This is a genomic window from Kluyvera sp. EC_51, from assembly GCF_019584505.1.
GTDB lineage: Bacteria > Pseudomonadota > Gammaproteobacteria > Enterobacterales > Enterobacteriaceae > Kluyvera > Kluyvera sichuanensis.
Window position 1 is genome coordinate 1 of the sequence record NZ_VDAG01000027.1, and the last position, 108460, is coordinate 108460.

98 protein-coding genes, 7 tRNA genes, 2 rRNA genes and 1 pseudogene are annotated in these 108460 nt (G+C 55.3%); 31 read left to right on the forward strand and 77 right to left on the reverse strand.

The window, feature by feature from the left end:
- Positions 1-273 precede the first annotated feature (273 nt).
- From hemG to pepQ, 4 genes are read right to left on the reverse strand one after another with little or no spacing between them, the layout of a single operon-like run.
- Complete coding sequence (gene hemG, locus FHC49_RS07440; RefSeq protein WP_185669735.1) at positions 274-807, reverse strand: menaquinone-dependent protoporphyrinogen IX dehydrogenase; 534 nt, start codon at positions 805-807, stop codon at positions 274-276.
- Between the two features lie 12 nt (positions 808-819).
- Positions 820-2271, reverse strand: coding sequence for a Trk system potassium transporter TrkH (trkH, locus tag FHC49_RS07445; RefSeq protein WP_185669736.1), 1452 nt, complete (start codon positions 2269-2271; stop codon positions 820-822).
- Positions 2272-2313: 42 nt separating this feature from the next.
- Complete coding sequence (locus FHC49_RS07450; RefSeq protein WP_220439433.1) at positions 2314-2928, reverse strand: IMPACT family protein; 615 nt, start codon at positions 2926-2928, stop codon at positions 2314-2316.
- Positions 2928-4259, reverse strand: a complete 1332-nt coding sequence (pepQ, locus tag FHC49_RS07455; protein WP_185669738.1) for a Xaa-Pro dipeptidase — start codon at positions 4257-4259, stop codon at positions 2928-2930. Before pepQ ends, FHC49_RS07450 begins: the two co-directional genes overlap by 1 nt.
- 191 nt (positions 4260-4450) lie before the next feature.
- On the opposite strand from pepQ, the gene fadB reads away from it, so the two are divergent.
- Both fadB and fadA read left to right on the forward strand, forming a co-directional pair.
- Complete coding sequence (gene fadB / locus FHC49_RS07460) at positions 4451-6640, forward strand: fatty acid oxidation complex subunit alpha FadB (RefSeq protein WP_220439434.1); 2190 nt, start codon at positions 4451-4453, stop codon at positions 6638-6640.
- A gap of 9 nt (positions 6641-6649) precedes the next feature.
- Positions 6650-7813, forward strand: coding sequence for an acetyl-CoA C-acyltransferase FadA (gene fadA / locus FHC49_RS07465; protein ID WP_035894432.1), 1164 nt, complete (start codon positions 6650-6652; stop codon positions 7811-7813).
- 175 nt (positions 7814-7988) lie between these two features.
- On the opposite strand, the gene fre is transcribed toward fadA, so the two are convergent.
- Complete coding sequence (gene fre, locus FHC49_RS07470) at positions 7989-8690, reverse strand: NAD(P)H-flavin reductase (protein WP_185669741.1); 702 nt, start codon at positions 8688-8690, stop codon at positions 7989-7991.
- Between the two features lie 87 nt (positions 8691-8777).
- Positions 8778-10256: a 4-hydroxy-3-polyprenylbenzoate decarboxylase gene (gene ubiD, locus FHC49_RS07475; RefSeq protein WP_220439435.1), complete on the reverse strand. Its 1479-nt coding sequence runs from the start codon at positions 10254-10256 to the stop codon at positions 8778-8780.
- A gap of 162 nt (positions 10257-10418) precedes the next feature.
- Between ubiD and rfaH the strand changes: the two genes are divergently transcribed.
- Positions 10419-10907, forward strand: a complete 489-nt coding sequence (gene rfaH, locus FHC49_RS07480; RefSeq protein WP_185669743.1) for a transcription/translation regulatory transformer protein RfaH — start codon at positions 10419-10421, stop codon at positions 10905-10907.
- 1 nt (position 10908) lies between these two features.
- Here the strand turns inward: rfaH and tatD are convergent, their stop codons facing one another.
- The 8 genes from tatD to rmuC form a co-directional block, all read right to left on the reverse strand.
- A complete protein-coding gene (tatD, locus tag FHC49_RS07485; protein ID WP_185669744.1) occupies positions 10909-11703 on the reverse strand; it encodes a 3'-5' ssDNA/RNA exonuclease TatD in 795 nt (264 codons plus the stop codon).
- A gap of 30 nt (positions 11704-11733) precedes the next feature.
- Positions 11734-12498, reverse strand: coding sequence for a Sec-independent protein translocase subunit TatC (tatC, locus tag FHC49_RS07490; protein WP_185669745.1), 765 nt, complete (start codon positions 12496-12498; stop codon positions 11734-11736).
- 2 nt (positions 12499-12500) lie between these two features.
- On the reverse strand, positions 12501-13022 hold the full coding sequence (gene tatB, locus FHC49_RS07495; protein WP_185669746.1) for a Sec-independent protein translocase protein TatB: 522 nt from the start codon (positions 13020-13022) through the stop codon (positions 12501-12503).
- 3 nt (positions 13023-13025) lie between these two features.
- Complete coding sequence (gene tatA / locus FHC49_RS07500) at positions 13026-13280, reverse strand: Sec-independent protein translocase subunit TatA (RefSeq protein WP_035894425.1); 255 nt, start codon at positions 13278-13280, stop codon at positions 13026-13028.
- 201 nt (positions 13281-13481) lie between these two features.
- Positions 13482-15122 carry a ubiquinone biosynthesis regulatory protein kinase UbiB gene (gene ubiB / locus FHC49_RS07505; RefSeq protein ID WP_185669747.1) on the reverse strand — a complete coding sequence of 547 codons (1641 nt, stop codon included), beginning with the start codon at positions 15120-15122 and terminating at the stop codon, positions 13482-13484.
- Positions 15119-15724, reverse strand: coding sequence for an SCP2 domain-containing protein (locus FHC49_RS07510; protein ID WP_185669748.1), 606 nt, complete (start codon positions 15722-15724; stop codon positions 15119-15121). Before FHC49_RS07510 ends, ubiB begins: the two co-directional genes overlap by 4 nt.
- 14 nt (positions 15725-15738) lie before the next feature.
- Entirely contained in the window at positions 15739-16494 is a 756-nt protein-coding gene (ubiE, locus tag FHC49_RS07515) for a bifunctional demethylmenaquinone methyltransferase/2-methoxy-6-polyprenyl-1,4-benzoquinol methylase UbiE (protein ID WP_185669749.1), read from the reverse strand.
- Between the two features lie 100 nt (positions 16495-16594).
- Positions 16595-18004, reverse strand: a complete 1410-nt coding sequence (gene rmuC / locus FHC49_RS07520) for a DNA recombination protein RmuC (protein ID WP_185669750.1) — start codon at positions 18002-18004, stop codon at positions 16595-16597.
- A 399-nt stretch (positions 18005-18403) separates the two neighbouring features.
- Here rmuC and FHC49_RS07525 point away from each other — a divergent pair, with 399 nt between their 5' ends.
- The gene (locus FHC49_RS07525) at positions 18404-18841 is read left to right on the forward strand and encodes a CZB domain-containing protein (protein ID WP_185669751.1); all 438 of its coding nucleotides are present in this window, start codon (positions 18404-18406) and stop codon (positions 18839-18841) included.
- Positions 18842-18894: 53 nt separating this feature from the next.
- Here FHC49_RS07525 and udp read toward each other — a convergent pair whose 3' ends face one another.
- Complete coding sequence (udp, locus tag FHC49_RS07530) at positions 18895-19656, reverse strand: uridine phosphorylase (protein ID WP_185669752.1); 762 nt, start codon at positions 19654-19656, stop codon at positions 18895-18897.
- Positions 19657-19893: 237 nt separating this feature from the next.
- Here udp and FHC49_RS07535 point away from each other — a divergent pair, with 237 nt between their 5' ends.
- Positions 19894-20706: a dienelactone hydrolase family protein gene (locus FHC49_RS07535; RefSeq protein ID WP_220439436.1), complete on the forward strand. Its 813-nt coding sequence runs from the start codon at positions 19894-19896 to the stop codon at positions 20704-20706.
- Between the two features lie 46 nt (positions 20707-20752).
- On the opposite strand, the gene metE is transcribed toward FHC49_RS07535, so the two are convergent.
- On the reverse strand, positions 20753-23014 hold the full coding sequence (gene metE, locus FHC49_RS07540; protein WP_220439473.1) for a 5-methyltetrahydropteroyltriglutamate--homocysteine S-methyltransferase: 2262 nt from the start codon (positions 23012-23014) through the stop codon (positions 20753-20755).
- A gap of 235 nt (positions 23015-23249) precedes the next feature.
- On the opposite strand from metE, the gene metR reads away from it, so the two are divergent.
- Positions 23250-24203: an HTH-type transcriptional regulator MetR gene (gene metR / locus FHC49_RS07545; RefSeq protein WP_220439437.1), complete on the forward strand. Its 954-nt coding sequence runs from the start codon at positions 23250-23252 to the stop codon at positions 24201-24203.
- Here metR and FHC49_RS07550 read toward each other — a convergent pair.
- The 3 genes from FHC49_RS07550 to pldB all read right to left on the reverse strand — a co-directional run bounded on the left by FHC49_RS07550 (position 24091) and on the right by pldB (position 26910).
- On the reverse strand, positions 24091-24990 hold the full coding sequence (locus FHC49_RS07550) for a carboxylate/amino acid/amine transporter (RefSeq protein WP_185669755.1): 900 nt from the start codon (positions 24988-24990) through the stop codon (positions 24091-24093). The genes metR and FHC49_RS07550 overlap by 113 nt on opposite strands.
- An 85-nt stretch (positions 24991-25075) precedes the next feature.
- A complete protein-coding gene (gene yigL / locus FHC49_RS07555; protein ID WP_185669756.1) occupies positions 25076-25876 on the reverse strand; it encodes a sugar/pyridoxal phosphate phosphatase YigL in 801 nt (266 codons plus the stop codon).
- Positions 25877-25917: 41 nt separating this feature from the next.
- Positions 25918-26910 carry a lysophospholipase L2 gene (gene pldB / locus FHC49_RS07560; RefSeq protein WP_220439438.1) on the reverse strand — a complete coding sequence of 331 codons (993 nt, stop codon included), beginning with the start codon at positions 26908-26910 and terminating at the stop codon, positions 25918-25920.
- A 109-nt stretch (positions 26911-27019) separates the two neighbouring features.
- On the opposite strand from pldB, the gene rhtB reads away from it, so the two are divergent.
- Together rhtB and FHC49_RS07570 are read left to right on the forward strand one after the other, a co-directional pair.
- Complete coding sequence (rhtB, locus tag FHC49_RS07565) at positions 27020-27640, forward strand: homoserine/homoserine lactone efflux protein (protein WP_220439439.1); 621 nt, start codon at positions 27020-27022, stop codon at positions 27638-27640.
- Between the two features lie 153 nt (positions 27641-27793).
- Positions 27794-28678 (forward strand): Rpn family recombination-promoting nuclease/putative transposase, encoded by an 885-nt coding sequence (locus tag FHC49_RS07570; protein ID WP_220439440.1) that lies wholly within the window; start codon positions 27794-27796, stop codon positions 28676-28678.
- Between the two features lie 45 nt (positions 28679-28723).
- Here FHC49_RS07570 and rhtC read toward each other — a convergent pair whose 3' ends face one another.
- From rhtC to pldA, 3 genes are all read right to left on the reverse strand, one after another.
- Positions 28724-29347, reverse strand: a complete 624-nt coding sequence (gene rhtC, locus FHC49_RS07575; RefSeq protein ID WP_220439441.1) for a threonine export protein RhtC — start codon at positions 29345-29347, stop codon at positions 28724-28726.
- Positions 29348-29428: 81 nt separating this feature from the next.
- Positions 29429-31258: an ATP-dependent DNA helicase RecQ gene (recQ, locus tag FHC49_RS07580; RefSeq protein ID WP_185669760.1), complete on the reverse strand. Its 1830-nt coding sequence runs from the start codon at positions 31256-31258 to the stop codon at positions 29429-29431.
- Between the two features lie 117 nt (positions 31259-31375).
- A complete protein-coding gene (pldA, locus tag FHC49_RS07585) occupies positions 31376-32242 on the reverse strand; it encodes a phospholipase A (RefSeq protein WP_220439442.1) in 867 nt (288 codons plus the stop codon).
- Positions 32243-32403: 161 nt separating this feature from the next.
- Here pldA and yigI point away from each other — a divergent pair, with 161 nt between their 5' ends.
- A complete protein-coding gene (yigI, locus tag FHC49_RS07590; RefSeq protein WP_220439443.1) occupies positions 32404-32871 on the forward strand; it encodes an acyl-CoA thioesterase YigI in 468 nt (155 codons plus the stop codon).
- 50 nt (positions 32872-32921) lie between these two features.
- Complete coding sequence (gene rarD, locus FHC49_RS07595; RefSeq protein WP_220439444.1) at positions 32922-33815, forward strand: EamA family transporter RarD; 894 nt, start codon at positions 32922-32924, stop codon at positions 33813-33815.
- A gap of 38 nt (positions 33816-33853) precedes the next feature.
- Here the strand turns inward: rarD and corA are convergent, their stop codons facing one another.
- The 8 genes from corA to FHC49_RS07630 all read right to left on the reverse strand — a co-directional run bounded on the left by corA (position 33854) and on the right by FHC49_RS07630 (position 40767).
- On the reverse strand, positions 33854-34804 hold the full coding sequence (gene corA / locus FHC49_RS07600) for a magnesium/cobalt transporter CorA (RefSeq protein WP_185669764.1): 951 nt from the start codon (positions 34802-34804) through the stop codon (positions 33854-33856).
- A gap of 149 nt (positions 34805-34953) precedes the next feature.
- Positions 34954-35010 carry a YsgD/CorL family protein gene (gene ysgD, locus FHC49_RS24665; protein ID WP_368301982.1) on the reverse strand — a complete coding sequence of 19 codons (57 nt, stop codon included), beginning with the start codon at positions 35008-35010 and terminating at the stop codon, positions 34954-34956.
- Between the two features lie 147 nt (positions 35011-35157).
- On the reverse strand, positions 35158-37320 hold the full coding sequence (gene uvrD, locus FHC49_RS07605) for a DNA helicase II (RefSeq protein ID WP_185669765.1): 2163 nt from the start codon (positions 37318-37320) through the stop codon (positions 35158-35160).
- A gap of 64 nt (positions 37321-37384) precedes the next feature.
- On the reverse strand, positions 37385-38101 hold the full coding sequence (gene yigB / locus FHC49_RS07610) for a 5-amino-6-(5-phospho-D-ribitylamino)uracil phosphatase YigB (RefSeq protein WP_220439445.1): 717 nt from the start codon (positions 38099-38101) through the stop codon (positions 37385-37387).
- Positions 38101-39003, reverse strand: a complete 903-nt coding sequence (xerC, locus tag FHC49_RS07615; protein ID WP_185669767.1) for a tyrosine recombinase XerC — start codon at positions 39001-39003, stop codon at positions 38101-38103. The genes yigB and xerC overlap by 1 nt, the downstream gene beginning before the upstream one ends.
- Positions 39000-39707, reverse strand: coding sequence for a DUF484 domain-containing protein (locus tag FHC49_RS07620; RefSeq protein ID WP_185669768.1), 708 nt, complete (start codon positions 39705-39707; stop codon positions 39000-39002). Before FHC49_RS07620 ends, xerC begins: the two co-directional genes overlap by 4 nt.
- Complete coding sequence (gene dapF, locus FHC49_RS07625; protein ID WP_185669777.1) at positions 39704-40528, reverse strand: diaminopimelate epimerase; 825 nt, start codon at positions 40526-40528, stop codon at positions 39704-39706. The genes FHC49_RS07620 and dapF overlap by 4 nt, the downstream gene beginning before the upstream one ends.
- Positions 40529-40563: 35 nt before the next feature.
- A complete protein-coding gene (locus FHC49_RS07630) occupies positions 40564-40767 on the reverse strand; it encodes a lipoprotein (protein WP_185669769.1) in 204 nt (67 codons plus the stop codon).
- A 139-nt stretch (positions 40768-40906) separates the two neighbouring features.
- Between FHC49_RS07630 and cyaY the strand changes: the two genes are divergently transcribed.
- Positions 40907-41227, forward strand: coding sequence for an iron donor protein CyaY (gene cyaY, locus FHC49_RS07635; RefSeq protein ID WP_035896460.1), 321 nt, complete (start codon positions 40907-40909; stop codon positions 41225-41227).
- A gap of 92 nt (positions 41228-41319) precedes the next feature.
- Here the strand turns inward: cyaY and cyaA are convergent, their stop codons facing one another.
- Positions 41320-43866, reverse strand: a complete 2547-nt coding sequence (gene cyaA / locus FHC49_RS07640) for a class I adenylate cyclase (RefSeq protein ID WP_035896459.1) — start codon at positions 43864-43866, stop codon at positions 41320-41322.
- Between the two features lie 418 nt (positions 43867-44284).
- Between cyaA and hemC the strand changes: the two genes are divergently transcribed.
- The 5 genes from hemC (at position 44285) to FHC49_RS07665 (ending at position 50656) form a co-directional block, all read left to right on the forward strand.
- On the forward strand, positions 44285-45226 hold the full coding sequence (gene hemC, locus FHC49_RS07645) for a hydroxymethylbilane synthase (protein ID WP_185669771.1): 942 nt from the start codon (positions 44285-44287) through the stop codon (positions 45224-45226).
- Complete coding sequence (gene hemD / locus FHC49_RS07650) at positions 45223-45963, forward strand: uroporphyrinogen-III synthase (RefSeq protein ID WP_185669772.1); 741 nt, start codon at positions 45223-45225, stop codon at positions 45961-45963. The genes hemC and hemD overlap by 4 nt, the downstream gene beginning before the upstream one ends.
- A gap of 21 nt (positions 45964-45984) precedes the next feature.
- On the forward strand, positions 45985-47184 hold the full coding sequence (gene hemX, locus FHC49_RS07655; RefSeq protein ID WP_220439446.1) for a uroporphyrinogen-III C-methyltransferase: 1200 nt from the start codon (positions 45985-45987) through the stop codon (positions 47182-47184).
- 3 nt (positions 47185-47187) lie between these two features.
- On the forward strand, positions 47188-48384 hold the full coding sequence (gene hemY / locus FHC49_RS07660) for a protoheme IX biogenesis protein HemY (RefSeq protein WP_185669774.1): 1197 nt from the start codon (positions 47188-47190) through the stop codon (positions 48382-48384).
- Between the two features lie 619 nt (positions 48385-49003).
- The gene (locus FHC49_RS07665; RefSeq protein ID WP_220439447.1) at positions 49004-50656 is read left to right on the forward strand and encodes a sulfatase-like hydrolase/transferase; all 1653 of its coding nucleotides are present in this window, start codon (positions 49004-49006) and stop codon (positions 50654-50656) included.
- A gap of 44 nt (positions 50657-50700) precedes the next feature.
- Here FHC49_RS07665 and FHC49_RS07670 read toward each other — a convergent pair whose 3' ends face one another.
- From FHC49_RS07670 to trxA, 22 genes and pseudogenes are all read right to left on the reverse strand, one after another.
- Positions 50701-51936: an anaerobic sulfatase maturase gene (locus FHC49_RS07670; RefSeq protein ID WP_220439448.1), complete on the reverse strand. Its 1236-nt coding sequence runs from the start codon at positions 51934-51936 to the stop codon at positions 50701-50703.
- 145 nt (positions 51937-52081) lie between these two features.
- A tRNA-Pro gene (locus FHC49_RS07675) sits at positions 52082-52158 on the reverse strand.
- Positions 52159-52248: 90 nt separating this feature from the next.
- Positions 52249-52325, reverse strand: a tRNA-Pro gene (locus FHC49_RS07680).
- 44 nt (positions 52326-52369) lie between these two features.
- A tRNA-Leu gene (locus FHC49_RS07685) sits at positions 52370-52455 on the reverse strand.
- 23 nt (positions 52456-52478) lie between these two features.
- A tRNA-His gene (locus FHC49_RS07690) sits at positions 52479-52554 on the reverse strand.
- Between the two features lie 55 nt (positions 52555-52609).
- A tRNA-Arg gene (locus FHC49_RS07695) sits at positions 52610-52686 on the reverse strand.
- A gap of 102 nt (positions 52687-52788) precedes the next feature.
- Complete coding sequence (locus FHC49_RS07700) at positions 52789-54174, reverse strand: amino acid permease (RefSeq protein WP_185669598.1); 1386 nt, start codon at positions 54172-54174, stop codon at positions 52789-52791.
- A 232-nt stretch (positions 54175-54406) separates the two neighbouring features.
- Positions 54407-55147, reverse strand: coding sequence for a lipopolysaccharide N-acetylmannosaminouronosyltransferase (gene wecG / locus FHC49_RS07705; RefSeq protein WP_220439449.1), 741 nt, complete (start codon positions 55145-55147; stop codon positions 54407-54409).
- Complete coding sequence (gene wzyE / locus FHC49_RS07710; protein WP_185669600.1) at positions 55140-56498, reverse strand: ECA oligosaccharide polymerase; 1359 nt, start codon at positions 56496-56498, stop codon at positions 55140-55142. Before wzyE ends, wecG begins: the two co-directional genes overlap by 8 nt.
- Positions 56495-57574, reverse strand: coding sequence for a TDP-N-acetylfucosamine:lipid II N-acetylfucosaminyltransferase (locus tag FHC49_RS07715; protein WP_220439450.1), 1080 nt, complete (start codon positions 57572-57574; stop codon positions 56495-56497). Before FHC49_RS07715 ends, wzyE begins: the two co-directional genes overlap by 4 nt.
- The gene (gene wzxE / locus FHC49_RS07720) at positions 57571-58821 is read right to left on the reverse strand and encodes a lipid III flippase WzxE (protein ID WP_220439451.1); all 1251 of its coding nucleotides are present in this window, start codon (positions 58819-58821) and stop codon (positions 57571-57573) included. The genes FHC49_RS07715 and wzxE overlap by 4 nt, the downstream gene beginning before the upstream one ends.
- 1 nt (position 58822) lies before the next feature.
- Positions 58823-59953, reverse strand: coding sequence for a dTDP-4-amino-4,6-dideoxygalactose transaminase (gene rffA / locus FHC49_RS07725; protein WP_185669603.1), 1131 nt, complete (start codon positions 59951-59953; stop codon positions 58823-58825).
- Positions 59954-59957: 4 nt separating this feature from the next.
- Positions 59958-60632 (reverse strand): dTDP-4-amino-4,6-dideoxy-D-galactose acyltransferase, encoded by a 675-nt coding sequence (gene rffC, locus FHC49_RS07730; RefSeq protein ID WP_220439452.1) that lies wholly within the window; start codon positions 60630-60632, stop codon positions 59958-59960.
- Positions 60610-61491 (reverse strand): glucose-1-phosphate thymidylyltransferase RfbA, encoded by an 882-nt coding sequence (gene rfbA, locus FHC49_RS07735; protein WP_220439453.1) that lies wholly within the window; start codon positions 61489-61491, stop codon positions 60610-60612. Before rfbA ends, rffC begins: the two co-directional genes overlap by 23 nt.
- 21 nt (positions 61492-61512) lie before the next feature.
- Positions 61513-62580 (reverse strand): dTDP-glucose 4,6-dehydratase, encoded by a 1068-nt coding sequence (gene rffG, locus FHC49_RS07740; protein WP_220439454.1) that lies wholly within the window; start codon positions 62578-62580, stop codon positions 61513-61515.
- Positions 62577-63839 carry a UDP-N-acetyl-D-mannosamine dehydrogenase gene (gene wecC, locus FHC49_RS07745; protein ID WP_220439455.1) on the reverse strand — a complete coding sequence of 421 codons (1263 nt, stop codon included), beginning with the start codon at positions 63837-63839 and terminating at the stop codon, positions 62577-62579. Before wecC ends, rffG begins: the two co-directional genes overlap by 4 nt.
- Positions 63836-64966, reverse strand: coding sequence for a non-hydrolyzing UDP-N-acetylglucosamine 2-epimerase (wecB, locus tag FHC49_RS07750; RefSeq protein WP_220439456.1), 1131 nt, complete (start codon positions 64964-64966; stop codon positions 63836-63838). The genes wecC and wecB overlap by 4 nt, the downstream gene beginning before the upstream one ends.
- 57 nt (positions 64967-65023) lie before the next feature.
- The gene (wzzE, locus tag FHC49_RS07755) at positions 65024-66070 is read right to left on the reverse strand and encodes an ECA polysaccharide chain length modulation protein (RefSeq protein ID WP_185669609.1); all 1047 of its coding nucleotides are present in this window, start codon (positions 66068-66070) and stop codon (positions 65024-65026) included.
- A 13-nt stretch (positions 66071-66083) separates the two neighbouring features.
- Complete coding sequence (wecA, locus tag FHC49_RS07760; RefSeq protein ID WP_220439457.1) at positions 66084-67187, reverse strand: UDP-N-acetylglucosamine--undecaprenyl-phosphate N-acetylglucosaminephosphotransferase; 1104 nt, start codon at positions 67185-67187, stop codon at positions 66084-66086.
- 240 nt (positions 67188-67427) lie between these two features.
- Positions 67428-68687 (reverse strand): transcription termination factor Rho, encoded by a 1260-nt coding sequence (rho, locus tag FHC49_RS07765; protein ID WP_035895778.1) that lies wholly within the window; start codon positions 68685-68687, stop codon positions 67428-67430.
- A gap of 86 nt (positions 68688-68773) precedes the next feature.
- Positions 68774-68836: pseudogene (locus tag FHC49_RS24355) on the reverse strand (rho operon leader peptide); the annotation flags it as partial.
- A 190-nt stretch (positions 68837-69026) separates the two neighbouring features.
- Positions 69027-69356, reverse strand: a complete 330-nt coding sequence (gene trxA, locus FHC49_RS07770) for a thioredoxin TrxA (protein ID WP_002883224.1) — start codon at positions 69354-69356, stop codon at positions 69027-69029.
- A gap of 143 nt (positions 69357-69499) precedes the next feature.
- Between trxA and rhlB the strand changes: the two genes are divergently transcribed.
- Together rhlB and gppA are read left to right on the forward strand one after the other, a co-directional pair.
- Positions 69500-70765 carry an ATP-dependent RNA helicase RhlB gene (gene rhlB, locus FHC49_RS07775; RefSeq protein ID WP_185669611.1) on the forward strand — a complete coding sequence of 422 codons (1266 nt, stop codon included), beginning with the start codon at positions 69500-69502 and terminating at the stop codon, positions 70763-70765.
- Positions 70766-70772: 7 nt separating this feature from the next.
- Positions 70773-72281, forward strand: coding sequence for a guanosine-5'-triphosphate,3'-diphosphate diphosphatase (gene gppA, locus FHC49_RS07780; protein WP_220439458.1), 1509 nt, complete (start codon positions 70773-70775; stop codon positions 72279-72281).
- 70 nt (positions 72282-72351) lie between these two features.
- Here the strand turns inward: gppA and rep are convergent, their stop codons facing one another.
- Positions 72352-74373 carry a DNA helicase Rep gene (gene rep, locus FHC49_RS07785; RefSeq protein ID WP_220439459.1) on the reverse strand — a complete coding sequence of 674 codons (2022 nt, stop codon included), beginning with the start codon at positions 74371-74373 and terminating at the stop codon, positions 72352-72354.
- A 116-nt stretch (positions 74374-74489) separates the two neighbouring features.
- Here rep and ppiC (FHC49_RS07790) point away from each other — a divergent pair, with 116 nt between their 5' ends.
- The gene (ppiC, locus tag FHC49_RS07790; RefSeq protein WP_185669614.1) at positions 74490-74771 is read left to right on the forward strand and encodes a peptidylprolyl isomerase PpiC; all 282 of its coding nucleotides are present in this window, start codon (positions 74490-74492) and stop codon (positions 74769-74771) included.
- A gap of 51 nt (positions 74772-74822) precedes the next feature.
- Complete coding sequence (gene ppiC / locus FHC49_RS07795; protein ID WP_023309650.1) at positions 74823-75104, forward strand: peptidylprolyl isomerase PpiC; 282 nt, start codon at positions 74823-74825, stop codon at positions 75102-75104.
- Positions 75105-75218: 114 nt separating this feature from the next.
- Here the strand turns inward: ppiC (FHC49_RS07795) and FHC49_RS07800 are convergent, their stop codons facing one another.
- Together FHC49_RS07800 and FHC49_RS07805 are read right to left on the reverse strand one after the other, a co-directional pair.
- Positions 75219-75584, reverse strand: coding sequence for a DUF1360 domain-containing protein (locus FHC49_RS07800; protein ID WP_185669615.1), 366 nt, complete (start codon positions 75582-75584; stop codon positions 75219-75221).
- On the reverse strand, positions 75577-76020 hold the full coding sequence (locus FHC49_RS07805; RefSeq protein WP_185669616.1) for an Rrf2 family transcriptional regulator: 444 nt from the start codon (positions 76018-76020) through the stop codon (positions 75577-75579). Before FHC49_RS07805 ends, FHC49_RS07800 begins: the two co-directional genes overlap by 8 nt.
- Before the next feature lie 183 nt (positions 76021-76203).
- Between FHC49_RS07805 and FHC49_RS07810 the strand changes: the two genes are divergently transcribed.
- Positions 76204-76818: a bifunctional 2-polyprenyl-6-hydroxyphenol methylase/3-demethylubiquinol 3-O-methyltransferase UbiG gene (locus FHC49_RS07810; protein ID WP_185669617.1), complete on the forward strand. Its 615-nt coding sequence runs from the start codon at positions 76204-76206 to the stop codon at positions 76816-76818.
- Positions 76819-76871: 53 nt separating this feature from the next.
- On the opposite strand, the gene ilvC is transcribed toward FHC49_RS07810, so the two are convergent.
- Positions 76872-78347: a ketol-acid reductoisomerase gene (gene ilvC / locus FHC49_RS07815; protein ID WP_220439460.1), complete on the reverse strand. Its 1476-nt coding sequence runs from the start codon at positions 78345-78347 to the stop codon at positions 76872-76874.
- A gap of 208 nt (positions 78348-78555) precedes the next feature.
- Between ilvC and ilvY the strand changes: the two genes are divergently transcribed.
- The 3 genes from ilvY to dhaL all read left to right on the forward strand — a co-directional run bounded on the left by ilvY (position 78556) and on the right by dhaL (position 81297).
- Positions 78556-79527, forward strand: coding sequence for an HTH-type transcriptional activator IlvY (gene ilvY / locus FHC49_RS07820; protein ID WP_220439461.1), 972 nt, complete (start codon positions 78556-78558; stop codon positions 79525-79527).
- 131 nt (positions 79528-79658) lie between these two features.
- A complete protein-coding gene (locus FHC49_RS07825) occupies positions 79659-80663 on the forward strand; it encodes a dihydroxyacetone kinase subunit DhaK (RefSeq protein ID WP_185669619.1) in 1005 nt (334 codons plus the stop codon).
- Position 80664: 1 nt separating this feature from the next.
- Positions 80665-81297, forward strand: coding sequence for a dihydroxyacetone kinase subunit DhaL (dhaL, locus tag FHC49_RS07830; RefSeq protein WP_220439462.1), 633 nt, complete (start codon positions 80665-80667; stop codon positions 81295-81297).
- A 44-nt stretch (positions 81298-81341) separates the two neighbouring features.
- Here the strand turns inward: dhaL and FHC49_RS07835 are convergent, their stop codons facing one another.
- Positions 81342-82559, reverse strand: a complete 1218-nt coding sequence (locus FHC49_RS07835) for a lysozyme inhibitor LprI family protein (protein WP_185669621.1) — start codon at positions 82557-82559, stop codon at positions 81342-81344.
- A 318-nt stretch (positions 82560-82877) separates the two neighbouring features.
- Between FHC49_RS07835 and fabV the strand changes: the two genes are divergently transcribed.
- From fabV to FHC49_RS07860, 5 genes are all read left to right on the forward strand, one after another.
- The gene (fabV, locus tag FHC49_RS07840; RefSeq protein WP_185669622.1) at positions 82878-84071 is read left to right on the forward strand and encodes an enoyl-ACP reductase FabV; all 1194 of its coding nucleotides are present in this window, start codon (positions 82878-82880) and stop codon (positions 84069-84071) included.
- 421 nt (positions 84072-84492) lie between these two features.
- A complete protein-coding gene (locus FHC49_RS07845) occupies positions 84493-85791 on the forward strand; it encodes a glycosyltransferase family 2 protein (RefSeq protein ID WP_220439463.1) in 1299 nt (432 codons plus the stop codon).
- Positions 85792-85799: 8 nt separating this feature from the next.
- Positions 85800-86216: a GtrA family protein gene (locus FHC49_RS07850; protein WP_185669624.1), complete on the forward strand. Its 417-nt coding sequence runs from the start codon at positions 85800-85802 to the stop codon at positions 86214-86216.
- 25 nt (positions 86217-86241) lie between these two features.
- Entirely contained in the window at positions 86242-87393 is a 1152-nt protein-coding gene (locus FHC49_RS07855) for a glycosyltransferase family 4 protein (protein ID WP_185669625.1), read from the forward strand.
- Position 87394: 1 nt separating this feature from the next.
- Positions 87395-89095, forward strand: a complete 1701-nt coding sequence (locus FHC49_RS07860; RefSeq protein WP_220439464.1) for a hypothetical protein — start codon at positions 87395-87397, stop codon at positions 89093-89095.
- 40 nt (positions 89096-89135) lie between these two features.
- Here the strand turns inward: FHC49_RS07860 and FHC49_RS07865 are convergent, their stop codons facing one another.
- From FHC49_RS07865 to ilvL, 14 genes are all read right to left on the reverse strand, one after another.
- A complete protein-coding gene (locus tag FHC49_RS07865; RefSeq protein ID WP_035896560.1) occupies positions 89136-89402 on the reverse strand; it encodes an HPr family phosphocarrier protein in 267 nt (88 codons plus the stop codon).
- A gap of 16 nt (positions 89403-89418) precedes the next feature.
- Positions 89419-90060, reverse strand: a complete 642-nt coding sequence (locus tag FHC49_RS07870; protein WP_220439465.1) for a DAK2 domain-containing protein — start codon at positions 90058-90060, stop codon at positions 89419-89421.
- Between the two features lie 9 nt (positions 90061-90069).
- Positions 90070-91080, reverse strand: a complete 1011-nt coding sequence (locus FHC49_RS07875) for a dihydroxyacetone kinase subunit DhaK (RefSeq protein WP_220439466.1) — start codon at positions 91078-91080, stop codon at positions 90070-90072.
- 45 nt (positions 91081-91125) lie between these two features.
- On the reverse strand, positions 91126-91788 hold the full coding sequence (locus FHC49_RS07880) for a class II aldolase/adducin family protein (RefSeq protein ID WP_185669629.1): 663 nt from the start codon (positions 91786-91788) through the stop codon (positions 91126-91128).
- Between the two features lie 104 nt (positions 91789-91892).
- Complete coding sequence (locus tag FHC49_RS07885; protein WP_220439467.1) at positions 91893-93956, reverse strand: BglG family transcription antiterminator; 2064 nt, start codon at positions 93954-93956, stop codon at positions 91893-91895.
- Positions 93957-94024: 68 nt separating this feature from the next.
- The gene (locus FHC49_RS07890; RefSeq protein WP_220439468.1) at positions 94025-95428 is read right to left on the reverse strand and encodes a PTS galactitol transporter subunit IIC; all 1404 of its coding nucleotides are present in this window, start codon (positions 95426-95428) and stop codon (positions 94025-94027) included.
- Between the two features lie 45 nt (positions 95429-95473).
- On the reverse strand, positions 95474-95752 hold the full coding sequence (locus FHC49_RS07895) for a PTS sugar transporter subunit IIB (protein WP_035896401.1): 279 nt from the start codon (positions 95750-95752) through the stop codon (positions 95474-95476).
- Between the two features lies 1 nt (position 95753).
- Positions 95754-96269 carry a PTS sugar transporter subunit IIA gene (locus FHC49_RS07900; RefSeq protein WP_220439469.1) on the reverse strand — a complete coding sequence of 172 codons (516 nt, stop codon included), beginning with the start codon at positions 96267-96269 and terminating at the stop codon, positions 95754-95756.
- Positions 96270-96516: 247 nt separating this feature from the next.
- A complete protein-coding gene (gene ilvA / locus FHC49_RS07905; RefSeq protein ID WP_185669633.1) occupies positions 96517-98061 on the reverse strand; it encodes a threonine ammonia-lyase, biosynthetic in 1545 nt (514 codons plus the stop codon).
- Between the two features lie 2 nt (positions 98062-98063).
- Complete coding sequence (ilvD, locus tag FHC49_RS07910) at positions 98064-99914, reverse strand: dihydroxy-acid dehydratase (RefSeq protein WP_220439470.1); 1851 nt, start codon at positions 99912-99914, stop codon at positions 98064-98066.
- Positions 99915-99979: 65 nt separating this feature from the next.
- Complete coding sequence (gene ilvE / locus FHC49_RS07915; RefSeq protein WP_035896405.1) at positions 99980-100909, reverse strand: branched-chain-amino-acid transaminase; 930 nt, start codon at positions 100907-100909, stop codon at positions 99980-99982.
- 17 nt (positions 100910-100926) lie between these two features.
- A complete protein-coding gene (ilvM, locus tag FHC49_RS07920; protein WP_040118523.1) occupies positions 100927-101193 on the reverse strand; it encodes an acetolactate synthase 2 small subunit in 267 nt (88 codons plus the stop codon).
- Positions 101190-102836 (reverse strand): acetolactate synthase 2 catalytic subunit, encoded by a 1647-nt coding sequence (gene ilvG / locus FHC49_RS07925; RefSeq protein WP_185669635.1) that lies wholly within the window; start codon positions 102834-102836, stop codon positions 101190-101192. Before ilvG ends, ilvM begins: the two co-directional genes overlap by 4 nt.
- Before the next feature lie 139 nt (positions 102837-102975).
- A complete protein-coding gene (gene ilvL, locus FHC49_RS07930; protein ID WP_001311244.1) occupies positions 102976-103074 on the reverse strand; it encodes an ilv operon leader peptide in 99 nt (32 codons plus the stop codon).
- A gap of 353 nt (positions 103075-103427) precedes the next feature.
- Here ilvL and FHC49_RS07935 point away from each other — a divergent pair, with 353 nt between their 5' ends.
- Positions 103428-104948: a YifB family Mg chelatase-like AAA ATPase gene (locus FHC49_RS07935; protein ID WP_220439471.1), complete on the forward strand. Its 1521-nt coding sequence runs from the start codon at positions 103428-103430 to the stop codon at positions 104946-104948.
- A gap of 24 nt (positions 104949-104972) precedes the next feature.
- Here the strand turns inward: FHC49_RS07935 and FHC49_RS07940 are convergent, their stop codons facing one another.
- Entirely contained in the window at positions 104973-105311 is a 339-nt protein-coding gene (locus FHC49_RS07940) for a DUF413 domain-containing protein (protein WP_035896409.1), read from the reverse strand.
- Between the two features lie 118 nt (positions 105312-105429).
- Here FHC49_RS07940 and hdfR point away from each other — a divergent pair, with 118 nt between their 5' ends.
- Positions 105430-106248: an HTH-type transcriptional regulator HdfR gene (hdfR, locus tag FHC49_RS07945; RefSeq protein ID WP_220439472.1), complete on the forward strand. Its 819-nt coding sequence runs from the start codon at positions 105430-105432 to the stop codon at positions 106246-106248.
- Positions 106249-106349: 101 nt separating this feature from the next.
- Here hdfR and FHC49_RS07950 read toward each other — a convergent pair.
- From FHC49_RS07950 to FHC49_RS07965, 4 genes are all read right to left on the reverse strand, one after another.
- Positions 106350-106425 (reverse strand) — tRNA-Trp (locus tag FHC49_RS07950).
- Positions 106426-106488: 63 nt separating this feature from the next.
- Positions 106489-106565 (reverse strand) — tRNA-Asp (locus FHC49_RS07955).
- A 55-nt stretch (positions 106566-106620) separates the two neighbouring features.
- Positions 106621-106736: ribosomal RNA gene (gene rrf / locus FHC49_RS07960) — 5S ribosomal RNA — on the reverse strand.
- Positions 106737-106829: 93 nt separating this feature from the next.
- Positions 106830-108460: ribosomal RNA gene (locus tag FHC49_RS07965) — 23S ribosomal RNA — on the reverse strand; the annotation flags it as partial.

Below are 108460 nucleotides of genomic sequence, written 5' to 3' on the forward strand. Positions count from 1 at the left end.
ATTGTCTGATAAATTGTTAAAGAGCAGTGCAACACGGCTTTCGCTCACTGTTGCGAGGTGGCGTATATTACGCTTTCCTCTTTCAGAGTCAAGCGTTTAATTTCGCTTTTCTCTGTTGAGATTCTCAGAAGAATCTCGCTGACCCGGCGGCTTGTTTGCCGTTGTTCCGTCTCAGTGGGGCCGCATTATAGGGAGTAATTGAGATCCCGCAAGCATAATTCTGAAAAAACTTTTCGTTCGCTCAATTTCCAGGCAATGCGCCGAATTAGCGCCCTATTTGCGCGAAAGTTGCGCGATTTCTTTGGCAAAACCGGCCACCTGCTCCCAGTCGGTATACACCACTTCTTTACTGGTATCCGTTTCACCGCCGGTCATCTTCATAATGAGGCGAATCATCACACGGTCAAACCAGCGGTAGCGAGGATATCTCAGTGCGCCCGCGAACACGCCACAGGCATCTGGCTGCCACGGAGAACGCAGCAGAAACTTGCGCGTGTAACTGTTGGTCTGCGGAGAACGCTTCTCTGGTTTACGCGCCACAAGGTTTACGGCGAAAAACGCACTCGGTATTGCCTGCAGCGCCGCAGTGTGTTTTTTTACAAAACGGTCGAGCGCAGGATGGAAATGACCGTAGCGAATTGAAGCACCAATCACTACCCGGTCATACAGCTGCCAATCGATACTTTCCGTACGGTTCAGGTTCACCATCGCGGTATCAATACCCTGCTCGCTCAGCTGCGAGCAGAGATAGGCTGCAATTTCACGCGTCTGCCCATCACGGGTAGAAAAGAGCATTAATGTTTTCAACGCTGACTCCTGTTATTCGCGCCAGAATGTTGGGGTAAACAACACCAGCAGCGTAAAGACTTCAAGACGACCAAACAGCATGTTCGCAATCAGGATCCACTTCGCCACTGGATTCATGCTGGCAAAGTTATCCGCCACCACGCCCAACCCAGGACCGAGGTTATTCAGCGTCGCCACGACGGAGGCGAACGCCGAGAAATCATCCACGCCGGTGGCGATGATCGCCAGCATGCTGATAATGAAAACCAGCGCATAGGCGGAGAAGAACCCCCATACCGCTTCGAGAATACGTTCCGGCAGCGCGCGGTTACCCAGCTTAATGCTGTAGACCGCATTCGGGTGAACAAGGCGCTTCAACTCACGGTTCCCCTGCTTGAACAGCAGCAGAATACGAATGACCTTCAAGCCACCGCCCGTTGAACCCGCACAGCCGCCGATGAAGGCCGAACATAAAAGAAGAACCGGCAGGAACAGCGGCCAGCGCGCAATGCTGTCGGTGGTGAAGCCCGCTGTCGTCGCCATCGAGACTACCTGGAAGAACGCCTGGTTCAGCGTCGTCACCGCCGAGCTATAGATGTCATGGAACCACAGCACCAGGGTACAGATAACCACCAACGTCAGCTGCACGCCAATAAACATGCGGAATTCCGGATCACGCCAGTACACCTTCAGGCTGCGCCCGCTTAATAAAGAGAAGTGCAGGCCGTAGTTACAGCCGGAGATCAGCAGGAAGATAGCAATAATGGTGTTGATGGTGGGACTATTAAAGAAACCAACGCTGGCATCATGAGTGGAGAAGCCGCCGATGGCGATGGTCGCAAAGCTGTGTCCAATCGCATCGAACGCGGGCATTCCGGCAAACCACAGCGCCAGCGCGCAGGCTACCGTCAGCAGCACATAGATAAGCCACAGCGTTTTCGCTGTTTCGGCAATTCGCGGGCGCATCTTATTGTCTTTCAGCGGCCCGGGCATTTCTGCTCGATATAGCTGCATCCCACCGACGCCAAGGATAGGCAGGATAGCTACCGCCAGCACAATGATCCCCATACCGCCGAACCACTGCAGCATCTGTCGATAGAAGAGGATAGCGTGAGGTAATGAATCCAGCCCCACCAGCGTAGTCGCCCCGGTGGTCGTTAAACCCGAGAACGATTCAAAGAACGCATCGGTAACCGTCAGGTTCGGCTGTTCGGAGAAGATAAACGGTAGCGCACCCACGCTGCCCAGCACCGTCCAGAACAGGACGACGATCAGAAAGCCCTCACGGGATTTCAGTTCACCCTTCTCCCGGCGGTTCGGCCACCACAGCAGCGAACCAATCACCAGCGCAACAAAAAAGGTTTGAGTAAATGCGCGCCCGGCGCCATCGCGGTAAATCAGAGCCACCAATCCCGGGAGGATCATTGTCCCCGAGAATAAGATGACCAGAAGTCCAACAATTCGAGTAATGGCACGAAAATGCATTTCCGGCGCGTCCTTTGATAATCAAAAAAGTCAGGAGGGGGATTATTCGTCAATCGCTAACAATTGCAATGAACCACGACTAAAATCCGCCAGTCTCGCGGAAAAATCATGCACTTTTGCCTGCGGAAGCGCGATACGGAGCTGAACCGACGCCTGATAATCGCTGGCAACAATCTGCCCGGCATATTGCCCAACCAACGATTCGATACCCGCGAGCTGCCCGTATTCACATAACAGAGTATATTCGGTTAACGGCGTTTTGATCTGCGTTGTCAGCAGATTGAGCGCCTGCTGTACGCCGCCACCGTAGGCTTTTACCAGCCCGCCAGTGCCTAACAAGATGCCGCCGTAGTAGCGAACCACTACGGCGGTAATTTCACCGACGCCGCTGCCCATCAGTTGAGCCAGCATCGGCTTACCGGCCGTTCCCGCCGGTTCACCATCGTCTGAGAAGCCAAGCTGCTGCGAGTCATCCGGCCTGCCCGCGACCCACGCCACGCAGTGGTGGCGGGCATCCGGGTGATCGGCGCGAACCGACTCAACGAACGCTTTCGCCGCCGCTACCCCGTCGGTATGCGCCAACAGGGTGATAAAACGGCTCTTCTTTATCTCTTCAACGAAGGTGACCGGCTCGGCCGGTATTCGCCAGCTTTCCATTACGCCAGTTTCAGGTCACGCGTCATGTTTTCGATATTGTTCTCGTGGATCACCACGTTATCTTCAATACGAATGCCGCCAAACGGCTTCAGCGCTTCAATTTTCTGCCAGTTGAAGTGCTTGCTGAACTGACCTTCACGCCACGGCGCGAGCAGTGACTCAATAAAGTAGATGCCCGGTTCGATGGTCAACACCATGCCCGGTTGCAGCACGCGAGTGCAGCGCAGGTACGGGTATTTAGACGGTGCGGCCAGATGCGTGCCGGTGTCATCCTGCATAAAGCCGGCAACGTCATGCACCTGCAGGCCCAGCGGGTGACCAATACCGTGCGGCATAAACGGCCCGGTCAGGTCATTGTCGACCATCGCTTCTTCGCTCATGTCGGTCACGATCTGATGCTTACGCAGCAGTTTGGCAATACGCTGATGGAACTGGATGTGGTAATCCACGTAGCTGGTGCCCGCCTTCATGGTGGCAATCAGCGCCAGCTGTTCAGTGTTCACATCTTTAATGAGCTGCGCAAAATCGTTGTCGCTGTGCGCCGCCCAGGTACGGGTGAGGTCAGCGGCATAACCGTTGTACTCTGCTCCAGCATCCAGCAGGAAACTGCGGATTTCCGACGGAGCACGGTGATCCAGCTTGGTGTAGTGCAGCACGGATGCATGCTCATTCAGCGCCACGATATTGCCGTAAGGCACATCGGTATCGCGATGACCGGTGGCTGTCAGGTAAGCCTGGTTAATATCAAACTCGCTCATGCCGGAACGGAAAGCTTCTTCCGCCGCACGATGGCCGTTCACCGCCATCTTCTGTGCTTCGCGCATACAGGCCAGCTCGTAATCGGTTTTATAGGCGCGATAGTAGTGCAGGTAGTCAATCACCCCTTTCGGGTTGATGTTGTTCGCGGCAATGCCTAAGCCCAGCGCACGCTCCGGAACCGGACCGATATAGCCAATGTTGCCGCGCGCAGCGGGCAGCTGGCTGCCAATGCCATCTGCTTTTGGCAGCGCAATGACTTCAACGTCTTCCGTCCAGAACGAGGTCGGCAGTGGCTCAACGTTGTGCCAGTAGTCCACCGGCAGATAGAACCACAGCTTAGGTTTGTTGACGCCATCTACCAGCAGCCAGCAGTTTGGTACCTGAGTAACCGGCACCCAGGCTTTGAACTGCGGGTTGACCTTGAATGGGTACGCGTGGTCATCCAGAAAAACATTCATCAGCTCGCCAGAGTGGATAAGCAGCGCATCAAGCTTGAAACGGTCGAGTGCGTTACGTGCCCGCTCTTGTAAGGTAACAATATGATTTTTATAGAGTGCGGCCAGTGATTCCATTATTTACCCTTCTGATTTTTTTACCCTTTAGTCACCGCATATTAGCACACCTCTCCCACCCTGCGTGATTTCCGCCGGACGTGATCCGACCAGCAAATATTTAAAGTCTTATTTGCATTTATTTAACACAAAATACACACTCCTGATTATCTGGTATGACCAGATCACTTTGCTGGATTCAGGAGACTGACATGCTCTACAAAGGCGACACCCTGTACCTCAACTGGCTGGAAGATGGCATTGCCGAACTGGTGTTCGATGCCCCTGGCTCAGTTAACAAATTAGATACCGCAACCGTAGCCAGCCTCGGCCAGGCGCTCGACGTCCTCGAAAAACAAAAAGAGCTGAAGGGGCTGCTGCTGCGCTCTGAAAAGGCGGCCTTTATTGTCGGCGCGGATATCACCGAATTCCTTTCGCTGTTCCTGGTGCCAGAAGAACAGTTCAGCCAGTGGCTGCACTTCGCCAACAGCGTCTTCAACCGTCTGGAAGATTTGCCGGTCCCCACCATTTCTGCCGTCAACGGCTATGCGCTGGGCGGCGGGTGCGAATGCGTGCTGGCCACTGACTACCGTCTGGCAACGCCAGATCTGCGTATCGGCCTGCCGGAAACCAAGCTGGGAATCATGCCAGGCTTCGGCGGCTCGGTTCGTATGCCTCGCCTGCTGGGTGCCGATAGCGCGCTGGAAATCATCGCCGCCGGTAAAGATGTCGGTGCCGATCAGGCGCTGAAGATTGGCCTGGTGGACGGTGTCGTTAAGCAGGAAAAACTGGTCGATGGCGCGCTGGCGGTACTGCGTCAGGCGATTAATGGCGACCTCGACTGGAAAGCCAAGCGTCAGCCGAAGCTTGAACCGCTGAAGCTCAGCAAGATTGAAGCCACCATGAGCTTCTCTATCGCCAAAGCGATGGTGATGCAAACGGCGGGCAAACACTACCCGGCGCCGATCACGGCGGTGAAAACGATTGAAGCCGCGGCGCGCTTTGGCCGTGAAGAAGCGCTCAATCTGGAAAACAAAAGCTTTGTTCCACTGGCCCACTCCAATGAGGCCCGTGCGCTGGTCGGTATTTTCCTCAACGACCAATACGTAAAAGGCCAGGCGAAGAAACTGACTAAACACATCGAACCGCCAAAACATGCCGCCGTACTCGGTGCGGGCATCATGGGTGGCGGGATCGCTTACCAGTCCGCCTGGAAAGGCGTGCCGGTGATTATGAAGGATATAAATGAAAAGTCGCTGACCCTCGGCATGACCGAAGCCAGCAAGCTGCTCAACAAACAGCTTGAGCGCGGCAAAATCAACGGTCTGAAGCTGGCAAGCGTGATTTCAACCATTCAGCCGACGCTGGAGTACACCGGTTTCGACCGTGTTGATGTGGTCGTTGAAGCCGTCGTGGAAAACCCGAAGGTGAAAAAAGCAGTACTGGCAGAAACCGAGCAGAAAGTACGCCCGGATACCGTGCTGGCTTCTAACACCTCGACCATTCCAATCGGTGAGCTGGCCGATGCGCTGGAGCGCCCGGAGAACTTCTGCGGCATGCACTTCTTCAACCCGGTGCACCGTATGCCGCTGGTCGAAATCATCCGCGGTAAGAAAACCTCAGAAAGCACCATTGCGAAAGTGGTCGCCTGGGCAAGCCAGATGGGCAAAACGCCTATCGTGGTGAACGACTGCCCTGGCTTCTTCGTTAACCGCGTGCTGTTCCCATACTTTGCCGGCTTCAGCCAATTGCTGCGCGACGGCGCGGACTTCCGCAAGGTTGATAAGGTAATGGAGAAACAGTTCGGTTGGCCAATGGGCCCAGCTTACCTGCTCGACGTAGTGGGTATTGATACCGCGCACCACGCACAGGCGGTCATGGCCGCCGGTTTCCCGCAGCGTATGCAGAAAGATTATCGCGACGCTATCGATGCGCTGTTCGAGGCAAGCCGTTACGGCCAGAAAAATGGCCTGGGCTTCTGGCGTTATAAAGAAGACAGCAAGGGCAAACCGAAGAAGGAAGAAGATTCAGCGGTCGATAGCCTGCTGGCAGACGTTAGCCAGCCGAAGCGCGATTTCAGCGACGACGAGATTATTGCCCGTATGATGATCCCGATGGTCAACGAAGTGGTGCGCTGCCTGGAAGAAGGTATCATCGCCAGCCCGGCAGAAGCCGATATGGCGCTGGTCTACGGCCTGGGCTTCCCTCCGTTCCACGGCGGCGCATTCCGCTGGCTGGATACGCTCGGCAGCGCGAAGTACCTCGATATGGCGCAGCAGTACCAGCACCTCGGCCCGTTGTATGAAGTCCCGGCCGGCCTGCGCGACAAAGCGCGCCATAACGACGCGTATTATCCACCGGTTGAGCCAGCCCGCCCGGCTGGTGAGCTGAAGACGGCTTAAGGAGTCACGATGGAACAGGTTGTTATTGTTGATGCAATTCGTACCCCGATGGGCCGCTCCAAAGGCGGTGCGTTCCGTAACGTGCGCGCTGAGGATCTCTCCGCGCACCTGATGCGTAGCCTGCTGGCGCGTAACCCCGCGCTGGAAGCGGCGGCCATTGACGACATCTACTGGGGCTGCGTACAGCAGACGCTGGAGCAGGGCTTTAACATCGCCCGTAACGCATCGCTGCTGGCGGAAATTCCCCATTCGGTCCCGGCAGTTACCGTGAACCGTCTGTGTGGTTCTTCCATGCAGGCGCTGCACGATGCGGCCCGTATGATCATGACCGGCGACGCACAGGTTTGTCTGGTAGGCGGCGTGGAACACATGGGCCACGTGCCGATGAGCCACGGCGTCGATTTCCATCCGGGCATGAGCCGTAACGTGGCGAAAGCCGCGGGTATGATGGGCCTGACGGCAGAAATGCTCTCCCGTATGCACGGTATTAGCCGTGAAATGCAGGATGCGTTTGCCGCCCGCTCCCATGCCCGCGCCTGGGCTGCAACACAATCAGGTGCCTTTAAGAATGAAATCATTCCGACCGGCGGCCATGACGCAGATGGCGTACTGAAGCAGTTTAACTATGACGAGGTGATTCGTCCGGAGACCACCGTTGAAGCGCTCTCCACGCTGAAACCGGCCTTCGACCCGGTGACGGGTACGGTAACCGCAGGCACCTCTTCCGCCCTCTCCGACGGCGCTTCCGCCATGCTGGTGATGAGCGAAAGCCGCGCTCGCGAGCTGGGCTTAACGCCACGCGCGCGTATTCGTTCGATGGCGGTGGTCGGCTGCGACCCGTCGATTATGGGTTACGGCCCGGTTCCGGCCTCGAAGCTGGCGCTGAAGAAAGCCGGTCTGACCGCGAACGATATTGACCTGTTTGAGATGAACGAAGCGTTTGCCGCACAGATCCTACCTTGCATTAAGGATCTGGGGCTGATGGAGCAGATCGACCAGAAGATCAACCTGAACGGCGGCGCGATCGCGCTGGGCCACCCGCTGGGGTGCTCCGGTACGCGTATCAGCACCACCCTGCTAAACCTGATGGAGCGCAAGGATGTCCAGTTTGGTCTGGCAACCATGTGCATCGGGTTAGGTCAGGGTATCGCGACGGTTATCGAGCGCGTATAAAAAACGCGCCCCGAAAGTCGGGGCGCGCAGTATATCGTTATTGTCGGCCAGGCCAGCGCAACGCCCCCGGCACCCATGCCAGAAAACAACGCACCGCGTTTTATCCAGCATGCAACCACAACAAAGTTTAGTTGCCGTTCTTCCCGCCTGTCAGGGGCGGGTTTTTTATTGCCTTTCAGATAAAGGCAAACGCATCGCCGAACAGACGATCTTCACGCGCCTGACGTTCGTTGCAGAACAGATCACGGGCAATTTTGGCCATTTCAAAACGACCGGCAATATAAATATCGTGGTTCGACAGCGTACCGTAATCCTGCAGCACCGCCGTCAGCACGGTACCAGAGCGCCCGCGCCAATCCTCTTCCGGTTGCTCAACGACCGGCACCACACGCAGATTCGGGTGATTCACCGACAGCGCTTCCAGCTCAGAGAGATCGTACAGATGCTTCTCTTCACGGCCGCCCCAGTAAATCGCCACTTCGCGGTTCGGGTTTTGCGCCAGTGCGGTCAGCAGGATAGAACGGACGTAAGAGAACCCGGTACCGCCAGCAATCAGCACTAACGGACGATCGTCTTCTTCACGCAGCCAGGCTTCGCCGTGCGGGATATCGACAACCACTTCACGTTCTTTGAGGATACGATCCATCACCGCCATGGCGTACAGATTCAGCTCTGACGCGCCAATATGCAGCTCAATAAACGCCTTTTCATCCGGCGTAGAGGCCATGGAGAACGGACGTTTGTCGCGCTCATCCATCACCACCATCAGGTACTGCCCGGCACGAAATGAGAAGTCAGCTTCGGGTACTAAACGAACGCGATATACCGTATCGGTAATGGCGTCCACCGAGGTCACTTTACAGCTTAAGGTTGTCATGCGCTCCCTCTGTCGGGTCTTTTCCTCATCACACTTCACGCTGCGGATGCGTTGTCCGCGGCGTGGAGGACTCAAAGGATATCATTATCATTTATCGTCGGAGAAAATGGCCAGCTCGTCCCAGATTTCATCAATACGCGCCGTAACGGCGGGATCTTTCCTGATAGGACGGCCCCATTCGCGCTGGGTTTCCCCAGGCCATTTATTGGTGGCATCCAGGCCCATTTTCGACCCCAGGCCAGAAACCGGCGAGGCGAAATCCAGATAATCAATCGGCGTGTTCTCGACCAGAACCGTATCCCGTGCGGGATCCATTCGGGTGGTAATCGCCCATATCACATCGTTCCAGTCGCGTGCGTTGACGTCATCATCGCAGACAATCACGAATTTTGTGTACATAAACTGGCGTAAAAACGACCATACGCCCATCATTACGCGTTTTGCATGCCCCGCATACTGTTTTTTCATGGTGACGACGGCCAGGCGATAGGAACACCCTTCCGGCGGCAGGTAGAAATCAACAATCTCCGGGAACTGTTTTTGCAGGATAGGCACGAAGACTTCGTTCAACGCCACGCCCAGCACCGCCGGCTCATCCGGTGGACGGCCGGTATAGGTGGAGTGATAAATAGCATCTTCACGCTGGGTAATATGCGTGACGGTAAAGACCGGGAAGCTATCCACTTCGTTGTAATAGCCGGTATGGTCGCCGTACGGGCCTTCCGGCGCCATCTCGCCAATCTCAATATACCCTTCAAGCACGATTTCCGCGCTGGCAGGCACTTCCAGATCGTTGGATATACACTTCACCACTTCCGTTTTGGTACCGCGCAGCAGGCCCGCGAAAGCATACTCGGAAAGCGTATCCGGCACCGGCGTCACCGCACCTAGAATGGTCGCCGGGTCGGCCCCAAGGGCAACGGATACGGGGAAGCGTTCACCCGGATGCGCCGCGCACCACTCCTGGAAATCCAGCGCGCCGCCGCGATGCGACAGCCAGCGCATAATCAGTTTGTTTTTGCCAATCACCTGCTGGCGATAGATACCCAGATTCTGCCGCTCTTTATGCGGGCCACGGGTCACCGTCAGACCCCAGGTGATCAGCGGTGCGGCATCTTCCGGCCAACAGGTCATCACCGGAATGCGGGACAAATCAACGTCGTCACCGGAGATAACTTTTTGCTGACAAGGGGCGCCACGCAGGCGTTTGGTCGGCATGTTCAGCACCTGCTTAAACTGCGGCAGTTTATCGAACAGATCGCGAAAACCTTTTGGCGGTTCAGGTTCTTTCAAAAAGGCTAAGAGTTTACCCACTTCACGCAGTGCGCTGACATCTTCCTGCCCCATCCCCATCGCAACGCGCTTGGGCGTACCGAACAGGTTGCAGAGCACCGGCATGTCATAACCTTTAGGATTTTCAAACAGCAGCGCGGGGCCACCGGCACGCAGCGTGCGGTCGGCAATTTCGGTAATTTCCAAATGGGGATCAACCGGGAGGCTAATGCGCTTTAATTCGCCCTGCTGTTCAAGTAATGTCAGAAAGTCGCGTAGGTCATGGTATTTCATGGGGTAATTCTTGGCCTCCTGGTAAGCGCCCTAGTATACGGCGAATGGTCCTGTGATGCTGTATTTTTGTTAAATTAGCGTAAATTTAAGCAGCGACATTCAACATCGCGCTTTAGCCCTACTTTTGTTATGCTTGCGCGCTAAACTTTGGGAAGAGTCATTATGCAAGCCTGGTATTTACTGTATTGCAAGCGTGGGCAGCTTCAGCGTGCTCAGGAACATCTGGAACGGCAGGCCGTCAATTGCCTGACGCCAATGATTACGCTTGAGAAAATGGTGCGCGGGAAGCGTACGTCGGTCAGTGAACCTCTATTCCCGAACTACCTGTTCGTCGAGTTTGATCCCGAAGTTATCCATACTACGACCATCAACGCCACTCGCGGCGTCAGCCACTTTGTTCGTTTTGGTACGCAGCCGGCGACGGTATCACCTGAGGTGATTCACCAGCTATCCATCTACCAACCTGACGATATTACCGACCCAGAAACGCCGTACCCAGGCGACAGCGTCGTCATTACCGAAGGGGCGTTCGAGGGACTTCAGGCTATCTTTTCCGAACCGGACGGAGAAGCGCGCTCCATGCTGCTGCTTAACCTGCTAAACAAACAAATTAAGCAGAGCGTCAAAAACACCGACTTCCGCAAAGCTTAAGCTAAAAGTGGATATTAAACAGCCGTCTGGCGTTATTGTCTGTGACGGCTTCCAGCCATTGCACCTCTTCACCCCGCCAACCGGCAACTCGTTCAAGAATATGCGTCACATAAGCCGGTTCATTGCGTCTTGATGCAGGCTTCGGGGTCATATCGCGCGGTAACAGATACGGCGCATCCGTCTCCAGCAGTAGCCTATCCGCCGGGATCATCGGCAGCAGCTCACGCAGCTCCAGCCCACGACGTTCATCACATACCCAGCCGGTAATACCAATCGACAATCCGCGATCGAGACACGCCTGCGCCTCATCCCGCGTTCCGGTAAAGCAGTGCAGCACAGCGCCAGGTAAATGGTCGAGCCACGGCTCCAGCAGGGTGAGAAAACGGTCATGCGCATCGCGGCAGTGCAGGAATACCGGCATTCCGAGCTCGGAAGCCATCGCCAGCTGTGCGGTAAACGCCGCTTCCTGTTCAGCCGGGGTAGAGAAGTTACGATTAAAATCGAGGCCACACTCGCCCACCGCCACTACCTCCGGCTTATTAACCAGCGTATAGATAGCCTCTGCCACTTCTGACGACCAGCTACTGGCGTCATGCGGATGTACACCGGCGGTGGACCAGCAGCAATCGAAGCGTTCAGCCAGCTGTTGCGCCGCTTTGCTTTCATGAAGGTTGGTGCCAGTTAACAGCATACCGTGTACACCGGCGGCGCGAGCGCGTGCCACCACGTCATCACGGTCGCGAGCAAACTGCGAACTGGTCAGATTGACCCCAATGTCAAACATCATCACTCCCATATGACAACCGCCCTGGCGGGCGGTTGGTGATTATTCTTCAGTTTGTTCTTCTTCCGCGTCTTCATCACGCGTGAGTCGCTTCCCAGCGTAGAAGCGAGAGAAGAAGACCCCCACCTCAAACAAACAGTACATCGGAATCGCCAGCAGCGTTTGCGAGAACACATCCGGCGGGGTCAGCAACATGCCAACAACGAATGCGCCAACCAGCACGTACGGACGCTTTTTGCGTAGATCGTCCGGCGTGGTCACGCCCACCCAGCACAGCAGCACGATCGCCACCGGCACCTCAAACGACACGCCGAACGCAATAAACAGCGACATGACGAAATCGAGGTAGCTTTTAATATCGGTCGAGACCAGCACCCCTTCCGGCGCGGTATGGGTCAGGAAGCCAAATGCCAGCGGGAACACCACAAAGTAGGCGAACGCCATGCCGATATAGAACAGCAGCGTACTGGAGACCAGCAGCGGTACCACCAGACGGCGCTCATGCTTGTACAGCGCAGGCGCAACGAACGCCCATACCTGGTAGAGAATGACCGGTGCGGAAAGGATCAGCGAGACCATAAAGGTCAGCTTAATCGGCGTGAAGAACGGTGACGCCACGTCGGTGGCAATCATCGTCGCGCCAGCCGGCATCTGTTTGATCAGCGGGGCGGAGACCATCTGATAGATGTCATTGGCGAAGTAGACTAACGCCAGGAAAATCACGATGACCGCAATGATGCAGTTGAGCAGGCGTTTACGTAGCTCAATCAAATGAGCGATCAGCGGTTGAGTATCTTCTACGCTCATATTTACGGTTTATCACTCGATGCGGGGGATGAATCAGGAACAACGGCCGCAGGGGCTTTTTCTTTCTCTGCTGGCTTTACTGCCTCGGCGTCAGGCGCGGGCGCCTCAGCGGACGGCGCTTTAGGCTCATCGACGTGTGGCTCAGCCACTTCAGGCTGCGCAGCGTCCTTCTCCTTCACCACCGGATTATGGATGGTATTGGCCTCGTCGCTCGCCTTTTCAGGATCGTGCGCCGTGTAAGAACGCTTCATCGACTCTGCCGCTTCACGCAGCTCATCCATAGAGGCCTTCAGTTCTGGCGTCAGGTTATCCAGACTCGCTTTCTCCACTTTTTTCAGGCTGTCCTGAAATTCCTGGAGTTTAAGCTCCTGCGTCAGCTCGTTTTGTACGGTTGTCGCCAGAGAGCGCAGCGCGCGTATCCAGCCAACAACCGTCTTCACTGCTACCGGCAAGCGTTTTGGCCCCAGCACAACGAGGCCAATAATAAACACCAGCAGCAGTTCACTGAAACCAATATCAAACACGAATTACACCTGCTCGTTGTCGTGGCGTTTCGCTTCGTCTTTCTTTGCACTTTCCTGCTTATCAGTGATTGATTTTGCAGTGAAATCTGCATCCTGGTCCGCTTTGTTTTTGGTGTCGTCCTCATCGCTCATGGCTTTCTTAAAGCCTTTGATAGACGAACCTAAGTCGGATCCCAGTGAGCTCAGCTTTTTAGTCCCGAAAAGCAGAACCACAATAACGACGATAATCAGCAACTGCCAAATACTAATACCACCCATACATATCCCTCTGATATGCACTTCATCCTTCAAGCCGCCTCTGCGTTGGCTGCGTTCGTTCACCCCAGTCACTTACTGATGTAAGCTCCAGGGGATTCACTCACTTGCCGCCTTGACGCAGCTTGAATGATTTTGTGCATAGATGATGAAATAATCAGCGCGCATTATACGTTATGCAGCGCCCTCTTAGCGACGCATAATTCAGCGCGTCTTCCGCCACCCGACGAGCCATACCACCAGCCCTCCGGCCATAAGCCATGCGGGTGTCAGGCCCCATTCCGGGCGATTCACTAACAATACTGTACCGCTCAGGAGTAAAACCGCGCCTATACCAAAGAGATAACGCGATTGACCCTGACGGGTGTGATGCGTTGTCAGATTCTGCGAGAGTTTCTCAAGGCTCGCCTGAACCTGCTTGCTCTGCCGAAGGCTGTCATACACCAGCTCCGGCAGTTCCGGCATCTTTTCAATCCAGAACGGCGCTTTGTCCTTCAGGGCGCGAACCAGCGCCGGAATACCGACCTGGTCTTTCAGCCATGACTCAAGGAAAGGCTTTGCCGTCTTCCATAAATCTAACTGAGGATAGAGCTGACGTCCTACCCCTTCTACGTAAAGTAATGTCTTTTGTAGCAACACCAGCTGTGGCTGGACTTCCATATTGAAGCGTCGGGCGGTGTTAAACAGGTTCAGCAGCACGTGACCGAAAGAGATCTCCGCCAGCGGCTTTTCAAAAATCGGCTCGCAAACGGTGCGGATAGCAAACTCAAACTCTTCCACATTGGTGTCCGCCGGAACCCAGCCGGAATCGACGTGCAGTTCGGCAACTTTACGGTAGTCGCGGTTGAAGAAGGCGATAAAGTTTTCCGCCAGATAGCGTTTATCGTCCTTGTTAAGCGAGCCAACGATGCCACAGTCGATGCCGATGTACTGCGGGTCTTCCGGGTGTTCATAGCTGACGAAAATATTCCCCGGGTGCATGTCCGCGTGGAAGAAGCTGTCGCGGAATACCTGGGTGAAGAAGACCTGCACGCCGCGTTCGGCCAGTAGCTTCATATTGGTATTCTGCTTTTCCAGCGTCTCTACGTCAGAGACCGGAATACCGTAGATGCGCTCCATCACCAGCATGTCAACGCGGCAGTAGTCTGAATAGACCTCCGGCACGTACAGCATCGGGCTGTTTTCGAAGTTGCGGCGCAGTTGAATGGCGTTCGCCGCTTCGCGCAGCAGGTTCAGTTCGTCGATCAGCGTCTTTTCATAGTCACGCACCACTTCCAGCGGGCGCAGGCGACGACCGTCCGGCAGCAGGCGGGGTACCCAGCGCGCCAGGCGATAGATAAGCTTCATGTCCGCTTTGATAATCGGCAGAATGTCCGGGCGGATAACCTTAATGACGACCTCTTTGCCGTTCTCTTTCAGGCGAGCAGTGTGCACCTGGGCAATGGAGGCTGAAGCCAGCGGCTCAATGCTAAAATCATCAAACCAGCTTTCAACGGGGATATCGCCCATCGATTTTTCAATCTGCTGCTTTGCCAGCTTGCCGTCAAACGGCGCCACGCGGTCCTGCAGCATAATGAGCTGATCGGCAATTTGCGGGGGGAAAAGGTCACGACGGGTAGAGAGCATCTGCCCAAACTTGATCCATACCGGGCCAAGCTCCTGCAACGCTAAGCGCAGACGTTCACCTAGCGACTTTTCCTTGTGGCGATTTGGCATCCAGAACAACAGCCGACGCCCAATTCGCAGCGGCAGCGTGATACGCATTTTGGGAATGAGCTCATCAAGCCCGTAACTCAAAAAGGTGCGGATGATAAAATACAGGCGCCGTAATTCTCCTGGCGTCATTTCCCCTCCAGTTTTTCCAACCGTTTCGTCAGCGCGGCAACATCACGCTCAACGGCCGTTGTTTCTTCCGCAAACCAGGCCACTTCCAGCGCGCCGGGTGCCAGTCGCCACTCTTCCGTCAGGGTCTCCGCCACATAGCGCTGCTGGCGCGCCAGCCCGTGCTGTATGAACTTCGCCCCACCACGCAGCGCTTTGCTGATCCCCTCTGCCGCCACATCGCCGGTATAGGGTGCCAGCAATTCTGCGGGAGAGAACTCTGCCAGGTCCGCTAGCGACACCAGGTTTTGCACGACCTGAAGATCGCCCTGCACTTCCAGGTCGTTATTGCGGATGAGTGCCGTCAGTTGCTGACGGTTGCGTAATTGAGGCAGCACGCTGGCGCGGGTGATGACGGTGCAATCCGCCTCGTCGTCCCACGCGCCGACCACGTCAACCTGACGCTCGCTAAATATCAGCACCAGCGGAGAAGAAAACTCTTTCAGCTCAATGCGTAATACTTTCCCGATAAGACGCTGACGGGCAGGTTTCAACGCTTTCTCACGCCATAACAGCGCGTTAATCGCGGTTTCGATACTGCCGGTCACTAAGGGTTTTAAAGGCATATGGCCCCCGCTTATCAGAATTTATAGCCGCGATGCAGCGCGACAATCCCTGCCGTCAGGTTGAAGTACTCAACGTTTTCCAACCCAGCGTTCTGCATCATCTCTTTCAGGGTGTCCTGATCGGGGTGCATACGAATAGATTCCGCCAGATAGCGGTAGCTTTCGGCGTCGTTTGCCACCATTTCGCCAATACGCGGCAGGATGTGGAACGAGTAGGCATCGTAAGCTTTACTCAGCGGGTCGATAACCGGCTTGGAGAACTCCAGCACCAGCAGGCGTCCGCCCGGCTTCAGTACGCGATACATCGAGCGCAGCGCTTTGTCTTTGTCGGTGACGTTACGCAGGCCAAAGGAGATGGTGATGCAGTCGAAGGTGTTATCCGGGAACGGCAGCGCTTCAGCGTTTGCCTGCACGTACTCCACGTTACCCACCACGCCGATGTTACGCAGCTTTTCACGGCCCATTTTGAGCATCGAGTCGTTAATATCGGCCAGCACCACGCGGCCGGTTTCACCGACCATACGCGAGAATTTTGCCGTCAGGTCACCGGTGCCGCCCGCCAGATCGAGGACCGTCTGTCCACGGCGCACGCCGCTGCAATCAATGGTAAAACGCTTCCAGAGACGATGGATACCGAATGACATCAGATCATTCATCACATCGTATTTTGCGGCGACAGAATGGAAGACATGCGCCACCATGTTTTCTTTCTGTGATTTGGCGATTGTTTGAAAGCCAAAGTGCGTCGTTTCTTGTGAATCCTCAACCATCTCTATGCCTGCTTATCAAGAAAATGTTCATGGAGTGTAACAGATTGGACGCAATTGCCCTACGATTCCACCCCGTTACCAAACCCGTGCGGCGAGCGTTTTAGCGACGTTCGGCGGCTAACGGATTGTCATCATTCGTGTCTGTGTCGTCACGCAGTCGAAAATCATCGTCCTGCGCCGTCGCCTGTTCAACCAGTTCCGGATTAATCTCGCGTTTTACCTCCACCCCAAGGTGGCGAAACGCCTCGGCCTGCGTAAGCAGGTTGCCGCGCCCGGTGGTGAGCTTTTTCATCGCCTGTCGGTAGTTTTCCTGTGCTTTATCGAGGCTTTGACCGATAGCCGACATGTCATCCACGAAAAGACGCATTTTGTCATATAAGCGGCTCGCACGTTCAGCAATATGCTGCGCATTACGGCTCTGATGCTCATAGCGCCAGAGGTTGGCGATAGTCCGCAGCGCCACCAGCAGCGTGGTCGGGCTGACCAGCATAATATTGTTTTTCAGCGCTTCGCTAATCAGTTCGGGCTGCCTGTCCAGCGCCAGCAGAAAGGCGGGTTCCACGGGGATAAACATCAGGACGTAGTCCAGCGATCGTAGCCCCGGTAACTGCTGATAGTCTTTACGACCCAGCATGCGGATATGGTTACGCACCGCCGCAATATGCTCCTGCAGCGCGGTTTCACGGGTGTAGTCATCTTCAGCGTTAAAGTAACGCTCGTAGGCCACCAGCGTCATTTTGGCATCCACCACCACGTCCTTACGGTGCGGCAGGCGCACGATAACGTCCGGCTGCATACGGGAGTTCGCGTCCGTATTGATGCTGACCTGGGTTTCGTATTCATGCCCTTCACGCAGGCCAGAAGCCTCTAATACGCGCGTGAGCACCACTTCCCCCCAGTTACCCTGGGTTTTGTTGTCGCCTTTTAGCGCGCGGGTCAGGTTGACCGCTTCCTGCGCCATCTGGGCGTTGAGCTGCTGGAGGTTACGAATTTCATGTGCCAGCGTGTGACGCTCGCGCGCCTCCTGCCCAAAGCTCTCCTGCACCTGACGGCGAAAACCATCAAGCTGCTCACGAAGCGGCGTGAGCAGGCCGTGCAGGCTTTGGCGGTTTTGTTCTTCCACCCGGCGATTGCTCTGTTCGAAGATGCGGTTGGCCAGGTTTTCGAACTGCTCGCTCAGGCGCTGCTCGCTGTTGAGCATCAGGCGGTACTTTTCGTCGCCGTGCTGACGTGTGGTCTCCAGCAGCGTGGTGACTTCCCGCAGGTCGACCTCCAGCGAGGCGTTTATTTCTCGCAGGTTACGCAGCTCGTTATTGAGCAGCTCGCACTCTTCCCGCCAGTGGGCGTTCTGGGCAACCTGCTGTTTTGCCGCACTCAGCTCACCGTACACGTCGCGTTCTTCAGCCAGCTGTTCGGCACGCTGCTGCGCCACGCGATAGCTCGCCGCCAGCCAGCCAATCACGATGCCCGCCAGCGCGACCAGCGCATAAATCACCACGGCAATATCCACAATGCCCCCTGCATAAACCGGTTATCTGCACAAAATAGAATTGTGCTGTATAAACGTCCAGTTTTAAAGCGGTTTCCTGCGAGCCTCCACGCAAAAAGAGAGAGATGAACCTGCAGAGTGCTATTTATATAATAAGTAATATTTCTCATATCATTTTCAAAAATTATTTAAACAGCAAGGAAAATATACAACGAAAGAGTAATAACAAATATATATATTACAAAAATATATTTATAATGTCATTGCCTGGCAACATAAATTACCATACCCTTAATAAGTATATTATTCCAGGCAACTACAGCAACGCCTAATAATATAAGAATAAATTTATTAGTTATTAATCCCAATGAGCAATACGACTATAGAACATAGATAGCAACCATAAACATGGAGAATATTATGGAATTTAGCACATGGATAAAAAAGAGAATTGCAGGTGAAAATATTAGCCTTGGCATTCCTAAGGAACAGCAAAACCTGAACGGCTTAATCCTTGAAGAGGCCATTGCTTTTCATATTGCATGGCGTGAACGCTGGATTACCGCCCTGCGAGAGCATCGGGAAGATGAGTTTGATGCTGCACAGGTCTCTAACGATGCGTTGTGCCAGGTTGGTGAATGGATATATAACGAAGGCAAGTCATTAGCTAAACATCCTGAATATGAACGCTTTCGTGAACTCCATGCACAGTTTCATCAATGTGCCGGTTCTATTGTGTCGCTGCATCAGAAAGGCCATTTTATGGAGGCGTTAGCGACTGTAAAGAATGAACTGATGCCATTGTCAGAAGAAGTGGGATTATCTCTGGGCGAGTTATTAGAAGCCTCACAACATTAAGCTGCCGAATATAAAAAAGGCCTCGTATGAGGCCTTTATACTTGAGTATTTCTTTACAGCAGGCGGCGTGCCGCTTCCACCACGATTTTCACCGCGTGGCTTTCAGTCTGCTTCATCGTCTCAGCATTCGGGATTTCTTGCTGGGTACGGTTAACGATAACGCCAGCAACCATCCCCGCACGCAGACCCTGGCTTGAGCACATGGTCAGCAGCGTCGCGGATTCCATCTCGTAGTTCATTACGCCCATTGACTGCCACTCTTCCATCGAGCCTTTGTAGTTTCTCACTACACGGCCGGAGAAGGTGTCATAGCGTTCCTGACCCGGATAGAAGGTATCGGAAGAGGCGGTTACGCCGATGTGCGTGGTCGCACCTACGGCTTTCGCCGCTTCAACCAGCGCAGTCGTACACGCGAAGTCAGCGACTGCCGGGTATTCCATCGGCGCAAAGTGCAGGCTCGCCCCATCCAGACGGACGGATGCGGTGGTCACCAGAACGTCACCGACGTTGATATGCGGCTGAATGGCGCCGGTGGTGCCTACGCGCAGGAAGGTGCGGATACCCAGTTGGGCCAGTTCTTCCACGGCAATAGAAGTGGATGGACCACCGATACCGGTAGAGCAAACGATCACTGACTTGCCATCAAGTTCGGCACGCCAGGAGGTAAATTCACGGTGAGATGCCAGTTTTACCGGCTTTTCCATCAGCGCGGCGATCTTTTCCACACGTTCCGGGTCACCTGGGACGATAGCGAGTGTAGCCCCTTGAAGGTCGCTTTTGGTGAGGCCGAGATGAAAAACATCAGACTTGGACATAAAGAACTCCTCTGTGGTTCAGTTTTGTCAGAAGAAGCAAAAATGTACTTTATAGAAGACCACAACATCTTTTCGTGACCACAATCACTAAGAATTAAAAATATTACATTAAATTCCACGCAATTAGTGATTTACATCACATTAACAAGTTATTGTTACTCCCTGCTGACCAAAAATACGCCGCATTCAGGCAATGTGATTTGGCTATGAGTTCATTAAAAGGGTACGGAGAATGCCATGACAACCAACAGACAACCTGGATTTGCCCCTGCGGCTTCACCTCACGCCTCAACCACCGTTCATACGCCCGAAGAGGCTATCTCAGCGGGAGAAACCTCTATTCCTTCACAGGGTGATACGCTGCCAGCGTACTACGCTCGCCCTAAGCATAGCGATGCGCCGCTGCCGGTAATCATCGTAGTGCAGGAGATTTTTGGTGTCCACGAACACATCCGCGATATTTGTCGCCGTCTGGCGCTAGAGGGCTATCTGGCTGTCGCACCAGAGCTCTACTTCCGTCAGGGCGATCCGAACGATTATGACGATGTCCCCTCGCTGTTTAGCGGCCTGGTGTCCAAAGTCCCCGACGCGCAGGTGCTGGCCGACCTCGATCACGTCGCCAACTGGGCGGCACGTAACGGCGGTGATGCCAGCCGTTTATTGATGACGGGCTTTTGCTGGGGTGGCCGCATTACCTGGCTATACGCCGCACATAACCCGCAGCTCAAAGCCGCCGTTGCCTGGTATGGCCGTCTGGTGGGTGACAAAACGCTGAAGATGCCGAAAAACCCGGTCGACATCGCGGTCGATCTTAGCGCCCCGGTGCTAGGTCTGTACGGTGGCCAGGACACGGGGATTCCGCTGGAGTCGGTTGAAACGATGCGCCACGCGCTACGAGCGGCCAATGCAAATGCCGAGATCGTGGTTTACCCGGAAGCCGGTCATGCGTTCAACGCCGATTACCGCCCGAGCTATCATGAAGAGTCAGCGAAAGATGGCTGGCAGCGTATGCTGGCGTGGTTTGCGCAGTACGGCGGGAAAAAAGGCTAGTTCCCTTAGTAAAGGAAACCGGAGGCGTTAGCCTCCGTTTGATTTTTTAAGCCTGACGCAGGTTCTGCGCCGCTTTGACCATGTTCGCCAGTGCAGCACGGGTTTCTGGCCAGCCACGCGTTTTCAGACCACAGTCCGGGTTAACCCACAGGCGCTCCGCCGGAATGCGCTGCTCGGCTTTCTTCAGCAGAGCCTCAATCCACTCCACGCTTGGTACGTTCGGCGAGTGAATGTCATAGACGCCCGGCCCGATTTCATTCGGGTAGTCGAACTCTTCGAATGACTCCAGCAGCTCCATATCGGAACGGGAGGTTTCGATAGTGATCACGTCCGCATCCAGCGCTGCAATGGAATCCATGATGTCGTTGAACTCGCAGTAACACATGTGGGTGTGGATTTGGGTATCATCCTGCGCCACCGCGGCGTTAATGCGGAAGGCTTCCACGCCCCACTCCAGGTAGGCGGCCCAATCGCTACGGCGCAGCGGTAGACCTTCACGCAGTGCTGGCTCATCGATCTGGATGATACCAATACCGGCCGCTTCCAGATCCGCCACTTCATCACGCAGCGCCAGCGCAATCTGCTTAGCGATGGTTTCACGGGTCACGTCTTCACGCGGGAAGGACCAGCAAAGAATCGTGACCGGACCGGTCAGCATCCCTTTCACCGGTTTGTCGGTCAGAGACTGGGCATACTTCGCCCACTCCACGGTGATCGCTTCCGGTCGGCTCACATCGCCGATGACAACGGGCGGCTTCACGCAGCGAGAACCGTAGCTCTGCACCCAGCCGTTCTGGGTAAAGACGAAGCCGTCGAGGTGTTCACCAAAGTATTCCACCATATCGTTACGCTCGGCTTCACCGTGCACCAGCACATCGAGCCCCAGACGCTCCTGCTCGACGATCGCCTGCTTAATGTGTTCGGCAATGCCGGTGCGGTAGTTATTCGCGTCCAGATTCCCCTTTTTGAAATCCAGACGCAGGCCGCGAATCTCGGTGGTTTGCGGGAAAGAGCCGATCGTTGTGGTCGGCCAGGCCGGAAGATTAAAGCGCGCGCGCTGCGCTTCAGCACGTACAGGGTAAGCGCTAGTACGCTGGCTGTCTTTGGCGGTAACCGCCGCCAGACGCCGTTCCACTGCCGCATTGTGCACGCGGGTTGAGTGACGGCGAGCCTGAATCGGTGCGCTCCACTCAACCAGAGCCGCCGTGTTGCCGGTGTTCAGCGCATCACGAAGCAGCGCCAGCTCACCGCATTTTTGCAGGGCGAAGGCGAACCAGCTCTTCACTTCCGCGTCCAGGCGGGTTTCAACGCTCAGATCGATAGGACTGTGCAGCAGCGAGCAGGAAGAGGCGACCCAGAGGTCACGTTTACCCACCAGCGCTTTAATCTGCGCATATTTTTCAGTAAGGTCGGCGCGCCAGACGTTGCGGCCGTTAATCAGGCCAGCGGAGAGCAGCCAGTCAGCTGGCAGGCGCTGATGCAGGGCTTCAACGTCATCTTTACCGTGCACCAGATCAACGTGCAGACCCTGTACCGGCAGCGTAATAATGGTTTCCAGATTCGGCGTCACACCCTCGAAATAGGTGGTGAGCAGCAGTTTCACCTGCCCCTGCAGCGCATCATAGGCCGGCTTAAATGCGTTCAACCATTCCTGCGGCAGTTCCAGCACCAGCGCAGGTTCATCAATCTGCACCCACTCAATACCGCGCTTCGCCAGTTCAGCCAGCACCTGCTGATACACCGGCAGGATGTCGTTTAGCAGGGTCAGGCGGTCAAACTGCTCACCCTTCACTTTGCCCAGCCACAGATAGGTAACCGGCCCCAGCAGGACAGGCTTCACGTTGTGGCCAAGCGCCAGCGCTTCGTCAACTTCGTCCAGCAGCTGGGTCCAGGTCAGCTTGAACTGCTGGCCTTTAGTGAATTCAGGCACCATGTAGTGATAGTTAGTATTAAACCATTTGGTCATTTCTGCCGCCGCCGCAGGTTCACCGGTCGGTGCGCGCCCACGGCCAATACGGAATAAGGTGTCGATATCGACGGAGCCATCTTTGTTCTGATGGCGAGCCGGGACGTTGCCCAGCAGCAGGCTGGTGGTCAGCACGTGATCGTACCAGGCGAAGTCGCCCACCGGCAGCAGGTCGATACCCGCCTGCTTCTGCTGCTCCCAATGACGGGCGCGCAGTTCGCGGCCAACGGCCAGCAGTTCTTCACGGGAGGCGTTACCCGCCCAATAGCTCTCTTGCGCTTTTTTCAGCTCGCGACGCAGGCCAACGCGAGGGAAACCGAGGGTGTGGTTTTGAATAGTCATCATATGCCTCTCTTAAGTGTTTAAATCCTTTGGATTTTCAATTTAGGGAAGGCGGCAAGTTTATGAATCCCCGGGAGCTTACTTAAGTAAGTGACTGGGGTGAATAAACGCAGCCAACGCACCATAAATTTAAAAGACGAAGGATTTTAGCCGTCCAGATGTTTACACATCCATAATCGACAGGTACTGTATATTCCTCAAGCGCAAATTGTTCATGCCGAAGTGAAGGACTTTCATGATCGAAATTAAACATCTGAAAACGCTCCAGGCGTTGCGGAACAGTGGTTCTCTGGCGGCCGCCGCGGCGACGCTGCACCAGACCCAATCCGCCCTGTCTCACCAGTTCAGCGATCTGGAACAGCGCCTTGGCTTCCGGCTATTCGTACGTAAAAGCCAGCCGCTGCGCTTTACCCCACAGGGGGAGATTTTGCTGCAGCTGGCAAACCAGGTGCTGCCGCAAATCACTCAGGCGCTGCAGGCCTGTCATGAACCACAGCAAGCCACGCTGCGTATCGCCATCGAATGCCATAGCTGTATTCAGTGGCTGACGCCCGCGCTGGAGAATTTCCGCAAGCAGTGGCCGCAGGTTGAGATGGACTTTAAATCCGGCGTCACCTTCGACCCGCAGCCTGCACTACAGCAGGGCGAGTTGGATCTGGTGCTTACCTCAGACATCCTGCCGCGCAGCGGCCTGCACTACTCGCCGATGTTTGATTTTGAAGTGCGCCTGGTACTGTCGCCGGATCACCCGCTGGCGGCCAAAGCGCGCATCACGCCAGAAGATTTGGCGGCAGAAACGTTGTTGATTTACCCGGTACAGCGCCAGCGTCTGGATGTCTGGCGTCATTTCCTGCAGCCTGCTGGCGTCAGCCCACAGCTGAAAAGCGTTGATAACACGCTGCTGCTGGTGCAGATGGTCGCCGCGCGGATGGGCATTGCCGCTCTGCCGCACTGGGTGGTGGAGAGTTTTGAGCGCCAGGGTCTGATTGTGACCAAAACCCTGGGCGAAGGATTGTGGAGCCGGCTGTACGCCGCCGTGCGCGATGGCGAGCAGCGTCAGCCGGTGATGGATGCGTTTATTCGCTCAGCGCGGAATCACGCTTGCGATCATCTGCCGTTCGTGAAGAACGCGGAGCGACCCAATGGCGATGCACCCACAGTGAGGCCAGTATCACCGCAGCCCCTGTAAGGAAGCTCGGCCAGTGGGGCTGTTGATGCCAGATTGCCAGGTTCACCAGCAGCCCTGCGGGCACATGCATGTTGTTCATAATGCCTAAGGTGCCCGCATCCACCTGCGTGGCGCCGTAGTTCCACATAAAGTAGCCAATCCCCGAAGCCACCACGCCAAGAAATACCAGAATCCCCCACTGCGGCAGAGTCTGCGGCATTTTCTGCGCGTTACCGAGCAGCATCCAGGCCACCGTCGCCACCAGAAACGCCCCGAGATAGAACCAGGCAAAAGCGTTATGCTGCGGCATTGGCCGGGTCTCCATCAGGCGCTTATAGCCCACCATGCCGATGGCAAAGACGATATTGGAGAGCTGCACCAGGATAAGGCCGGTCCAGAAATGGTTAGTGATGTGGTCGTAACGAATAATCCCCGCACCAATCACCGCCAGCAGCGCACTAAACGCGTAGCTCCAGCGCAGGCGGCGTCCGCTCATCAGGTCGTAAATCAGCGTGATGTAGAGCGGCGTGAGGACGGTAAACAGCAGCAGCTCGGAGACGGTCAGGTAGAGATAAGCATGGAAGCTCAGCATATACATGATGCCAAGCTGCATTGCGCCCACCAGCATATACAGGCCAACGGTTTTCAGGCTGTGCCCACGGGTGCGAAGAAACGGCAGGAAGACCAGCGCCGCCAGGCCCACGCGCACCAGCACCGCAAAGTAACTGTCGACGTGTCCGGCAAGGTACTCGCCGTAGAAGCTAAAAGAGAAAGCCCACAGAATCGTGGTAATAATCAGGAGCGCCACAATGAATGTCTCATAGGAAGAGGAGCATTCATTGTAGCGGAGTTACCGGTTGACAACTGACCAATAATTAGTCATTTGTTGATAATTAACGCAGGTACATGTCGCGCAAGAAATGTGGTACCGCATCATCGGCGTTCGATCCGATCACTTCAAGCTCCGGATGCAGGTCTTTCAGACGCTGGTGCGCGCCCTCCATAATGCAGCCTTTACCTGCCATCGACAGCATTTCGGCGTCATTCATCCCATCACCGAACGCGATGCAATCTTTAAGGGTATAGCCCATCGCTTTCGCCACCGCTTCCAGCGCATGGCCTTTCGACACGCCGCCCGCCATCACTTCCAGACAGGTGAGCGTGGAGAAGCTGACGTTGACGCGATCGCCCCAACGCGCGTTAATCGCCTGTTCCAAAGGCAGCAGCGTTTCGTGATCGTTGCAGGTGAAGAACACCTTGCTGACCCCTTCCGGCTCCAGCATACCCGGCTCATACAGGGTGTAGTTGAATACCGCTTCCTTGAAGAAACGCATCTCTTCCGGGCGATGACGGTTCATAAACCATTCGTCTTCACGGTAAACGTTGGTGACGATATCCGGGTTGTCATTCACGATGCCGAAGAGATCGGCGGCAATATCACGATCGAGGTTATGGGCGAAAACCTGTTTCCCATCGGCATCGTGCACGCGCGCGCCGTTGGAGGTGATCATGTAGGATTTGATCCCCAGATTATCGCGAATCTGGCCTACGTCGATGTAATGACGTCCGGTCGCAAAGACGAAGTTCAGGCCGCGCTCGGTGAGCAGCTTTAGCGTCTCTTTCGCGTACGGCGTTAAGTGGTGGTCGGGGGAGAGTAAGGTGCCATCTAAGTCAGACGCAACAACCTGGTACATATTCGAATTTAACCTCTAAACAGTGCGCCGCTGGCGCCGAATTAACGATGTCGACGGAAAAAATCGACGATGGCAGTGAGTGCGACTGAGCGCATAGCGTCCTTTTCAAAAAGGATCTCATGATAGGCGCCCTGTATGACAAGCGGCTTACCGCCATCACAAGGGTGGCCCGCTTCGGCGCGGATTTCGCAATAACGATCGTGCATGCGATTATCAACGACGCGTTCCTCCTCTGCCTGAATCAGCAGAACGGGGAACGTCTCTTTTGCGGCATCGGCGAGGATTTGCTCCCCTGCCAGGATACCTTCTCTGACCCAGTGATACGTGGGGCCTCCCACGCGCAACCGGGGTTCATCGGCATAAAAACGGACGTTACGCCGATAGCGTTCGCGACTATGGGTCAGTACATTAATGCCAAACGGCAGCGCGTGCCATCGGCCCGTTCCCATTGCATACCCTTCCCGAAGACGCTGATGGCCCTCAGCCCAATCGAGAAGTGGCCTTACTACCCATTCCGGCAGGCGCATAATAATCCCGAACATCGGTGCACAAAGCGCGATAGCATCACAGCCTTGCGGATTACGCTGTAAAAACTGCGTGGCGATGGCACCGCCCATCGAGTGAGCGAGAATAAATCGCTGCCGCCAGTGCCCTGGCAGCACCTGCTGTTGCCAGAAGGCCGCAAGATCGTCAACGTAGTCGCTAAATTTCGCCACGTGGCCGCGATGGGAGTCAGACAACATGCGCCCGGAGCGCCCCTGACCGCGATGGTCGATAATCAGCACATCAAAGCCGCTATGGAACAGGTCGTACGCCAGCTCGGCATACTTCACGTAGCTCTCAATTCGCCCAGGACAGACCACGATCACGCTGTCGTGCGCAGGTGAACTGAACCGAACAAATCGTACCGGAATGCCGTCAACGCCGATAAACTCCGCTTCCTTCCGCCCTCGCCAGAAATCCATCAGCGGGCCGGTCGTAAAGGCAGCAAACGCGTTTTCTCTTGTATTCCAATCCTTTTGCTGTTGAAACATCGGGCTTCCACCCCTGCTAACCGCTGAAAATCATTTTTTTGTGACGCCTGACACAACGCCAGGACAATAGCGTATTGTGGCATAAAAACAGACAATCAGGGAGTTTCTCATGACCTTCGAATGGTGGTTCGCCTACCTGCTCACATCCATAATTCTTAGCCTTTCGCCGGGCTCAGGGGCGATCAATACCATGACCACCTCCATTAACCACGGCTATCGCGGCGCGGCGGCATCGATTGCCGGCCTGCAAACCGGCCTGGCGATTCACATCGTGCTGGTTGGCGTAGGCCTGGGTACCCTCTTCTCGCGCTCCCTGCTGGCCTTTGAGGTGCTGAAGTGGGCGGGGGCGGCGTACCTTATCTGGCTCGGCATTCAGCAATGGCGTGCGGCAGGCTCCATCGACCTGAAAACGCTGGCGAAAACGCAAAGCCGCGGCAAGCTATTCCAGCGTGCGGTGTTCGTGAACCTGACCAACCCGAAGAGCATCGTGTTCCTGGCCGCGCTGTTCCCACAGTTTATCGTGCCGCATCAGCCACAGGTTATGCAGTATCTGGTTCTTGGGATAACGACTATCGTCGTCGATATCATCGTGATGATTGGTTACGCCACGCTGGCACAGCGGATTTCGGCATGGATTAAAGGGCCGAAGCAGATGAAGGCATTGAATAAGGTGTTCGGTTCGCTGTTTATGCTGGTAGGTGCGCTGCTGGCGTCGGCGCGCCATGCCTGAATGCGGCACGCAAATTTTTGTCGTGGGAGTCGCTAACTGACAAAATCGCGCGAGCGGCGGCGCATCCCGGAAAGAAGCCTGGAATAACCGCTACACCACAAAAAGCCTGAGTGCCAGAATGCCGCCAGACTTTTCATTCACGGATGATAAACGATGGCGGAGACAGCCACGCCGCATGACGCGGTGTTTAAAACCTTTCTCTCCTGCGCCGATACGGCGCGGGATTTTATTCGCCTCCACCTGCCCACTCAGCTTCTCCAACTCTGCAAGCTAGAGACGCTACGGCTGGAATCGGGGAGCTTTATCGAAGACGATCTGCGCCCCTACTTCAGTGATGTTATCTATTCGCTGCAGACCACTACCGGTCACGGCTATGTCCACGTCCTTATCGAACACCAAAGCACGCCGGATAAGCATATGGCTTTCAGATTACTGCGCTACGCCGTTGCCGCCATGCAGCGCCATCTCGAAGCCGGTCATAAAACTTTACCGCTGGTGGTTCCCATTCTGTTTTATCACGGCAAACGCAGCCCTTATCCCTGGTCGCTAAACTGGCTGGATGGGTTCAGCGACCCCGTCGCTGCACGTCAGCTCTACACCTCACCTTTCCCGCTGGTGGATATTACGGTTATCCCCGACGACGAGATTATGCAACACCGCAGCATGGCAGCGCTGACGCTGGTGCAGAAGCATATCCGGCAGCGGGATATCGCGTTGCTACAAGACAAGCTAGCCAGTTTGTTCATTCTGGGACACATGAGCGGACAACAAATAACCGTGCTAGTAAACTATCTGATACAGGCCGGACAAACCCAGGATGTTCAAAAACTATTGTATGGACTGGCACAGCGCGTGCCGCAGCATGGAGAAAAGTTTATGACTATGGCAGAACAGCTACGTAAAGAAGGGATTCAGGAAGGTAAACTCGTCACTTTGCGAAATGTGGCAAAAGCAATGCTAGCGCGGGGTTTTGATAGCAACCTCATCACTGAGATTACCGGGCTTTCCGCCGATGAACTCCAGCAACTCCGCCAATAAACACTGTATAGCCCACCCGATAACGATACCGAGTGGGCCAATCTCTTAGCGAGAAATAATCAGGTGAATGCCGAAGCCCGCGAACAGCGTGCCCGCCACGCCGTCGATCCACTTCGCCGCGCGCTGGTAGCCGCGACGCATTGCAGGCAGCGCAAACAGGCTCGCCACGACGGTAAACCAGGCCAGCGTTTCGAGGATAATCAACAGGAAAATCCCCCAGCGCTCGCCCGCACTGACGTTGTCACCGACAAACAGTGAGAACACTGAACCAAAGTAGATAATCGCTTTTGGGTTGGCGAGATTCGTCAGCAGGCCCTTCATAAAGCTGCGTCCGCCCTGAGCCAGTTCGACCTGCGGTTCTTCCGCAGCGTCAGACGGCTCTTTCTTCAGCGCCCCGCGCAGCATCTGGTAGCCCATCCAGCACAGGTACAGACCACCACCGACCATAATGATGGTGTGCAGCCACGCCATTTTTTCGATAATCAGATGCAGGCCGAGCAGCGCAACGCCCGCCCAGACCATCACACCACAGGTGATCCCTAGCACGCCCATCATCGCTTCTTTGCGCGAGCGGCTCACGGCGGTCTGGGAGACAAAAAAGAAGTCCGGCCCCGGGCTCATCAAGGCAATGATGTGCACCAGCGCGACGGTCAGGAATAACGTAATCATGATAGGCCTACCAAACGGGACGATAAATTCGCGGAAAAGAGTACAGTGAGTCACCATCTTTGCACTTTTTCCGCAAACTGACTACTCCTCGTCGTCACCGTCGACGTGAGCGCGAATCAGCGCCAGGAATTCACGACCAAAGCGTTCGAGTTTACGCGTGCCCACGCCGTTGACGCTGAGCATATCGCTTGGGGAGATAGGCATCTGTTCTGCCATTTCAATCAGCGTCGCGTCGTTAAAGACGACGTAAGGCGGGATATTTTCTTCATCGGCAATGGCTTTACGCAGCTTACGCAGCTTCGCAAACAGCTGCTTGTCGTAGTTACCCACAGCCGCTTTCTGCATCACGCGCGGCTTCAGCGCCACAATACGCGGCACCGCAAGCTGCAGCGGCACTTCGCCGCGCAGCACCGGACGGGAAGCATCGGTAAGCTGTAGCGCCGAATGTTGGGCTATGTTCTGGGTGACGAAGCCTAAATGAATGAGCTGACGAATGACGCTGACCCAGTGTTCATGGCTTTTGTCGCGCCCCATGCCGTACACCTTGAGCTTATCGTGGCCGAACTCGCGAATACGCTGACTGTTGGCACCGCGAATGACCTCAACGACGTAGCCCATCCCAAAGCGCTGGTTAACCCGGCCAATGGTGGAGAGCGCAATCTGCGCATCCTGCACGCCGTCGTACTGTTTCGGTGGGTCGAGGCAGATATCGCAGTTGCCGCACGGCTCCTGACGGCCCTCGCCAAAGTAGTTAAGCAGCACCAGACGACGGCAGGTCTGCGCTTCGGCAAACGCCCCCATCGCGTTGAGCTTATGCCGCTCGATATCCAGCAGCATGCCCTCTGGCTTTTCTTCCAGGCAGCGGCGCAGCCACGCCATATCGGCCGGATCGTAAAACAGCATCGCTTCCGCCGGTAGGCCATCGCGCCCGGCGCGGCCGGTTTCCTGATAGTAGGATTCGATATTGCGAGGGATGTCGAAGTGCACCACGAAACGGACGTTGGGCTTGTTGATACCCATCCCGAAGGCCACGGTAGCCACCACGATTTGCAGATCGTCACGCTGGAATTTTTCCTGCACGTCGGCGCGCACGGTGTTTTCCAGCCCGGCATGATACGCCGCTGCGCTGATGCCACGGCTTTGCAGGCGAGCCGCGGTGTCTTCCACCTTCGCACGGCTATTGCAGTAAATAATGCCGGATTTGCCCCGCTGCTCCTGCACGTAGCGCATCAGCTGATCGAGCGGTTTAAACTTCTCCATCAGCATGTAGCGGATATTCGGGCGGTCAAAGCTGCTGATTTGAATCAGCGGGTCATTCAGCCCCAGCAGGCGCACAATGTCGCTACGGGTAGTGTCATCGGCGGTGGCGGTCAGCGCCATAAACGGCAGCGCGGGGAAGCGCTGACGCAGCTGGCCAAGGGCCGCGTATTCCGGGCGGAAGTCATGCCCCCACTGCGAGATACAGTGCGCCTCATCCACCGCCAGCATCGCCGGATTCCAGTGCGCCAGATGCTCAAGGAAGTTATCCAGCATCAGACGTTCCGGGGCGATATAGAGCAGGCGAATCTGCCCGGTACGGCAGCCGGCCATCACCTCTTGCTGCTGTTCGCGGGTTTGGGTGGAGTTGATACAGGCCGCCGCCACGCCGTTCGCCAGCAGCTGATCGACCTGGTCCTTCATCAGCGAGATCAGCGGTGAAACTACCACCGTCAGGCCGTTAAGCACCAGCGCAGGAATTTGATAACACAGCGACTTACCGCCGCCGGTAGGCATCACGACCAGGCAGTCGCGCCCTTCCAGCACGGTGTCGATAATGGTTTCCTGGCCAGGGCGGAACTGCTGGTAGCCAAAGGTCTCTTGCAAAACCTGCTTAGCCAGCGATTCCTGATTTAAAACTTCCGCCTGTGCCACATTGACCCCATTACCGTTAAATAAAAACAGGCGCTATTTTCAGCGCCCGCGTGCCAAACTGCAACGTTTTAGACGAATTCCTTCGGCCATGCTCGCAACAAACCGCAGGAATTGCTCTTAAAACAGGTCGTTAAGCATGACCCCAACCCCAACGCGAGTCTGGTTAAAGTTATAGTCGATAAGCGATTCGCCATAACCGCTGTACACCTGAGTATAGAGGCGAACGTGCTTAGTGACCGGATAGCTCACGCCCAGTTCCGCGCCGCCGTAGCCGGTGTTCCAGTTGTATTGCCCCTGCGCACTGAGCACCGCGTCGCCCAGCTGGTAGCCGATTTTCAACCGGTAATAGCCCATATACTTGGTGATATCCGGGTTATCGTCGGTATCGCCAATCACGTACCAGGGCTTCACCTCAACCAGCCAGTTGCCGTTTTGCGCCATCAAACGCGTATAGAGTCGGTTCCAACTGCGGGAAGTGGGATCTGAGCGGCCGTTGGAATCATGGTTATAGCCCATCTCAACGTCGCGAAGCGTCCAGCCCGCGAAGCGATAATCGGTAGCAAAGCCGAGGAAAAGCTGCGGCTCATAGTTGGTCTCACGGAACGGCGAAGACTCATCGCTGTTGGAAAGCTGCCACCAGGAACGTTGGGTGTAAGACGCTGCCAGTACCGAGTTATCCCCCAGAATGCCGCGCCACAGCGGGAAGGCCAGGCTAAGCTGGAATTTCACCTCATCTTTGCGCGCATTCTCGGCCCAGTCGTAGGAACGAATCGCCTCTTTGTTGAGGTCGCTGGTCCAGGTGTAAAGCAGGTAGTTGCTTTCATAGGGGTAGAGCGTAAACGGGTTATCATGCTCCTGTAGAAGGTTGGCGATAATACTGCCGCGTACTGCCGGTGCATCGTACACCTCTTTAATTGTCGCTTCCTGTGCCAACGCCGCGACAGGCAGCAGCAGCGCCAGTAGCCCACTGAGTGAGATCCGCATCAGTCAACTTCCCCTGAGATATATGCAAATAATGGATAACAAATTGACACGTATTCTACCTGTTTACGCTGTTCTTGCTCATCAAACCTTTCTGAAAGTAGAAATCAACATTCAATCGGCATAAAATCAACATTTTATTAACAATGAAATGTAAGGTCACTATGTCTGCAGAACTCACCGCGGAAGCCGCACTCAAGCTGGTTGGCGAAATCTTTGTCTACCATATGCCGTTCAACCGGGCCCTGAATCTGGAGCTAGATGTCTACGAAAAGGCGTTCGCACAGCTGAGTTTTAACAACCAGCCGATGATGGTGGGCAACTGGGCGCAAAGCATTCTGCACGGAGGGGTGATCGCCTCGGCACTGGATGTCGCGGCAGGCCTGGTCTGCGTGGGCAGTACGCTGGCGCGTCATGACACCATCAATGAAGATGAACTGCGCCAGCGCTTGTCAAAGATGGGTACCATCGACCTGCGCGTGGACTATCTGCGTCCAGGACGCGGCTCGCGCTTTACCGCCACCAGCACGCTGCTGCGCGCAGGCAACAAAGTTGCCGTTGCCCGCGTTGAGCTACACAACGAAGAGAAAACGCATATCGCCAGCGCCACGGCGACTTATATGGTGGGATAACCGCCAGAATCGCGTAAAATTGCGTTACTTTTTCGAAATGGATGTTTCACATGGATCCCAAACAAACGCGACAGGGCGTGCTTCTGGCCCTTGCCGCCTATTTCATCTGGGGCATCGCTCCAGCCTACTTCAAGCTGATTTACTACGTTCCTGCCGATGAGATCCTGACCCACCGCGTTATCTGGTCGTTTTTCTTTATGGTGGCGCTCATTAGCTTTAGCCGCCAATGGCCGCAGGTTAAAACGCTGCTGAAGACGCCAAAGAAGGTCTTCCTGCTGGTACTGTCGGCGGTGCTGATTGGCGGTAACTGGCTGCTGTTTATCTGGTCGGTCAATAACCACCATATGCTGGAGGCAAGCCTCGGCTACTTTATAAACCCGCTGGTGAATATTTTGCTGGGGATGATTTTCCTCGGCGAGCGTTTCCGCCGCATGCAATGGGTTGCCGTCGCGCTGGCGATTTGCGGCGTGTTAGTCCAGCTATGGACCTTTGGCTCGCTGCCAATCATTGCCCTGGGGCTGGCGTTCAGCTTCGCCTTCTATGGCCTGGTGCGTAAGAAAATTGCCGTCGATGCCCAGACCGGCATGCTGTTCGAGACGCTCTGGCTGCTGCCGGTAGCAGCGATTTATCTGTTCGGCATCGCCGATAGCGCCACCAGCCATATGGGTCAAAATCCGTGGTCGCTGAACCTGCTGCTGATTGCCGCAGGCGTGGTGACCACTATCCCATTGCTGTGCTTTACCGGGGCGGCGACCCGCCTGCGTCTGTCAACGCTGGGTTTCTTCCAGTACATCGGCCCAACGCTGATGTTCCTGCTGGCGGTGACGTTCTACGGTGAGGTGCCGGGCGCAGATAAGATGGTGACCTTTGCCTTTATCTGGGTGGCGCTGGCGATATTCGTGATGGATGCGGTGTATACGCAAAGACGGGTGCGCCGGAGCTAGAAGATTGCCGGATGGCGAAGCGCCATCCGGCACGGCTATTACAGCCAGTTCTTGCGCTTAAAGTACAGGTACGGCGCAAGCCCGGCCAGAATCATAAAGATAATCGCGCCAGGGTAACCAAAGCTCCACTTCAGCTCCGGCATAAACTCAAAGTTCATCCCGTAGCTGGAGGCCACCAGCGTCGGCGGCAGGAAGACCACGGAGACCACCGAGAAGATCTTGATAATGCGGTTCTGCTCGATGTTGATAAAGCCCATCGCCGCCTGCATCAGGAAGTTAACCTTCTGGAACAGCGATTCGTTGTGCGGCAGCAGGGATTCGATATCTCGCAGAATCTCCCGTGCCTGCTCCAGCTGGCCTGCCGGCAGACGCGCCTTACGCACGAGGAAGTTCAGCGCGCGCTGGGTATCCATCAGACACAGGCGAACCTTCCAGCCGATATCTTCCAGTTCCGCCAGCGTCGAGAGCGCTTCGTCGTACTCATCGCCCTGATGCCCTTCCATAATGACGCGGCTTAGCTTTTCGAGGTCGCTATAGATGTTTTCGATTTCGTCCGCCAGCTGTTCGATCTTGGTTTCGAACAGGTCGAGCAGCAGTTCGTAGGCGTTACCGTCCGCCATCGCCTGGTTACGCGCACGCATGCGGTAGAGGCGAAATGCCGGTAGCTCACGCTCACGCAGGGTGAACAAACGCCCTTCGCGGATGGTGAATGCGACGGTGGAGTTACCTGCGTGATCGTCCGCATCTTCATAAAAGAAGAAGGAGTGAATGTGCAGGCCGTCTTCGTCTTCAAAAAAACGTGCGGATGCTTCGATGTCTTCCAGTTCAGGGCGCGTGGCCAGGTTCTGGCCCAAATCCTTTTGCACACGGTTTCGTTCGTCGTCATCTGGCTCGACTAAATCTACCCAAACCGAGCTGGCAAGATGATCGATCTCATCCGCCTCAAGACGCGTTAAACGATTGTTTTCCAGTTGAAATGCGCTCAGCATGACCGGGACTCCCAATGCAAAAAATTATCGGACAGCCGGTGGGCACACAGAAACTACAGGGGTTTCAGACCATTAAACAGCCTGACTCAATGCGACGGGAAATACGAGTCGCTGACAACCGCTAAGGCTATCAGCATAAGAGGATAGCCTTAGGAGTTGTTCCTGAATGACAGGAAGGTGAGCCAGCATCTACTGGGTGTGTCCAAGGCTTTGTCCTCTTAGCGTAATCGTGCGCGCATGTTACGCCAGCAAAAAAACGCCGTCAACACGCAACGAAACGCTAAGTTAGATTAATTACCTTCTCTTTATTAAGGCTAGCAGAAGGTGACAAAAATGTTATGTTTTTCTGAATGTTATACGTTTTCTAACCTGGCGTAAGCGGCCACCAGCCATTTAATTCCTTGCCCCTGGAAAGCGACCTGCAGTCGGCTATGTTCACCGCTGCCTTCCAGGTTGACGATGGTGCCTTCACCAAACTTAGCATGGCGTACACGCTGGCCAAGCTTATAGCCGGTGTCGTTCTCCGCCATTGGCGTGCCCATTCGCTGATGGCTGACCGGGCGGCTGACCGTCGCGCGCAGACGAACCTCTTCGACACAGGCTTCCGGCAGCTCGCCGATAAAGCGCGACGGGCGATGGTAAACCTCTTTGCCGTACAGGCGACGGGTTTCGGCGTAGGTCAGCGTTAGCTTCTGCATTGCACGGGTGACGCCGACGTAGGCCAGGCGGCGCTCTTCTTCCAGACGCCCGCCTTCATCCAGCGACATCTGGCTTGGGAACATCCCCTCTTCCATGCCGACGATAAACACCTGCGGGAATTCCAGGCCTTTCGCCGAGTGCAGGGTCATCAACTGCACCGCGTCCTGCCAGGTATCTGCCTGGCCTTCCCCGGCTTCCAGCGCCGCGTGGGAGAGGAACGCCTGCAGCGGCATTAAATCTTCATCTTCTTCGTTGTAGCTGAACTGGCGCGTTGCCGTGACCAGTTCGTCTAAGTTCTCGATTCGCGTCTGGCCCTTCTCGCCTTTTTCCTGCTCGTACATCATGCGCAGGCCAGAGTCTTTCACCACACGGTCGGTCTGCACGTGCAGCGGCATATCGGCCGTTTCCTGCGCCAGTGCGTCAATCAGCTCCATAAAGCGTTGCAGCGCGCTTGCCGCACGACCGGCAAGGGCTTTCTCCTGCAGCAGCTCACGGCAGGCCTGCCACAGCGTCAGCTGACGGTCACGCGAGGTCTGGCGTACCACGTCCAGCGTGCGATCGCCGATGCCGCGGGTTGGCGTGTTCACCACGCGCTCAAACGCGGCGTCGTCATTACGGTTGGCAATCAGGCGCAGATAGGAGAGCGCGTCTTTGATTTCCTGACGTTCGAAGAAGCGCATACCGCCGTAGATTCGGTACGGCATGCTGGCCTGCAGCAGCGCCTCTTCCAGCACGCGTGATTGGGCGTTGCTGCGGTAGAGGATGGCGCATTGCGTCAGCGCGCCGCCGTTGTCCTGCCAGGTCTTGATGCGGTTCACCACAAAGCGCGCTTCATCGAGTTCGTTAAACGCGCAGTAGAGTGAAATCGGTTCGCCGTCGGCGCCGTCGGTCCACAGCTTTTTGCCCAGGCGCCCGTTGTTGTTTTCAATCAAGGCGTTCGCGGCGCTGAGGATATTGCTGGTTGAACGGTAGTTCTGCTCCAGACGGATGGTTTCTGCACCGGGGAAATCGTTGAGGAAGCGCTGGATGTTCTCCACCTGCGCCCCGCGCCAGCCGTAGATCGACTGGTCGTCATCGCCCACGATCATCACCTTACCGGTGTCGCCCGCCAACAGGCGGATCCAGGCGTACTGAATGTTGTTGGTATCCTGGAATTCGTCCACCAGGATATTGGTAAAGCGTTCGCGATAGTGCTGCAGGATATGCGGTTTGTTGAGCCACAGCTCATGAGCGCGCAGCAGCAGCTCGGCGAAGTCCACCAGCCCCGCGCGGTCACACGCTTCCTGGTAGGCTTGGTAGACCTTCTGCCAGGTCTGCTCAACCGGGTTACCGTAGCTTTGCAGATGGTGAGGGCGCAGCCCTTCATCTTTCTGGCTGTTGATAAACCACATTGCCTGGCGCGGCGGCCACTGTTTCTCGTCGAGGTTCATCGCCTTGATCAGGCGCTTCAGCAGGCGCAGCTGGTCTTCGCTATCGAGGATCTGGAAATCCTGCGGCAGATTGGCGTCCAGGTGGTGCGCACGCAGCAAACGGTGCGCCAACCCGTGGAAGGTCCCGACCCACATGCCGCCCTGCGACGTGCCCATCAGCTCAGCGATACGGTGGCGCATCTCCGCCGCCGCTTTGTTGGTAAAGGTGACCGCCATGATGGAGTACGGCGAGCAGTTTTCGACGCTTTGCAGCCAGGCAATACGGTGCACCAGCACGCGCGTTTTGCCGCTGCCTGCCCCGGCGAGCACCAGCATATTGGTCCGCTCCGCCGCGACGGCTTCGCGCTGTTTATCGTTGAGGCTGTCGAGCAGGTAAGAAACGTCCATTGGCACCGCCGGAATCAACAGGGCCCAGTGGGACCCCTGGGAATTTATACAGAGTTGCTTACGATTATATCAGCGAGGTCAGAGATGCCAACCGGGAAATCTCGACATGCGGCAACAAACGGCAGTCTGCGGTTTGCATCAGGTCGGCATTTTCCGGTTTGATCCAGCAGGCCTGCATGCCGCAGCGAATCGCGCCTGCCACGTCGGTGGTCAGGTCATCGCCCACGTGCAGAATCTCGCCGAGCGGTACGTTGAGCTTGTCGGCCGCCAGATGGTACATATCGGCAAACGGCTTCGAGCGCCCGTCCGGGCCGGCGCGCAGCACGAACTGGAAGTAGTCGCTCAGGCCGAACAACTCCGGCTGAGCGTTACCGTTGGTGATCGCCACCAGCGGCCATTTTTGGCCCAGTTTCGCCAGCGTGTCGTGGGTTTCCTGCGGCACATCAATCCGGCTACGCCACTGGGCGAAATTCGCCATCGCCGCATCGGCACCCGCTTTGGCTTCCTGAACCGTCAGCCCAAGCTGACGCATACCAGACTCCAGCGCGCGCCAGCGCCACTCGGTGACGTCGTGGTAGATTTCAGGCTCTGTCTTTAACAACGCATCGCGCCACTGCTGCAACGTACGAGCATCGAAGTTCGCCAGCGCCGGATGGTAGCCGCGCACAAAGGTCAGCGACTCCTGCATCGTTCGGTCAATCACCGGGCGGTTATCGTAAAGGGTGTCATCAAGGTCAAACGTCAGCGCAGCGATAGCGCCCAACGGCCGATAAAAACGCATTATTTCTCCCGTTTGGCGCGCGGATGCGCCGCATCGTACACCGAGGCAAGGTGTTGAAAATCAAGGTGGGTATAGATTTGGGTGGTCGACAGGTTGGCGTGGCCCAGTAGTTCCTGCACACCGCGCAGGTCACCGCTCGACTCGAGCATATGGGTAGCAAACGAGTGGCGCAGCTTGTGAGGGTTCACGTGGCTATTCAGCCCCTGCTTGATACCCCATTCGGCAAAGCGCTTTTGCACATTTCGCGCCGAAATCCGTTTGCCAAGCTTCGAGAGAAACAGCGCATCCTCGTCGCTGCCGAACAGTCCACGCAGGTCGAGCCAATGCTCAATCCACGCCACGGCATTGCGGCCAATCGGCAGGCGACGCTCTTTGCTGCCTTTCCCCATCACCCACACTTCACCGGTATCGAGATCCAGATGTTTAATATCCAGATTCACCAGTTCAGAAAGACGTAGCCCCGCGCCGTACATCACCTCCAGCATGGCGCGATCGCGCACCGCCAGCGGGTCATTGAGATCGATATCCAGCAGACGGTTAACGTCATCAACGTCGATATTTTTTGGCAGATGGCGCGGCGCTTTCGGCGCGGCGATACCTTTTGCCGGGTTAGCCGGAAGCTCGCCCTGACTCACCATCCAGTCAAAGAAGCTGCGCAGCGCCGACAGGCGTAACGCCAGACTGGCGGCACCCAGCCCTTTGCGGCGGCTGCGGGTCGCCACGCTGCGCACCATCGCAGCATCACATTGTTGCCAATTCTGCAGGCCCATCCCTTCGACCAGTTCAATAATGGCATCAAGCTGACGCTGATAGTTGAGGAGCGTGATGGGGCTAAGCTGGCGCTCTACGCCCAGATAGCGCAGAAAGCGGGTAACGGCTGGCCCTAGCCCGGTACCGGTCATACGCGCTCGATCCAGCGTTCCAGCAGGCCCGGCAGCATCAGGGCGATTTCCTGCAGCAGCTGTGTGCCCTGCCCCGGCTGATAGTGGTGCGGGTCGCGGCTGCTAAAGAGGATCACGCCTAAATCGCCATCGCTGCCCATCATCGACATCGCCACCGACCCTACGGCTTTCGCCTCAGGAAGCACCAGCAGCAGTTCAGGGCCGTTAAGGGGGCCAAGATAGTGGTTGGCCTGACCTAAGCGCTGAATGCGCAGCGGCTCAAAAGCCTGACGGGAGAGCACCAGATCGGTATGTCTGGAAGGGGCGCCGAGACGCCAGCGGTCGGAGAACAGCCGCAGCGATGCGCCTGCCAGCCCCAGCTCACGCGCCCAGCGATGGAAGCGCAGCAGGAGATCGTCCAGACTTTCCGCGCAGGCCAGCCGGTTTTGTAGATGCAACAGGCGGTAAAACAGGCTTTCGTTCGCCGTCGCCTGTTCCATAAGCTGGCTCATGTTCTCTTCCAGCATGGCAATGTAGTTGCGCGAACGCGCCATGTGCCACTCCACCAGAGAGACCATGCCCCGCACCGGGTGCGGGACGCGCATTTGCTCAACCACTGCGGCATTACGAATAAAGAATTCAGGATGTTGCAACAGATAATCCACGACCGCGCCGTCATTCAGCGTAGTGAGAGCGTCCTGCTGTTCTTCCCCGACGTGTTTCATAAGTGAATAAATCCGTCATAGACATGTGCCGCCGGGCCAGTCATAAACAACGGTTGGCCCGGGCCTTTCCAGGCGATATCAAGTCGCCCGCCCGGCAGTTCCACGCGCACCTCTTCCGCCAGCAAGCCCTGCTGGATGCCGACGGCAACCGCCGCACATGCGCCGCTGCCGCAAGCCTGAGTTTCACCCGCACCGCGTTCGTAAACGCGCAGACGGATGTGGTCCCGCTTCACTACCTGCATAAAACCAATGTTAGCGCGTTCTGGGAAACGTTCATGACTTTCCATCACCGGGCCAAGCGTTTCTACCGCGGCGGTGTCGACATCATCGACCTGAATCACGCAGTGTGGGTTCCCCATGGAGACCACGCCGCACAATACTGTCTGCTCAGAGGCGCGCATGATATAGGTCTTTTCCGCTTTGTTAGCGCGAAACGGCACCTGAGACGGTTCAAAGTTCGGCTCGCCCATATTCACGCGAACCAGCTCGTCGTCGGTCACGCTTAAGACCATACGGCCATTGGCGGTGCTCACGCGGATATCGCGCTTGTTGGTCAACCCTTTCAGGCGCACAAAGCGGGCGAAGCAGCGGGCACCGTTACCGCACTGGGAGACTTCGCTGCCGTCGGCATTGAAGATGCGGTAGTGAAAATCCAGATCGGGGTCGTAAGGCGGTTCCACGACCAGCAGTTGATCGAAACCCACGCCAAGATGCCTGTCCGCCAGTCGGCGGATAAGCTCGGGCGAGAAAAAGACATTCTGCGTTACCGCGTCGACGACCATGAAATCGTTGCCGAGGCCATGCATTTTAGAGAACTGCATCATCTACTCCAGTTGCGCGGAACAGAACGGTAATATTAGTAATTAACCTGCGTCGGGCCGCCGTTATCACCACGGTCGTTACGATCCGGAGAACTGCTCTGAATCGGAGGAGTGACGGGTTGCGTCGGCGGAGCTGCCGTTTTATCAGCCGGAGGAAAATAGAGTGGGCCCTTCAGGCCGCAGCCTGCAAGGCTAGATAATGCAAGTAACACTGCCAGCGGTCGAAAAATCTTATTCATTCTTAAGATGCCTGTAGTTCAATGCTTTCTATTTTCTATCATCGCAGGAGAAGGCGCAAAAGCAAGCGTTAAGCACCTGACTGCAACGTGATTTGTTTCACGCTATACTGCCGCCATCACTAAATAACGGGAAACAACAATGAACGACAGTGAATTTCATCGCCTCGCCGATACCCTGTGGCTGACCATCGAAGAACGTCTGGACGACTGGGACGGCGATAGCGATATCGACTGCGAGATCAACGGCGGCGTGCTGACCATCAGCTTTGAAAATGGCAGCAAAATTATTATTAACCGCCAGGAGCCATTGCACCAGGTGTGGTTGGCGACCAAACAGGGCGGCTACCATTTTGACCTGAAGGGTGATGAGTGGATTTGCGACCGCAGCGGCGAAACCTTCTGGGATCTGTTAGAGCAGGCGGCAACACAGCAGGCGGGTGAAGAGGTTAGCTTCCGCTAAGCACTCTGCACGATCCCCAGAGTCGGCGTAAACGCCTCGTCCGGGCTACGGATCATAACGGTAGCCCGGCCGAGCGAAGCGACGCCGGGATTTTAAGAGAAATACTGCTGCAACAACGGCGCGTTGTTATTGTCCTGATTGGACGGCGGCGGCACGATGGCCTGGCTGCGGAACGGGATCACCTGCGCGCGCCCATCAACCTTCACAATCTGGTAGAACTGCGGCAGGTTGAAGTTGATAAAGCTTGAGCCGTAGGTAAAGCGATCGTGTGACGACGAGTAGAAGCGGCTGACGTCACGCACCAGCTCTTCTTTGCTACCTTCGCAATGGTGGTACACCTCTGCGCGGTTGCTCTCGTCAAGAATATAGATATTAAAGCCCTGATCTTCGCCCGACTCTTCGAAGAAGAACTGAATAATCCCTTCACTGGCAAAACCATCGACCACCTGCGGTAGCTCAACATGGTTAGTCTCAACCTGGACGGATAGCCCGTGCAGCTTGTTATGCGAAATGGCGCCGTAGAACTCAATGGCGTTTTCCAGCTTCTGCACCGACACGTTCAGACGTTCAAAGAACAGGCCCCAGGTCTGCCCGGAGACACGCAGCGCTTTAAAGCGCCCGGTTTCCTGACGGGTGCTGGAAAGGCGCAGTTCGATGCATTCCGACACCAGTTGCTGTACGCGAGTACGGATTAAACCGCGCAGGTGTTGGCTATAACAGAACACTTCGACGCTGTCCGGCGGCGCGGCATCCTGGTGCATTTTACCGAGGATGGTTTTCAGCGCTTCGATCATCGCCTGCTCGCCGTTGAAGTGCAGCGTACGCACTTCGTTCCACGAGTTGCGATACAGCAGGTCGACGCTGCCGACCAGGCATTTCTGATCTTCGCCGAAGCTGAAGGTATCGAGCTTGCGGAAATCAAAATGCACCACCTGATTGCGGAAGGCCGCCGTCGGGTCATATTCGAGGTTAACAATAATCGCCAGATGGCGAATTTCGCACGGGCTGTAGAGCGCTTTCGGCGTTGGTGCAGGCAGACGCAGCGGGAAGTGGTGCGACACGTCAGCAACCATCTCCTGCAGTTTGGCCAGATCGACAATACCGTTGCCCTTGATAAACAGGCGCGTACGCGAGGTCAGCAAGCCGTTAAACCAGGCCCAGGCCACCAGCTTATTCAGATAGCGGTTATATTCCAGCGGCTGATGGCTGACGATAGATTCCATGTTCGGCGCGCGATTGTAGAGGTACCAACCCGTACGGTTGGCACGTCCCGGCGGAACATAGATAAAGGTCAGATTCGGTTCGGACAGGTCCGGAGAGATCTGCGGGTTCACCAGCGTCACTTTACCTGGCAGCGCTTCAAACGCGGCGTACAGCTTACGCGTCAGCACACCGATGTCCTGCGGGCTAGCGGAAACGCTCAGGTTGTTACGACGAGCGAAGCGAATCAGGTTACGGTAGCTCTGCATCATCGCGTCGAGCAGTTCGTTGTGCGCTTCACGCACCTGATCGATTTTCCAGTTGGCGCGGTTATCAAGCATCGCCAGACGCTCTTCGCTCCAGCCCCACTCTTTCACCAGTTGGCCGACCACTTCACGACGCCAGCCAACGCAGGCGCGTTCACGGCTGAGCTTTTCGCACACCTTCAGATAGAAGCAGCGGCGTACGAGGTCGAGGCGGGTTTCATCTTCAATCGCCTTCAGGTACTCGGTCACGCGCTCCAGCATCATGCAGTAGGCATCAAGACCGAAGGAGACGATCTCGCCGTCGTGCAGGCGCTGTTTAATGTCTTTCGCCAGCAGGTGCGTATTCGGGTATTCCCAGGAATAGGCTTCCAGCAGCAGGGTTTTCAGCACCGCTTTATACGGTGAGTCGATGCTCTTATAGAGCTGCCACAGGCTGGCACCGAAGTACTCTTCGGCGGAGAGCGAGCTCAATCCACCGAGGTCGAGCCATTCGTTCGGCGTCAGTACGCCCTGGGCGTAAAGGGTCATCACGTAATCGTCGTAATGATCTTCTTCTTCGCCCGGCACCATATTCCACAGAATACGTTTGCCCGCCAGGCGGACCGCCGTGCGGTAAAATTCGTCGAGCAGTAAAATGTGCTGCGTTGAACCACAGTCTTCGCCGCCGAGGCTACCGCTTTCATTATGACGGAAGCGGTTTTCGTCGATCAGGAAGAAGCTGACTTCAACGCCCAGCGATGCCGCCCAGCTTTCCAGCAGGCTGCATTTGCGCTGTAACAATTGGCGTTCATCATTATCGAGCCACGACTGGTGGCAGACCCAGATGTCCAGGTCGGAAGAGCAGCTCTGCCCTACCGATGAGGTACTCCCCATCGAGTAGACGCCGGTAATCGGCAGTTCACCTTTTGCGGAGGTCTGCGGCGGCATACCGCGATGCAGTTCGAGCTCATCAAGATAGTGGCGTTGGGTTTCATCAGGCGTGTAGAGGCAGATGCCCTTGGGAACGTTACCGTCGAGGTAACCCGGCATCAGCGGATGATGATAATGTAATAATGTCGGCAGTAGACTGTAAACCTGCTGGAAAGCAGGTCCCATGGCTGCAAGCGCGCGATCCACACGCAGTTGGTTGATGGCATCCAGTCTCTGTTTCAGTGTCTCAATATAGAGGTACAAGACATATCGCCTGATGTTCAAAACCTCGACGTATCCTGTCAGAGCGGTACGGAGGTTTTAATATTTCAACAAGAAGAACCGTTACCGTTTTATTGTCCGCCGTTGTGATTATCGAATTTTGGACAAAAAATGGTTTAAAACGTGATCAATTTAACACCTTGCCGGTTGACCGTAAAGAATGTTGCACTACAACAAGTGTAGCATTGAATGCTGCTGTAAACCCCGGCATACGATCAAGACAGTGCCAGTAATGAACGGTAAACACAACCCCGTTTATGCTTACCTTTACTGACTCTCAAGGCACGCTTCGTGCATACCCCTTAATTCCCAGCAAGAATTTTTACGAAGACCGTGAAAACTAACATCATTAGGGCAACAATGTTAGGATGGTCAATGGATGATAACGACGGTAACAAGCATGTTAGACAAAGTTTTGAGAATTGCCACACGCCAAAGTCCGCTCGCTCTCTGGCAAGCGCACTATGTACAAGAACGCCTGATGGCCTGCCATCCTGGGCTTACGGTGACGCTCGTGCCGATGGTCACGCGAGGGGACATCATCCTCGATACGCCGCTGGCAAAAGTGGGCGGTAAAGGGCTTTTCGTCAAAGAGCTTGAGCTTGCGCTGCTTGAAAACCGTGCGGACATCGCCGTCCACTCGATGAAAGATGTCCCGGTAGAGTTCCCGGAAGGGCTTGGGCTGGTGACTATCTGCGAACGTGACGACCCGCGCGATGCCTTCGTCTCCAATCATTACGCCTGCATGGACGACCTCCCGGCAGGTAGCATCGTCGGTACCTCCAGCCTGCGCCGCCAGTGCCAGTTGGCCAAGCGTCGCCCGGATCTGGTGATCCGCTCGCTGCGCGGCAACGTCGGCACGCGTCTGAGCAAGCTCGATAACGGTGACTACGATGCCATTATTCTGGCAGTCGCGGGGCTAAAACGCCTTGAACTGAATGACCGTATTCGCCAGCCGATGTCACCGGAAGAGTCGCTCCCGGCGGTCGGCCAGGGTGCCGTCGGCATTGAGTGCCGTCTGGACGATGAACAGACCCGCGCCCTGCTCGCACCATTAAACCACGACGACACCGCCATTCGCGTTCGCGCCGAGCGCGCCATGAACACGCGTCTGGAAGGTGGCTGCCAGGTGCCTATCGGCAGCTACGCTGAGCTGAACGACGGCGAACTGTGGCTGCGCGCGCTGGTTGGCGCGCCGGATGGCAGTGAGATGGTGTGCGGTGAACGCCGCGGCAAGCCGGAAGATGCCGAGCGCATGGGCATTGAACTTGCCGACGAACTGCTGGACAACGGCGCGCGGGCAATCCTTGCCGCCGTTTACGACGGAGATGCCGCCGTATGACCATTCTGGTTACCCGCCCCTCCCCGCAAGGTGAAGAGTTAGTCAGCCGTTTGCGCGCGCTGGGGCGAGTAGCCTGGAATTTCCCGCTGATAGAATTTACGCCCGGACGCGAGCTGAACGCGCTGATACCGGCGCTTGGCGCACTGCGCGAAGGCGATTTAGCGTTTGTTCTGTCGCAGCACGCGGTCAGCTTCGCCCACGCGCAGCTTCAGCAGCAGCGCGTTAGCTGGCCCACTTCTCCCCGTTATTTTGCGATTGGCCGTACTACGGCGCTGGCGCTACATCAGGCGAGCGGCCTTGATGTTCGCTATCCATTAGATCGGGAAATCAGCGAAGTGTTGCTACAATTACCTGAATTGCAAACTATTGCGGGAAAGAAGGCGCTGATTCTGCGCGGCAACGGCGGGCGTGAACTGCTGGCCGAAACGCTGAGCGCACGCGGCGCCGATGTCACCCTTTGCGAATGCTACCAGCGCAGCGCTATCCACTATGACGGCGCCGAAGAGGCTATGCGCTGGCAGTCGCGAGAGGTCAACACCCTCGTGGTGACCAGCGGCGAAATGCTGCAACAACTCTGGACGCTGATTCCCCTCTGGTACCGGGAGCGCTGGCTGCTCACCTGTCGGCTACTGGTGGTGAGTGAGCGTATTGCAAAACTGGCCCAGGAGTTGGGCTGGCAGGATATTCAGGTTGCCGATGGCGCAGACAACGATGCGCTGCTGCGCGCACTACAATAACTCTCAAAATTGGAAGCCATAATGACGGAACAAAAAGAAAACTCCGCCGTGGTTGAAGAGTCCGAAGATGCGGTGAAAACCTCACCGCAGCCCGACGCTCGTAAGCCGGAAAATGCTGAGAAGAAAAATAACGGCGGGAAAACCAGTCTGGCGCTCAGCACCGTTGCTATCGCCATTGCGCTAGCGGCAGGCATTGGCCTGTACGGCTGGGGCAAACAGCAGGCCGTCAACCAGACTCAGACCAGCGACACCCTCGCCAATCAGCTTATCGCCCTGCAAAAAACGCAGGACGCACAAAAAGAGGCGCTGGAAACCACGCTTAAACAGCAGGCCGAACAGCTGCAGGAAGCCAAAACCCAGCAGGCGGAAATGGCTAAACAGCTGGACGAAATGCAGCAGAAAGTGGCGGCCATTTCCGGTACTGACTCGAAAACCTGGCTGCTGGCCCAGTCTGACTTCCTTGTGAAGCTGGCCGGACGCAAGCTGTGGAGCGATCAGGACGTCACCACCGCTGCCGCGCTGCTGAAAAGCGCCGACGCGAGCCTGGCGGATATGAACGACCCAAGCTTAATCGCCGCGCGTCGCGCCATTACCGAAGATATTGCCAGCCTCTCCGCCGTCTCTCAGGTGGACTACGACGGTATCATCCTCAAGGTTAATCAGCTCGCCAATCAGGTGGATAACCTGCGTCTGGCAGACAACAACACCGACGATTCGCCGATGGATAACGACGGCAGCGAGCTGTCGGCCTCGCTCGGCGAATGGCGTGTAAATCTGCAGAAAAGCTGGCAGAACTTTATGGACAGCTTTATTACCATTCGTCGTCGCGATGAAACCGCCGTCCCGCTGCTGGCGCCAAACCAGGATATCTACCTGCGGGAGAATATCCGCGCCCAACTGCTTGCCGCCTCTCAGGCGATACCGCGCCATCAGGATGAAACCTTCAAGCAGGCGCTGGATAACGTTTCAACCTGGGTACGCGCTTACTACGATACCGACGATGCCGCCACGAAGACGTTCCTTGATGAGATCGACAAACTCAGCCAGCAGAGCATCTCCATGGATATCCCGGAAACGCTGCAAAGCCAGCCGATTCTGGAAAAGCTGATGCAAACCCGTGTGCGTAACCTGATGGCGCAGCCTGCCGTCACGTCCGCAGAGCCTGTCGCTGTGGCCCCCGTGCAGCCAGCACCAGCACCTGCCCCAGCGCAAGGAGAGTAACCGATGCTAAAAGTTCTCTTACTCTTTGCACTGCTGATTGCCGGTGTGGTGGTCGGCCCGATGATCGCTGGCCATCAGGGTTATGTTCTGATTCAGACCGACAACTATAACGTTGAAACCAGCGTGACCGGTTTAGTCATTATCATGATCCTGATAATGGTAGCGCTGTTCGCCCTGGAGTGGATTCTGCGCCGTATCTTCCGCACCAGCGCCCACACGCGTGGCTGGTTTGTTGGTCGTAAGCGTCGCCGTGCGCGTAAGCAGACGGAACAGGCGCTGTTGAAGTTGGCAGAAGGCGACTATCAGCAGGTTGAGAAGCTGATGTCGAAAAATGCCGATCACGCCGAGCAACCAGTGGTGAACTACCTGCTGGCAGCCGAAGCGGCACAGCAGCGCGGTGACGAAGCGCGCGCCAATCAGCACCTTCAGCGTGCCGCTGAAAACGCAGGCAACGACCTGATTCCGGTCGAAATCACCCGCGTCCGCCTGCAATTGGCACGCCACGAGAATCACGCGGCGCGCCACGGCATTGATAAGCTACTGGAAGTGGCACCGCGCCACCCGGAAGTGCTGCGTCTGGCAGAGCAGGCCTATATTCAGACCGGAGCCTGGAGCTCGCTGCTGGATATCATCCCGTCCATGGCGAAAGCCCACGTCGGCGACGACGCGCACCGTGCAGCGCTGGAACAGCAGGCGTGGATTGGTCTGATGGATCAGGCTCGCGCCGATCAGGGCAGCGAAGGGCTGCGTAACTGGTGGAAAAACCAGAGCCGTAAAACCCGTCATCAGGTGGCCCTGCAGGTCGCCATGGCCGATCACCTGATTGAATGTGACGATCATGACACCGCACAGCAGATCATTATCGATGGGCTGAAGCGCCAGTATGACGATCGTCTGGTGATGCTGATCCCGCGCCTGCGCACCAATAACCCGGAGCAAATGGAAAAACTGCTGCGCCAGCAGATCAAAACGGTAGGCGATCGCCCGCTGTTGTGGAGTACGCTGGGTCAGTCGCTGATGAAGCACGGCGAGTGGCAGGAAGCGAGCCTGGCGTTCCGCGCTGCGCTGAAGCAGCGTCCGGACGCGTTCGACTACGCGTGGCTTGCCGATACGCTTGATCGTCTGAAGCAGCCGGAAGAAGCAGCGGCAATGCGCCGTGATGGGTTGATGCTGACGCTGCAGAATAACCCGCCCGCGTAAGGTGGAGCATTTGTTAAGGGGCCGAATGGCCCCTTTTTTTGGCCGCTGTGCGGCCCCGGCGGCTGTGCGGCCCCGGCGGCGCTGCGCTTGGCCGGACTACAACTGGGCATAAAAAAACGCCCGCTCCTTTTGGGAGCAGGCGTTAAACAGGTTTAATTCGACAACATAATGGGTGCTTCACTCAACGTAATGTCCATGGTGTCTGATGAGGCAAAAGCGACATCTGTCAGTGGACGATAAGCACCGTAAACGGCTCTGCGTCATTCCCGAGTTTATGAGGCCAAAAGCGAACATAAGAGGTGGAATGAGCATCTACGCGGCGCATTATGTCACAGGATCCTCAGGGAGGACACTCCTGAACGAGAAAATAAATAAGATAATATTCATTCCCTATATCAATTCATAAAAAAACAGCGCGCAATATTTGATCCTGCCCCTTTCTATAGCGGACTTATATTTACAGAGTAAAAATATAAGGTATAGAATTTCCCGCGCTGCATCGGCCCATTTTATATTCACTGAAATAAAAGAATCACCTCTATTTATTCATCAGATCGTTACGCCCAATCGCGGCGTATAAATTAAATCAGTAAAATATATAAATCATGGAGATATTATAATGGATTTATCTTTCCCCCCAAGGCTACTGGCGATCGCTGTGCTGGCGGCACTTCCCGTGCTGGCTAACGCCGCAGACACGCCTGCGGTAGCCAAAGCCAGAGAAGGTTTTGCCGGCTACGATCACCCCAATCAATATTTAGTAAAACCGGCGACCACCATTGCTGAAAATATGATGCCGGTCATGATGCACCCCGAGCAGAATAAAGAGACACAGCAAAAACTCGCGGATATTGCCAAAAAAACCGGGAAGAAACCCAACGTGGTTATTTTCGTGCTGGATGACGTCGGCTGGATGGACGTCGGCTTTAACGGCGGCGGTATTGCCGTTGGCAACCCAACGCCGGATATTGACGCCGTCGCCAGCCAGGGGCTTATTCTGACATCGGCCTATTCACAGCCAAGTTCTTCACCTACGCGCGCCACCATCATGACCGGGCAGTACTCCGTTCACCACGGTATTCAAATGCCGCCAATGTACGGCATGCCGGGGGGCCTGGAAGGGCTGACTACCCTACCGCAACTGCTGCACGATCAAGGGTACGTTACCCAGGCGATCGGTAAATGGCACATGGGTGAAAACGAAGGGTCGCAGGCACAAAACGTCGGCTTTGATGACTTCCGAGGCTTTAACTCGGTATCGGATATGTACACCGAATGGCGCGACGTTCATGTAAACCCGGAAGTCGCGCTGAGCCCGGACCGCGCGGAGTACATTAAAAATCTGCCGTTCAGTAAAGATGATGTCCACGCCGTACGCGGCGGCAAGCAGGAAGCCATCGCCGATATCACGCCGAAATATATGGAAGATCTGGATCAGCGCTGGATGCAGTACGGCGTTGAGTTCCTCAATAAGATGACCAAAAGCGATAAGCCGTTCTTCCTGTACTACGGCACGCGCGGCTGTCACTTCGACAACTATCCGAACGCCAAATATGCGGGTAGTTCACCGGCTCGCACCTCTTACGGCGACTGCATGGTGGAGATGAATGACGTCTTCGCTAACCTGTATAACGCGCTGGAGAAAAACGGCCAGCTGGAAAATACGCTGATTGTCTTTACCTCCGACAACGGCCCGGAAGCCGAAGTCCCACCGCATGGCCGTACGCCGTTCCGCGGTGCAAAAGGCTCAACCTGGGAAGGCGGTGTTCGCGTACCGACCTTCGTCTACTGGAAAGGGATGATCCAGCCGCGTAAATCGGACGGCATTGTCGATCTGGCGGATCTGTTCCCTACCGCGCTGGCACTGGCCGGGAAAGGCGGAGCCGAAGTCGCTAAGCTGGTGCCGACAACCACCTTTATCGATGGCGTCGACCAGTCTTCATTCTTCCTCGGTACCAACGGCCAATCTAACCGTAAAGCAGAGCATTACTTCCTGAACGGCCAGCTGTCCGCCGTACGTATGGATGAATTTAAATATCATCTGGTTATCCAGCAGCCGTATGCCTTTACCCAAAGCGGCTACCAGGGCGGTTTCTCCGGCGCCATCATGCAGACGGCCGGTACCGCGGTCTTTAATCTCTACACCGACCCGCAGGAAAGCGATGCTATCGGCGTGCGCCACATTCCAATGGGCGTGCCGCTGCAGACCGAAATTCATGACTATATGAAGATCCTGCAGAAGTATCCGCCGAAGGTACAAATTAAGCTGTAAGGTCAACTCGCCCGCCTCCATCCGGGAGCGGGCTTTTTATCACCCTACTGCTTTGCCCTCACCAGATGCACCTTCATGATGTCGCTCACCGGGCGGCCATTCGCCAGCAGGTCGGCCATCGCTTTCAGGTAAGACGGCAGATAGCCAAAATAGCGCTGGAACCCGGCGCAAAGATAGTTAAGCCCTGGTTCGCCGGATGCGGTCGGCATAAAGCGGTGCTTCGGGCAGCCTCCCCAGCAGGCTTTCAGCACGGCACACTCGCGGCACTGTGTTGGCAATGTGCTGTATTTCTCCCTGCCGAATTCAACCTGTACCGACGAGTCCACCATGCTCGCGAAAGTATCGTGATGCAAATTACCTCGGCGGTATTCCGGGTACACGTAGTGATCGCAGGCATAAACATCGCCGTTATGCTCTATCGCCAGCGAACGCCCGCAGGTCGGCTGATGGTGGCAAACCGCGCCGGGCGCACCGACAAAGCTTGCGAACGCCCATTCAATGTTCATCACAAAAACGCGGCCGACATCGCGCTGACGCCAGCGATCGAATACCGCAATCAGGAAGTCGCCATATGCTTCAGGACGAACAGACCACGGCGTGAGAGAACCTTTCATCTCACCGGGAGCATGCAGCGATAGACCAGCCCGGGCGGCGGTATCGTCGGCAAGACGTTCAACCACCGGCAGAAACTGAATGAAGGTGACGCCTGCATCGCGCAAAAAGTCGTAAACCCGCTGCGGCTCGCACGCGCTCTGCCGATTCACGCAGGCCAGCACGTTGTACTCAACACCGTGCTTTTGTAGCAGGTTCAGCGCGCGCATCACCAGCTTATGCGTGGGCCGCCCACCTTTCGTCACCCGGTAGAGATTGTGAATTTCCGCCGGGCCGTCCAGCGAAAGCCCAACCAGAAAATGGTGCTGAGCCAGAAACGCGCACCACTCGTCATCCAGCAGCACGCCGTTGGTCTGGAAGCTATTGCTAATCCGCCGCCCCGCGCCGTAAGTGTGCTGCAGCGCCACCACGCGGCGATAGAAATCCAGCCCCAGCAGCGTAGGCTCTCCGCCCTGCCAGGTGAAGACGACTTCATCCTGAGGCTCGCTGGCCGCAATATAGTGGCGCACGTAGGCTTCAAGCGTGGCATCGTCCATTTGCGTCGTAGGCTGAAGGGGATAAAGCGCGTGTTTTTCGAGATAGAAACAGTAGGTGCAGTTCAGGTTACACGCTGAACCGCTCGGTTTCGCCATCGCGTGAAACGCACGCGTCGGAACCTGTTGCAGCATATTCACTCCTTCCTGAGTAAAACGTCGTCCATTGTGGAAGGGGGAATAGTACAGCTACGTAGAAAGAAGAGAGCGGCGTTTATTGCGACGGGGCGTGAGCAGGATTGCAGAAAACAAAAAACCCCGCCGAAGCGGGGTTCAAAATTGGTCGGCGAGAGAGGATTCGAACCTCCGACCCACTGGTCCCAAACCAGTTGCGCTACCAAGCTGCGCTACTCGCCGAAATACTGCTTTTTGAATTATCGTTCAATTCGGTTTTTATTCATGACGTTAAGTCTTGAATAAAAAACCCTGCTCTGCAGGGTCTAAAATTGGTCGGCGAGAGAGGATTCGAACCTCCGACCCACTGGTCCCAAACCAGTTGCGCTACCAAGCTGCGCTACTCGCCGATGTACTGCTTTTTGAATTATTAATTCAATTCATTATAAAGTCGTGGTGCGAGGGGGGGGACTCGAACCCCCACATCCTAAGGACACTAACACCTGAAGCTAGCGCGTCTACCAATTCCGCCACCTTCGCAATTTCACAACTCTATCAAATAATGGGGTGGCTAATGGGATTCGAACCCACGACAACTGGAATCACAATCCAGGGCTCTACCAACTGAGCTATAGCCACCACTGCAAACCTTACGCGGTCTTTTAAAACCACCGCAGCTCCAGCACCGGGTAAATGGTGCGCCCGACAGGATTCGAACCTGAGACCTCTGCCTCCGGAGGGCAGCGCTCTATCCAGCTGAGCTACGGGCGCTTAGCGCCGTTGCGGGGTCGGATAATACGGACTTCCTCCCCCGCTGTCTAGTGCCTTTTAAAAGAAAATTATCGTTTGCTCATGCTTTGCGCGTTTTGTCGCTTATTTCTGCAAATCTTGCACTTCCGCGCCCTGGCTCATGCCAAAAACCTTATAAACCAGCGTCACAAGGGCCAGGAAGATCACGCCAACAAACAGCGACATCCGGGTGTCATCGTTGAATCCCATACCGATCAGCACGCAAATCAGGAACGCCATGGTCAGATAGTTGGCCCACGGGAACATAATTGAGCGGAACGGATGGCTGGCAATCGCTTCTTTATGTGCTCGACGGAAGCGCAGCTGGCTAATCAGAATCACAAACCACGGCACCATGCCTGGCAGTACGCTTGCACTATAGACATAGACGAACACGCGCTGCGGGTTAGGAATGATGTAGTTCAGGCAGGAGCCAATCAGCAGGATAACAATCGATACGCTAACGCCCGCCGCCGGAACACCGCTTTTGGTCACTTTCGCCATCGCCGACGGCAGCTGACGGTTTTTCGCCAGCGCGTAGAGCATACGGCCACAGCTGTACATGCCGCTGTTACAGCCGGAGAGCGCCGCCGTCAGTACCACGAAGTTGATAATACCCGCCGCCGCGGTGATCCCGATTTTAGCGAAGGTCAGGACAAATGGGCTGCCGTTGGTACCAATTTCATTCCACGGGAAGATGGTGACGATAACGAAAATCGCGCCCACGTAGAAAATCAGGATACGCCACAGCACTTTGCCTACCGCGCTGCGCAGGGTCACCTGCGGGTTTTTCGCTTCACCGGCGGTCATGCCGATAAGCTCAACGCCCTGATAGGATGCCACGACGATGCAGAGCGCCGTCAGGAAGCCTTTCCAGCCGCCGGCGAAGAAACCGCCGTGCTCGGTCAGGTTGCTAAAACCAATAGAGGTGCCGCCGTTACCGAAGCCAAAGAAAATGACGCCGAGGCCGATGACAATCATCACGATAATGGTCGTGACCTTAATCATCGCGAACCAGAACTCAATTTCACCGTACAGGCGCACCGCCGCCAGGTTTGCCAGCGCGACCAGCCCCACGGCAATCAGCGCCGGTATCCACTGCACCATATCCGGGAACCAAAACTGGACGTAAACCCCTATCGCGGTAATCTCCGAGATCCCCACCGCCATCCACATAAACCAGTATGACCAGGCGGTGAGATAGCCGAAGAACGGGCTCATATAACGGTGCGCGTAGACGGCGAACGAACCGGTTACCGGCTCGAGAAACAGCATTTCACCCATCGAGCGCATAATGAAGAAGACAAATACCCCGGCCAGAATATAGGCCAGCAGCACCGACGGCCCGGCCCACTTCAGGGTGCTTGCCGCACCCATAAATAGGCCCACGCCAATGGTGCCCCCAAGGGCAATTAATTCGATATGACGGGCTTCCAGACCGCGCTGGAGCTCCGGTTTATTCTCTGCCATAGATCCTCTTGTGTTTGCATTTGTCCGGTCGATGCCGGTTTTATTTTTTATAGAAAAATAGATGTCTGTCGGATACGGATACCGCCGTAGAAAATACGTAGATATCGTCAGGGCAGGCGAATGGTTTAACAATTTGGCTGAAATGGCAAATAGAAATGAGGAATAAAGTATCGGAGTTGTGAATGCATCACGCATATTCTGCGTGATGCATCACGGGTAACGCGCAGGAAATTCAGAGATTATTGGTGTAGTGCCAGCGTAAATAGCGCAGCAGACGAAGCTGGCGTTTAATTCGGCTTGGTTGGGATAGCAGGCGGTAAAGCCACTCCAGCCCCAGGTTCTGCCACACCTTCGGCGCACGCTTCACGTGGCCGGTAAAGACATCATAGGTGCCACCCACGCCCATATAGAGCGCGTCGGGGTAAACCTGCCGGCAATCGCGCATCAGGATTTCCTGCTTCGGTGAGCCCATCGCCACGGTAACGATTTTGGCCCCACTCTCACGAATACGCTCGAACAGCGCCGGCCGCGCTTCCGGCGTAAAATAACCATCCTGGGTGCCGACCAGATTCACGTTCCACTGTTTGCGCAGCTTCTCCACCGTTTCCGCCATCACCTCAGGCTTACCACCCACGAGGAACACCGGCGTGCCCTCTGCCCCGGCGCGCGCCATCAGAGCTTCCCAAAGATCTGCTCCCGCTACGCGCGAAACGTTAGCTTCGGGATATTTCTTGCGGACAGAGCGCACCACGGAAATACCGTCGGCGTACTTAAATTCCGCCGCGTTAATCAGTTCCCGCACCTCGGCGTTATCTTCCAGCGTCAGCATCTTTTCAGCGTTAATCGCCACCAGCGTGCCCTGCTTCAGATTGCCGTCCGCGTACAGATAGTCCAGCGCATGCTGCATGTTGCGCCAGCCGATAAGCTTCAGCCCACGCAGGGTATAAGTCGGCGCGGTTAATGAGTCAGCCATTTTGTCCCTCTCCAACGTGCGAGGGACGTTTTAGCCGCTGATGAATCAGCCCCGCGCTTTCAAACAACCAGTACAGCAGTTTTGCCACCAGCAAGCACACCCCAAAGATAACCATGAAAAAGACGACGCGAGAGCCGAAGGAGTCCAGCCCTTCACGCGCCAGCACGATCATATTGAAGATCGCGCCAAAACAGAAACTGTGCAGAATCGCCGATTTATAGCGGTTGGTTTCCCGATTGCCCAGCATATACAGCCAGTCGAACCATTTAATAATCAGACCCACCGCCACCGCGCCCAGTGGCACAAACCACATACCGCCCATCACCACCAGTGAACCGATAAGCGTCGGAGAGATAGCCAGCCCGGAATGGTTGTTCAGCACTTCCCAGGTAAAGTAGTTGGCGGTGTTCAGCACGATGCTTGGCCGCGATGGCCACATCCAGCTTGGGATAAAGACGTAGAAGTCGCGCACCATCGGCGCCAGCCCCTGGAAGTCAATCTTGTCGTAGTTCTGTAGCAACAACGCCAGGTTTTCCCATGGCGAGAAGGTATCACGCGTCAGATAGAGGAAGGTATAAAACGCTTCATCGCCGCTAACATTCATGCCGTAGCGCTTCAGCGCCAGCCAGAACATGCCAACAATCCCCATCACCCCGGCAGCCACCAGCATCCACAGCGAAATCCAGCCGCGAATGATGCCGATAAACAGGAAGATGGCGAAGGCGATAATGATGTTGGCGCGAGTACCGCCGACAATCGCGTAGGTCAGCAGGCCAAAGGCCGTCGTCGCGATCAAAAAGCCTATCCACCGCTTCCAGCTCGGATTGAGGAAATAGACCACCAGCATTGCCGGAATAAAGAAGTAGAAGAAGCGCTTAAGCGCCACGCCAGAGACTTCACTGGAGAAAATCTGGCTGTAGGAGCGCAGCTTAAACAGCAGAAAACCGTTATGCATGAAGAAGGTGCCGACCGTAAACAGCGCGATCACCATCAGCAAAATCCAGGTGATGTTCGTTTCAACGCGATTCATGGTAAACAACGGTCGCCGCGCAACGTTGGTCTGCGCAGGCCGCAGACGCGTTTTGTAGGTTACGTAGTAGACCGCATAGAAGCAGACCGAGATCAGCAACGTTTGCAGCAGCACGTCCGGCGGCGACACGCCGACGCCAAAGCGGAACACCAGCGTACAGGTCAGCGGGAAGCCGAAGAAGAAGGTCAGCAGGAACAGCAACGAGAAGAAAACGTTGAAATTAAAGCGAACACGGCGAAACTCAAACCAGGTCAGGGTGCCAATAAACAACGTCGACAACAGCCAGACGGCAAGCAGCCCGGTAAACTGCATTTCGCTCATACCGCTTCCCCCGCCGCCAGTTGCAGCGCCCGATGCCACGGCGCCAGATAGTTAGGTTTGAAAAAGGCGATGGCGTTTTTATCCACCAGCGCCAGCTGACGCTGCGCTTCACGCACCACCGGGACGGTCAGCGCATCGTCGGTGAATAACACCGGAATATGCTGCTCGGCCATATCCTGCCAGAACGGGTTCTGCCGGTTGAGTACGCAGGGGATCCCCGCCTGAATCAGCAAACAGAGCGTGCCGATACCTTGCTGGCGCGCAAAAATAAAATAGCCCAAATCGCAGCGGCGCAACAGCGCAAGATAGGCATCAAACTCCAGCTTTTCACGAAGAATCTGCACATTTTCGGCGCTGAATAGCGACAGCGCGGCTTCGTTTACTTCCGCAATATAGGCCGCGTTGTTCGCCGGGTAGCCCATCGGCACAATGACGTTAACCGTATCGCCAAACTGCTGATGCACGGCCTTCAATGCCGCAACATGTTCATTGCTACGATCGCCGGAGTTACCCACCAGTACCGTCAGCTTGCCGTCGCGCGGCGCGGCGTCTGCCAGCCCATTCAGCGAAGGGTCCATTCGCGTTGGGAAGTAAAGCAGCTCGCCGGGCACCTGCGGGTGACGGGCAGAAAAATAGCTGAGGTCGCCACGGGTTGCGAAGACACGGCCCACACGCCCCTGTGCCATGCGGCGCAGCGGATAAAACAGACGGAACTTCAGGCCGCGGGAGACTTCATACAGATCCGCCCCCCAGATATGCCAGCTCGCCTGCGATGGCTTCAGGCCGCCGCTGAGCAGCGCCAGCCAGATACCGGTATTAAACTGACCGTGGAAGAAAAAGCGCTGCTGCCGGTTGGCCTTCGCTTTTGCCACCACCGCCTTTGCCAGCGCGGATTTATCGTTATAGCGGTCTATCTCCAGCGAAGGAAATGCCTTCACCAGGCTCTCATCACCGCTTACCACCATAAATTGACGGGCGTGCGCGGACTCTGCGGCCAGCTCATCGGCAAAAAACCGTAGCACCGTCTGGTTATGATGAGGGATATCCGATCCCAGGATATGTATCAGTTCGGTCATTGCCGTTTACGCCAAATTAAAAATACGCCGCTACACAGCGTGAAATAGACAATATAGGTCGCCATATAGGCCTGCGCTGCCCCCAATGCGCCGTGCGCCGGGATGAGCCAGTGGGAGAACACCGTCAGCAGCGTAAACTGGCTCAGTTCGGCCAGAATATAGAAACGCAGCGAGGCTTTGGCGATCACTAAATAGCCATAAACGTAAGCGCCTACTTTCAGTACATCACCCACCAGTTGCCAGGCGAACAGGTCGCGCATGGCGACAAATTTCGATGAAAACAGCAGCCAGATAGCAAAATCGCGCAGCAGCCAGACGGTCAGGCTTGCCGCCGCCACCGCCGGCACCACAAACTTCAGCGAGCGGCCAATTTCGCGACCAATATCCTGCTTGGCAGTTAACCGCGAAAGCGTAGGTAACAGATAGACGCTAAACGAGGCGGTAATAAATTGTAGGTAAGCATCGGAGATACTGCTCACGCCTTGCCAGATCCCTACCTCATCCCAGCTGTAGTGCTCCGCCATTAGGTTTCGCATCATCACGTAGGCCACGGGCATGGTGACCGAGGTAATCACCGCCATCAGGGTAAATTTACCCAGTTGACCTGCCAGCAAACGGTCCCACTGCGGTTTGAGATAGCCCCAGGGAATGACGCCGCGCTTGCTAAGCATGACCGCCGCAGGAATCACGATCAGCGCCGGTACCAGCGCCAGCCCCAGCAACGCGCCCTGATAGCCGCCAAAGTGGTAGCAAGCGTAGTAAGCCACCACGCCAATAAGGCTACCGGCAATCAGCGACAGCGCATTGCCCGCCGCGTCACGGAAGCCTTTCATCAGCGCCAACAGCAGGTTAGCCCAGGCGATACCTAACTGCACCAGCGCGACGAGTCGCACCAGCCCCTGATAGTGAGTATGGCCAAACAGCCCCTGGCTTATCGGTGCCGCCGCGAGCAAAAAAATCACCGCCAACAGCGTGGAGAAGCCGAGCACCATCGCTGACGAGGTGCCCACCACCTGGCGCAGTCGCGCCGGGTCATCGTGATGCTGGGCGACCAGCTTCGTCACCCCGTTAAAGATTCCCGCCCCGGCAAGCACGCCAAGTACAGTCACCAGCTGGCGAAAGTTACCCGCCTGACCCACCCCTGAAGGACCAAATGATACCGCCAGCAGCTTGACCACCAGCAGCCCAACGCCAATCTTTACCAGCGTGGACGCGGCGGTCCACACCGAAGCTTTTGCCAGTGACATATCAGGCGAAGTAGCTCAGCAGGGTATTAATGACCGTGCGCTGGTCAACCGGCGACAGGTTATAGAACAGTGGCAAGCGAAGTAAACGCTCACTTTCTTGCGTAGTGAAACGGTCTTGGCCGTGGAACTCGCCAAACTTCTCGCCCGCTGGGCAGGAGTGCAGCGGAATGTAGTGGAACACCGCGAGGATTTCCGCCTCTTTCAGCCAGCTAATCAGCGCGCTGCGATCTTCTACGTCGCGCAGTTTGATATAGAACATATGCGCGTTATGGCCGCAGTTTTCCGGGATCACCGGCAGGTCGATACGCCCGGCGTTTGCCAGCGGCAGCAGCGCGTCATAGTAGGTTTGCCACAGGGATAAACGCTGTTTATTGATCCGTTCGGCGGCTTCCAGTTGTGCCCAAAGATAGGCAGCCTGCAGGTCAGACATCAGGTAGCTGGAACCGATATCGCGCCAGGTGTATTTATCCACCAGGCCACGGAAGAACTGGCTGCGGTTGGTGCCTTTCTCACGGATAATTTCCGCGCGTTCCACCAGCGCGCGATCGTTAATCAGCGTCGCGCCGCCTTCACCGCCAGCAGTGTAGTTCTTGGTCTCATGGAAGCTAAAGCAGCCGATGTGGCCGATGGAGCCCAGCGCGCGGCCCTTGTAGGTCGACATCACACCCTGCGCGGCATCTTCCACCACGAACAGATTGTATTTTTTCGCCAGCGCCATGATGGTGTCCATCTCACAGGCCACGCCCGCGTAGTGCACCGGCACGATGGCGCGGGTTTTGTCGGTGATGGCCGCTTCAATCAGCGTCTCATCGATATTCATGGTCTCTTTATGCACGTCGACAAACACAATCTTCGCGCCGCGCAGCACGAAGGCGTTGGCGGTGGAGACAAAGGTGTAGCTCGGCATAATCACTTCGTCGCCCGGCTGGATATCCAGCAGGATCGCCGCCATTTCCAGCGACGCGGTACAGGACGGGGTCAGCAGCACCTTGGCGCTACCGAAGCGCTGTTCCATCCACTGCTGGCAGCGACGGGTAAAGCCGCCGTCACCGCACAGTTTCCCGCTGCCCATCGCGGATTGCATGTAATCGAGTTCAGTACCCACTACCGGTGGGGCGTTAAATGGAATCATGGAGTCACCTGTATAGCCAGTACGCGGTGCTAACCACGTTAGCGCCGCTATGAATATAGCGTTGAAGTGCTGCGGTATTGCCGGCTTGCGTCGCCACCCGTAGCGTCGAAAGACCGCGGGTATGCGCCCAGCACACCGCCGCCTGCATCAGTTCTGCACCCGCACCGCGCCCGGCCAGCAGGCCGATTCTCACGTCACAGGCGTTTAATTCTCTTAAGGAGACAAAGGCGCGAATCGCCCCGCGTTCATCGCGAAACACCAGGCACTGGTTATCAAAGGTGCCTTTTACCGCGTTTTCAATCCACTGTGCATAGAAACGACCGCTCGCCTCCGGCGCATACCACGGCGCGCGAAAACGGCTTTGGGCAAAAGCCTGAGCGGCAAGGCTTCGCAGCGCGGGGATATCATCATCAGTGGCAACCTGTGCCAGCGTGGTTCCACCCGCAGTCACCGGCAACGCCAGGTCAACTTCCCCCTCGACCAACCGGAAACCCAACTGCTGGAGCGCATCAAGATGTTCCACCTGATGTGCGGCGATTTTCGCCTGCACCCGCGCCCATCCCGCTAGTCGTTCAGCGGTCAGCTGCGGCGCATCGTCGGCAATGCGAACAATGGCGCTGTTCACACCGAAGAATTGGTTTTCCCACGTCAGGGGATCAATACTGGCGCGGACGAGCACGAAGCAGCTCCAGCAGATACTGGCCGTAGCCGGTTTTCGACAGCTGCGCGGCGGCGCGCTTAACGCCGTCGTCGTCGAGCCAGCCGTTGCGCCAGGCTATCTCTTCCAGGCAGGCAATCTTAAAGCCCTGACGTTTTTCCACCGTCTGCACAAACATGCTCGCCTCAATCAGGCTGTCGTGCGTGCCGGTATCAAGCCAGGCAAAACCGCGGCCCAGCAGTTCAACGGTCAGCTTGCCGTCGTCCAGATACATCTGGTTGATGGAGGTGATCTCCAGCTCGCCGCGCTCGGAAGGCTTCACGCGCTTTGCGTACTCCACCACCTTACTGTCGTAGAAATAGAGGCCGGTCACCGCCCAGTTGGATTTAGGCTGTTTCGGTTTTTCTTCCAGCGACAGCGCGTGGAAGTTATCGTCAAACTCCACCACGCCAAAGCGTTCCGGGTCCATCACCTGATAACCAAACACCGTCGCCCCTTCGGTACGCGCCGCCACGTTGCGCAGCTTCGGGCTAAAGCCCTGGCCGAAGAAGATATTGTCGCCCAGCACCAGGCATGACGGCTCGCCGTTGAGGAAAGCTTCGCCAATGATAAACGCCTGCGCCAGGCCGTCCGGGCTTGGCTGCTCAGCATACTGCAGCAAAATACCAAATTCACTGCCGTCGCCCAGCAAGCGCTGGAAGTAACTTTTGTCTTCCGGCGTGGTGATGATCAGGATTTCACGGATTCCCGCCAGCATCAGCACCGACAGCGGGTAGTAGATCATCGGTTTGTCGTAAATCGGCAGCAGCTGTTTTGACACGCCGCGGGTGATCGGATGCAGGCGCGTGCCCGATCCGCCAGCAAGAATAATACCTTTCATTGCTTTCCTCCTCTGGGGTGATTACCCCTTCAGACCCAGACGTTCACCCTGATAGCTACCATCCTGTACCTGCTTCCACCAGCTTTCGTTGGCGAGGTACCACTGGACCGTTTTACGCATCCCACTTTCAAAGGTCTCTTCTGGGGTCCAGCCCAGGTCGCGGGCGATTTTCGCCGCATCGATAGCGTAACGTAAATCGTGGCCAGGACGGTCGGCGACAAACGTAATCAGGTCATGATAATGCGCGATGCCCTGCGGCTTTTCCGGCACCAGCTCTTCAAGCAGGGCGCAGATAGTCTCGACCACATCGAGATTTTTACGCTCGTTATGACCGCCGATATTGTAGGTCTCCCCGATGCCGCCTTCGGTGGCAACGAGGTAGAGCGCACGGGCGTGATCGTCAACGTAGAGCCAGTCGCGGATCTGCTGACCATTGCCGTACACCGGCAGCGGTTTCCCGGCCAGCGCGTTGAGAATGGTCAACGGAATCAGCTTCTCCGGGAAATGGTACGGGCCGTAGTTATTTGAACAGTTGGTGATAAGCGTAGGCAAGCCGTAGGTACGCAGCCAGGCACGAACCAGATGGTCGCTGCTAGCTTTAGATGCAGAGTAAGGGCTGCTTGGCGCATACGGGGTGGTTTCAGTGAAGAAGTCATCCACCGAATGCAGGTCGCCGTACACTTCATCGGTTGAAATATGGTGGAAGCGGAACGCCGCTTTACCGTCGTCATCCAACGCAAACCACCAGGCGCGAGCGGCCTCCAGCAGCGTGTAGGTGCCGACGATATTGGTTTCGATAAACGCCGCCGGGCCATCAATAGAACGGTCAACGTGGCTCTCGGCCGCCAGGTGCATCACCACATCCGGGCGATACTGCGCAAACACGCGGTCCAGCTCTGCGCGATCGCAGATATCCACCTTCTCGAATGCAAAGCGCGGGTCTTGTGCCACCGGTGCCAGCGACGCCAGGTTACCGGCGTAGGTTAGTTTGTCCACAACGACGACGCTGTCAGAGGTGTGGTTGATAATATGGCGGACGACCGCCGAACCGATGAAGCCTGCGCCACCGGTTACCAGAATGCGTTTCAACGCCAGACTCCTTTGGTATCAACCACGTACTGTTGAGCAATCGCGTCACCGCTGATAGCTTTAAACTGGCTGTGATCGACCAACATCACAATCACGTCAGCGCTGGCGAGCGCGGTTTCAAGCGAGACCAGAGAGCACAGCCCGTCGAGCTTTTTCGGCAACTGATGAATATTGGGTTCCACTACCAGCGTTTCGCCGCTGTGCCATTGGGCAATCAGCTGTGCAATTTCCATCGCCGGGCTTTCGCGCAGGTCGTCGATGTTTGGCTTAAACGCCAGGCCAAAGCAGGCAATTTTCAGCTCGCTGGCGCGCTTATCGCTGGCCGCCAGACAGTCGGCGACGTTAGCCTTCACCTTGTCGATAACCCAGAACGGTTTATGGTCGTTAACCTCGCGCGCGGTGCGAATCAGACGCGCCTGATCCGGGTTTTGCGCCACGATAAACCACGGGTCGACGGCAATACAGTGCCCACCGACGCCTGGACCCGGCTGGAGAATATTGACGCGCGGATGGCGGTTCGCCAGACGAATCAACTCCCAGACGTTAATCCCCTGATCGGCGCAGATAAATGACAGTTCGTTGGCAAAGGCGATGTTCACATCGCGGAAGCTGTTTTCCGTCAGTTTGCACATCTCGGCGGTACGGGCGTTAGTCACCACGCATTCACCTTCGAGGAAGATGTTATAGAGTTCACTGGCACGCGCGGAGCATACCGGCGTCATTCCGCCAATCACGCGATCGTTTTTAATCAGTTCCACCATCACCTGCCCTGGCAGCACGCGCTCCGGGCAATAGGCGATATTGATGTCCGCCTGCTCACCCGCCTGCTGCGGGAAGGTCAGGTCCGGACGCATCTCGGCCAGCCAACCGGCCATCAGCTCGGTTGCGCCCACCGGTGAGGTGGATTCGAGGATCACCAGCGCCCCTTTCTTCAGCACCGGCGCAATAGAGCGCGCTGCCGCTTCGACGTAAACCATATCCGGCTCATGGTCGCCCTTGAACGGCGTTGGCACGGCAATCAAATAGGCATCTGCCGCTTCCGGCGTGGTGGTGGCGCGTAAATAACCGGCGGACACCGCCGTTTTCACCACCCTGTCGAGATCGGGCTCAACAATATGAATCTCGCCGCGGTTGATGGTATCGACCGCATGCTGATTAATGTCTACACCCACCACCTGTTTTTGCCGCGAAGCAAACGCCGCCGCAGTTGGAAGGCCAATATAGCCCAGACCGATCACCGAGAGGGTTGAGAAACTCATAGCGTTACCTGATTATTTTTTAATGCTGACAATATACGTTCGCATGCCCGGCCATCCCCATATGGGTTATGGGCCCGGCTCATCCTTTGATATTCATCTTCGTCACGCAGTAGTCGCGTGACTTCATCCACGATGCGTTGGCTATCGGTGCCCACCAGACGTACCGTCTCGGCATCAATGGCTTCCGGGCGTTCGGTGGTTTCGCGCATCACCAGCACCGGTTTACCCAGCGACGGCGCTTCTTCCTGAATACCGCCAGAGTCGGTCAGGATAAGCCAGGCATGGTTCATCAGCCAGACGAACGGCAGGTACTCCTGCGGCTCAATCAGCATGATGTTATCGATATGCCCCAGAATACGATTAACCGGCTCGCTGACATTCGGATTCAAGTGCACTGGGTAGACAATCTGTACGTCCGGGTTGTTCGCAGCGATTTCCGCCAGCGCGTGGCAAATTTGTTCAAAGCCCTGACCAAAGCTCTCCCGACGATGCCCGGTGACCAGGATCATCTTCTTTCCCTGGCTCAGGAAAGGGTAACGTTGGGAGAGATCTGCATTCAGCGCCTTATCGTTCATCACCCGATCGCGTACCCAGAACAGCGCATCAATCACCGTATTGCCGGTAACAAAAATCCGCTTACCTGACAGATTTTCTCGCAGCAGGTTCTGTCGTGAGTTTTCGGTTGGTGCGAAGTGATACATCGCCAGATGCCCGGTCAGCGTCCGGTTGGCCTCTTCCGGCCACGGTGAATAGAGATCACCTGTACGCAGGCCTGCCTCAACGTGCCCTACGGGGATACGCTGATAGAAGGCCGCCAGGCTCGCGGCTGCAGTCGTGGTCGTATCACCATGCACCAGCACGACGTCGGGTTTAAACGACTCCAGAACGGGCTTTAACCCCTGCAGAATTCGGCAGGTAATTTCCGTTAAACCCTGTCCTGGGCTCATGATGTTGAGATCATAATCCGGAACGATGGAGAAGAGGCTTAGCACCTGATCAAGCATTTCCCTATGCTGCGCGGTGACGCAGACCTTCGCCTCAAAATGAGGATCCTTTGCTAGCGCGTGGACCAGAGGCGCCATTTTGATCGCCTCCGGGCGTGTGCCAAATACAGTCAGTACTTTCACATCGATTCTCTTCTATAGATGAAACAGGCCCATCGCCCTTCATCAATTGATGGGTATTTACTGCGTGCGACGACGCGCCAGCGCTACCCCAGCACCAACCAATGCGCCGACAATGCCCCACATGACCATCAGGAATACACGACGTGGGCTAGTGCGTTTTACCGGTTCCTCCGGCGTGCGCAAATACCGATATGTCTGGAAACTTGGCGCCAGCGTCGGGCCTACGTTGAGGGTCGTTAGCATAGCCCTCCCCTGATCGTAATCAAGGTCAAACGTCGGACCTACGGCCTGAAGATTCTCCAGACGCGCCTGCAGCATCGGGCGGCCAAGCAGAGAGAGCTCAGAGTCCGGCAACTCATCGGACGGCACGTCGGTTTCGCTGCGATTAATATTGTGCTGCTGCGCGATTTTCAGCGCGGCTTCAATGCTGTGCAGACGGCGGTTGAAAATCGCCTGCGCGACCTCTTCCTGACGTTTTACCTGCGCCTTCACCTGAATGGTGCGGGCGGCCCAGGCGCCTTTCAGTTCGTCATTCAGGTGCCCCGCAGCCCGCTGGCTGGCGAAAGCCACGTACTGACGCAGCAAATTATTCGCGTCCGGTGCCGTTTCCGCCGTCAGCTTCACGCTGTCGCTGACGCTTTTCTGCGCATCGCCAGGGATAAACTGAATATCGTCAATCAGGTCATCGAGCAACGCAGCATCGGCGCGCGAGTTACCCACCATCCGCTGCTTGTAGTAATCCGTCTGCAGCCAGAAATCACGACGGGTATCCCAGGAAGCCAGTTGCATAACGAACTCTTTGTAGACTTCATCCATCACCGAAGGCGGCGTGGCGCTAGTCGGGTTGACCTTCACATCCAGATTGCGCAGGAACTGCTGCTGCGAATAGTAGCCACCCAGCATGTTTACGGTCGGCCGGTCGGTGATTGCCGTGGCGCTCCACTCCTGCCGGGCAAAAAAGGTATAAATCAGCACCACGGCGGCAAACAGCACCGCAAAGCCAATAATCCAGTGTTTTCCTGACCACAACGCGCGAAACAGGCCGCGAATATCCAGTTCATTCTCAGCACTAGCCAACTGTGCTTCCGGTAATGGTTGTGTCATTACTACCCCAGTTTTACTTGGTTAATTTTGGATTGTTGTCGCTGTTCCGACGCATTCTGCGCTTCATGCGCTTAATAAAGCGCGCCACTTTCCAGGCCCGCTTGATGCAGTAACCGTAGAGGCCAAAGGCCAGCAGGAACAGTATCAGCATGACCCACTCAGGCACCACGCGAGTGTATTCTGCGACAACACCAATGGCTGCCAACAGCGCAGCGGCGAGGGTAATCAGCACCAGCGCCTGACGCGAGGTGAAGCCCGCGCGCATAATGAGATGGTGAATATGCTGGCGGTCAGGAGAGAACGGGCTCATCCCTTTGCGTAAACGACGATACATGATGGCAACCATGTCCATCAACGGAATCGCCACAATCCACAGCGCCGTAACCGGACTTATCGGATGGTGCGTTCCCTGAGTGGTTTCCAGCAGGATCCAGATAACGGTAAAACCAATCAGCGTACTGCCGGCGTCGCCCATAAAGACTTTGTAACGGCGGCCCAGCACGCCCAGGTTCAGCATGATATAAGGCAGGATGGCGGCAATCATCGCGAAGCACCACATGGCGAGGCTCGTCTGGCCGTCAAACCACAGGATCAGGCCAATAGCGGCAAAGCTGACACTCGACAGACCGCCAAGCAGACCGTCAATACCATCAACCATATTGAAGGCGTTAATCATCGCCCACACCGCAAAGAGGGTCAGGAAGTAACCAAACGGCCCCAACACCAGTTCCCACGAACCGAATATGTAGCCCAGACTTTGCAAATGCAGGTGAGCCGCCGTCATCATGACGATGCCTATTGCTGCCTGAACGGTGGCACGAATTTTGACGCTGATGTCGTAACGGTCATCCAGAGCCCCCACTAGCACCAGAACACCGGCACAAGCAAGGTACAGGGAAGCGTGTGGGATATAGTAATTGGCAATCGCGAAAGTGAGGCAGATCCCTGCATAGACAGAGATGCCGCCAACAAGCGGGATAAGCCCCTGGTGACGTTTACGAAAGTTTGGTTTATCCACCAAACCGACCCATTTTGCCGCTTTGCGGGCAAAAAACAGGAATACGGTGGTGAACAAGAAAATACTGATCAGGTCAGTACCGACGGTCAGTAAACTCACAATTTATACTCGCTGCGAATATTAATAGCGAAAGTATACCCACGATAGCAACGCATCAGAAGAGGAAGCCTGATGAATATTGGGGAAACTTGCCTGATTTATAACCGATTTTGCAAACTAACTATCATTGTAGCCACAAACTCCAAGTATCCATGAAAAAAATGCGATTCCCCATTGGCTAAACTCCTAAAAACAAAAACGCCACACGATTGTGTGGCGTTTGTCAGCAAAAACCTTATTTTACGAGCGTTTCATCATATCGAAGAAATCGTCGTTGGTTTTGGTCATGGCCAGTTTATTGATGAGGAACTCCATCGCGTCGATTTCACCCATTGGATGGATGATTTTGCGCAGGATCCACATTTTCTGCAGCTCTTCAGGCGTGGTGAGCAGCTCTTCTTTACGGGTACCGGAACGGTTGTAGTCGATAGCCGGGAAGACGCGTTTTTCAGCAATCTTACGAGAGAGGTGCAGTTCCATGTTGCCGGTACCTTTAAACTCTTCATAGATAACTTCATCCATTTTAGAGCCGGTATCGATAAGCGCGGTCGCGATGATAGTCAGGCTACCACCCTCTTCCACGTTACGCGCAGCACCGAAGAAACGCTTCGGACGGTGCAGGGCGTTGGCGTCCACACCACCGGTCAGGACTTTACCAGACGCAGGAACCACAGTGTTGTACGCACGTGCCAGACGAGTGATGGAGTCGAGCAGGATGATAACGTCTTTCTTATGTTCAACCAGACGTTTCGCTTTCTCGATAACCATTTCCGCAACCTGAACGTGGCGAGATGCTGGTTCGTCAAAGGTAGAAGCAACCACTTCACCTTTCACCAGACGCTGCATCTCGGTCACTTCTTCCGGACGTTCGTCGATCAGCAGAACCATCAGAACGCAGTCTGGGTGGTTGTAGGCGATGCTCTGCGCGATGTTCTGCAGCAGCATGGTTTTACCGGCTTTCGGCGGCGCTACAATCAGACCACGCTGACCGCGACCGATTGGCGATGCCAGATCCAGGACACGAGCGGTTAAGTCTTCGGTAGAACCGTTACCACGTTCCATACGCAGACGAGAGTTTGCGTGCAGCGGGGTTAAGTTCTCGAACAGGATCTTGTTGCGCGAGTTTTCCGGCTTATCGTAGTTAACCTCGTTAACTTTCAACAGCGCAAAGTAACGCTCACCCTCTTTTGGAGGACGAATCTTACCTGAAATGGTGTCACCAGTGCGGAGGTTGAAACGACGGATTTGGCTAGGGGAAACGTAGATATCATCAGGGCCGGCGAGGTAGGAGCTGTCTGCGGAACGGAGGAAACCAAATCCATCCTGCAGTATCTCCAGCACACCGTCGCCAAAGATATCCTCGCCACTCTTCGCGTGCTGCTTCAGGATGGCGAAAATGATGTCCTGCTTGCGCATACGTGCCTGGTTTTCCAGACCCATATTTTCGCCGAGAGTGATCAGCTCAGAAACCGGCGTGTTCTTTAATTCGGTAAGATTCATAATGGTGTGGGTTCTTAAACTCGGGGTAAATCTCGAACTTAATTTGTGAATGGTATGGCAGGGTCATCCGTGCCTGTTTACGGCCATCAACTCATGTCTGTTCGCTGCCTGGTCACAGGAGAGTACGCAGAACTGAAACGACAAGACGGAAAAGAGTGACAAGCCTGGAATTTTTCAACCTCTGGCGCTGTTAACGACAACGGGAGGTTTGGGTCAAACAGATTCAAACAAGGTATGTTTAAAACGAAGTCAAAGTTAACTTAGCACGACTGATGGCAAGCGTCCAGAGTTCCGCTCAAATTAAGAACACAGGAACCCTGAACGCCTACGTTGAATCTCTTACGCCAGGTTAGCGTCGAGGAACTCTTTCAGCTGGCCTTTAGACAGTGCGCCAACTTTAGTCGCCGCAACTTCGCCGTTTTTGAACAGCAGCAGCGTAGGGATACCGCGGATACCATACTTCGGTGCAGTACCTGGGTTCTGATCGATGTTCAGTTTAGCCACGGTCAGTTTGCCCTGATACTCCTCGGCGATTTCATCCAGAATCGGGGCGATCATTTTGCACGGACCGCACCACTCTGCCCAGAAATCGACGAGTGTCAGCCCGTCAGCTTTGAGTACGTCCGTGTCAAAACTGTCGTCAGTCAGGTGAATAATTTTATCGCTCATATTTAACTCCACAGGAATAAGCCTGGTGTGTTGGTGTAGCATTAACCAACGAGGTGTTGATGTTGACTTCGCCAACAAAGGTTGACGTTATTTCACCGGATACGCTTTCTTAATGCAATAGTAAGCTGATATTCTACCACACTATGAGCAAAACACATTTAACAGAACAGAAGTTTTCCGACTTCGCCCTGCACCCTAAAGTGGTTGAAGCCCTTGAAACTAAAGGGTTTTATAATTGCACGCCCATTCAGGCGCTGGCTTTGCCGCTGACGCTTGCTGGACGCGATGTGGCTGGACAGGCGCAAACCGGTACCGGGAAAACGATGGCGTTCCTGACGTCGACGTTTCATTATCTTCTTTCTCACCCGGCAGTTGCTGACCGCCAGGTGAACCAACCGCGCGCCTTAATTATGGCGCCAACCCGTGAGCTGGCAGTACAGATTCACGCTGACGCAGAGCCGCTGGCTCAGGCGACCGGCCTGAAACTGGGCCTGGCCTACGGCGGTGACGGCTATGATAAACAGCTGAAAGTGCTGGAAAGCGGCGTCGATATTCTGATCGGCACCACCGGCCGTCTCATTGACTATGCAAAACAGAACCATATCAACCTGGGCGCGATCCAGGTCGTGGTGCTGGACGAAGCCGATCGTATGTACGATCTGGGCTTTATTAAAGATATCCGTTGGCTGTTCCGCCGCATGCCTGCGGCCAACCAGCGTCTGAACATGCTGTTCTCCGCGACGCTTTCTTACCGCGTACGCGAACTGGCGTTCGAGCAAATGAACAACGCCGAATACGTGGAAGTCGAGCCAGAGCAGAAAACGGGCCACCGTATTAAAGAAGAGCTGTTCTACCCTTCCAATGAAGAGAAGATGCGTTTACTGCAAACGCTGCTGGAAGAAGAGTGGCCAGACCGCGCGATTATCTTCGCCAACACCAAGCACCGCTGTGAAGACATCTGGGGCCACCTGGCTGCCGATGGTCATCGCGTCGGCCTGCTGACCGGTGACGTGGCGCAGAAAAAACGTCTGCGTATTCTGGAAGATTTCACCCGTGGTGATATCGATATCCTGGTCGCGACCGACGTTGCGGCACGCGGCCTGCATATTCCTGCCGTTACGCACGTCTTTAACTATGACCTGCCGGACGACTGTGAAGACTACGTACACCGTATCGGTCGCACCGGTCGTGCAGGCGCAAGCGGTCACTCAATTAGCCTTGCCTGTGAAGAGTATGCGCTCAACCTGCCGGCCATTGAGACCTACACCGGTCACTCTATTCCGGTGAGCAAGTACAACCCGGATGCGCTGTTAACTGAACTGCCGAAACCGCTGCGTCTGACGCGCGTTCGCCAGGGTAACGGTCCGCGTCGTTCGGGCGCTCCGCGTAATCGTCGTCGTTCAGGTTAACTAAGTTATGCTCACTACCACCTCGCTCTATGCAGCTATCGATCTCGGTTCCAATAGTTTTCATATGCTGATTGTTCGCGAGGTGGCGGGCAGCATCCAGACGCTGACGCGCATTAAGCGCAAAGTACGTCTGGCCGCCGGGCTTAACCGCGATAACACCCTCTCGACGGAAGCGATGGAACGAGGCTGGCAATGCCTGCGTCTGTTTGCTGAACGTCTTCAGGATATTCCCCCAACGCAAATTCGTATCGTGGCTACCGCGACGCTGCGTCTTGCCGTTAACGCCGACGTCTTTATCGCCAAAGCCCAGGAAATCCTAGGTTGCCCGGTGCAGGTTATCCGCGGCGAAGAAGAGGCGCGCCTGATTTATCAGGGCGTGGCGCACACCACCGGCGGCGACGATCGTCGTTTAGTGGTCGATATCGGTGGGGCCAGTACCGAACTGGTTACCGGCACCGGTGCGCAAACGACCTCGCTGTTTAGCCTCTCAATGGGCTGCGTCACCTGGCTTGAACGTTACTTTACCGACCGCAATCTGGCGCAAGAACATTTCGACGAAGCGGAACGTGCCGCCCGTGAAGTGCTTAAGCCGGTTGCCGATGAACTGCGTCAGCATGGCTGGAAAGTCTGTGTCGGCGCGTCCGGTACGGTACAGGCGCTGCAGGAAATCATGATGGCGCAGGGGATGGATGAACGCATTACCCTCGCTAAGCTTCAACAGCTTAAACAGCGCGCCATTCAGTGCGGCCGCCTGGAAGAGTTGGAAATTGAAGGGCTGACGCTGGAGCGCGCGCTGGTCTTCCCAAGCGGGCTCGCCATTCTGATCGCCATTTTCACCGAGCTGAATATCCAGTGCATGACCCTGGCCGGCGGCGCGCTGCGCGAAGGGCTGGTCTACGGCATGCTACATCTGGCGGTCGATGAAGATATTCGCAGCCGCACGCTACGTAATATCCAGCGCCGTTTTATGGTCGATATCGAGCAGGCAAATCGCGTATCCCAACTGGCGGCGAATTTTGTCGAACAGGTGAAAGATAGCTGGGATCTGGAGCCGCTAAGCAGCGAACTGCTGTTAAGCGCCTGCGCACTGCATGAAATTGGCCTTAGCGTCGATTTTAAACAGGCTCCGCAGCACGCGGCCTATCTGGTCCGCAATCTTGACCTGCCGGGCTTCACTCCTGCACAGAAAAAGCTGCTCGCTACCCTGCTGCTGAATCAGACCAACACCGTGAATCTGCCCACGCTCCACCAGCAGAACGCCGTACCGCCGCGCGTGGCGGAGCATCTCTGTCGCCTGCTGCGTCTGGCGATTCTGTTTGCCAGCCGTCGCCGCGATGATCTTCTGCCAACCATTACGCTGACAGCCGATGGGGAAAATCTGACCCTGACACTGCCGGAGAGCTGGCTGGAACAGCATCCGCTAGGGCGTGAGATGATTGATCAAGAGTGCCAGTGGCAAAGCTATATCCACTGGCCGCTGCAGGTGGCTGGCATCGGGCTACCGGATAGTTTGTAACGTCGGCTTCGGGAAGGTACTGTGCATATTCCCGGCGTCGCTCTGTTCGGTCGGGCTACCACTTATTGCATTATGATTTTTTCGCCTTCGCCAGCATTTCACGAATGTTGGCGACGTTTGCCTGCCCCTTGTGCATCCGTTCTTCAGGCGTAATCACCTTCCGCTCCTGCTCCCACACCACATCGTCCTGCGGCAGCTCCAGCAGGAAACGGCTCGGTTCCGGGCGCACCAGTTCACCGTACTGGCGGCGCTCTTTGCAGAGGGTGAAAATCAGCTCTTTCTGCGCGCGAGTGATCCCCACGTAGGCCAGGCGGCGCTCTTCATCGACGTTGTCCTCGTCGATGCTGCTCTGGTGCGGCAGCAGCCCCTCTTCCATCCCCACGAGGAAGACGTACGGGAACTCCAGCCCTTTCGAGGCGTGCAGCGTCATGAGCTGAACCTGATCCAGCTCTTCTTCACTTTCGCCGCGTTCCATCATATCGCGCAGGGTGAAGCGAGTGACCACCTGAGTCAGGGTCATCGGTTCTTCCAGTTCGCTGCCTTCCAGCATCTCCGTCATCCAGCTAAACAGCGTGTTGACGTTTTTCATGCGCATTTCGGCGGCTTTTGGGCTTGGTGAGGTTTCAAACAGCCAGGACTCGTAGTCGATACCATGAATCAGATCGCGTACGGCGGCAATTGGCTCACGCTCCGCCAGGCGCTGGATTTCGCCCAGCCACTGGGTAAAACGGGTGAGAGATTCATAGCCGCGCCCGGTTAACGTCTGACTCAGCCCCATATCGAAGCTGGCAGTGAACAGACTTTTGTTGCGGGTCATCGCCCACTCACCGAGCTTTTGCAGCGTCGCCGAACCAATCTCACGCTTCGGCGTGTTGACGATGCGCAGGAACGCGCTGTCGTCGTCCGGGTTGCTCAGCACGCGCAGATAGGCCAGCAGGTCTTTAATCTCCGGGCGGGAGAAGAACGACGTACCACCGGAAATTTTGTACGGGATGCGGTTTTGCATCAGGAATTTTTCAAACACCCGCGACTGGTGGTTGCCGCGATAAAGAATGGCGTAATCCTTGTACTGCGTCTTGTTGACGAAGTGATGGGCAATCAGCTCACCGGTAACGCGCTCTGCTTCATGCTCTTCGTGGTTGGCGCTCAGCACTTTCAGTTCCGGGCCATAGCCCAGCTCGGAGAACAGGCGCTTTTCAAACACGTGCGGGTTATTGGCGATGAGGATGTTCGCAACCTTCAGAATACGCCCGGAAGAACGGTAGTTCTGCTCCAGCTTAATGACCTGCAGCGCGGGGAAGTCTTTGCTCAGCAGCACCAGGTTCTGCGGACGCGCGCCGCGCCAGGAGTAAATCGACTGGTCATCGTCGCCGACCACAGTAAACCGCGCGCGCTGCCCTACCAGCAGCTTCACCAGCTCATACTGGCTGGTGTTGGTGTCCTGATATTCATCCACCAGCAGGTAGCGAATCTTGTTCTGCCAGCGCTCACGCACCTCTTCATTACGCTGCAACAGCAGCGTTGGCAGCAGAATCAGGTCATCGAAGTCCAGCACGTTGCAGGCCTTCATATGGGCGTCGTACAGGCTGTAGCAGTGGGCGAAGATGCGATCGCGCTCGCCCTTCGCGCTGGCCGCCGCCTGCGGTGGGGTCATCAGATCGTTTTTCCAGTTGGAGATCGTCGAGATCAGCTGCTGGAATACCACTTTATCGTCTTCGATCAACCCTTCGGTCAGATCTTTAAGCAGCGCTGTTTGATCGGTATCGTCAAACAGCGAGAAGTTCGACTTCATGCCAAGCGCCGCGTATTCGCGCTTGATGATATCCAGCCCCAGGGTGTGGAAGGTAGAGATCATCAACCCGCGCGCCTCTTTACGCCCCAGCGTCTGCGCCACGCGCTCTTTCATCTCGCGCGCGGCCTTGTTGGTAAAGGTGACGGCAGCGATATGACGAGCCTGATAGCCGCAAACGCGGATCAGGTGCGCAATTTTATTGGTGATCACGCGGGTTTTGCCGGAGCCAGCACCCGCCAGCACCAGGCAAGGGCCAGTGACAAATTCGACGGCTTGTTGTTGTCCGGGGTTTAAACGCATAGGGGCATTGCTCAATCTGTAAACACGGGGGTGTGGATTGTAGCAGAAAGTCAGGCTGAGATTTACCCGCCGAATGGTAAAGTGTTGGGCAGCAACCCAACGATAAGAGTGACCTTATGGCAAAGAGCGCGGCAGCCCTGCATATCCTGGTAAAAGAAGAAAAACTGGCGCTGGAGATCCTCAGCAAACTGGAGCGAGGGATCAGCTTCGATCATCTGGCAAAACGCTATTCCCGCTGCCCTTCCGGACGCAACGGCGGCGATTTGGGGGAGTTTAAGCAGGGTGCGATGGTGGGGCCGTTCGACGCCGCCGTTTTTAGCTGCCCGCTGCTCAAACCTTTCGGGCCGGTCAAAACCAAATTTGGCTATCACATCATCAAGGTGCTGTATCGGCGATAAGCCATGCTAAAATCGCCAGCCTTACAGACTCGCTTATAGAAAGGCACGATCATGGCAAAAACAGCAGCAGCAGTGCATATCCTGGTGAAAGAAGAGAAACTGGCACTGGATCTTCTGGAACAGATTAAAAACGGCGCCGACTTCGGCAAGCTGGCGAAGAAGCACTCCATCTGCCCATCGGGCAAACGCGGCGGTGACTTAGGTGAATTCCGCCAGGGCCAGATGGTTCCGGCGTTCGATAAAGTCGTCTTCTCCTGCCCGGTGCTGGAGCCAACCGGCCCGCTGCACACTCAGTTCGGTTACCACATCATTAAGGTGCTGTACCGGAAATAAACAGCAACGCCTTCTCATGGAGAAGGCGTTTCGTGTTTGCACCCTCTCCCCGTGGGAGAGGGCCGGGGTGAGGGCACCAGCGTGCTCGGTAATTAGCCAGCGACGCCGGTTTTTTTATTTCTGCGATTGCAGCGTCTGCTGGGCGTTATGCTTCATCACATGGGTGCTAATCGCCGCCTGGAACACCTTAAACATCAGGCCGTTAATCAGCGTGGTAATGGTAATGACGATAAACGCCGTCATCACCCAATCAATCAGCGCAAAGCCGCTGTTTAACAGCGCCGGGCGATAGACCGCCATCCCGCCAAATACCACCCAGTGGCTTAAGCAGTAGAAGCAGTGGAACAAATGGCCCATCAGCGCATTCTTTTTCGCCGTCCATTCACGAAACGCGGCAAACAACTCCGTCTGCGTCACCGTCATCGAAATACTGCTCGCCGCCATCGCAATCATCAGGCAGGTGGTTAAAGTTTCAATCATGGTCGTGACCTTTGTCGTTGAAGTAGCTGATAAATTCGCTGCCGATATCCTGCAGCGTCAGACGCTTAAAGCGATCGAGGATCAGCGTCTGCGCATCGGCGAGCGTCTCTGACATCACCCGGTTTACCCCCTGTTCCACCAGGCACTGTGGGTTTTCACTGCGGTTGCCTAACGCAAACAGCGCCGGCTCGCCAAGCGCCATGTAGATATCGTAAAGCGTGATATCGCCGACCGGCCGGCACAGCCGCCAGCCGCCGTGGTGCCCCTTAGTGGCACAGACAATGTTGTTTTCCCTGAGCCCGGCAAGCAGCTTGCGGATGAATGCCGGATTACCGTCGATAAAGGCGGCCATCTGTTCGGACGTCAGAGGTTTATCCATCTGCTCCAGATGAAGCAGGATGTGCAGCGTGGCTGAGAATGAGTTGTTTGTTTTCATGTAACTTACGATATTACATTAAGTCCATGATGAGCAATCCTGAATGCTAAAATTTGTGTATAAATTGATATAGTTTATTGATAAATATGATTATTTATATTTTTCAGCAACGCTATTGATCAAAAATTATCTTATGTTACTTTGAATGTTACATGAAATTCATCGTCAACAAATGAGGTAGCTATGCACGACGTTGAGCAACAGCCCGAAACCTTCTGGGAGTCGCATTACGATGCGATGTCTCCACGCTCCAACGGTATTCCGGGCAAAATTCTGGTGCGTTTCACCGAAAGTTTGGCACCGGGTAAAGCGCTGGAACTGGGCTGCGGGCGTGGGGATGATGCAGTCTGGCTGGCAAAACAGGGCTGGCAGGTGACGGCGGTCGATCTTTCGCACCGGGCAATTGAATACGCGGCGGCCAACGCCGAACGTGCTGGCGTCGATGTCACCTTCCAGCAGTGCGATCTCACTCAGGCTTTTCCGCAGGGTGAATTTTCACTGATTGCCGCCTCGTTCCTCGAGTCGCCGCTGGCGTTCGATCGGGCCACGATATTCCGCGCCGCGCTCGATCACGTTGCGCCAGGCGGCATGTTGCTTATCACCTCACACGGCAAAGTCCCAAGCTGGTCAAAGCACGTTCGCCCGTTCCTGCCTGCGCATGAAGTACTGGCCTCTCTGGGTAGTTTGCCACCGGGTTGGGAAGTGCAGTTTTGCGAGGAAGTCTCACGAACGATGACGGGGCCGGAAGGACAGCAGGACGAGGTGTCAGATGCGGTTGTCGCGTTAAAACGCGGATAAAAAAACGGCCCGGTAGCGAGGCGCTGACCGGGCCGGATAATAACGAGGTTTTATTAGCCAGCGACGGCGATACGCTTCATATCGGTCATGTAGCCGCGCAGTTTCTTACCAACCTGCTCGATAGCGTGACCGCGAACCGCTTCGTTCACGTCGCGCAGCTGAGCGTTGTCTACCGCGCCTTCAGCAATCGCTTTGCCCAGGTCGCCGGTCTGCAGGGTAGTCATGAACTCTTTCAGCAGCGGAACGCAAGCGTAAGAGAACAGGTAGTTACCGTATTCTGCGGTGTCGGAGATAACCACGTTCATTTCGTACAGACGCTTACGGGCGATGGTGTTCGCGATCAGCGGCAGCTCGTGCAGTGATTCGTAGTAAGCGGACTCTTCGATGATGCCGGAATCCACCATGGTTTCGAACGCCAGCTCAACGCCCGCTTTCACCATCGCAATCATCAGAACGCCTTTATCGAAGTACTCCTGCTCGCCGATTTTGCCTTCAAACTGCGGTGCGGTTTCAAACGCAGTTTTACCGGTCTCTTCACGCCAGGTCAGCAGTTTCTTATCGTCGTTAGCCCAGTCAGCCATCATGCCGGAGGAGAATTCGCCGGAGATGATGTCGTCCATGTGTTTCTGGAACAGCGGCGCCATGATCGCTTTCAGCTGTTCTGACAGCGCATAAGCGCGCAGTTTCGCTGGGTTAGACAGACGGTCCATCATCAGGGTGATGCCGCCCTGCTTCAGCGCTTCGGTGATGGTTTCCCAGCCGAACTGAATCAGTTTTTCGGCGTAAGCCGCGTCGGTGCCTTCAGCCACCAGCTTGTCGAAGCACAGCAGAGAACCGGCCTGCAGCATACCGCACAGGATAGTCTGCTCGCCCATCAGGTCAGATTTCACTTCCGCCACGAAGGAAGATTCCAGTACGCCCGCACGGTGACCGCCGGTCGCCGCAGCCCAGGCTTTAGCGATGGCCATGCCTTCGCCTTTCGGATCGTTTTCCGGGTGAACCGCAATCAGCGTTGGTACACCGAAACCACGTTTGTACTCTTCACGTACTTCGGTACCCGGGCACTTCGGTGCCACCATCACTACGGTGATGTCTTTACGGATCTGCTCGCCCACTTCGACGATGTTGAAGCCGTGGGAGTAACCCAGCGCCGCGCCGTCTTTCATCAGCGGCTGTACGGAACGCACAACGTCGGAGTGCTGTTTGTCTGGCGTCAGGTTAACCACCAGGTCAGCCTGCGGGATCAGCTCTTCGTAGGTACCGACTTTAAAGCCGTTTTCGGTCGCTTTGCGCCAGGAAGCACGCTTCTCAGCAATCGCTTCTTTACGCAGGGCGTAGGAGATATCCAGACCGGAGTCACGCATGTTCAGGCCCTGGTTCAGACCCTGAGCGCCACAGCCGACGATGACCACTTTTTTACCCTGAAGGTAGCTTGCGCCGTCAGCAAATTCTTCGCGGCCCATGAAGCGACATTTGCCCAGCTGAGCCAGCTGCTGACGCAGATTCAGTGTATTAAAGTAGTTAGCCATGATGGTGTACTCCGTGATGTTGTGTGTCGTTACTCTATGGATTTCGAGTTGCAGGAAGGCGGCAAGTCAGCGATTCCCCAGGAGCTTACTCAAGTAAGTGACTGGGGTGAGCTGACGCAGCCAACGCGCCTGCAACTTGAAAGACGACGAGTATATTGTTCGGTTCGCGTTTCAGCGAGAATGAACCCACATTACAACAGGAAATTTATTGCGGAAATTGATATATTCACAACGTTACATTGCAATTTATGCAACGTTGAAAACCGGAGACTCGTCTGTGGATTTACGCGATCTGAAAACCTTCCTGCATCTGGCGGAAAGCCGCCATTTTGGCCGCAGCGCGCGGGCGATGCACGTCAGCCCGTCCACACTTTCCCGGCAGATTCAGCGCCTCGAAGAGGACCTCGGCCAGCCGCTGTTTGTTCGCGATAACCGCACGGTGACGCTGACCGAAGCCGGTGAGGAGCTGCGCGTCTTTGCTCAGCAGACGTTGCTGCAGTATCAGCAGCTGCGCCATACCCTGGACCAGCAGGGGCCATCGTTATCCGGCGAGCTGCATATCTTCTGCTCGGTCACCGCCGCCTATAGCCACCTGCCGCCGATTCTTGACCGCTTCCGCGCCGAACATCCCTCGGTTGAAATCAAGCTCACTACCGGTGATGCCGCCGATGCGATGGAGAAAGTCGCCACCAATGAGGCCGATCTGGCCATCGCAGGTAAGCCTGAAACGCTGCCCGGCGCCGTCGCCTTCTCAATGCTGGAGAATCTGGCGGTGGTGCTGATTGCCCCGGCGCTGCCCTGCCCGGTGCGCAATCAGGTTTCCGTCGATGAGCCTGACTGGTCAACGGTGCCGTTTATCATGGCCGACCAGGGGCCCGTGCGCCGCCGTATCGAGCTGTGGTTCCGCCGCCATAAAATCAGTAACCCATCGATTTACGCGACCGTCGGCGGACATGAAGCGATGGTGTCCATGGTTGCGCTGGGCTGCGGCGTGGCGCTGATTCCCGAAATCGTGCTGGAAAACAGCCCGGAACCGGTGCGCAATCGCGTGATGATTTTAGAGCGCAGCGATGAGAAGACCCCGTTCGAGCTAGGCGTCTGCGTGCAGAAAAAGCGGCTGCATGAACCGTTGGTGGATGCCTTCTGGAAGATTGTGCTGGAACGCAAAATCGCCGAATAGCGTTGATATTTTCAGCCCCCAGTCATGCCCCAGGTTCGGGAGATTAATTGGTATCAAAGGTGCCAGGTGTAAACGGGCGCCGCAGGTAAAATCGTCACCAAAGAAACAGGACCTTACGAGAGGGAGTGACGATGCAAAAACCCAAAAAGATCTTCAACAACACCGATAATATTCGTAGCGAAATCATGGAAGGGCTGGTGTACGCCGGGCGCGGTAAGATCCACGCCCTGCCGGAGTATTGCGCGGTTTATCGCACGATGGCGCAAAACGGCCAGACCGTTATCGTCAGCGGCGGCGGCAGCGGCCATGAGCCGACGTTTGCCGGGTTCGTCGGCGAAGGCGGCATCGATGCCTGCGCACTGGGCGAAGTCTTCACCTCCCCCTCTCCCGACCAAATCATTGAAGCCAGCCGGGCCGTTCATCAGGGCAACGGCGTGCTGTTCCTCTACGGCAACTATTCCGGCGACGGCATGAACTTTGATATCGCGGCTGAAATCCTTGCGGAAGAAGGGATTGAGTGCCGCACTGTGCGCGCCACGGATGATATTGCCTCGGCGCCGCCGGAAAGAATGTCCGACCGCCGTGGCGTGGGCGGGCTGGCGTTTTTGTACAAGCTGACCGGCGCCGCAGCCCAGTTTGAGCACTACGCCCTGCCGGAACTGGAAGCGCTGGCGAACAAAGCCAACCATAACACCCGCACCATTGGCGTCGCACTCAGCGGTTGCGCGCTGCCGCAGGCCGACGCCTTTAACTTCACCCTGGCCGATAACGAAATAGAACTGGGTATTGGCATCCACGGCGAACCGGGACTGTGCCGTATTCCGATGCCGCAGAGCGATGAGCTGGTCGAGATGATGATTGAACGCCTGTGCAACGACCTGCCTTTCGCGAAGGGCGACAGCGTGTGCGTGTGCGTTAACAACCTCGGTGCGCTGAGCAATACCGAGCTGATGGTGGTCACCCGCAAAGTCGGCATGGCGCTGACGGCCCGCGGCATCAAAACCTACGACGTGCAGGTTGGCCATTTCTGTACCTCGCTGGAGATGTCCGGTTTTTCTCTGAGTATGCTGCGGCTGGATGACGAGATGCAGCGCCTGTACGACCACCCAATCCGCACCCTCGGCTGGAGAAACTAAGATGAACACCACACAATTTATCGCCTGTCTGCGGTACGTCGCTGAGGGGATGATCGCCAGTGAACCACGGCTGACCGCGCTCGATCAGGTGATTGGCGATGGCGACCACGGTATCGGCATTAAACGCGGCTTTACCGCGCTCAACGCGCTGCTCAGCGCACCCGAATTTACCGCCACGGATATTGGCGATGCCCTGTTGCAAAGCGGTACCCGCCTGATGACCAGCATGGGCGGCGCCTCCGGGGCTATTTTCGGTACCCTTTTCCGCGCCGGGGGTAAAGGTCTGGCAGGCCGCGCTGAGCTGGACGCCGCCACCCTCGCCGAGTGGTTGGCGATCGGCATGCAGGCCATCCACCAGCGCGGCGGTGCCGAGCCGGGGGATAAAACGATGGTCGATGCGCTGGCCGCCGCCGCCGAGTGTGCCAAAGCAAATGCCGCGCTAACGCTGCCGGCAGCACTGGCCCACTGCGCACAGGCGGCAATGGCAGGCGCAGAGGGCACCAGCGCGATGGTTGCCCGCTTCGGGCGCGCGAAGAATCTGGGTGAACGGGCCATTGGCCACTGCGACCCTGGCGCAGTATCGATGGCGCTGATCCTGAAGTTTATGGCGGAATTTGCCCATCAGGAGCAATGATCGGTAGAGCCGGATGATGTGCGTCTGTACTAACTCCGGCCTACTCAATGACTGTCTTTATGAGCGCGATGAGCACCATGACCATCAATATAAAGAACGCGCTGTATTAACCAGAGAGAGACTATTTTATCAGCCGCTTTTTTTGCATCTGCTGTAGAGAAATACTTCTCCGTTTGTAACCAATACTCCATATCCTTACGGGCATGAGGTATCTCTTTCAATACTGCTTTACGTTCCTCCAGCGGCCACAACTTTTCATCCCAATCCCCAGCTCGGATATTATTTTCGAGGTCCCCATAGCTGGCAATAAGCTGAGCTCTTTCTGGATGAGCATTTTCTGGATCAGGCAACAGGTATTTTTTTGGCAGCACACTCACATCCAGCTCGAACAAATCCCAAGAAGCATAAAATGAATATCTAATTGACCCCTCACTGTATTGAGCTCGTTCGACTGCAGGCCTAATAGCTTTGTGCAATAGGTCCCACGCATATGATTTGAAAAACGAGCCCTGAGGTGAACATATTGGTGAAAAAGCATCCCTATATGATGCATGTTGGGGGCCAAAAGCCTCGAGGGCCGCCTCGCCATGACGTTCAAAGATAAAACAGTGCACATACTTTCTCTGCGTGCCACCGGTATATCCTTTCTCGTAGCTAGCCGCTTCAATGCCTCTTCGCAACAAATCAAGAGTAGACGTCGTATCTATGGCGGGTACATCGGTTATGTGACGACCCATCACCTTATCAAGAGCATGCTGTTGGTACTGAATGGCCTCGTCGGAAGCCACCCCACTGCCTGGCTCGAATTGATAGAGATAAACCAGCCAGGCCGATGTTAGCGATGAACGATATTTTCGTAGCGTTTGCGCCGCACTCGCAGGAGCAAAAGGAATAGTACGGATAACATTGTCTAAAGAAGTAGCTCCCGCAATATAAATAAGCTCGAGCTCACGACTTCGCTGCTCAATGCTTTTCATCAGACAGCGGAATAACTCTTCTGGCTTTTCTGCGCAGGCATTTCGTGTTTTTAGCCACACCAGTTGCTCTTTACGTAACTCATCACCCTCAATAACAGGCAAATTAGCAATTGCCTGCCGAAAGTTGCTAGCTAAAGAGTTGTCTGAAACGCCGAGGGCAGATGAACTGCAGATGGCATGCTCAATGTCAGTGCTGGCTTTTGTACAATCAAAAGAAACAGCAAGTGTTGGCAGGGAGAAAAAGTAAAAAAATATTAAGGCGAAAAGAACAGAGCGTTGAGTCATTATTGAAAATCCTTTTCCATAGCATTCGCATCATAATCAGTAAGCAAAATTCGTCGTTCGACGACTACCAAACCACGACAGCCTCTCCATGAACAGTGTAAAAAAGGTTCGCATCCAGACATGAATCCTTTTGCTTTGCTACCAACACAGAGCCTGAAGGCTAAAATCAGTGGTAGATTCAGTATTGGCGCTCCTTTTCTGTATAATGTTGCGATCCATTGTAGTGGGGGGCTTGTTAACCATGTCGTTAAGCAAGCCAGAACAGACGGTGTCATTGCGCACTTGACAGCGAAAATACAAACTTAATTAGCCATCATTATGATAATCAAACCAAAAATTCGTGGATTCATCTGTACAACGACCCATCCGACTGGCTGTAAAGTCAATGTGGAAAAACAGATCGAGTACGTTAAGCAAAACGGGAAAATCGAGAACGGCCCTTCCCGCGTGCTGGTGATCGGTGCTTCCACCGGTTACGGCCTTGCATCCAGAATTTCCGCCGCCTTTGGCAGCGGCGCCGCCACTATCGGCGTATTTTTCGAAAAACCAGGCACGGAGTCCAAACCCGGTTCCGCAGGCTGGTATAACTCTGCCGCCTTCGACGAAGCGGCAAAGCGTGAAGGTCTGTATTCCAAAAGCATCAACGGCGACGCGTTCTCTGACGAATGCCGTGATGAAGTGATCAAGCTCATCAAAGAAGACCTGGGTCAGATTGATCTGGTGGTTTACTCACTGGCTTCCCCAGTGCGTAAAATGCCAAAAACCGGTGAAGTCGTCCGTTCTGCGCTGAAGCCAATCGGCGAGGTTTACACCTCTAAAGCGATTGATACCAACAAAGATCAGATCATGACTGCCAGCATTGAGCCGGCAACCGAAGAAGAAGTTCAGAACACCGTTACCGTCATGGGCGGCGAAGACTGGGAACTGTGGATGGGTGCGCTGAGCGAAGCTGGCGTGCTGGCTGAAGGCGTGAAAACCGTGGCCTACTCCTACATCGGTACCGACCTGACCTGGCCAATCTACTGGCACGGCGCGCTGGGCAAAGCGAAAGAAGACCTCGACCGTGCGGCGGGTGAACTGCGTAACCAACTGGCTCCACTGAACGGTTCTGCCAACGTTGCGGTACTGAAGTCCGTTATCACCCAGGCGTCTTCCGCCATTCCGGTGATGCCACTGTACATCTCCATGGTCTTCAAGCTGATGAAAGCGCAGGGGATTCACGAAGGTTGTATCGAGCAGATCAACCGTCTGATGACCACCAGCCTGTACGGCGACAAAGTGGCGCTTGATGACAACCAGCGTATCCGTATGGACGACTGGGAACTGCGTGAAGACATTCAGCAGGCCTGCCGCGACCTGTGGCCGCTGATCACCACTGAAAACCTGGCGCAAGAAACCGACTATGCAGGCTACAAGCAGGAATTCCTGAACCTGTTCGGTTTCGGCCTCGACGGCGTGGACTACGACGCCGACGTGAACACCGAAGTCGAATTCGACGTGATCACGCTGTAATTTATTGATGTCGTAACAAACGCAACACTTGATAAAGCCCTGGCCAAAAAGCCGGGGCTTTTAACTAATAAGGGCTGGACTTAATAACAACCACTCCTGTACGATTCAACCCAATTTCCAATATATAATGTTAATTAAGCATTGAATGTGATTTATAATCACCATCAAGATTAATTATATATCACTGGATAACCTGTAGTTTCCCCAAATAATTAATAGAATGAATTTAACGGAATACTTCCATTAAATAGTGAGAGTCTATCCTAATAGACACCATTGTTGCAGTCAGTTTGATCCAAGGTGCCTTCCCAGCCATACTGGGCTCGGAAGCCTTATTGGTCCTTAAGCAATCACCGGCAAACTATAGAATGGCCTATTGGGATAGACTCTAAATCCAGCTCATGGATTGGAGCTTAATATTATGTACTCAACGGTTCTACATCAACTTAACCATTCAGGTAGTTTATTAGAAACGCCGAAATATATTCAAGAACAGCTATTCTCATCCCCGGAAGATATCGCTACAGCAGACAACCGCCCCTTAATTTCAGCAATCATTCCATGTCTGAATGAAGAAATGACGCTTGCTATCTGCATTAATAAAATAATGGTTGCCTTTGACCGTCGGGGTATTCGGGGTGAAGTCATCGTGGGGGATAATGGCTCAACGGACAACTCCGTCGACATTGCCCAATCGCTGGGCGCCCGGGTTATTCACCAGCCCATCAAAGGCTATGGTGCAGCAATAAGCGCCGCTGCCGGGGCGGCGCAGGGTAAGTATCTCATCATGGCTGACGCCGATGACTCCTACGACTGGAGTCAGATTGACATTTTTGTTGATGCGCTGGAAAGTGGCGCAGACTTCGTGATGGGTAATCGATTTGCCGGGGGAATAGAACCAGGGGCTATGCCCCCTCTGCATCGCTATCTCGGCAATCCGCTGCTTTCGGGCATTGCCCGACTGCTTTATCACTCTCCTATTCGTGATTTTCACTGTGGAATGCGGGCCTTTACCCGCGAGGCATTCCAGAAGATATCCGCCCACGCTACCGGTATGGAATTTGCCTCCGAAATGATCATTAACGCGCACCGCGCGGGGCTTACCATCCGTGAAGTACCAATTAAGCTCTACCCGGATAAACGTAACCGCCCGCCTCATTTACGCTCATTTCGTGATGGCTGGCGACACCTACGCCTTCTCATTGCCCACGCGCCGGATAGACTCTATTTGATCCCCGGATTTACGCTGCTTCTGCTCGGAACGATAGGCCTTGCGCTGCTTGCCCCTGGTCCTATCGAAATCTACGGCCACTATTTTGGTATTCATTTCGTCGCCCTCGCGACCATGTCGACGCTCATTGGCCTTATCTCAATTCTGCTAGGTGTGTTAGCTAAGGTCGCTATCGCCATTTATCACCCGGTTGCACAAAGTCGGATGATTCGCTGGCTGAGACGGGCGCACACTCTGGAGTGGCTGGTTTTCAGCGGCTCTGCGCTTGCTATAGCAGGTTTTTGCGCCGACCTCCTTCTGGCCTTTCAATGGCTTTTATCTCACGGTTCAATGGAGCAGTCGGTGCATGTTGTTTTTATCATCAGCACGGTTTGTATCGCCGGTGTGCTGATGGTGCTGGCCGGATTCGTACTGCAGTTGCTGCTGGACATCCTGAACCGACATGATTCAGATGCATCAAAAAAAGGGCCGTCGATATGGAAGGAGTGAGGGCTGCTATGACGAAAATACGCACCTCTTTTGCCTATATCTGCGTCTCTGGCGGGTGCTTCCTCGGACATAATGCCATCATGATTGCGGCGGAGCATTTATACGCAGCGCTCTGGTTAGCGATCCTCTTATCTTTCGTTATCACCGTGACTATCGGTTATGTGTTGCACAGCGTATTCACCTTCAAACAGGCGCTCTCGCCGCGCGCCTTTGGGCGCTATACCCTCGGCATGCTGCTGAATATCCCACTGGCTTATGCCACCACCTGGTTCTGGTACCACTGGCTGGGATTTCCAATGCTCGCTGCCGCGCCGCTTGCTTCGTGCTGCACGATCGCGCTGAATTTTTTCCTCAGCCGCTGGGCGATAAGCGTATCAGGCCGTAAGGCGCGTATGCCCTCATCTTCCCCAACCGTCTGGAAATAACGATGCGGCTGGAGAAAGTATCATCTTGAATATCCTGACGATAAGCCATTTCTATGAGGCGCACGGTGGTGGAATTGAACGCGTTGCCGGGCAGTTGTGCCGCCAGTTCGCTCGCCAGGGAGCAACACCGCAATGGGCAGCCAGCGCCAGCGATGCTTTGCCTGCAGGTGATCTCAAAATCATCGCGTTACGCTGCATCGATCCGCTGGAAAAACTGACCGGCCTGCCCATGCCGTTACCTGGCCCAGGGGCTATTTGGGCACTCCAGGACGCGGTACAGCGTAGCGACGCGGTGGTGATCCACGATGCGCTCTATGCCACCTCAATCCTTGGCATGATAATCGCCAAACTCCACGGGAAACCCGTCGTTCTGATTCAACATATTGCCGCGATTCCTTTCCGCTCCCCCGCGCTGCGTCTGCTTATGCGACTGGCTAACCTGGTCGTAACGCGCCCCATGCTATGGGCTGCCGATGTCCGAATTTTTATTAGCGATACGGTTCGTCACGACCTGCTCGGAACGCCTGCACGCTATCCCTATAAGTTGTTGTTTAACGGCGTTGATAGCGCCATTTTTTATCCACCAACGCCCTCAGAAGCCGGACGCAACCTGCCAGCAAACACTCACCTTTCTCCCTGTGCCCGGCGGATACTTTTCGTTGGCCGCTATGTTGAAAAGAAAGGATTGGCTGTATTACGCGCCCTGGCTGCGGCCAGGCCGGAGTGTCAGTTCTTGCTGGTCGGAAGCGGCCCTCTTCGGCCCGCAGAATGGGGGTTAGGCAACGTTTACGATCTTGGTGTTCAGCCTCCCGCCGCGCTGGCAGAACTTTATCGCGGTGCAGATTTGCTGCTATTGCCTACCGTCGGTGAAGGCTATCCCCTCGTTATCCAGGAAGCGATGGCCTCCGGGCTACCGGTCGTCTGCGGCGCCCCGGCGCATAGAGCGGACCCCGAGGCAGCAAGCTGGCTACGTGGCGTGAACATCGACCTTAGCGATCCACAGGGTTCGGCACAGCGTTGTTCTGCCGCAATAGATAGCGGTGGGCTGACCAACCGCGAACGTGAAGCGATGATTGGTTACGCCAGGGAGCGCTATCGCTGGCAAACCATGGCGCAGGAAATACTCAGGCTGGCGCAAAATGCCGTCAGGGCGAAGGACCAAACCGGAAGAGAATAAAATGGATACATCCAGTCAGCACTTTTTTCGCGATAACCCGCGGAGCGTTACGCTGCTCCTCGGCGCGAGTATTGCCATTAAAGTGGCGCTTATTTTCATTTTTGCCTGGCATATTCGTCTGATCATGGATGAGTTCGCCCAGCTTGGTTACGCCAAATATTTTGCCAATGGGCTATTCGATACCATTCAACCGCCAAAGGCCGTGGGCTTTGCGGTGTTTTATAAACTGGCTCATCTGATTGGTTGGAACGCCGCCTCGATTATTCATATCGGGCGAATGCAGATGGCCCTGCTCGCCTGCGCAACGCTACTCCTGGTTTACGCCTGCGCGCGTGCGCTGGGCGAGCAGCGTTTACGCTCACTGCTGATTGTTCTGGTTTTACTGTGCTTTACTAATTTTATGGAGCGCATCTTCCGTACCCGCTCCGAGCCCCTGGCGCTGTTTTTCGCCCTGGCTGCCATGCTGGTGATATTGCGCGGCCCAACCCTCAACGCCAGAAAAATTTTCATCGCCGGGATCTTAAGCGGGCTGGCATTTTTGGTTACCCAAAAATCAGCCTTCTTCAATCTGGCCCTTGGGCTTGGCTTAGTGGTTGACGCTACGCTGCGAAAAGATGTCATCACGGCTCTCGTTCGCGGTTTTTACTTAACCGTCGGATGGCTATTTCCCGCAATGGTCTATTGCTTGATATTCGGCGGCAGCGACCCACTGCGTATTGCTGATGGTTTGATCTTTGGCCCGCTAGAAGTGGCGGTAAGCGGTAGCGAAGCCTATAGCGGCGCGCTTCGCACGTTCGTCTTACAAACTCTGATGGAAAATGCGTGGCTCTATCTGCTCTGTTTTAGCGGCATGGCCATTGCGGTGAAACGCTTTCGCGTTTTACATGAAAAAAACCGTATCGCTCTGATATTTTCGCTCGTGATTACCACGCTGGTGTTCACGCATAGTCAGCCATGGCCCTATGTCTTTATTATGGCACTACCGTTTTTATCGCTCTGGTCTCTTGCTCCGCTGGACGTTCTCTTCGCTCATCACCGTAAGCCAAGCCTGAGATTATTTATGCTAGCGGTGGCTATATTCCTTCTGCTTTCAAGCTACCGTACCAATTTCAGCTATCTGAAAATCAGCAATGTGCGGCAGCTTGAACTGGTTAGCCGGGCAGAAGCACTGCTTAAACCTGATGAAAAATACTTCGATGGTATAGGGATATTGCCCAACAGGCTGGAACCGACAACCCTGTGGCTCGATACCTGGTATGTTTTAAAGACGCTGCGTGAAGGTAAAAGCTCCGAAGCTTGGCAGGTACTTACCCAATCCCCGCCGAAGATTGTTTTATGGTCCTACCGACTGAGTAATATCTATCCTGCCATCGCCGACGCCATCGATAACAGCTATGTCCAGGTTGCGCCGAATATCAGGATGATGGGGCAACGAGTGCACCTCGACCGTCAGGTTGTGTTCAAGGTGCCGCTCGCCGGAAGATATCAGCTGTACAGCGAAACCGGTGCGCCCATTTCCGCACAAATCAACGTGGACGGGAGCGCACTCGTTCCCCCTATAACCCTATCGACGGGCCGTAAAATCATCACGTTGCTCAACGGCCCAAAGCAAGCGCTGCTGTTACCCGAAGGCACCTACACAGGCCTTTTCAAAGAGGGGGAGGATAACCAGGACCTATTTGCTAACGCCTATTATCGGTAAGCGTGATAAACCGCCGCGGTAACGGCGGTTTTTGTTGAGGCTAATCGAAACCAAAGCCCTCCGCGAACAACACCTTCAGCTTCGCCATCGCCTCCTGCTCGTCGCTGCCGCTGCAGATGATCTCAAGCGATCCTCGGCCTTTGATCCCGGCCCCCAGAATACTCATGATGCTTTTTCCCTTGATGGTTTTACCATCGTAGATCATCTCGATCCGCGACTGATACTGCGCGCACGCCTTTGCCAGCACGCCCGCCGGGCGGGCATGAATACCGTGCAGGTTGCTGATTTTCACCACTTCTTTCAACATAATTGCGGTTCCTTACTTACTGTCCGTTAGCCGGGTACATCGCCTGAACGACGTTAAAATAGCCCTGAATCAGAAGCTGGGCGACCATCGCGCCCGGGTCGACGAACGCACGGGACCGTTCTCCGTGGATAGCCGCACGCCCGTGCTTCGCCACCATGGTGGTAGTCTGCTGCATGCCCTGCTGTGCCGCTAACAACGCTTCCCGCGCCACGTTCAGCGGCTCGCCCTGACCACGCAGCACCACCAGCGCGGGAGCCATCCCATCAAGAAAGGTTTTTTCGCCCGGCTGCGCTTTGCCGCGCTGCTGCACGCCATCAAACCAGGCCTGGAAAAAGTCGCCTGCATCCTGCAGCGTCATCGCTTCTCGTCCCTTAAAGACTTTTCCCGCCTGCATCAGGCCGGAAGCCATCAGCGTCCCCATCGTGGAGGGTACCGCCGAGGCCATCGCTTTACCCGCCAGATAAAAAAACCGTCCCAGATCGGGTTCGCCGCTGTGCTGTGCATAGTCCGACGCCGCGGTAAAACCGTCGCTCATGGTAAGGCCCAGATCGCCATCGCCCACCACGCTGTCCAGTTCAGTTAGCACCGTCTTGTTGCCCTGCATCACCCGCGCCCACTCGGCAAAGAGCGGGCGTAAGCTCTCGCTGTTTAACGTCATAGCGCCTCCTTAGGCGGGAAACTGCCGGAACATCGGCGTGTCGGCCTGCGCGTTCAACAGCACCTTAAGCTCATCGTCTACCGGCATCAGGCTGATGGACATGCCGGTCATCTCCATCGCCGTGGCGAATTCCCCCACCCACACGCGGAAGACACGGATGTTGCTCTGCGCCAGAATCTGGTGCACATGGCGATACATCAGGTACAGCTCTTCCAGCGGCGTCGCACCGAGGCCGTTAATCAGCACCGCCACTTCATCGCCCTGCTGGCAGGAGGAGTCGGCAATCAACCAGGACATCATCTCTTCAGCAATATTTTCAGCACTCAGTTGCGGCCCGCGACGAATGCCGCTTTCGCCATGGATACCCATGCCGATTTCCATCTCGTTGTCGCCAATATGGAAACCCGGCTTACCGATACGCGGCACGATGCACGGCGACAGCGCCACCCCCAGCGTCCGCACACGATCACCGGCCTTCTGCGCGATACGCTGGACGGTGTCAAGGTCATCCATTCTGGCGGCCGATGCGCCAGCACATTTGTAGACGAAGAAAATCCCCGCCACGCCGCGTCGCGTGGTGGCACCACCGCCCGGCACGGCACCAGCAGAATCATCGGCGGCAACGACCGTGCAGGTCCGGATGTCGCTCTCCATGTCGGCCATTTCCGCCGCCATGTCAAAATTGAAGATATCGCCGTTATAGTTGCCGTACAGGTAAAGCACGCCCGCACCGCTGTCTACCGCCTGCGTAACGGCCAGAATTTGCTCCGGCGACGGTGACTGGAACACATCGCCGATGGCGCAGCCGTCCAGCATGCCCTGTCCCACGTAGCCGAGAAACAGCGGCAGGTGCCCGGAGCCGCCGCCGGTGACAATCCCCACCTTGCCGGGCAGCGGGTGCGCCGTGGCAAGGCAGTGCAGATCCTCATTCACAAAGCGGAATTTATCAGGGTGCGCCAGATAGATGCCTTCCAGCATCTCCGGGATAAAGTCCTCCGCCTGATTCAGAAATTTTTTCATGCGTTCTCTCCATGAATATCCCGCCCGAACGGGCGGGCGCGTCAATTAACGGGCAAATTTGATCTGTGACGGGTAGGCCCAGCGCTGCAGCTCTTCCGGGGCGAAGGATTCAGGCTCCTTGCCGCCGTTAATCACCAGCGCGTGGTAGTAAATCTGCGCCATCTCCTCCAGGTACGCGGATTTCAGCACCGCTTCATACGGGTCTTTATCCACGCCGATTGCGCCATGTTTTTCCATCAGGATGGCATCGGCACGCTTGATAGGTTCGATCACGCTCTCAGAAAGCGCTGGCGTGCCGGGACGGCCGTATGGCGCAACCGGGATCACCCCGTCTTTCAGGTTGAGAATGGCGCACTCGTACACCACCGCCGGAATAGGCTTATTCAGCACGGCAAAAGAGGTCGCGTAGAGGGAGTGCGTGTGGGAGATGGCGAACACGTCCGGGCGCGCTTTATAAATCTCAATATGCATCAGGCATTCGCTGGTTGGACGCAATCCCGCTTCGCTTTCAATCACATTGGCTTCAACGTCCATCACCACGATATCGCGCGGCGTTAAATGCATTTTGTCGATAGTGGTTGGAGTTACCAGAATAAGCCCGGTCTCTTTATCCCGTACGCTGGAATTACCCGCTTTATGTTTACAGAGCCCCCATTGCTGAGCGGTTCTGGCCATTTCAACGACGTGTTTTTTCTGAATGTCTAACATAATATTTATCCTGTATACGGTTGTAGGGGCGAGCGATGTCGCGACAATGATTGCCGGGAAATAACGTTGCAGTTTTTTACGCTGCAACGGCGTTTAATTAATGATTACGAATGACGGACAAATTCATTTATCAGTGCATATTCATCCTGTGCGCGGCGAATAACATTGCCGCCATCATAGAATTCGAGAAACTCATTCAATTGCGCGAGTGCCTTAAGATGCTTTTGCGGATTATTCGTCGCCAGGACAATAATAATATCGGCCTGCATATAACCGGCGAAATCAATCTTTGAAGGCAGGCGTAATAGCGTCATCCCCGTTTCCAGCGCGCCATCATCGACGCCCGCATGGGCGATAATCACGCCGTCGGCCAGCATGATATAGGGCTGCTCATCGGCGATTTTATTCAGCATAATTTGCAGGTAGCGCGGTTCAATCACCCCGTTTTCCAGCAGCGATGCTGAAGCCTCGGTAATCGCCTGCTGCCAGTCAGTGGGTAGCGACGTGGCAAACTGAACGTGTTCACGCTGCAGCAAGTCCGTCAGCGACGGCGTCGGCGGCTCAATGTTGCCCGCTGCGCTCGCGGCGCTGTTCTCATCATAGATGTAGCTGGCGAGGGCGCGCTGTAGCCCTTTGTGGTCGATGATATTGCCGAAGCGCTCGAAGATAAGCAGCAGTTGCTCTATCTGAATGATGTTCGGATCCACGCCCTGCAGCGCACCGATCACATGATTGCGGAACGCACTTTTGTGAATGCTGCTGATGGACGGATTGACCACAAATACCATCTTGCTGGTATTCAGATGCGTGGTCGAAAAGACCACGTCGTAGTGCCCGGTATAGCGCTCAAATTCGCGCCGTGACATCACTTCGGTAAAGTGTAGCTCCGGGAAAAGCACCTGCAGCGTCAGGAACAGATAGGTAGAAATCGTGGCGCTATTTTCGCACACCACCACCGCCGTTTTCTGTAGCTTAATCTGATGGATTACCCCTTCGCGGGTCAGCCAACCGCCAAAAAGCACCGTCAAAAACGTCATCTCTTCATCGGGAATTTCGCAGTGCAGTACCGTCTCGAACGGCACCGCCGCGCGGCGAACCATCTCATGCAGATGGCTGAACTCTTTCACCACCAGATCGTAAACGCTGCTGGTATTGGTCAGGTGATAACGAATACGGTAATAGGCCGGTTTCCAGTGCTGATAGATTTTTTCAATCAGCTCATTTTTTTCTTTGATGGTGACACAGCTTATTTTTTCAAAGTTGTCGACTACCGCCACTACGCTTTCAAGCAGCAGCGTATCCAGGTGGAAATATTTATCGGCAATACTTTGAATATTGGAGCTTTGGATCAGTGCCGTCAGGAAAACCAGTTCATTTTCGCTATTGATATTGATTTTACTGATAACGCTCTGCATCAGGGTAAATTCTCTGCTGCCAATAATATCGGCGTAGCTGCTCGGAATATTAACCAGACCTTTTCCTGAATCAATACGGTGCAGGACAAAGCAGATAAAATAAATAAGCTCCTGAAGCTGACGATCGGTAAACTGAATTTTAAAACGTTTTTCAATTTCGCTAAAAACGTTGCCGACCTTTTCCAGATAGTCGCTCATCACGTTGTTGTAGTGGGCGAGGATATTTTTGGCGACCGGAATTTCCAGCACCCGACGTAAACAGTTCAGCAGCAGATAACGTTTTTCCAGCTCCTCACCCAGAATATGGTAGCCGTTGCCCCGGTCGTAGCTTATCTCCAGCCCGTGCTCGATAACCTCTGTACGCACCTTTTTCAGGTCGTTGATAATCGTATTCTGACTCACGCCCAGCGAAGAGGAGAGATGCAGCAATGACAGCCGTTCGCTACGGGTCAGCAGCATAAAGATAATCATCTGTCCGCGCTCTTCTTCCGAGTAGAGATAGCGGTGCTCGGTTTCAGAGGTCTGATTCTGACGAAAATGCTCAATCACATGGCGCGGGATATGCAGCTTCCCGGTTTTCAGACGGTTGATCCGGTCAAAGTGGTTCGACTCCAGGTAGTCATTCACCTTTTTCAGCGTATAGCTCAGCTGTTTGCGGGTCAGGCAAAACTGCTCTTCAAGCTTCGTCCCCGTGATGCCGGGATCGTTCACAATGGCATCCAGCACTGCAACCACGCGTTTATCCATAGCCATGCCAACTCTCCTGCAATGAAAAGCCTGGCGGCGACGCCTGCCGCCAGACATGAACATGAAACCCAGAATTACGCCTGCTGAACCTTCTCCTGCTGTTCGGCCTCCTGCTGTGCCAGATTGCTTTCACGACGCAGTTCGCGGGAGTAGAAGAAGTAGCCACATCCCCACCACAGCGCGAAGACCAGCGGGATAAAGTTGCCTTCCAGGAATTTGAACAGGAAGGAGAAGGCATAGGTGAAGACCGGTGCATCAATCGAACTGTTCGAAATCAGCTGCCCTGCCGGGATGGTGATCGCTTTAGTGGCCAGACCGAGGTCGGTAATCATTGGCGCGAACTGCGTCCCCACGAACAGGAAGAACGGCACGCCAATAATGCTCAGGATAACCATGCGCAGCGTGTTACCGCGCGTCACCAGGTAGGCCGGAACAATCAACGCAATATTGATGATGCCAGCAAATGGCAGGATCTTATTTCCCGGCAGAATCAGCGCCCACAGCAGGGTGAACGGGATGGCAACGATAATGGCAAACCAGATCTCGCTCGCGCCGCCCATAAACGGCCAGTCGATACCCACGAACAGCTTACGCCCGGAGAATTTCTTGTTCATATAGTCGCTGATGGCCTCTGAGATCGGCGACAGCGCCTGCATAAAGAGCTTGGAAATCATCGGGAACAGAACCAGCGCCGTTGAGGCCTGCACCCCCAGCATCAGCGTTTTCGCAACGCTATAGCCCGCAATCACCCCAAACAGGATCCCCAGAATAAAACCGATGATGTGGTTTTCGGCAAAGACCCCGACTTTGGCACGCAGCGCGCTGGCATCCATCGGCTTATTGCAGACCGGAATTTTCCGCAGCAGCAGATCGAACGGGTAATAGATAGCACCAAAGAAGACCATACGGTGCGTACAGGTTACCCCAGGGATCCCCGTGAGCTTCTCAATACGATGCTGGTGAATATCCCCCGCGTTCAGTTCCATAATGATCTGGAAAGCGGCAACAAGGAACGCCAGTACCAGGCTCCAGACCGGGCCGAACAATGGGGTGGTGACGCTCACCACGATAAACGCGGTAAAGATTTTCCCCCACACGTTCCAAAGGTCGGCGTTGAAGGTATTGGTCTTGTTCAGCATCAACATCACAATGTTTACGCCAACCTGAAGCGGGAACATGGCGAACGCATAAGGCCAGGCCCAGGAGATATTCGCCATCGTCGTCCAGCCGCCGTCGACGATACTTAACTCAAGGCCGGTACGGTTCATCATGGTCTGCGCGGCAACGCCGATGGCATCAACCATAAAGCCAATCAGCATGCTCATCCCGACGAAGGCGACGCCCAGCGTGATGGCCGCCGAGGCCGCATCGCGGAATTTCATCCGCACCACCAGCCCGGCTAATAACATAATAAAAGGCACAAAAACCGGCGCGCCTAAATTCAGAATATAATTTATGACTACACCAAGAAAGTCCATAGCACTTCTCCACTAAAATAATTATACGGATTAAAGAGCTACACCTTATTTACAGGCATCAATGACCTTTTGTAATTCCTGCTCCATCCCCATGCCGGTCAAAAAAGCAATCCCGTTAATTACAGGGATAGGATATTGCTTATCAACTTTGGTGATGGCGATATAAGCCGCGCTATCTTTTATATGACTATCAAGCGATTTCAGGTCGATGACTTCAACTTTGATATGCGACTGCTGGCGTTCATTCAATAGGCGGGTCACTTTACTGGCAACCGTTTGTGAGGTAGCAACGCCGCTTCCACATGCAACAATGACTTTTTTCATCTTATAAATCCTTATCTAATTGCAGTCTTGATGTGAGGGTACAGAGAAAGGTTTCTACATCGTCTATTTCGCGTAGGGTCTGGACAACCTCTTCATCCGCAAGGCAGTCCATGAGCTTTTGCAGCGCGGTCAGGTGGCTGCTGTGGTCAACAAAACCAAGTAAAACAATAAAATGAACGTAAAGCGTGTTGTCATCATTGCCCATTTCCTGCCAGGCAATAGGCGTAGACAACCGCGTTACGGAGATAAAAGGGCGAATAACGTGCTGAGGGTCGGTATGAGGAAGCGCGATGGCCACCGGCAGCGTTGGCAGCGCGGTAGGGTACGCTTTTTCACGGGCGATGATGGCGTCAAGAAAAGAGTCCCGGACATAGCCTTGCTCTTTCAGCTGCAAAAATATCGAAGAAAAAAAGTCCGTGGAATTATTATAGTGTTTATCCAGAAACGTGAGCTGAGGCGTAAAATACTCACATCCTTGCGCACTTTCATTCGGGGCATCAATTATATCCGTTCTCATCCGAATATCCTCTCTAACCGCTAAGAATTAACTAGAGACAATGTTAATTCAGGAGCAGCAAGCGGGCGACAAATATTGCCCCCAAAAGATGTGCGCAGGCTGGCGCAACGCGGTGAGCGTTTTATTATGAATTACATCACATTTTTATCGTTGAGATTCGTTGGCAGCGAAATAATTTGGCAGGTTACGACAAATAAAAAGGAGATCGGGAGATAATCCAGACAGATTATCTCCCGTTAAGCGGCGCTTAGCCCGCGAGGAAGAAGCGGAACGCAGGGTTATTGGTCTCGTTATGACAATCGTAACCCAGTTCGTTGAGTCGGGTTTCAAAGTCCGGCTCGTTCTCGCCAAGCTCAAACGCTGCCAGTACGCGACCATAGTCAGTGCCGTGGCTGCGGTAGTGGAACAGAGAGATATTCCAGTGCGTGCCTAGGGTGTGCAGGAACTTCAGCAACGCGCCCGGAGATTCCGGGAACTCAAAGCTGTAAAGGCGTTCCTGTAGCGGCTTAGACGGACGACCACCGACCATATAGCGTACGTGCAGCTTCGCCATTTCATCATCGGAGAGATCCACCACGCTGTAGCCGCCCTCGTTGAGCAACTGCAGGATCTCTTTACGCTCTTCCAGACCCCGGCTCAGACGAACACCAACAAAAATGCAGGCATTTTTCGCATCGGCGAAACGGTAGTTGAACTCAGTAACCGAACGCCCGCCCAGCAACTGACAGAACTTCAGGAAGCTGCCCTTCTCTTCTGGAATCGTCACCGCCAGCAGCGCTTCACGTTGTTCCCCCAGCTCGCAGCGTTCAGAGACGTAGCGCAGGCCGTGGAAGTTAACGTTCGCACCGGACAGCACGTGCGCCAGGCGTTCGCCGCGAATGTTGTGCTGGGCGATATATTTTTTCATACCCGCCAGCGCCAGCGCCCCGGAAGGCTCCGCCACCGCACGCACATCTTCGAACAGGTCTTTCATCGCCGCGCAGATAGCATCGCTATCCACGGTGACGATATCGTCGAGGTACTCCTGACACAGGCGGAAGGTTTCATCACCGATGCGCTTAACCGCCACGCCTTCAGCGAAGAGACCCACACGCGGCAGGTCAACCGGATGACCGGCATCCAGCGCCGCTTTCAGGCAGGCAGAATCTTCGGCTTCTACGGCAATGACTTTGATTTGCGGCATCAGCTGTTTAATCAGCACCGCCACGCCCGCCGCCAGACCACCACCGCCAACCGGCACAAACACGCGGTCGAGGTGAGCGTCTTGTTGCAACAATTCCAGCGCCAGCGTGCCCTGCCCGGCAATTACCATCGGGTGATCGAAAGGCGGAACCCAGGTGAAACCCTGCTGCTGCGCCAGCTCAATGGCTTTGGCTTTCGCTTCGTCAAAGTTCGCGCCGTGCAGCAGCACTTCGCCGCCAAAACCACGTACCGCATCCACTTTGATATCGGCCGTCGCCACCGGCATGACGATAAGCGATTTCAGGCCAAGCCGGGCGGATGAGAACGCCACGCCCTGCGCATGGTTGCCCGCGGATGCGGTGATCACGCCATGCGATTTCTGCTCGGCCGTCAGACCCGCCATCATCGCGTAGGCCCCGCGCAGCTTAAAGCTGTGCACCGGTTGGCGGTCTTCGCGCTTCACCAGAATCACGTTATCGAGGCGCGAAGAGATCTTTTCCATTTTCTGCAGCGGCGTCACCTGCACCGCTTCATAGACCGGTGCGCGTAGCACCGCTCTGAGATACTCGGCCCCCTCAGGGGAGCCGGATAGGGGTTGTGAATCTGCCATGATTAGCCACCCAGTTTCGATTTATCACGTACGGCGCCTTTGTCGGCGCTGGTTGCCAGGCTAGCGTAAGCGCGAAGGGCGAAGGAGACCTGACGCTCACGATTTTTCGGCGTCCACGCCTGGTCGCCACGGGCTTCCTGCGCTTCACGACGTGCGGCGATTTCCGCGTCGCTCAGCTGCAGCTGAATACCACGGTTCGGGATATCGATAGCAATCATGTCGCCATCTTCGATGATCGCGATATTGCCGCCGCTTGCCGCTTCTGGAGAAACGTGGCCGATAGAGAGGCCAGAGGTACCGCCGGAGAAACGACCATCGGTGATCAGGGCGCAGGCTTTGCCGAGACCCATCGATTTCAGGAAGGTGGTTGGGTAGAGCATTTCCTGCATGCCCGGCCCGCCTTTCGGCCCTTCGTAGCGAATGACCACCACGTCGCCTGCGACAACTTTGCCGCCGAGGATGGCTTCTACCGCGTCATCCTGGCTTTCGTACACTTTTGCCGGGCCGGTGAATTTGAGGATGCTGTCATCTACGCCTGCAGTTTTTACGATACAGCCGTTTTCCGCAAAGTTACCGTACAGCACGGCCAGGCCGCCGTCTTTGCTGTAGGCGTGCTCCAGAGAACGGATACAGCCTTCGGCGCGGTCATCGTCCAGCGTATCCCAGCGGCAATCCTGCGAAAACGCCTGAGTAGTACGGATACCGGCCGGGCCTGCGCGGAACATTTTCTTGACCGCTTCGTCCTGGGTAACGGTGATGTCGTACTGCTCCAGCGTCTGCGGCAGGGAGAGACCGAGAACGTTTTTCACGTCGCGGTTCAGCAGGCCTGCACGGTCCAGCTCACCGAGGATCCCCAGCACGCCGCCGGCGCGGTGCACATCTTCCATATGGTATTTCTGGGTACTTGGCGCCACTTTACACAGCTGCGGCACCTTGCGGGACAGCTTGTCGATATCGCTCATGGTGAAGTCGATTTCGGCTTCCTGTGCCGCCGCCAGCAGGTGCAGAACGGTGTTGGTGGAGCCGCCCATGGCGATATCCAGCGTCATGGCGTTCTCAAACGCTTCTTTGCACGCGATGTTGCGCGGCAGTGCGGATGCATCATCCTGCTCGTAGTAGCGTTTGGTCAGCTCAACGATGCGCTGGCCCGCGGTGAGGAACAGTGCTTTGCGGTCAGCGTGGGTGGCCAGCAGCGAGCCGTTACCCGGCTGAGACAGACCCAGCGCTTCGGTCAGACAGTTCATCGAGTTGGCGGTGAACATGCCGGAACAGGAGCCGCAGGTTGGGCAGGCAGAACGTTCAACCTGTTCGCTCTGTGAGTCAGAGACTTTCGGGTCCGCGCCCTGAATCATCGCATCGACCAGGTCGAGCTTAATGATTTTGTCAGAGAGCTTGGTTTTTCCGGCTTCCATCGGGCCGCCGGAAACGAAGATAACCGGAATGTTCAGGCGCAGAGAGGCCATCAACATCCCCGGGGTGATTTTGTCGCAGTTGGAGATACAGACCATCGCATCGGCGCAGTGGGCGTTCACCATGTACTCAACGGAGTCAGCGATCAGCTCGCGGGACGGCAGTGAATAAAGCATGCCGCCATGGCCCATAGCGATACCATCATCCACCGCAATGGTATTGAACTCTTTAGCAACACCGCCGGAGGCTTCGATCTGCTCGGCAACCAGTTTACCGAGGTCGCGCAGGTGCACGTGGCCCGGCACGAACTGGGTAAACGAGTTTACGACGGCAATAATCGGTTTACCGAAGTCATCATCGGTCATCCCGGTGGCGCGCCACAGTGCGCGGGCGCCCGCCATATTGCGGCCGTGAGTGGTGGTGGCGGAACGGTATTTAGGCATGCTTTAGTACTCCCAGTCTTTATCTTGTTAAATGGGGTGTTGCGTGACACCCCATCTTTTTATGCTTATGGATTAACCTGATCCAACCAACCCCATTTATCTTCGGTTTCACCGGTAAAGAGGCCAAAGAATGCTTGCTGAACGCGCTTGGTGACCGGGCCACAGCGACCTTCACCAACCTGGATGCCGTCAACGCTACGCACCGGCGTGATTTCAGCGGCGGTACCGGACATGAATACTTCATCTGCAAGGTACAGGGATTCGCGAGACAGCACCTGCTCGCGCACTTCAATACCGAGGTCTTTCGCCAGCTTGATGATGGCGTCACGGGTGATGCCCGGCAGCGCGGACGAGGTGAACGGAGGGGTAAAGATCACACCATCTTTCACTTCAAACAGGTTTTCGCCCGCCCCTTCAGACAGGTAGCCGTTCACGTCCAGCGCGATACCTTCCTGATAGCCGTGGCGGCGCGCTTCGCTGCCCACCAACAGTGAGGAAAGATAGTTACCGCCCGCTTTTGCCGCCGTTGGGATGGTGTTCGGTGCCGCACGGTTCCAGGAGGAGACCATGGCATCGATCCCCTGATCCAGCGCTTCTGCGCCCAGGTATGCTCCCCATGGGAACGCCGCGATGATCACGTCAGTGGTGTAGCCGTCCGGCGGGTTAACGCCCATGCCCACGTCGCCGACGAAGACCAGCGGACGAATATAGGCGCTGGTCAGGTTATTTTTGCGCAGCACTTCGCGGCAGGCTTCCATCAGCTCGTCAACGCTCTGAGAAACCGGGAAACGGTAGATTTTGGCGGAGTCACGCAGGCGCTGCATGTGCTCGCGGTGGCGGAATACAACTGGGCCTTTATGGGAGTCGTAGCAGCGGATGCCTTCAAATACGGAGGTACCGTAGTGCAGCGCGTGGGACATGACGTGTACTTTCGCATCTTCCCAACGCACCATCTCACCGTTGAACCAAATGTAATCCGCTTTTTTCGTCGTCATTTCTCTTCCTATTGCGCTCAGGCGCGAATCTGTTGTTGTGATGTGCTTGTACACTGCTGAACGGCAACCGAGGCCACGTCCACCAGTTTATTTAATTGACTAAACAGTAAGTCGACTGACCGTGGGCTGGCAACGGTCAGTTCAATATTTATGTTCTGTGCATCACTAGCCGTTTCCATATTCATCGAGCAAATCTGAAAGCCGCGATGGCGAACCACACGTAAGACGCGTTCTAAGGTTTCCGGGTTGAAGCGGGCCTGCACGTTGACCTGATGTTGCATCATGATAATTTCTCCAGCATTTGTGAGTTGCTGGCGCCAGGTGGCACCAGTGGCCAGACATTCTCAAGTTCGTCGATTGAGACATGAAGCAGGTACGGGCCTTCGCTTGCGAGCATGGTGTCGAGTGCCGCTTCTACCTGGTCTTTACGGGTGATGTGTTGGCCAGGAATGCCGAAGGCGCTGGCCAGCGTGAGGAAATCGGGGTTATCGGTCAGGGTGGTTTCGCTATAACGTTCCTGGAAGAACAGCTGCTGCCATTGTCGAACCATCCCTAACCGCTGGTTATCGAGCAGTACGATCTTCAGCGGCAACTGCTTGCGTTTTACGGTGCCCAACTCTTGTACGTTCATCATGAAAGAGCCGTCACCGGAGATACAGATAACCGTATCGTTCGGGCGCGCGACCTGCGCACCAACGGCCGCCGGCAGACCGAAGCCCATCGTGCCTAAGCCGCTTGAGGTGATGAAGTTCTCCGGGCGGGTGTAGGTCATGTGTTGAGCGGACCACATCTGGTGCTGGCCGACGTCAGTCGTCACCACACTTTCCGCCGGTTTACGATCGGAGAGCTGCTTCAGCAGCAACGGCGCATAGATAGCCTCGCCCGGATGGTCGTAACGCCACTCATGCTCGGCGCGCATCGCCGCGTTATGTTCACACCAGGAGTCAATCGCCAGTGGCTGCTGCAGCGCGGGCAGCAGCGCATTCAGGTCGCCCTGCAGGGCAACATGCGCCTGGCGCAGTTTGTTCATTTCTGCCGGGTCGATATCCATATGGATAACTTTGGCATGCGGCGCGAAGGTGTTCAGCTTGCCGGTTACGCGGTCATCAAAGCGTGCGCCAACGGCGATCAGCAGATCACACTCTTGCACCGCCAGGTTCGCCGCTTTGGTACCGTGCATACCCAGCATACCGAGATAGTACGGATAATCCGCAGGCACGGCACCCAGGCCTTTCAGCGTGCAGGTCGCGGGCATGTTCGTGACCGCCATAAACTCACGCAGCGCGGGAACCGCCTGCGCCATCCCTACGCCGCCGCCGACGTACAGCATTGGCTTCTGCGATTCGGCCAGCATCTGCTGCGCCTGCGCCATTTCGCTATACGGGAAACTGTCGTCGCTTTCTACGGTGGAGAAGTACGGATCCAGATCGCCTTGTGCAATCTGAATATCTTTAGGGATATCAACCAGAACCGGGCCAGGACGGCCTGAGTTTGCCACCTGGAAAGCTTCAGCGATTACACGCGGCAGCTCTTCCAGGGATTGCACCAGGAAACTGTGTTTGGTGCAGGCCAGCGACAAACCGAGGACGTCCACTTCCTGGAAGGCATCCGTACCGATAAACGGTGCGGCAACCTGGCCGGTGATGGCAACAACAGGAACGGAATCGAGCAGCGCGTCCGCCAGGCCAGTGATCAGGTTGGTTGCTCCTGGGCCTGAAGTGGCGATACAGACGCCGGTTTTACCGGTAGAGCGGGCATAGCCGATGGCCGCCATCGCCGCGCCCTGCTCGTGTCGACACAGCAGATGCTCTACGCCGCCGTCATACAGAGCGTCGTAAACGGGCATAATGGCACCACCTGGATACCCAAATACCGTTTCGACTCCCTGCGCTCGCAACGCATGTACCACCCACTGTGCGCCATTCATAGTTAGTTCCCCGCCTTAGATCGTAAGAAACAGAATTTTGTGCTACTCGACATTCTCTGCTCCTCGTTATTGTTTTTTAGTCATAAAAAAACCCCCGGACCTTTCGGTGCGGGGGTCTTAGTTCGTTAAGGCTTGATTTCTAAGCCTTTCCTCGTCCAAGTGCAGCCCCGCACGGTGGGATAATAATCACCACCACGCTAATCACGACCAGGCTAATCACTCGTAGAAGGGCTGTCATTTTTGTCTATTCTTGCATCTTGTTCGAAGGAATACCTACAGAGTTACCACAGACATCACAAAAAGCACAAGTTTTTTTTATGACGCCATTGATTACCATGCTAAGGATTATTAGAAAAAGATTTGTTTTATATAGAAAAAATATGAAATGAAAATATTTCACCATCTGACGTCCGCCACCCACAAAAGCGGGTGTCACAGGGCGATTGCGTAAAAAAATGCGGGCGTGCTTCCGTGAAAAATGAAAATGCATGAAAAGTAGCAAAAATAGCAGGATAAGACGCGTAAATACGCGAAGTAACGGATTAATGCGACAATACGCCGATGCATAATGTCCTTCATCAGGGAGGAATTATGTCACTATCCGTCGTCTATACGCGCGCAGCGCTCGGCGTGAATGCGCCACTTATTACCATTGAAGTCCATATCAGCCAGGGGCTACCGGGGCTGGTGATGGTGGGTCTGCCGGAAACGACCGTCAAAGAGTCCCGGGATCGGGTTCGCAGCGCAATCATCAACAGCGGTTATACCTTTCCGGCGAAAAAGATCACCATCAACCTGGCGCCCGCCGACCTGCCGAAAGAAGGCGGTCGATATGATTTACCTATCGCTATTGCGCTCCTGGCAGCCTCTGAGCAGCTTAGCACCCAGAAACTGGGTCAATATGAGTTCGTAGGGGAATTGGCGCTTACAGGCGCGTTACGCGGCATTCCTGGGGCTATCTCTGCGGCAATGGAGGCCATCAGCGCCGGACGGCAGATAGTGCTTTCCGAAGACGATGCCCCACTGGTTGGGCTGCTCGGCGGCAATGATTGCCTCATCGCCAGCCATCTTCTGGAGGTATGTGCGTTTCTGGAAGGGAAGCAGGAACTGCGGCTTCCACCAGTGGAGACGCCCGTCATTACCGAGACCGTTGACGACCTGAGCGAAGTCATCGGCCAGCAGCAGGGGAAGCGCGCGTTAGAGGTGACGGCTGCAGGCGGGCATAATTTATTGCTGATTGGTCCACCGGGAACCGGGAAAACCATGCTCGCCTCGAGACTCAGGGGGCTACTGCCGCCGCTTAACGATCGCGAGGCGCTGGAAAGTGCAGCTATCATCAGTCTGGAAAATAGTCGCCGCGTGCAGGCAGAGTGGCGCTGTCGGCCTTTCCGCGCACCACACCATAGCGCGTCTTTAACCGCGATGGTGGGCGGAGGATCAATACCTGCCCCTGGCGAGGTCTCGCTGGCCCATAACGGGATTCTGTTTCTGGATGAATTACCGGAGTTTGAACGCCGGGTGCTGGATGCATTACGGGAGCCTATCGAGTCGGGCAAGATCCATATTTCACGGACGCGCGCCAAAATCACCTACCCTGCTCGCTTCCAGCTTATTGCTGCCATGAATCCCAGCCCGACCGGGCACTATGAGGGAAAACACAATCGCTGCACGCCAGAACAGACGCTGCGCTACCTCAATCGCCTGTCGGGGCCTTTCCTCGACCGTTTCGATTTATCGCTTGAGATCCCCATGCCTCCGCCAGGATTGCTGAGCCAGCCCGTCCGCCATGAAGAGAGTAGCCTGGAGGTACAGCGTCGCGTGATTGCTGCCCATCAGCGCCAGTTTTCCCGGCAGGGAAAGCTTAATGCCCATCTCGGTAGCGGCGAAGCAAGGGTACATTGTGTTCTCTGCGATGAGGATTCACGCTGGCTGGAACAGACGCTCACGCAGCTGGGGCTTTCTATTCGGGCGTGGCAGCGGCTGCTTAAGGTTGCGCGTACGTTGGCCGACATGGAGGGCGTTGACGCCATTGAGCGTCGACATTTGCAGGAAGCGTTGAGCTACCGAGGAATTGACCGCATGCTCAGCCACCTGCAAACCTTACTGCAATAAAAAAGGGGCCGGAGCCCCTTTCTCTTAGTCGTCGCTTTCAGTGTAGTCGTCAGCGCCTTCCATCTGTGGTTTACCACCAGACAGCGTATGGAAACGCTTAGGACGCTTAATGCGAGTCACATACTTGTGCCATACGCGTTCAGCTTCTGAAGCCGGTTCACGCTCACCGCGACATACCGCGACGAACTGGTGTTCCTCATCGGTTGCAGGCTCACGCTTGCCAAGATCGAGTTCGTTAAAGGCAAAGCCATAACGCTCCAGCAGCTGCGCCTCTTTGATGGTGAAGTCACCATGACGAGAGAACCCGCGCGGATAATTTTTATTATCAAAAAAACGATTAGTCGTCGTAAAGCTTTCCGCCATCCTACACGCTCCTAATTCTTTGGCCGAGCTATTTATGGCGCGGAGTATTAGATACGCTTGACAGAGTGTAAAACAAAAGATTTAAATCATTACGACAAAAAATTTTGCGGAGAAAGCTGTGGATACCGAATTGCTGAAAACTTTCCTCGAAGTGAGCAGAACTCGCCACTTCGGGCGAGCCGCAGAAGCGCTCTATCTGACACAATCTGCGGTGAGCTTTCGCATTCGTCAGTTAGAGAATCAGCTCGGCGTAAATTTATTTACCCGTCACCGCAATAACATACGGCTGACGGCTGCGGGAGAAAAGCTGCTGCCTTACGCCGAGACGCTGATGAGTACATGGCAGGCCGCGCGTAAGGAGGTCGCCAGTACCTCACGACATAACGAGTTTTCGATTGGCGCCAGCGCTTCGCTGTGGGAGTGCATGCTCAATGAGTGGCTAGGAAGGCTCTACCAGGCAGATGATGCCCTGCAGTTTGAAGCGCGAATTGCACAGCGGCAGTCGCTGGTGAAGCAACTGCATGAGCGCCAGCTCGATCTGCTGATCACTACCGAAACGCCGAAGATGGATGAATTTAGCAGCCAACTGCTGGGACATTTCACCCTTGAGCTGTTCTGTGCATCACCGGCCACCATCAAAGCCGATCTGAATTACCTTCGCCTTGAGTGGGGGGCAGATTTTCAGCAGCATGAAACCGGGCTTATCGCCAGTGATGACATTCCGTTATTAACCACCAGTTCGGCTAGCCTGGCCTATCGACAGCTGCTGCCGTTGAAAGGCTGTACCTGGTTGCCAACGTCATGGGCTCAGGAGCAAAACGGTATATATCCGGTTGCGGATGGTTCATCAATTTCGCGGCCTTTATACGCGATCTGGCTGCAAAATAGCGACAAACACGCGCAAATTCGCGACATACTGAAAAACAACGTTTTTTAATAAGCAGGAAATAATGAGCGGCCCGGAGTGAACAGCGACGGGTCTTTAGAAAGGCAAATTTTGGGCAAAAAAAATCCTTTGCCTAAGCAAAGGATTATATATGGCAGGGGCGGAGAGACTCGAACTCGCGACACCCGGTTTTGGAGACCGGTGCTCTACCAACTGAGCTACGCCCCTAAAGACTTCTTAATTTTTCTTATCATTAAGCCTGCTAATGTAGCAGGCTTAATTTTAAATAAGTGGCGGAACGGACGGGACTCGAACCCGCGACCCCCTGCGTGACAGGCAGGTATTCTAACCGACTGAACTACCGCTCCACCGAATTTCTTTGTCACTACCCGGATTATTCATCCCGGTTTACTGCAATTTGATGCCTGGCAGTTCCCTACTCTCGCATGGGGAGACCCCACACTACCATCGGCGCTACGGCGTTTCACTTCTGAGTTCGGCATGGGGTCAGGTGGGACCACCGCGCTACAGCCGCCAGGCAAATTCTGTTATCAGACCGCTTTTGCGTTCTGATGTAATCTGTAATCAAGCTGAAATCGATGTCTCTTTCGCCAAAACATCTTCGGCGTTGTAAGGTTAAGCCTCACGGTTCATTAGTACTGGTTAGCTCAACGTATCGCTACGCTTACACACCCAGCCTATCAACGTCGTCGTCTTCAACGTTCCTTCAGGACTCTCAAGGAGTCAGGGAGAACTCATCTTGGGGCAAGTTTCGTGCTTAGATGCTTTCAGCACTTATCTTTTCCGCATTTAGCTACCGGGCAATGCCATTGGCATGACAACCCGAACACCAGTGATGCGTCCACTCCGGTCCTCTCGTACTAGGAGCAGCCCCCCTCAATTCTCCAGCGCCCACGGCAGATAGGGACCGAACTGTCTCACGACGTTCTAAACCCAGCTCGCGTACCACTTTAAATGGCGAACAGCCATACCCTTGGGACCTACTTCAGCCCCAGGATGTGATGAGCCGACATCGAGGTGCCAAACACCGCCGTCGATATGAACTCTTGGGCGGTATCAGCCTGTTATCCCCGGAGTACCTTTTATCCGTTGAGCGATGGCCCTTCCATACAGAACCACCGGATCACTAAGACCTGCTTTCGCACCTGCTCGAGCCGTCACTCTCGCAGTCAAGCTAGCTTATGCCTTTGCACTAACCTCCTGATGTCCGACCAGGATTAGCTAACCTTCGTGCTCCTCCGTTACTCTTTAGGAGGAGACCGCCCCAGTCAAACTACCCACCAGACACTGTCCGCAACCCGGATTACGGGTCTACGTTAGAACACCAGCCATTAAAGGGTGGTATTTCAAGGTTGGCTCCATGCGAACTGGCGTCCACACTTCAAAGCCTCCCACCTATCCTACACATCAAGGACCAGTGTTCAGTGTCAAGCTATAGTAAAGGTTCACGGGGTCTTTCCGTCTTGCCGCGGGTACACTGCATCTTCACAGCGAGTTCAATTTCACTGAGTCTCGGGTGGAGACAGCCTGGCCATCATTACGCCATTCGTGCAGGTCGGAACTTACCCGACAAGGAATTTCGCTACCTTAGGACCGTTATAGTTACGGCCGCCGTTTACCGGGGCTTCGATCAAGAGCTTCGCGTTGCCGCTAACCCCATCAATTAACCTTCCGGCACCGGGCAGGCGTCACACCGTATACGTCCACTTTCGTGTTTGCACAGTGCTGTGTTTTTAATAAACAGTTGCAGCCAGCTGGTATCTTCGACTGATTTCAGCTCCATGGGTAAACCACTTCACCTACATATCAGCGTGCCTTCTCCCGAAGTTACGGCACCATTTTGCCTAGTTCCTTCACCCGAGTTCTCTCAAGCGCCTTGGTATTCTCTACCTGACCACCTGTGTCGGTTTGGGGTACGATTTGATGTTACCTGATGCTTAGAGGCTTTTCCTGGAAGCAGGGCATTTGTTACTTCAGCACCGTAGTGCCTCGTCATCACACCTCAGCGTTAGTAAGCGTCCGGATTTACCTAAACGCTCCGCCTACATGCTTAAACCGGGACAACCGTCGCCCGGCTAACATAGCCTTCTCCGTCCCCCCTTCGCAGTAACACCAAGTACAGGAATATTAACCTGTTTCCCATCGACTACGCCTTTCGGCCTCGCCTTAGGGGTCGACTCACCCTGCCCCGATTAACGTTGGACAGGAACCCTTGGTCTTCCGGCGTGCGGGTTTTTCACCC

Coding starts and splice junctions, on each gene's coding strand:
- trkH (WP_185669736.1), bottom strand. CDS start 2,271: ATGCATTTTCGTGCCATTACTCGAATTGTTGGACTTCTGGTCATCTTA.
- FHC49_RS07450 (WP_220439433.1), bottom strand. CDS start 2,928: ATGGAAAGCTGGCGAATACCGGCCGAGCCGGTCACCTTCGTTGAAGAG.
- pepQ (WP_185669738.1), bottom strand. CDS start 4,259: ATGGAATCACTGGCCGCACTCTATAAAAATCATATTGTTACCTTACAA.
- fadB (WP_220439434.1), top strand. CDS start 4,451: ATGCTCTACAAAGGCGACACCCTGTACCTCAACTGGCTGGAAGATGGC.
- fadA (WP_035894432.1), top strand. CDS start 6,650: ATGGAACAGGTTGTTATTGTTGATGCAATTCGTACCCCGATGGGCCGC.
- fre (WP_185669741.1), bottom strand. CDS start 8,690: ATGACAACCTTAAGCTGTAAAGTGACCTCGGTGGACGCCATTACCGAT.
- ubiD (WP_220439435.1), bottom strand. CDS start 10,256: ATGAAATACCATGACCTACGCGACTTTCTGACATTACTTGAACAGCAG.
- rfaH (WP_185669743.1), top strand. CDS start 10,419: ATGCAAGCCTGGTATTTACTGTATTGCAAGCGTGGGCAGCTTCAGCGT.
- tatD (WP_185669744.1), bottom strand. CDS start 11,703: ATGGGAGTGATGATGTTTGACATTGGGGTCAATCTGACCAGTTCGCAG.
- tatC (WP_185669745.1), bottom strand. CDS start 12,498: ATGAGCGTAGAAGATACTCAACCGCTGATCGCTCATTTGATTGAGCTA.
- tatA (WP_035894425.1), bottom strand. CDS start 13,280: ATGGGTGGTATTAGTATTTGGCAGTTGCTGATTATCGTCGTTATTGTG.
- ubiB (WP_185669747.1), bottom strand. CDS start 15,122: ATGACGCCAGGAGAATTACGGCGCCTGTATTTTATCATCCGCACCTTT.
- FHC49_RS07510 (WP_185669748.1), bottom strand. CDS start 15,724: ATGCCTTTAAAACCCTTAGTGACCGGCAGTATCGAAACCGCGATTAAC.
- ubiE (WP_185669749.1), bottom strand. CDS start 16,494: ATGGTTGAGGATTCACAAGAAACGACGCACTTTGGCTTTCAAACAATC.
- FHC49_RS07525 (WP_185669751.1), top strand. CDS start 18,404: ATGGAATTTAGCACATGGATAAAAAAGAGAATTGCAGGTGAAAATATT.
- udp (WP_185669752.1), bottom strand. CDS start 19,656: ATGTCCAAGTCTGATGTTTTTCATCTCGGCCTCACCAAAAGCGACCTT.
- FHC49_RS07535 (WP_220439436.1), top strand. CDS start 19,894: ATGACAACCAACAGACAACCTGGATTTGCCCCTGCGGCTTCACCTCAC.
- metE (WP_220439473.1), bottom strand. CDS start 23,014: ATGACTATTCAAAACCACACCCTCGGTTTCCCTCGCGTTGGCCTGCGT.
- metR (WP_220439437.1), top strand. CDS start 23,250: ATGATCGAAATTAAACATCTGAAAACGCTCCAGGCGTTGCGGAACAGT.
- yigL (WP_185669756.1), bottom strand. CDS start 25,876: ATGTACCAGGTTGTTGCGTCTGACTTAGATGGCACCTTACTCTCCCCC.
- pldB (WP_220439438.1), bottom strand. CDS start 26,910: ATGTTTCAACAGCAAAAGGATTGGAATACAAGAGAAAACGCGTTTGCT.
- rhtB (WP_220439439.1), top strand. CDS start 27,020: ATGACCTTCGAATGGTGGTTCGCCTACCTGCTCACATCCATAATTCTT.
- FHC49_RS07570 (WP_220439440.1), top strand. CDS start 27,794: ATGGCGGAGACAGCCACGCCGCATGACGCGGTGTTTAAAACCTTTCTC.
- rhtC (WP_220439441.1), bottom strand. CDS start 29,347: ATGATTACGTTATTCCTGACCGTCGCGCTGGTGCACATCATTGCCTTG.
- pldA (WP_220439442.1), bottom strand. CDS start 32,242: ATGCGGATCTCACTCAGTGGGCTACTGGCGCTGCTGCTGCCTGTCGCG.
- yigI (WP_220439443.1), top strand. CDS start 32,404: ATGTCTGCAGAACTCACCGCGGAAGCCGCACTCAAGCTGGTTGGCGAA.
- rarD (WP_220439444.1), top strand. CDS start 32,922: ATGGATCCCAAACAAACGCGACAGGGCGTGCTTCTGGCCCTTGCCGCC.
- corA (WP_185669764.1), bottom strand. CDS start 34,804: ATGCTGAGCGCATTTCAACTGGAAAACAATCGTTTAACGCGTCTTGAG.
- uvrD (WP_185669765.1), bottom strand. CDS start 37,320: ATGGACGTTTCTTACCTGCTCGACAGCCTCAACGATAAACAGCGCGAA.
- yigB (WP_220439445.1), bottom strand. CDS start 38,101: ATGCGTTTTTATCGGCCGTTGGGCGCTATCGCTGCGCTGACGTTTGAC.
- xerC (WP_185669767.1), bottom strand. CDS start 39,003: ATGACCGGTACCGGGCTAGGGCCAGCCGTTACCCGCTTTCTGCGCTAT.
- FHC49_RS07620 (WP_185669768.1), bottom strand. CDS start 39,707: ATGAAACACGTCGGGGAAGAACAGCAGGACGCTCTCACTACGCTGAAT.
- dapF (WP_185669777.1), bottom strand. CDS start 40,528: ATGCAGTTCTCTAAAATGCATGGCCTCGGCAACGATTTCATGGTCGTC.
- FHC49_RS07630 (WP_185669769.1), bottom strand. CDS start 40,767: ATGAATAAGATTTTTCGACCGCTGGCAGTGTTACTTGCATTATCTAGC.
- cyaY (WP_035896460.1), top strand. CDS start 40,907: ATGAACGACAGTGAATTTCATCGCCTCGCCGATACCCTGTGGCTGACC.
- hemC (WP_185669771.1), top strand. CDS start 44,285: ATGTTAGACAAAGTTTTGAGAATTGCCACACGCCAAAGTCCGCTCGCT.
- hemD (WP_185669772.1), top strand. CDS start 45,223: ATGACCATTCTGGTTACCCGCCCCTCCCCGCAAGGTGAAGAGTTAGTC.
- hemX (WP_220439446.1), top strand. CDS start 45,985: ATGACGGAACAAAAAGAAAACTCCGCCGTGGTTGAAGAGTCCGAAGAT.
- hemY (WP_185669774.1), top strand. CDS start 47,188: ATGCTAAAAGTTCTCTTACTCTTTGCACTGCTGATTGCCGGTGTGGTG.
- FHC49_RS07665 (WP_220439447.1), top strand. CDS start 49,004: ATGGATTTATCTTTCCCCCCAAGGCTACTGGCGATCGCTGTGCTGGCG.
- FHC49_RS07670 (WP_220439448.1), bottom strand. CDS start 51,936: ATGCTGCAACAGGTTCCGACGCGTGCGTTTCACGCGATGGCGAAACCG.
- FHC49_RS07700 (WP_185669598.1), bottom strand. CDS start 54,174: ATGGCAGAGAATAAACCGGAGCTCCAGCGCGGTCTGGAAGCCCGTCAT.
- wecG (WP_220439449.1), bottom strand. CDS start 55,147: ATGGCTGACTCATTAACCGCGCCGACTTATACCCTGCGTGGGCTGAAG.
- wzyE (WP_185669600.1), bottom strand. CDS start 56,498: ATGAGCGAAATGCAGTTTACCGGGCTGCTTGCCGTCTGGCTGTTGTCG.
- FHC49_RS07715 (WP_220439450.1), bottom strand. CDS start 57,574: ATGACCGAACTGATACATATCCTGGGATCGGATATCCCTCATCATAAC.
- wzxE (WP_220439451.1), bottom strand. CDS start 58,821: ATGTCACTGGCAAAAGCTTCGGTGTGGACCGCCGCGTCCACGCTGGTA.
- rffA (WP_185669603.1), bottom strand. CDS start 59,953: ATGATTCCATTTAACGCCCCACCGGTAGTGGGTACTGAACTCGATTAC.
- rfbA (WP_220439453.1), bottom strand. CDS start 61,491: ATGAAAGGTATTATTCTTGCTGGCGGATCGGGCACGCGCCTGCATCCG.
- wecC (WP_220439455.1), bottom strand. CDS start 63,839: ATGAGTTTCTCAACCCTCTCGGTGATCGGTCTGGGCTATATTGGCCTT.
- wzzE (WP_185669609.1), bottom strand. CDS start 66,070: ATGACACAACCATTACCGGAAGCACAGTTGGCTAGTGCTGAGAATGAA.
- rho (WP_035895778.1), bottom strand. CDS start 68,687: ATGAATCTTACCGAATTAAAGAACACGCCGGTTTCTGAGCTGATCACT.
- trxA (WP_002883224.1), bottom strand. CDS start 69,356: ATGAGCGATAAAATTATTCACCTGACTGACGACAGTTTTGACACGGAC.
- rhlB (WP_185669611.1), top strand. CDS start 69,500: ATGAGCAAAACACATTTAACAGAACAGAAGTTTTCCGACTTCGCCCTG.
- gppA (WP_220439458.1), top strand. CDS start 70,773: ATGCTCACTACCACCTCGCTCTATGCAGCTATCGATCTCGGTTCCAAT.
- rep (WP_220439459.1), bottom strand. CDS start 74,373: ATGCGTTTAAACCCCGGACAACAACAAGCCGTCGAATTTGTCACTGGC.
- ppiC (WP_185669614.1), top strand. CDS start 74,490: ATGGCAAAGAGCGCGGCAGCCCTGCATATCCTGGTAAAAGAAGAAAAA.
- ppiC (WP_023309650.1), top strand. CDS start 74,823: ATGGCAAAAACAGCAGCAGCAGTGCATATCCTGGTGAAAGAAGAGAAA.
- FHC49_RS07800 (WP_185669615.1), bottom strand. CDS start 75,584: ATGATTGAAACTTTAACCACCTGCCTGATGATTGCGATGGCGGCGAGC.
- FHC49_RS07805 (WP_185669616.1), bottom strand. CDS start 76,020: ATGAAAACAAACAACTCATTCTCAGCCACGCTGCACATCCTGCTTCAT.
- FHC49_RS07810 (WP_185669617.1), top strand. CDS start 76,204: ATGCACGACGTTGAGCAACAGCCCGAAACCTTCTGGGAGTCGCATTAC.
- ilvC (WP_220439460.1), bottom strand. CDS start 78,347: ATGGCTAACTACTTTAATACACTGAATCTGCGTCAGCAGCTGGCTCAG.
- FHC49_RS07825 (WP_185669619.1), top strand. CDS start 79,659: ATGCAAAAACCCAAAAAGATCTTCAACAACACCGATAATATTCGTAGC.
- dhaL (WP_220439462.1), top strand. CDS start 80,665: ATGAACACCACACAATTTATCGCCTGTCTGCGGTACGTCGCTGAGGGG.
- FHC49_RS07835 (WP_185669621.1), bottom strand. CDS start 82,559: ATGACTCAACGCTCTGTTCTTTTCGCCTTAATATTTTTTTACTTTTTC.
- fabV (WP_185669622.1), top strand. CDS start 82,878: ATGATAATCAAACCAAAAATTCGTGGATTCATCTGTACAACGACCCAT.
- FHC49_RS07845 (WP_220439463.1), top strand. CDS start 84,493: ATGTACTCAACGGTTCTACATCAACTTAACCATTCAGGTAGTTTATTA.
- FHC49_RS07850 (WP_185669624.1), top strand. CDS start 85,800: ATGACGAAAATACGCACCTCTTTTGCCTATATCTGCGTCTCTGGCGGG.
- FHC49_RS07860 (WP_220439464.1), top strand. CDS start 87,395: ATGGATACATCCAGTCAGCACTTTTTTCGCGATAACCCGCGGAGCGTT.
- FHC49_RS07865 (WP_035896560.1), bottom strand. CDS start 89,402: ATGTTGAAAGAAGTGGTGAAAATCAGCAACCTGCACGGTATTCATGCC.
- FHC49_RS07870 (WP_220439465.1), bottom strand. CDS start 90,060: ATGACGTTAAACAGCGAGAGCTTACGCCCGCTCTTTGCCGAGTGGGCG.
- FHC49_RS07875 (WP_220439466.1), bottom strand. CDS start 91,080: ATGAAAAAATTTCTGAATCAGGCGGAGGACTTTATCCCGGAGATGCTG.
- FHC49_RS07880 (WP_185669629.1), bottom strand. CDS start 91,788: ATGTTAGACATTCAGAAAAAACACGTCGTTGAAATGGCCAGAACCGCT.
- FHC49_RS07885 (WP_220439467.1), bottom strand. CDS start 93,956: ATGGCTATGGATAAACGCGTGGTTGCAGTGCTGGATGCCATTGTGAAC.
- FHC49_RS07890 (WP_220439468.1), bottom strand. CDS start 95,428: ATGGACTTTCTTGGTGTAGTCATAAATTATATTCTGAATTTAGGCGCG.
- FHC49_RS07895 (WP_035896401.1), bottom strand. CDS start 95,752: ATGAAAAAAGTCATTGTTGCATGTGGAAGCGGCGTTGCTACCTCACAA.
- FHC49_RS07900 (WP_220439469.1), bottom strand. CDS start 96,269: ATGAGAACGGATATAATTGATGCCCCGAATGAAAGTGCGCAAGGATGT.
- ilvA (WP_185669633.1), bottom strand. CDS start 98,061: ATGGCAGATTCACAACCCCTATCCGGCTCCCCTGAGGGGGCCGAGTAT.
- ilvD (WP_220439470.1), bottom strand. CDS start 99,914: ATGCCTAAATACCGTTCCGCCACCACCACTCACGGCCGCAATATGGCG.
- ilvE (WP_035896405.1), bottom strand. CDS start 100,909: ATGACGACGAAAAAAGCGGATTACATTTGGTTCAACGGTGAGATGGTG.
- ilvM (WP_040118523.1), bottom strand. CDS start 101,193: ATGATGCAACATCAGGTCAACGTGCAGGCCCGCTTCAACCCGGAAACC.
- ilvG (WP_185669635.1), bottom strand. CDS start 102,836: ATGAATGGCGCACAGTGGGTGGTACATGCGTTGCGAGCGCAGGGAGTC.
- ilvL (WP_001311244.1), bottom strand. CDS start 103,074: ATGACAGCCCTTCTACGAGTGATTAGCCTGGTCGTGATTAGCGTGGTG.
- FHC49_RS07935 (WP_220439471.1), top strand. CDS start 103,428: ATGTCACTATCCGTCGTCTATACGCGCGCAGCGCTCGGCGTGAATGCG.
- FHC49_RS07940 (WP_035896409.1), bottom strand. CDS start 105,311: ATGGCGGAAAGCTTTACGACGACTAATCGTTTTTTTGATAATAAAAAT.